The sequence below is a fragment of the Streptomyces sp. NPDC017056 genome, assembly GCF_044332485.1.
Taxonomy (GTDB): Bacteria; Actinomycetota; Actinomycetes; order Streptomycetales; family Streptomycetaceae; genus Streptomyces.
Map to the genome: position 1 here is coordinate 1 of NZ_JBIRPD010000031.1, position 94,944 is coordinate 94,944.

The window sequence follows — 94,944 nt, forward strand, 5'->3', positions numbered from 1 at the left end:
TCGCCGGTGCGTTTCGGCCTTTCGGCTTCTTCGCGGTTCCAACCTTACCAGATCCGTTCGGCGTTTCCGCTTTCCGTTTCCGGCCCCTGTTGGAGCGGGTTTATTCGTGCCTTCCGGCGTGATCACTACTTTAGCGGTTTCGCCCGGTGACTCATAATCGAGTCGGTGGTTCGAATTCCGGCATGCCGAAATTGGTCCCGTTCGGGAGTCGTGACAGTAGTGGTTATGCCGCCGGTGCGGCGCGAGGGGCCGCCGCAGAACCGTTACGGCTCCGTGGCAACCCGGAGAACACTACACGAAGGGCCGGGGCCGGGGCGACCGCTCCCCCGCCTGGCGTCGGCGTGTCCGTATGTGACAGGCGAACGTCATTGCCGCCGGGGGTGGCAGCGGTGAGGATCGGTCCATGCCCACTACCCGCCGTGTCGTCATCGCCGTCTTCCCCGATGTCGACCTCCTCGATGTCACCGGCCCGGCCGAGGTCTTCGCGCTGGCCAACCGGGAGACCTCGGGCCGCGCCGGCTACCGGGTCCGCCTTGCCGGACCGGTTGCCGGGGAGGTTCGTACGTCGGCGGGTGTGCGTCTGGTCGCCGACGTGGCCTTCGACGACGTCGGCGATCGGGTGGACACCCTGGTGGTGCCGGGCGCGGTCGACATGACCGACGCGGGGCCCCTCGCCCGTATCGACCCCGATGTCGTGGCGTGGGTGAAGGAGACGGCCTCGCACGCGCGGCGGGTGGCGTCGGTGTGTGTGGGCGCGCACCTGCTGGCCGCGGCCGGGCTGCTGGACGGGGAGACGGCGACCACGCACTGGTCGACCGCCGCCCAGCTCGCCGCCGATCACCCGGGCGTCACCGTCGACCCGGATCCGATCTTCGTCCGTTCCGGCTGCGGCCGGCTGTGGACCGGGGCCGGGATCAGTGCCTGTCTGGATCTGTCGCTGGCCCTGGTGGCGGAGGACCTGGGCGAGGAGGTCGCCTTGGCGGTGGCGCGGCAGCTGGTGATGTATCTGAAGCGGCAGGGCGGTCAGAGTCAGTTCTCGGTACCGCTCAGCCGTCCGGCCGCCGAGCGCCGGGACATCGACGAGCTGCGGCTGTGGATCGCCGATCACCTTGCCGAGGATCTGTCTGCGCCCGTACTGGCGGCCCGGATGTGTCTCAGCGAGCGGCATTTCGCCCGCGTCTTCAAACAGGAGACGGGCAGCAGTCCCGCCGCCTACGTCGAAGCGGCTCGCGTCGAGGTGGCCCGGCGCCTGCTGGAGACCACGGACTGTCCGCTCGAACAGGTCTCGGCCGCGGCCGGGCTCGGTTCGGCGGAGACGTTGCACCGGGCGTTCAGACGGCAGCTCGCCACTACTCCGGGGGCCTACCGCCGCCGCTTCCGTACCCGGGTCGCCTGACCCGACGTAATCCGCTCACATCCCGCATCCCGCATCCGGCCTCCGGCGAGGCGTTGCGCTTCGCCGTGCCTCGAACGATGCGTTATGCCCTAAATGAAAGGTTTTCCGATGCGTACCACTACTCCCTCCACCACCCCGTCCACCACCACCCCGTCCACGACTCTGCGCGACGTGGTGGGACTGGACAGCCGGCCGCCGCGGCTGAGCGAGTCCGTCCTGCTCATGATCGACTTCCAGAACACCTACAGCTCCGGTGTCATGGCCCTGGACGGCGCCGAGCAGGCCCTGGCAGCCGCGGCCCGCCTCCTGGCGCGTGCCCGCGCCGCGGGCACTCCGGTCGTCCACATCGTCAACGACGGTGGCGAGGGCAGCCCCTACGACATCCGCACCCACATCGGCTCCATCAGCGACCAGGTCGCCCCGGTCGGCGGGGAGCCGGTCGTGGTCAAGCAGTTCCCCAACGCCTTCCACGCCACGGAGCTGGAGAAGGTCCTGTCCGACCTCGGCGCCGGGCCCGGCAGCGGCAGCGACCTCGTACTGGCCGGTTTCATGACGCACATGTGCGTCGCCTTCACCGCACAGGGCGCCTTCAACCTCGGCTACCGGCCCACCGTCGTCGCCGAAGCCGCTGCCACCCGCGCCTTGACCGCCCCGGACGGCACCGTTCTTCCCGCCACCGCTCTGCACACCGCCGCCCTGACCACCGTCACCGATCTGTTCGGCCTCGTCGTCCCCACTGCCGACAGCCTGCGCACATGATCGTTGGACGGAGGCCGCGCTGTCAGCGGCGCAGGGCTTCGGCCGGTGGGATGCGGGCGGCGCGCCAGGCCGGGTAGAGACCGGCGAGCAAACCGGTGGCCAGGCCCAGGACAGGCGCGGTGGCGACCGCCAGCGGATCGATGACCGGTGTCCACTGCCGTACGGCGGACACCAGGACCACCGTGAGAGTCCCGGCCGAGGTGCCGATCAGGCCGCCGAAGAGCCCGAGGGCGGCCGATTCGGCGAGGAACTGGGTGGTGATGTGGACGCCGCGGGCGCCCAGGGCGCGGCGCAGGCCGATCTCCCCGGTGCGTTCCATGACCGCGACCAGGGTGGTGTTGGCGATGCCGACGCTGCCGATCACCAGGCACACTCCGGCCAGCAGGAGGAAGAGCTGCCCGAGGTCGTCGCCGACGGCCGAGCGCAGGGCTTTGGGATCGGGGGGCGCGGCGGCCTTGAAGTAGTCGGGGTGTTCGGGGCGCAGCGCGGTGGGTGCCTCGTCGGCGATCTGCCGGGCCGCGCCGAGTTCCGTGGCGACGAGCATGTTCGCCCGCTCGTCGCCGGGCGGGCCCCAGAGGTGTTCGGCGGTGGTGCGGGGCACCAGGACGGACATGAGGAGTTCCGGTTTGCGTTCGAGGTCGTCCACGATGCCGATGACCGTGAAGGCGGTGTCGCCGATGAAGACGGCGGGCCGGGTCTCCACGGTGGTGATGCCCAGGCGGGCGGCGGTCGCGGCACCCAGTACGGCGACGTGTTCGCGGTGGCTGTCGTGGTACGTGTCGAAGGTCCGGCCCTGGGCCAGGGTGGGGCCCGCCGCTTCCAGCATGCCCGGGGAGGCGGCGATCAGCTGGGTCTGGGCGGTGGTTCCGGTGTCACGGGCCGGGGTGGAGCGTACGGTCTGGCCGGCGACGAGGCGGACCTTCCAGTAGACGCCTGCCGCTGTGACGCCGTTGAGCCGGTTCACGCGGGTGTCGGCGTCGGCGGGGAAGGCCAGGGGGACGTGTCCGCTGTCGGTTCCGCCGGTGTCCTGGACGGTGACTTCCGTGGCGGTGAGTTCGCTGAACCGGCCGTCGATCTGGGAGGCGGCGGTGCCCGTCAGGCCGAGCACGGCGATGAAGGAGCCCACGCCCAGGACGGTGCCCAGCGCCGTCAGGGCGGAGCGGGCCGGCCGTTGCAGTACTCCGGCCAGCGCCTCGGAGACCAGGTCGCGCGGGGAGAGCGCCGAGCGGCGGGTGCGGCGCGGTGCAGGGGCCGGGGCGGGGTCGGGTTCCGTCGTGGTCATGAGGCGGTTCCGGTGTGGCGGGCGTCGGCGAGGAGGCCGTCGCGGATGGTGATGGTGCGCTGTCCGCGGGCGGCGACCTGCGCGTCGTGGGTGATCACCACGATGGTCATGCCGTCCCTGTGCAAGGCGTCCAGGAGGTCGAGGATGGCGGCCGCCGTCGCGGAGTCGAGGTTGCCGGTGGGTTCGTCGCACAGGAGGAGGGACGGTCTGGACGCCAATGCCCTTGCGATGGCGACGCGTTGTCGCTCGCCGCCGGAGAGCCGGGTGGGCAGCGCCTCCGTACGGTGTGCCAGTCCCACCCGTTCCAGGGCCTGCGTGGCGCGCTCACGGCGCTCGCGGCGCGGGGTGCGCCGGTAGAGCATGGCCAGTTCCACGTTCTCCCGGGCGCTGCGGTGCGGCAGGAGGTGGAACGCCTGGAAGACGAAGCCGATGCGCGTTCCGCGCAGGCCGGTGCGTTCGGCGTCCTTGACCGCGCCGGCGTCGATGCCGTCGAGCAGGTAGCGTCCCGTGGTCGGCAGGTCCAGCAGGCCCACGATGTTCAAGAAGGTGGACTTGCCCGAGCCGGAAGGGCCGACGACGGTCACGTACTCGCCCCGGCCGATCTCCAGGTCGCACGCGCGGAGCGCCTCCACCGGGGGCGGCCCGGGGTAGGTGAGGCCCACGCCGCGGAATTCCACCACGGGCCGCGTGCCTGGGCGGCCGGTCATCGCCGGGCCTCCTCGGCGCCGCGCCGGGCGCCCACGCCCACCACGACCTGCTCTCCCTCCGCCAGCCTGGCCCCGCCGGCCGGCGCGACCTCGACGACCCCGTCGCCGGACATGCCCACCCGGACCTCCACGCGGCGGTCGCTGCCGTCGGCCTCCCGTACCGTCACGGTGGTGCGCCCGTCGGCGCCGGCGGAGACCGCCGAGGAGGGTACGGACAGGACCTTGCCGTCGGAGGTCGCGGCCGCGATCGTCAGCCGTACGTCCTGGTGCGCCAGGTCCGCGGGAAGGGGCCGGTCCGGCTTGATCTCCACGGTGTAACTGCCGCCGCCCTGCTGCTCCTCGTCCCCGCTCCCGGGCCCGCCCTTGCGGACCGTCGGCGTGCCGGCCACGGAGACGACCTTCCCGACGGCCTGTTGCCCGGTGCTCTCCGCCAGGATGCGGACCTGCCGGCCCGGCTTGACGAGTTCCCGCTCGTGCGGGGCCACCTCGCCGGTGACCAGCAGCGCGCCGGCGGAGAGGGTCATGAGCTTGTCGCCCGCGTCGGCGCCGACCTTGGCCGTGACCGCGTCCACCCTGGCCGGCTGCCCGTTGAGGTACACCACCTCCGACATCGGCACGAGGGCGCCGGCGGCCGGCTCGTAGCCCGCTGCCGCGTACAGCGCCGTCACCGCGCGCCGGGTGCCCGCGCCGAAGCTCCCGGCTTCGTCGGCTCCCGTGGAATGGCCGACCGCGGTCAGCGCGCGTTGCAGCTGCGCCACGTCCTTGCCCCTGGCCCCGGCTTTCAGGTCCCGGTACGCGGGCAACGCCCCCGGCAACGCGAAGACCGGGCGGCCCGAGACCTCCAGCAGGACCCGGCCGGCGGTCACACGGTCACCGGTCTTCGCGTTCACCTTGGTGACCACCGCGCGGCCGGCGTCCTCGCCTGCCGGGTCGCCTGCGGCGACGTCGACGGTCTGCGCTGCGACGACGCTGCCGCGGGTCACGAAGGTGCGGGACAGGGTCTGGCGTTCGACCGGTGCGGTGAGCGTGTCCCGGGGCGGTGGCGCGGTGTCGGCCGCCACTTGGGCGGGGGACTTGACGACCGCGGCGGCTCCCAGCCCCAGTGCGCCGAGCGCGAGGGAACCGGTGACCACGATGACCAGTGCCCGCCGGCGGCCGGCCAGTCCCGTACGGCGCGACCCGGCGCGCTCCCCGGCGGCGGGCCGGGTGGTGTCCTTCGTCATCAGCCGCGTTCCCTATGCCTTTCCGGCGAGGACGGCCAAGACCTTCTTGACCATGGCGTCGCGATTCTTCTTGATCCGGTCCAAATTCTCGGCGTTCTTCTCGATGGCCTGCTGCTGGAGTGCGCTCTCGGCCTCGAACCAGATCCTGGCCACATCGTGCCGCTTACGGCATTCGAGGTCGGCCAGCGCGGTGGATATCTCCAGCTTGCTGACGTCGGGCGAGGAAAAGCGCGGGTCGTCGCTGGCGTCCAGGGGCTCCTTGTAGGAATACCCCTGGTCCTTCATGCACGAAGACCACTTACGGAACACCGCGACGACCTCCGGGGCCTGCTTCGACCGTACGAAGGCGTCGTTGCCGATCCGCTGGGCGGCTTCGGCGAATTCGGTCCCGTCACTGCCGATTTCGTCGCCGGCCTTTCCCGCGCAACCGCCCTTCGGTACGGCCTTGCCGTTGATCTCGGAAGTGCTCCCGCGCAGCGCAGCCCCGGTCGCGCCGTCGCCTTCGGCGCCTTCGTCGAGGGCGCCCGCTTGCATGGCCCTGTCGTAGGCCGCCTGTTCCGCGGCGTCGGGCTTGTATCCGCGCTTCTTCGACAGCGTCACGTCGTGAATTCCGTAACGCCAGTCGGTCAGTGTCTTGGGCCCCACGACCGGGAGGTCCGGCGCCGGGCGCCAGTCGAGGCCCAGATTTTTCATGCAGTCGGCGATCAGCAGGTCCTTTGCCTTCGACGCCTGCTCGTCCTGCCCGTCGGAGGGGATGTACGCCTCGATGGGCAGCGTCCACGTCGCGGGGTCGGCCGCGTCGAAGCTCCTCGCCGACGACGGCTGCGATGCGCCGTCTTCGTGTCCGACCGATGAGCAGCCCGTCGCCGCACCCAGTACCAACGCAGCGGCAAGCGCTGCCCTACCTCTCGACCGCACTCGCAGTGCCTGTCGCACGCCACACTCCATCCGTGCCTGTTTCGCCGCCTCGGGGCACCGCCGCCCCCGCCCCGCGCCGCACAGGGCGGGGGCCGGGGCGGCCGGTGGTCACCGGTCGTTCAGCTCTTCCACTGGAACGACGCGTTGTTGTTGAACGTCTTCTTCAGCCGCATGGACGAGAGCGTGGGCACCTTGTCGACCGCGCCCTTGTAACCACTGTTGTAGTAGACCCAACCGCGGTACTTGGAATGGCTGTTCTCGGCCGCCGTGGAATTGTTCATGATGCTCTGACCGGAGCCGCGTCCCTCGCGGGGGCAGAACGTCAGCGGCCCGGAGGCATTGATCGTCCCGCCCTGCGGTACCGACCCGAGGTTGTACTCCGAATATCCCAGGTTCCGCCATGAACCGTTGAGGCTGGAGCTCCAGTGGAACCTGAACTTGTATTTCGAACCACCGCACGCCAACTCGACGTTGTCCCGGTTCGGGGCCGCCGTGGCCGCGGCACTGAAAGACGTCCACGCAAGCATCGTCGCCGCGCCGAGAGCACACCAGCGGGCACGCTTGCGCGTCCTCGGGCTACCGAGGTTCTTCATATTTGGGGTTCCCCTGCTCATACATCTGCCGAGCTGCGTCGGATAAGGGGCTCGCGTATGACGCACTGGCTCGGTTCGAAAAATGCGAAGCCCGCCCGTCGACCGTAGGCGAATGCACTTTCGCGCTCCACCCAGCAAGAAGGCGTTACACGAACAAAAGGGACATTCAACCGGCCTTTATGGGTGAGCCTCGCCACGGTTGTACGGGAATCAGGATCGATTAAATAAACATCCGGTTGACGGTCGGCGAAGGGTCAGCACAGGGCCTGCCGCCGTCCGCCGGAGCGGGAACCGGACGACCGGCCGCGGATCCATTGGCCGGCCGAGCTGGCTCACGGGCTGCTGAACGATTTGCAGTGCGCCCTGCCCTGAAAGTCGTCCGGCCCTGAAAGTCGCCCGGTCCTGGGAGCGTTCTGCCCTAGGAGCGTTCTGCCCTGAGTGGGCCTACCAAGCGACGGGGAGTGATTCGACGCCGTACTGGGGCGCTAGTTGCCGGAAGCGCAGTTCGTGTGGTGCGGCTGCCAGCCGTAGGTCTGGGAAGCGGTCCAGCAAGCGTGCGAAGGCGGTTCGCAGTGCCATTCGTGCCAGGGAGGCTCCGACGCAGTGGTGGATGCCGTGCCCGAAGGCCAGGTGGGTGGTGTTTTCGCGGGTGATGTCGAGGGTGTCCCGTGGGGCGCCGGGGGCCTCGGCGCGGTTGGCCGCCAGCAGGGAGCACGTCACGACTTGGCCGGCCTTGACCACCCGGCCCGCGAGCGGGACGTCCACGAGGGCGGTGCGGGGCGAGGCCAGCGAGACGACCGCGACGTAGCGCAGCAGTTCCTCCACCGCCCGGTCCATCAGTTCCGGTCGTTCGCGGAGCAGCGTGAGCTGGTCGGGGTGGAGCAGGAGTGCCAGGGTGCCCAGTCCCAGCATCTGGGCGGATCCCTCCAGTGCGGCGGCGATGAAGGACGAGCAGATTCCTGCCAGTTCCTGGTCGGTGACGTCCGTACCGTGTTCGCGGACGAGCATGCTGAGGAGGTCGTCGCCTGGATCGGCGCGTTTCCGTGCCACGATCTTGACCAGGTAGGTGTCGACCGTCTTCGCGGCCACGTCCCTCTTTTTCGTACGGCTGGTGGCGCGGATATCCAGGACGCGCGCCAGGTCGGCCAAGTCGTCGCGTGGCACGCCGAGCAGTCCGCAGATGACCAGGCCCGGTACGGGCCAGGCGAAGTGGCGCATGAGGTCGGCCGGCGGCCCGGCGCTTTCCAGGTCGTCCAGCTGGTCGGCGACGGCCTCCTCGATGACGGGCTCCATCCTGCGCATCCGCCGTACCGTGAACTCCGGCGTGAGCATTTTGCGGAGCCTGGCGTGTTCGGGCAGGTCGTACTGGAGCAGGTTGCCGGGCTGGACCAGCCGCCGGGACTCCTCCGCGCTCGCCGCCGGCGGTCCCGTACTGAACCGGTCCGCGTCGCCGAGGACCGCGCGCACCGCCTCACGGCCGGTGGCGATCCAGTCGTGTCCGCCGGTCCCCTGGGCCTCGACGAGCGGAGTCCGTGCGCTCATCAGGCTCAGTTCGGGGAGGGGGTCGAGTACGTCGCGGCGCTGGTACGCGGGAACTTCTGCCGGTTTTGGACCGTTGCGGCGCCGCCGCGGGGAGGAGTGGTCCGGGTTCGTCATGAGCAGTCACCTACGATGCGTCCGATGTGCGACAGGTGCGCGGTCTGGAGCATGTCGGCGTGGGCGGCGGGGACTTCGTGCGCCGTGATCCGCCCTCCGGTGTAGGGCCGCCAGCTCGCTTCCGCTTCCGGCACGTTCCGGTTCACCGGCCGGTCGCCGGTCGCGACGAAGAGCGTGAGGTCGCCCCGGAAGAAGCGCGGTGTGTGGCGCGCCGCCAAGCGGTGCGCGTTCCGCTGGATCTCCCGCATGTTCGTCACCAGCGGGCCGCTCACACCCTCCGGGTCGCCGTGCCCGCCGTCCGCGTCCCGCTCGCCGTCGAAGAAGGTGCTGCCCGGGGAGTGGGGGTAGCCGTCGAGCACCGCGAGGAGCGCCACCGTCTCGCCCAGTTCTTCCAGCCGGGTGGCGAGTGCCTGGGCGAACAGCCCGCCGACGGACCATCCGAGGAGGTGGTACGGGCCGGAGGGCCGGACGGACCGGATGCGGTCGGCGTAGTCGGCCGCCATGTCCTCGACGCTCCGCGGCAGGGGCTCGGGGCCGGCGAGGCCGCGCGCCTGTATCCCGTAGACCGGCCGGTCCTGCGGGAGATGCTGGAGGATGGCCGCGTAGCCCCAGGCCAGTCCGTTGCCGTGGTGCACGCAGAACAGCGGCGGGCGGCTGCCCTCCGGCCGCAGCGGCAGCAGCACGTCCAGGTCGTCGCGGTTCCGGACGACGCGCAAGGCTGTTGCGGGCCGGTTGTCGTCCCGGTTCCCGCCCGACACGGTGAGCAGCCCGGTTCCGGTCCACTTCGCCTGCTCGCCCGTACGGAGCATCCGCTCGCCGCCGGAGCCGAACGGACAGGCCACGAAGCGCGTGCCGGTCGGTCCGGGTTTCTCCGCGTAGCCGCGTGCCAGCAGGGGCCCCGCGACGTAGAGGTCGCCTGCTACGCCCGCCGGGACCGGGCGCAGCAGGTCGTCCAGCACGAATGCGCGGGTGTGGCGCACTGGCCGCCCGGTGGGTGCTTCGGACGGGAGCAGTTCACCGGGCCCGTTGCGGTGGCTGAGCCACGCGCCGGCCGTCTCCGTCGCGCCATGACTGCTCACCACCGCGACGCCGGGGTGGCGGTTCCGCCATTCGGCCATGTCGTCGACGGTGATCTGGCCGCCGTCCACCACGACGACTTCCGTGAACGGCGGTTGTCCGGGTGCGGGGTCCGCGAGGGCCGCCAGGTGATCGCGGGTGGTGACCAGCCGCCGTACGCCGCCGGGCCCGGCGGGTGGCGGGTCGTCCTGGCCGGGAATGCCCAGTCGGACGCCGCCTCCGGCGCAGAGGGCCTCCAGCAGCGGCGTGACCAGCGCGGTGGCGGGAGCGCGTATGTCCAGCATCGTGCCGTGCTCCGTCGGGGAGGTGTCAGCCCGGTGTGCCGCGTGGCCGGCCAGGGCACGGTGTTCGACGACCGTCCGGTGTTCGACGACCGCTCCGGCCGGTTCCCCTGCGTCGAGCACGAGCGCCGCGTGGCCGGGCGACGGCGCGCGACCGGTCACGGCCGTACGCGGCGCACCGTCCGCCCCGTCCGCCCCGGCCGGCGCGCCGTCGAGCCGCACGACCGGGACCGCGGTGCCGGAGGGCAGCAGACCGGCCTCGGCCGTGGTGCAGACCAGCGCGGCGGGCCGGGTCCTGCGCGGGCCGGAGACCGCTCCGTTCAAGGGCCTGGCCGGGTCGGCGAAGTGGCAGGCGGCGCCGGCCTTGAGCACGCCGAGCAGCGCCACTGCCCACCTGGCACCGGGCGGCAGCATCACGACGACGACGTCCTCCGGCCCGACCCCGTGCCCGGCCAGCCGGTGGGCGAGCAGGCCGGCCGCGGCGTCCAGCGCGCGGTACGTGAGCGCACCGTCCCGGTCTTCGACGGCGACGGCCTCGGGTGTACGGGCGGTCCGTCCGGCCAGCAGGTCGAGCACGGTACCGGCCGGTGCCGGTGCCGCCGTCTCGTTGCCGGCCGTCACGAGCCTGCGGTGCTCGGCCGGGCCGAGCAGGATGTCCACCTCGCTCAGCCGCAGCCCGGGCTCGGCTGCCACCTGCTCCAGGACGCGGATGAGCCGGTTCGCGAGTGCGGTGGCGGTGGACCGGTCGAAGAGTTCCGTGGCGTAGCGCAGGAAGCCGTCGATTCCGGCCGGGCTGCCGTCACCCTCCTGCCGCTCGGTGAGGCTGAACGACAGGTCCGTCCCGGACGTTGCGGTGTCGAGTGGGAGGCGGGTGGTGCGCAGGCCCGGCAGGCCCGAGGTGTTCCACGCCTCGGCTACATCGTCCCGTACGTGGAGCAGGACTTGGAACAGGGGGTGCGCTGCCGACGGGGGCGCCGGCAACGCCGCCACGACCCGTTCGAACGGCACATCCTGGTGTGCGTAAGCGGACTGGGCGGTCTCCCGCACCCGGACGAGCAGATCGGCGAACGTGGGGTCGCCGGAGGTGTCCGTACGCAGCGCCAGCCGGTCGGTGAAGGGGCCCACCATGCCGTTCAGGTCCGCTTCCTCGTCCTGCGGTGACACCAGCGTACCGAGCGTGATGTCCGTCCCCGCGCCCAGCCGGGTGAGCAGCAGCGCGAGGGCGGCGTGCACCGCCATGGAGGCCGTGGCGCCGTGCTCCTCGGCGGTCTCCAGCAGCTGGTCGTGCGCCTCTGCGCCGAGTTCCAGCGGCACCGGGTCCGTACGGTGGGACGGCCGCTCCGGACGCCTGCGGTCGGCGGGCAGGGTGGTGATCGCCGCGTCGGCCAGGGTGTTCTTCCAGTAGGCCAGCTGCTCGCCGACCAGGCTGTCCGCCTCCTGCTCGCCCCGGAGCAGCTCCCTCTCCCACAGCGCGTAATCGGCGAACTGCAAGGGCAGGGGCGCCCGTTCCGACACCCGGCCCTTGCGCCGGGCGCCGTACGCCACGGCCAAGTCGCGTACGAGGACGTCCATCGACGCGTCGTCGGCGGCGATGCGGTGCACGACGAGTAGCAGGACGTGTTCGGTGTCCGAGAGGGCGAACAGGTACGGCGCCCAGGGCGGCTGCCGCGTGAGGTCGAACGGGTGCCGGGCGGCGGTGGCCAGCAGGTCCGGCAGCTCCGCCTCGGCCGCCGGTGTCACGGTGAGCACGGGACGGCCGGCGTCGGCGTCCAGGACGTGTTGGCGTACGTCGTCGCCGCTGGTGCCGGGGAAGACCGTCCGCAGGAGGTCGTGGCGGGCGGCGAGGTCTGCGAGCGCGGCCTCCAGCACGGCCGGGTCCAGTTCACCGGCCAGGCGGAGCGCGAGCGTGATCCGCTGGTCGGCCGCCTCGTCCCCGTGCTCGCGCCGGGCCCGCTGCCAGGTACGCAGCTGGTTGGCCGAGAGGGGGACGGCGTCCGGGTGCTCGACCGGACGCAGTTCCGGGCGCGCCTTCGACTCCATGAGCCGGGCCACGCCGACGGGTGTGGGCGCGCCGAAGAACTGACGCATGTTCAGTTCGGCGCCCAGCTCGGTCCTGATCCGGGCGGCCAGGCGCATCGCCAGGGTCGAGTTGCCGCCCAGGTCGAAGAAGTTGTCGTCCGCGCCCACGTTCCCGATGTCGAGGGCCTCGGCGAACAGGGCGCAGAGGAGCTTCTCCGTCCCGGTCTCCGGAGCGCGCCCGGAGGCCCGCCCGGCGAAGTCGGGCGCCGGCAGCGCGGCCCGGTCCAGCTTGCCGTTGGCGGTGAGCGGCAGCGCCTCCAGCAGCATGACCGCGGCCGGGATCAGGTAGTCCGGCAGTGTCCCGGCCAGGTGCTCGTGCAGGCGGCGTTGGTCGAGCTCCGGTACGCCGGGGACGACGTATCCCACCAGGTGGGTGTCGCCCGGCCGGTCCGTGCGCGCCACGACTGCGGCCTGGGCCACGTCCGGGTGCGCGGCGAGGACGGATGCGACCTCGCCCGGCTCGACGCGGAACCCGCGGATCTTGACCTGCTCGTCCGCCCGCCCGGCGAACCGCAGCTGCCCCTCGGCCGTCCACTGCGCCAGGTCGCCCGAACGGTACATGCGCGCGCCCGGTACGAAGGGGCAGGCCACGAACCGCTCGGCGGTCAGTCCCTGGCGGCCCGTGTAGCCGCGGGCCAGGCCGGGGCCGGCGATGTAGAGTTCGCCGACCGTGCCGACGGGAGCCGGCTTGAGGAAGTCGTCCAGGACGAAGACGCGTACGTTGCCGATCGGGCGGCCGATGGCGGGCGGGGCGTCCTGCGCGGTGATGTCCGCGTCGAGGAGGGTGGCCGTGGTGATCACGGTGGCCTCGGTCGGTCCGTAGGTGTTCCACACCCGGGCCCTGGCCCGCCACCGGGCCGCCAGGTCCGCGGTCAGCCGCTCCGCGCCCAGCACCCAGTTCCGCACGCCGGGAACGGCGGCGGGGTCCAGCACGCCGAGGAGTGCGGGAACCACGCTGGCCACCCGCACACCGGCCGTACGGATCAGCTCGGCCAGCGCATCGGGCTCCGTACGCTCCGCGCCGGAGGCGATCGCGAGGGTGCCGCCCGCGCCCAGGGTGACCGCCACGTCCAGGACCGCGGCGTCGAAACTGAACGAGGCGAACTGCAACGCCGTCACGCCGGCGGCCACGCCCAGCACCGGCCGCATCGTTTCTGCCAGGTTGGCCACACCGCCGTGGGACACCGCCACGCCCTTGGGCCGCCCCGTGGAACCCGACGTGTAGATCACATACGCCAACTGCCCTGCCGGCAACGTGTTTTCGAGCGGACCGGCCGACTGGTCACCGATATCCCGCGCCGCCTCGTCCAGCAGCACCACCTCCGCTGCCCCGCCCGCCACCACCGGCGCGGTCCCGGAAGTCGCCAGCACCACCGACGCGCCGCTGTCCCCCACCATGAACGCGAGCCGGTCGACGGGATACCCGGGATCCAGCGGCACGTACGCACCGCCCGCCTTCCACACCGCCAGCAGCGCCACGACCATCTCCACCCCACGCGGCAGACACAGCCCCACCCGCGACTCACGCGCCACACCCAAACCCCTCAGATACCGCGCCAGCCGATTCGCCCGCCCCGCCAACTCCCCGTACGTCACCGCCTCCTTGCCGCACCGCACCGCCACCACTCCAGGCGACCGCTCCGCCTGCTCCTCGAACAGGTCCACCACCGTGTCCCGGGACACCGGCCGCGCGGTGTCGTTCCACTCGCTCACCACGCGGGAGCGTTCGGTCTCGTCCAGTACGTCGATGGCGCCGACCCGGGCCGCCGGATCGGCCACCATCTGCTCCAGTACCCGGACCAGCCGGTCGAGGAGGGACTGAACGGCGGCCCGGTCGAACAGGTCGGGCTGGTAGTCGATCGCGCAGTTCATCCGCTCGCCCGGCGTCAGCAGCAGCGTGAGCGGATAGTGCGCGGTTTCCTGCCCGCCCACCATCCTGATGGCGAAGGAGCCCGGGTCGGGCGCCCCGGCCGGGGGCCGCGGGTAGTTCTCGTACACGACGAGCGTGTCGAAGAGCGCGCCGGGGCCGGCGGCCTTCTGGATCTCCGGCAGCCCGAGGTGCTGGTGCGCCATCAGCGCGGACTGGCGTTCCTGAAGCCCCGCCAGCATGTCCAGCACCGGCCGGCCGCCGTCGAGGCACACCCGTACCGGGATCGTGTTCATGGTGAGGCCGACCATCGACTCGACCGCCGGCAGTTCGGCGGGGCGCCCGGCGGAGGTGGCGCCGAACACCACGTCGCGGCGTCCGGTCAGCCGGGCCAGCACCAGCGCCCACGCGCCCTGCACCACCGTGTTCACCGTCAGCTCCCGGCCACGGGCCAGCCGCTCCAGGGCCCGGGACAGCCCGGCGGGCAGGTCGGTGCCCAGGTTTCCGGAGGCGTCGGTCGTCCTGGCCGGGTCGGCCGGTACGACGAGCGTGGGCTCGTCGACGCCCGCCAGCGCCGCCCGCCAGGCGGCCCGCGCCGCCTCCTTGTCCTGCCGGTTCAGCCACGCCAGGTACTCCCGGTACGACGTCGTCGGCGGCAGTCCTGCGGTGCTGCCGCCCGCCGCGTAGACCGTGCGCATCTCGTTGACCAGTACCGGCAGGGACCAGCCGTCCATCAGGATGTGGTGGTGGGTGAGCACCAGCCGGTGCCGCTCCGTACCGAGCCGGACGAGCAGCAGGCGCAGCAACGGGGGAACCGCCAGGTCGAACCGCTCCGTCCGCTCCCGGTCGGCCAGGCGGCCCAGCTCGGCGAGGGCGTCGGCCTCCGCCCTGCCGGAGAGATCCGCTTCCTGCCACGGCAGGGCGACCTTCCGCACGACGACCTGGAACGGCTCCCCCGACTTCCGCCGCCGGAACCCGGTCCGCAGCGCGGCGTGCCTGGCCAGCAGCGCTTCCCACGACGTGTGCAAACGGTCCGCGTCCAAGGGGCCGACCAGCTCCAGCGTGCGCTGTCCCTGGTAGGTGTCCGGTCCCTCGCCGTCAAAGGTGGAATGGAACAGCATGCCCTCCTGCAACGGCGACAGCGGCCACACGTCTTCCACGCGGGACTGGGTCATCGGCTCTTTCTCCTTACAACGGATCGTCCGGAAGGGCCGCTCAGAGCCGTAGGAAAGGCGGCGGGCGGCGTGCGCGTCAGGCCGCCCGGCGCCGCCGGGCGGACCACCGGGCCCGCCAGTCCCGGTCATGCCCCATGGAAACCCAAGCCACCGCGATCACCAAAGCTGTCCAACCTCACCGGGTACGGAAACCGGACCGTCCAACCGGCTCACTTTTCGCCTTGGACACCCGAAGGCACACCCGGCCCCGACGGCCGCACCGCCCCTGTCAACTGCCCTTGAGCAGCCGGTACCAGGCGGCGATGGAGCGCTTGTAGCCGTCGGGCATGGTCAGATCCGGGACCTCGGCGGCGGTGAACAGGCCGATCTGCCGGTGTTCGTGGCTCAGTACGGGTGTCCGGTCGGGTGTGCGGACCGTGCAGCCGTAGGTGACGATCAGAACCCGGCGTCCGGGAACCGGTTCGTAGATCCACACTCCGCCGTCGACGAGCGGCCCGGCGGTGATCCTCCACCCGGTCTCTTCCAGCACTTCCCGTTCGACGGCTTCTTCGGGGGTGCGGTCGCCGGGCGCGCCACCGGTGGAGCCGCGCTCCAGCCGCCCTCCTGGCAATTCCCATTCCCCGCGCTCGTTCTTCAGCAGCAGGACCCGGCGCCGGGCGTCGAGGGCGACGGCCTTGACGGAGACGGGCCAAGCGGGAGATGTGTACGCCATCGCGGCCCTCGTCGGGCGAGAAAGGGCAAGAGGGAAAGCCCACCTCTTGCCACTCTTAACTTATAGCGCACCGGGGGGCTTGCGGCAAGGCCCCGGTCGTACCGCAGAATCACCTGGCCAAAGCCACAACCCGCGGAAACGGGAGATTTACGAAGTGCGTGCCATAAACCCCACGACCACCAGTGCGTTTGCCCTCCCCGACCGCCTCTCCCCCAAGGCCGACCCCGCGCTGATCGCCGAGGACGAGAAGCATTTCGCCGCCATCGCGGAGAGCCTTGAGCAGTCGATCGCCGAGCTGTCCGGCCGGCTCGATGCCGAGTTGAAGGCGCCCGGCGGCATAGGCCGGCAGGCGATGGACCGGGACACGGAGGTCCACCGGCTGACCGCCCGCCTGCGTGCCCTGCGCCGCTTCGGCCTGGACCTGTGCCTGGGACGTGTCGTCGGCGCCGACCACACCGAGCCCATGTACATCGGACGGCTCGGCCTCACCGACAGCGCGGGGCGCCGGCTGCTGACCGACTGGCGCTCACCCGCGGCCGAACCGTTCTTCGCGGCGACCCACGCCGACCCGATGGGGCTGGCCAGCCGCCGCAGGTACCGCTGGACCGGCGGCCGGATCAGCGACTACTGGGACGAGGTGTTCACCGCCGACGGCCTCGAAGGGCACGCCGCGCTCGACGACCAGTCCGCCTTCATCGCCAGCCTGGGCAGCAGCCGGTCGCCCCGGATGCGGGACGTGCTCGCCACCATCCAGTCCGACCAGGACGCGATCATCCGGGCGGGTTCCGCCGGCGCTCTCGTCGTCGACGGGGGCCCGGGTACGGGGAAGACCGTCGTCGCCCTGCACCGCTCCGCCTACCTCCTCTACGCCGACCCGCGCCTCGGTCACCGCCGGGGCGGCGTGCTGTTCGTCGGCCCGCACCAGCCGTACCTGGCCTACGTCTCCGACGTACTCCCCAGCCTCGGCGAGGAAGGCGTGCAGACCTGCACCCTGCGGGACCTCGTCGCCGAGGGGGCCGGGGCGGTGGCCGAGGCCGACCCGGCCGTGGCGCGCCTGAAGTCGTCCGCCGACATGGTGAAGGCGATCGAGAAGGCCGTCAGGTTCTACGAGGAGCCGCCGGCCGAGGGGATGACCGTCACGACTTCCTGGGGCGACGTCCGGCTGACTCCCGACGACTGGGCCGAGGCGTTCGAGGCGCCGGAGCCGGGCACGCCGCACAACGAGGCGCGCGAACAGGTCTGGGAGGAGCTGCTCAGGATCCTGGTGGACAAGCACGACGGCACAGACGTCTCACCCGACCTGCTGCGCACGTCCCTGCAGAACGACAGGGAGCTGCTCAGGGCCCTCTACCGCGCGTGGCCGCTGCTCGAAGCGGCCGACCTCGTCGGCGACCTGTGGTCGGTGCCCGCCTACCTGCGGATGTGCGCTCCCTGGCTGAGCCGCGACGACGTCCACAAGCTGCGGCGCGCGGACGCCCAGGCCTGGACGCTCTCCGACCTGCCGCTCCTGGACGCGGCGCGGCAGCGGCTCGGCGACCCGGAGGTCTCGCTGCGCAAGCGCCGGCACGACGCCCTGGTCGCCGCCGAACGCGAGCGCATGGCGGACGTCATCGACAACGTGCTCGCGGCCGACGACGACGGCGAGGCCGCGGTGACGATGCTGCGCGGGCAGGACCTGCGCGACAGCCTGGTCGACGAGTCGGCGTTGCCCGGTGCCGAACCGGACCTGCTCGCGGGCCCGTTCGCGCACATCGTCGTGGACGAGGCCCAGGAGCTGACCGACGCGGAGTGGCAGATGCTGTTGCTGCGCTGCCCGTCCCGGAGTTTCACCATCGTCGGCGACCGCGCCCAGGCCAGGCACGGGTTCACGGAGTCGTGGCGGGAGCGGCTCGAACGGGTCGGGCTGGACCGGATCGACGTGGCCTCCCTGGGCATCAACTACCGGACCCCGGCAGAGGTCATGGCGGAAGCCGAGCCCGCGATCCGGGCCGCGCTCCCGGACGCCAACGTGCCCACCTCCATCCGCAGCGGCGGCGTCCCCGTCGTCCACGGTCGTGTCGCCGACCTGGACTCGATCCTCGAAACCTGGCTCGCCGCGCATGCCGACGGGACGGCCTGCGTCATCGGCGATCCCGCGTTCCCTGCGACGTCCCGCGTCCGGTCGCTGACCCCCGAGCTGGCCAAGGGCCTCGAATTCGACCTGGTCGTCCTCATCGACCCGGAGGCTTTCGGCACGGGCGTCGAAGGGGCGGTGGACCGCTATGTCGCGATGACCCGGGCGACCCGGCAGCTCGTCATTCTCACGCGTACCGCCGGACAGCAGGAAACCCTCCGCACTCACACCGAAGACCCTTCGACGGCGTGATAACACTGCCCCCGCGCGTTCTTCCGGCCGCTCCGCCACTGGCCGAATTCCGTGATTGACGAGGGCATTTGCGGTGCCTAGGTTCGCTGTCGCGACGGGGGGAGGCGTGCCCGAGATCCGGAAGTGAGAAACGAGGGGTGGACATGGCAAAGCAATACATCACGCCAGAATGGGAATCCCCTGGCGAGTGGTACGGAACCATGAAGGCCACGGTCTGGAATTTCGAGAACGAACCACTCGTCGACCCGGAGATTTCCTTCCGCGTGCAGTCGGACCAGAACGTCACCGACGTCTACGGGCTCACCTGGACCCGGTCGGGCAACGTCATCACCGGGCGCCTGGTGCCCGAGCGAAAGACCGTTCCGCCCCACCGCGGCACCCAGGAGTTCCGGCTCGGCTTCTCCCGTTCCATGCCGGGCCCCGGACCGCTGCCGACCGAGTTCAAGATCAACGGCCAGTCCGCCGACGTGCCCGACGACACGACGCCGCCGAGCGTGCCGGCGAACATCCAGGTGGACACTCTCGGCCCGACCCAGGCCACGCTGTCCTGGGCCCCCTCCACCGACAACGTCGGCGTGATGGGCTACGAGGTGGTCTACGGCGGCCCCCAGCCACTACGGGTCAAGGACGAGACGGCGGTGCTGTCCGGGCTCACCCCGACGACCGCGTACACGGTGCGGGTCACGGCTGTGGACCTCGCGGGGAACCGCTCCGACCAGTCCCAGCCGCTGGAGTTCACCACGACCGACAAGCTCCCGGACGGCGGCCCCTGGGACATGCCGCGCGCGCCGTACGTGGACTACATGGCCTGGCCGAACCCCAGCCTCCCCCAGTACGCCCAGGAGTCCGGCGTCGACGGCTTCATGTTGGGCTTCATCGTCGCCAACAACAACAAGAAGCTGGCGTGGGCCGGCCAGGACGGCCCTGACTGGGAAGTCGACCAGAGTTCGTACGGGAAGAAGGACATCCAGCAGTTGGCCGCCACCGGTGGCAAGGTCGCCTTCTCCTGTGGCGGGGCCTCCGGCAGGCCCCTCGAAGCCGTCGAGACGAGCGTCCCGAAGATCGTCGAGCAGTACGAGGCGTTCCTGCGCAACTACGCCGTCGCGCGCATCGACTTCGACTTCGAGGGCGACTTCCTGGCCGACGAGGCCGCGCACCTGCGGCACACGGCGGCGATCTCCCAGGTCCTCGTCAAGCACCCCGGCCTCAAGGTCTCCTACACCCTGCCCGCCGACGCGCAGCCCGGCGAGGGGTCGGCGGGCTTCAGCCCGGTCGGCGTCAGGTTCCTGGCCAAGGTCGCCGCTGCCGGCATCGAACCCGGCCTGGTCAACGGCATGCTCATGGAGTTCGGCCAGAGCGCGCCGCCCGACATGTACGAGTGCTGCGTCATCGGCCTCAAGGCCATGCACGGCCAGATCGCTTCGCTGTGGCCCGCCTGGGACGCCGGGAAGGTCTGGAACCGCACGGGCGCCACCCCGATGTTCGGCTGCAACATCAACAAGCGGGTCTTCACCCTCGACAACCAGCGCAGCCTGGTCGAGTTCGCGCACGAGAACCAGCTCGGCGCCCTCTCCGGCTGGGACGCCACCCGCGACCACAACCAAGGCAACCCCGACGTCCAGCCGCCGTGCGCCGTCGGCTGCGAGCAGTGCGACACCTACCGGTGTACGTGCGTGGACCAGCGGCCGTTCGACTTCAGCAAGCTCATCGCCCTCTACAAGAACGGCGCCGCCCCGACCACCGGCCACCAGACCCGGACCTGAGGGCCCCGACCCCGCACCCGGCGAACGGCCGTGCCGCGCACGGCCGTTCGTCCGCACGGGGCGACGTGGTCACGCGCCGGACCCGGCGGCACGTACGTCGACCGCGTACACGCGCCCGTTGTCGCTGCCGAAATGGACCAGGCCGTTGGCCACCGCGGGCGAGGAGCGGATGGCCGCCCCGATGGTGACACGGCCCCGGCGGCGCCCATTGTCGGCGTCGAAGAGGTAGAGGTTGCCGTCATTGCTGCCGACGCACACTGTCCCGTCGTCCGTCACCACCGGCGAGGTCCCGATCGCGCCGCCGGTGCCGTTTTCCCAGCGCTTGACGCCCTCGGCAGCGTCAAGCGCGTACATACCGCCGTTGCTGCTGCCGATGTACACCAGCCCGCGCGCCACCGCCGACAAGGATTTGACCGCGTTGCCCACGAAGAAGTCCCACTGCCGCTTCCCGGTTTCGGCGTCGAGCGCGTACAGGTGGCCGTCCCCACTTGCGGCATAAATACGGCTGCCGGCCACAACCGGTGTCGCCTCCACATCACCGCCGGTGGGGAACGTCCACATCTTCTGTCCGCCGGCGGCGTCGATCGCATAAAGCTCATTGTCGTCGCAGCCGATGTACACGAGTCCGCGCGCCACCGCCGGCGAGGAGATCACCGGAAGGCTCAAGGGAGTGTCGTACTGCCAGCGTTTCGTCCCGGTGGCTTCCGCGAACGCGTACAGCTTGCCGTCGTAGCTGCCGGAATACACCAGCCCGTCAGCCACCGCGGGCGACGACGGGACGGATCCGGTGGTGTACTGCCAGTGCTTCTTTCCGGCGGCCGCGTCGAAGGCGTACAGCTTGCCGTCGTAACTGCCGACGTACACCGACCCGTTGGCAACTGCGGGTGAGCCGTGCACCGCACTGCCGGTCGTATATTTCCAGCGCTTTCTTCCGGTGGCCGCGTCGAGCGCATAGAGGCAGTAGTCGCCGCTGCCGACATACAGGAGCCCTCGGGACACCGCCGGGGACGATTCCACGGCACCACCGGTCGCGTACTGCCACCGGATCGCCCCCGGAAGCGGGCGGTGGTGGTCCGCCTTCAGCAGGAAGAGACCGGCGCCTGCCGCACCATAGCGCAGCACATCGCGCCGGCCCAGGAGGGCGGCCGCGCGGGCCGGTCTCCAACGGCGCACGAACTCGCCGAATCCGGCGGCCGCCGGGGCGGCCGGTGCCGCAGGTGCGTCGCCGCGACGCAGCTGCCGCATCTCCGCTTCGATGCGCCGGCGCACGAACACGTTGCCCGTCCGGTACCGGAAAGCCAGGTCGTCCCTGGCCCGAAGCCGTTCGGAGAGGCTGGGGCTGCGGAGGGACTGGCGCAGGTACGGTGGCACCTGCCAGTGGACGTTGCGGGCGATGACGATGCGGCCTTCGACATTGTCCATGCGCTTGGGCCGTTGCTGCGGCATCTCGGCGACGACCTTGTCGTAGACGTAGCTGTACAGCTCGTCCAGGGTGATGTTCCCGTCGCCGTCGAGATCGGCGCTGCCGTCCTCCAGCCCCTGCACGAGATGGCGGGTGAACACCGACTGCGGCGCACGGCGGCCGCGTACCCGGTCCCCCTCGAATGCGTACCGCGTCGCGTCCGATGCCGTCAGCACGGTCCTGCCACGGCCCTGGAACCGGTCCAGCGAGTGCACCTCGCTGCCGGCCTTGACCAGGCGTCCGGCGGGGAAGGCACCGCTGTAGCAGCAGTCGAGGATGAGGACCTTCTGCCGTGACCAGCAACTGCTCATGGACTGGTCGATCAGTTCGGCCGGCACCGAGGAGAACGCCAGGTTGTCGCGTTTGGTATCGGTCATCGCCAGGTAGAGCCGGCCTTCGTCGTCCTTGAGGCCGTGGCCGGTGAAGTACAGCAGGGTCAGGTCGCCGCGCTCCCGGCCTCGGTAGAGCTCGCCGATGGCTTCACCGACCCGGTCGTGCTTCTTGTTGACCAGGGTCGTGACGTCGAATCCGGCGATGTCGGGATCGCGCAGCACGCGTGCCAGGGCCTCCGCGTCGTGCGCGGGCGCGGTCAGCCGGTCCAGCCCTTCGTCCTGGTGCTCGTAGGTGGCGACCAGCAGGGCAAGGCGTCGCCCCATGGCTACCTGTCCGGCCCGTGGCGCCGGATGAACGCGTCGATCACGTCCCTGCGCTCGTCCGCGGAGGCCCGTTCCAGTTCGAGCGTGTCCCCGTCGACCGTCACCGAGACGCGGTGCCGGGCGTGCTGCCGGCCGAGTACGTCGCGCACCAGCTCGACGAGCTGGGTGAGCACGCCGCCGGACGCGCTCAGCGCCACGACGATCGCCCCGAGCGCCACGGCGTCGGCGCCCTTCGCCCCGGCGGGTACTGCCGCACCGGGCAGGAGCCGCAGGGAATCGACGTCCAACTCGGTGATCTGCGCCCGCAGCCGGCGCAGGAGCTGTTCGCGCTCCTCCGGTTCCTCGTCACCGTCGCCCCCGACGGCCAGCGTCACATCCATGACTCCCCCATTCCGGCAAGACGGCCGCCCGGGCCGCGGTCACCGAAGACTTCCGCCGTGACGTCGCTGTCCAGGATCGGCCGTCGGGCGTGCCGCTGCAACGTCTTGCACCGACCCGACCGGGACGGCCTTCTGTGTCGCCGGCTTCCTGTTCGCCGCGCTGACCGTGCAGACCACCTTGCGGAAACCGTCGTTCCACTGGTCACTGCTCAGGACCCACCCCCAGATCTTCATGTCCCCGCCAGAGCTCCAGTTCGCGGCGAACCGGTCATCGCACATATCGCCGACCTTGTCGTTCACCGTGGCCAGGTCCATGCCTTGAGGGGCTTCGACGAAGCCGATGACCTGGTCGGTGTGGGAACGCGCGCACGAGTCCACCAGCCGGGCCTCGTTCGCGTCCTTCTTCCTCTTGTAGACGAAGCAGTCCCCGATGGACATCTGCTCAAGGTAGAGATCGATGCCGCTGTCGCGGAAGCGGCCGATCTCGCCGTAGAAAGCCGAGTGCGTGGCGGCCACCAGGCACGCCACGGTGCCTTTCGCAGCGGCGAAGCCTCCCTCGGTCGGCACCACGGCGAAGGTGCCGGCGTAGGCCAGGCTCTTCGCCAGGCCGCCCGCCCGCTTGGCACACTCGCCGTCGGCCTTGGCCCGGGCGGTCGCGGCGTCCGGGAAGCTCGCCGTGGCGACGACCTGCGCGGTGACGGCGTCTTTCGCGCAGTCGACGACCTTGAGGTACGGCTCGTCCAGCAGGGGTTTGCCGGACCAGGCCGCGTCGAGGCAGGTGCCCAGAGCCAGGGGACGGGTCAGACCGATCTTCGGCCCGTACGGGTAGTGGGCGCCGCCGGTCGGGGTCGGGGCCGGGCTCGAAGCCGCCGTGGGGGCCGGCTTCGGTGTCGGCGACGCGGTCGGGGTGCCGGGCGCGGGCTTGGCCTCGTCGGCCGTCCGGCTCCCGCCGGGGATGAGCCAGGCGACCAGTCCGATCACGCATACGACGGCGACCACGACGAGGACTGCCGTGACCGGCCGGCGCCGCCTGGTCCACGCCCGCAACCGGTCTGGCCGCCACGCGGGCCGCGGCCGATCCGGTGCGAAGTCGCCGCCGCCCTCGAACGGGTTGTGTGCGAACGAGGGGACAGGGTCGTCGCTCGCGCCGGGAACATGCGGTTGCTCCCACTCGGCGCCCGAAGCGTGGTCCTCAGCGTCGATGCCGCGCCCCGTCCCGGGGGCCCATACCTCGTACAGGCCCCGGCGCACAGCGTCGGGCCTGGTGCGCCGGGCCGGTTCCTTGGCCAGCATGCCCAGCAGCAGCGGGGCCAGCGTCTCCGCGCGGCGCGGTGTGGCGGGCTCGGTGTGCAGCAGCGCGACCCGCGTCGCCGCGGCGTCCCGCATGTCCCTTCGATGGCCTCGGCCGCCGGTTTCGTCCGGGCCGGCGAGGCGTTCAGAAACGTCCGGCTTCGGCTAGGCTAGAAGCGGAACGATGTTCCGGTTACGATACGGAGCGGTGTTCCGCTTTGTCAACGGCCTTCGAAGGAGAGCCCGATGCCCACCCCAAGCCACCCCGGGGAAGTGCCGGCCCGGAGCAAGCGGGCCGACGCGCAGCGCAACCAGCAGACGCTGCTCACCGCCGCCGCCGCGGTGTTCGTCACCTGCGGCGTCGACGCGCCGATCCGCCGGATCGCGGCCGAGGCCGGTGTCGGTATGGGCACGATCTACCGCCACTTCCCCACCCGGGCGGACCTCGTCGTCGCGGTCTACCGCCACCAGGTCGAGGCGTGCGCCGAGGCCGGCCCGAGACTGCTGGCCGACGCCGATTCGCCGTTCACGGCGCTCCGCCGGTGGGTCGACCTCTTCGTCGATTTCCTGGTCACGAAGCACGGCCTCGCCAATGCCCTGCAATCGGACAGCAACGGCTTCGACGCGCTGCACGCCTACTTCCTCGACCGCCTGGTGCCCATCTGCGGGCAGTTGCTCGACGCCGCGGTCGAGGCCGGCGACATCAGGCCCGGTACACAGCCCTACGAGCTGATGCGCGGCATCGGCAACCTCTGCGTCGGGCACGACAGCGACTCCCGCTACGACCCTCGCCGCCTGGTCGAACTGCTCCTCCAAGGACTGCGGGAGCCGCGGCCGTCCTGACGGCGTTCGCGCGGCCGGCGACACAAGAAACGAACGAGGGAACGGCCCCTGGACGGGACCGTTCCCCTGGGTTTTGCCGTGCCGGTCAGGTGCCTGCGCCGCTCAGCCGTCCGCGCCGGTCACACGCCCGACCCGGCCGGCGGGTCGATGACCTTCCAGGTCTGCGAGAGGGAGGGCGGCGCGTCGTACATACGGGTCGGCACGACGTACACGTTGTTCAGAGCGCCGTGCCCCAGCAGCCCCAGCGCATAGTCCTCGTACGCCTTCGAGACGATCGCGTAGCTGTCCTCGTGGCCGGGGAAGTCGAGCACCTTGCGGAACTCCCACTTCTGCCGGATGCCCTTGTCGGGCGTCTCCAGGACCGGCAGCGCCCCGGCCTTGGCGGCCGACGCCGCCAGGCAGTGGCCGTTCTCGAAGCTCTTGATCAGGTGGGTGCCGTCGCCCACGGGCTCGATGTACCAAAGGTGCCCGAGCTGGCCCTTGTTGGTCAGCAGCGGGTCGAGGTTCCAGGTCTGGATGCCCTGGCCGACGGCGTCGTGGTAGTTGTCCGTCTCCAGGTACGTGCCGGTGACTTCGTGGATCAGCATGAACGGACCGTTGGTCCCCTGCGCGGAGATGTCGGGCATGTGCTCTCGCCTTCTTCGCTCGTACGGATCGACGGTTTTCGAAGGGTGAGACCTTGCGCGAGCGGTCGGACGCCCCGGGACCGGCGTGATCCGCCGGACTCCCGCGATCCGGACCCTAGTGGCGCCGGACGACGGGACTGAGTCACGTTCGCGCCAATTCGCCGCCCTTGCCCCGCCGGGCCCGGACTGTGGCGCGGGTCACGCTCGGAGGCCGTCACAGTCCGCCGCTGCGCGGAGTCTCGATTGGCGTCCGAGAAACCGCGCCGGAGGAGGACCCAGCCATGGAAACCGTCACGGTCGAACGCGTCATCGACGCCCCCATCGACGAGGTGTTCGCCTGGCTCACCACGACCACCAACTACACCCGCTCGCCCCTGGCGCTGCGCTGCCGCCTGACCCGGCGCGGCGAGACCGCGCCCTACGGCGCCGGCGCGGTGCGCAGTCACCTCTGGCTGATCGGCTGGTTCCGGGAGCGCATCACCCGGTACGAACCGCCGCACGCCACCGAGTACGCCGTCGAGCGCAGTTGGCCGCCGTCCCGGCACGAGTTCGGCCGCATGACGTTCACCGAGACCGGCGGCGGCACGCGCGTCCGCTGGACCACCCGCGCGGAGGTCCGCGTCCCGCTGCTCGGCGCCGCCCTGACCCGGGTCGCCATGCGGCCCGTGCTCAACCGCGCCTTCGGCAGCATCCTCGACGCCGCGGCCACCGCTCTCGAACGTACGTGAGACGGGACCGGTCAGGAATGGAGAAGCGCAGGCCCGTGGGCCGCTCGTAACGTGATGGCCATGTGTCGCTTCGGCAACCCGCAGCAAGCTGGTTGGATCGGGCCAGGCGACACCGACGGAGACCGCGGCAGCGGCTCCGCCCGACAGATGGAGACACGATGAGCATGGCCAGACAGACGGACACGCAGTCGCCTGCGCCGCACGTCGCCGACGTCCACGATGTGATCCGCGTGCACGGCGCGCGCGAGAACAACCTCAAGGACATCAGCGTCGAGATCCCCAAGCGCCGGCTGACCGTGTTCACCGGCGTCTCCGGTTCGGGCAAGAGCTCGCTGGTCTTCAACACGATCGCCGCGGAGTCGCAGCGGCTGATCAACGAGACCTACAGCGCCTTCGTGCAGGGCTTCATGCCGACGCTGGGGCGGCCCGAGGTCGACGTCCTCGAAGGGCTGACGACCGCGATCACCGTCGACCAGCAGCGGCTGGGTGCCGACCCCCGGTCCACGGTGGGCACCGCCACCGACGCCAACGCGATGCTGCGCATCCTCTTCAGCCGGCTCGCGCGGCCGCACATCGGCCCGCCGAGCGCGTACTCGTTCAACACCGCCTCGGTACGGGCGAGCGGCGCGATCACCGTCGAGCGCGGCAACAAGACCAAGGCGCAGAAGGCGACCTTCTCCCGTACCGGCGGCATGTGTCCGCGCTGCGAGGGCCGGGGCACGGTCTCCGACATCGACCTCACCCAGCTCTACGACGACTCCAAGTCGCTCTCCGAGGGCGCGTTCACCATCCCCGGCTGGAAGTCGGACAGCCAGTGGACCGTGCAGGTCTACGCCCAGTCCGGCTTCGTCGACCCGGACAAGCCGATCCGCAGGTACACCAAGAAGGAACTGCGGGACTTCCTCTACGGGGAGCCGGTCAAGGTCAAGGTCAACGGCGTGAACCTCACCTACGAAGGGCTGATCCCCAAGATCCAGAAGTCGTTCCTGGCCAAGGACAAGGAGGCGATGCAGCCGCACATCCGCGCGTTCGTGGAGCGGGCGGTCACCTTCACCACCTGCCCCGAGTGCGACGGGACCCGGCTCAGCGAGGCGGCCAGGTCGTCGCTGATCGACGGGGTCGGTATCGCCGACGCGTGCGCGATGCAGATCAGCGACCTGGCCGCCTGGGTGGGCGGCCTCGGCGAGCCCTCGGTGGCGCCGCTGCTCACCTCGCTGCGGCACACCCTCGACTCGTTCGTGGAGATCGGCCTCGGCTACCTGTCGCTCGACCGGCCCTCGGGCACGCTGTCGGGCGGCGAGGCGCAGCGCGTCAAGATGATCCGCCACCTCGGTTCCTCACTGACCGACACCACCTACGTCTTCGACGAGCCGACCGTCGGCCTGCACCCCCACGACATCCAGCGGATGAACAACCTGCTGCTCCAGCTGCGGAACAAGGGCAACACGGTGCTCGTGGTGGAGCACAAGCCGGAGACCATCGCGATCGCCGACCACGTCGTCGACCTGGGTCCGGGCGCCGGTACGGAGGGCGGCACCGTCTGTTTCGAAGGCACCGTCGAGGGGCTGCGGGCCGGCGGCACCCTGACCGGGCGGCACCTCGACGACCGGGCCGCTCTCAAGGAGACGGTGCGCAAGCCCACCGGGGCGCTGGAGATCCGCGGCGCGACGGCGCACAACCTGCGGGACGTCGACGTCGACATTCCGCTCGGTGTGCTCTGCGTGGTCACCGGCGTGGCGGGCTCCGGCAAGAGTTCGCTGGTGCACGGGTCGATCCCCGCGGGCGCTGACGTGGTCTCGGTCGACCAGGGGGCGATCAAGGGTTCACGGCGGAGCAACCCGGCGACGTACACCGGGCTGCTGGACCCGGTCCGCAAGGCGTTCGCCAAGGAGAACGGTGTGAAGCCGGCGCTGTTCAGCGCCAACTCCGAGGGCGCCTGCCCCGAATGCAACGGCGCCGGCGTCATCTACACGGACCTGGCGATGATGGCCGGTGTCGCCACCACGTGTGAGGAGTGCGAGGGGAAGCGGTTCGACGCCTCGGTGCTGGAGTACACCCTCGGGGGGCGTGACATCAGCGAGGTGCTCGCGATGTCGGTGGCCGAGGCCGAGGAGTTCTTCGGCGCCGGCGCGGCCCGTACCCCGGCCGCACACAAGATCCTCCAGCGGCTCGACGCCGTCGGCCTCGGCTACCTCAAGCTGGGGCAGCCGCTGACCACCCTGTCGGGGGGCGAGCGGCAGCGGCTCAAGCTGGCGACGCACATGGCCGAGAAGGGCGGCGTGTACGTCCTGGACGAGCCGACCTCCGGTCTCCACCTCGCCGACGTCGAGCAGCTGCTCGGGCTGCTCGACCGGCTCGTCGACTCCGGCAAGTCGGTCATCGTCGTCGAGCACCACCAGGCGGTCATGGCGCACGCCGACTGGATCATCGACCTCGGTCCGGGCGCGGGCCACGACGGCGGCCGGGTGGTGTTCGAGGGCACGCCCGCCGACCTGGTCGCCGCCCGTTCCACTCTCACCGGCGAGCACCTCGCGGCCTACGTCGGCGCCTGACCGGGCCTTCGCGGACGGAGAGCGTGTGCCCGGCTCGCGGCGCCACCGCGAGCCGGGCGCGCGGCCCTTGGAGCCGTACGACGATAAGGTAAGCCTTGCCTTGCCTGGCGTTGTCGTGCGGACGCACCCGCCGGGCACCGCCCACCGCCCCCTCCCGCCCGCACGGACACGGAGACCGCCTCGATGACCGTCACCACCCCGCCCGCCGACACCCCCCGTCACCCGCCGCGGGTGCCGCGGCCCTCCCCGGTGCCGCGCGTCACCGACGAGCGCGTCGTCCGCCGGGCGGCCGAGTTGTCCGGGGCGGAGTTCTGGCAGGCGGTCGGGCGGGAGGGGACGCCGCTGACCGGCCCGGACCCGCACGGCACGGCGGACCACGCCCTCGTCACGTTCCTGTGGCGCGGCTCCCCCGCCACCCGCGCGGTCCTGGTGTCGCCCAACAAGCTCGCGGACCCGCGCGACCCCGCCGGCAACCTCATGGACCGCGTGCCCGGCACGGACGTATGGCATTGGTCGGTACGGATGCGCCGGGACTGGCACGCCACGTACACGCTGTGTGTGGACGAGGGCGACGGTCCCGCTGCCGACGACGCCGGATACTGGCCGTGGCTGCGCAAGCAGCAGCGCACCGACCCGCTCAACCCGCACACTCTCGCCAGTCGTTGGGGCGGCGCGCCGGTCTCCTGCGTCGCGCTGCCCGGCGCACCGCGCGGCGGGGAATGGCGGGAGCGGCCCGGCGTGCCCCGCGGCACGGTCTCGGTTCACACCGTCCGCAGCACCCTGCTCGGCAACGCGCGCCGCGTGTGGCGGTACGTGCCCCCGCGCGGTACGGAAGCGGGCGCTAAGCTGCCCGTTCTCGTTCTCCTGGACGGGGAGATGTGGCAGCCGGGGCTCGGCGTGGCCACCCTGCTGGACAACCTCATCGCGGACGGCCGGATTCCGCCGCTGGTCGCGCTGCTTCCGGAGTCCCTGGGCGCGGACACCCGCTGGACCGAGATGACCTGCGACCCGCGGTTCGCCGGTTTCCTGGCGGACGAGCTGCTGCCGTGGGCGGCGACGGACCTGCCGCTGACCGCTGACCCGGCCCGCACGATCGTGGCGGGCCAGAGCCTGGGCGGCCTGAGCGCCGCGTACGCCGCGGTGACCGCGCCCGGCCGGTTCGGCTGCGTCCTGGCGCAGTCCGGCTCCTTCTGGTGGCCGAACGGCCCGGGCGCGCAATGGCTGACCGAACGGATCGCGGAGTCCCCGCGGCTGCCGGTGCGGTTCCGGCTGTCGGCGGGCGAGCAGGAATGGGTGGCGCTGCCCGCGAACCGCCGGCTGCGCGACACCCTGGCGGCCAAGGGGTACGAGGACGCGGCCTACCGCGAGTACAACGGCGGCCACGACTACCTGTGCTGGCGTACGGAGCTGGCCGACGGACTGTGCGGCCTGCTCGGCCCGGGGGCGGCCGGCTGACGCGCCGTGGGGCCCGGCCGCTGGAGCGAGCGGCCGGGCCCCACGGTGCTTCCCGCGGACCTCAGTGGGAGCGCGTGAGGCTGATGCGGTGCACCGAGTCGATCCGGTCGGCGCCGGCCGCGGACTTGTCCACGACGTAGGCCGTGCCGCCGCGGACGGTGACGTGGTTCGGGTTGGGGCCGGTGGCCAGGTCGGCCAGTACGGTGCCCTTCTTCGGGTCCACGACGGTCGTGGTGCCGCTGCCCCGGTTGGCGACGAAGACCCGGCCGGTGCGGTGGTCGGCGGCGACGGAGATCGCGCCGGCACCGGTGGCGACGGTCCGGGTGACGGTGCCCTTGCGCAGGTCGACGACCGAGAGGGTGCCCGCGGCCTGGTTGGCCGTGTAGGCGGTGCGGCCGTCGGCGGACAGCTCGATGCCGATGGGGGCGTCGCCGGTGGGGATGAAGCGCGGCTCGGCCCTGTACGGGCTGACCGCGATGATCCGGTCGTTGGTCAGGTCGGTGGCGTAGGCGGTGCCGGTGTGCGTGTCCACGGCGAGCCCCGCGGTGCCCGCGCCCTCCACCTTGACCCGCTTCTTCTCCTTGAAGGTACGGGTGTCGAACGCGACGACGGAGCCGTCGCCGAAGCCGCTGGCCCAGGCGAGGTCGTGGCGCTTGTCGACGACGATCTCGCGGGCGTGGGCGACGCCGGGCAGGGTGGCGAGGTGCTTGCCGGTGCGCTGGTTGTAGACGGCCACCGAGTTGTTGCGGGTGTTGGTGGTCCACACGGTGTCGTGCTCGTCGTCCACGGCCACGCCGTAGACCGCCTCGACCGCGCCGGTCGCCTGGTCGGTGACGGGCGGGGTGTAGGCGGCCTTGGTCTTGAGCGTCTTCGGGTCGACCTTCAGCAGTCTGGACTGGGTGACCGGCGGCCGGCCGACGGCCGTCGTCGCCCACAGGACGTGGTGGCGCTCGGAGTAGGCCGACTGGTAGAGCCCGGTGGCCAGTTGAGCGGTGTCCACGCGGTACGACGCCTGGGGCGCGGGCCGGTCGTGCGCGACGGCGGTGCCGCTCACCGCCAGGACGCTGCCCGCGGCGACGGCGAGGGCCGTGGTGTGGCGGACGAGACGGCGGGTGGTGGCGCGGGACTTGGGCGTGCTGGGGGCGCTCATGGTCTGGACTCCTCCTGAAGAGGCAGGCGAGAGAGGGAAGTCGGAGGGGAACCCGCCGACGCGATCAAAGGTTAGCTTAGCCTTACCTAAGTTGCACTTCCTTCAGGCGTCCAGCTCGGCCAGCCGCGCCGCCACCACCGCCGCGATCCCGTCCATCCAGCGCGGCTGCGTCAGCTGCGGATGCAGGCAGTCCACGTCGTGGTTGACCAGTTCGCCCTGCACGTACGGCGTCCACGCGTCCCGGGTCAGCCAGTCCTCGGCGCGCGGCGCCGCGGCGGTGAAGAACAGCACGTCCCCGGTGAACACCCGGTGCCGGTGTTCCCGCATGAGCCGGGCGTTGTTGACGACGATGTCGACGACGGCGGACAGCGCCCGGTCGGACAGCCCGGCCAGCGCGCTCCCCTCGCGGCGCAGCGTCTCCAGGACGTCTTCACGCGTCAGCTCGTCGGTCCGCTCGAACCCCGCCATCCGCAACAGCGCGGTCAGCGCGTCGGTTTCCTTGGGGACGGCCTGGTCGCGCCACTGGTCGGAGGGGTAGGCGTCCAGCAGGGCGAGCAATTCGACCTCCTCGCCGGCCTCTTGGAGGCGCACCGCCACGGTGTGGGCGAGGACGCCACCCACGGACCAGCCGAGCAGCCGGTAAGGGCCGTGCGGCCGCACGGTGCGCAACTGCCGTACGTAGTCGGCGGCCATCTCCTCCATCGTCGCCGGGAGTGGTTCGTCGCGGGCCAGGCCGCGCGCCTGGAGGCCGTACACCGGTTGCGCGGGGTCGAGCCGGGCGAGCAGGCCCGAGTAGCACCAGCTGATGCCGCCCGCCGGGTGCAGGACGAACAGCGGTACGCGGTCGCCGGCCGGGCGCAGCGGCAGCAGGACGTCCAGCGCGTCGCCGCCGGTACCGGCACCGTCCAGGCGGGCGGCGAGCGCGGCCGGGGTGCGGTCCTGGAAGAGCGCGCCGATGGCCAGGTCGGCGCCGAGCGTGTCGCGGACCCGCGCCATCAGGCGGGCCGCCAGCAGTGAGGTGCCGCCCAGGTCGAAGAACGCGTCGTCCACACCGACCCGGGGCAGGCCCAGCACCTCGGCGAACAGCCGGGTCAGCGTCTCCTCCCGGTGGGTGCGCGGCGCGCGCCCGTGCCCCGCCTCGAAGGAGGGCGCCGGGAGCTGTTTGCGGTCCAGCTTGCCGTTGGGGCTGAGCGGGAACTCCGCCAGCGCGACCACGCTGTTGGGCACCATGTGCTCCGGGAGCGTGCGGGCGAGCGCTTCGCGCAGTTCCTCCGGGTCGGGCCCGGTGGCGCCTTCGTGGTTCTCGTACGTGACATAGCCGATCAGGCGCTGGTCGCCGGGCCGGTCCTCGCGTACCACCGCGCAGGCGGCGGCGACGGCGGGCAGCGCGGCCAGGGCCTCCTCGATCTCGCCGAGTTCGACGCGCTGGCCGCGCAGTTTGACCTGGTGGTCGGTGCGGCCGAGGTAGAGCAGTTCGCCGCGGTCGGTCCAGCGGGCCAGGTCGCCGGTGCGGTACATGCGGCTGCCGGCGGGTCCGTAGGGGTCGGCCACGAAGCGGGTCGCCGTCAGTCCGGGCCGCCCCAGGTAGCCGTCGGCGAGCTGGGTTCCGGCGAGGTACAACTCGCCGGGGACACCGGGCGGGCACGGGCGCAGGGCCGCGTCCAGGACGTACAGGCGGGTGTTCCAGACGGGCGCTCCGATGGGCACCGGCCCCTCGCCGTCGGGCGCGCAGGCGTGGTACGTCACGTCGACGGCCGCCTCGGTGGGGCCGTACAGGTTGTGCAGTTCCACTCCGGGCAGCGCACGCGCGAAGTCCCGGGCCGTCTCGCGCGGCAGCGCTTCGCCGCTACAGAACACCCGGCGCAGTCCCGTGCAGGTCACCGCGTCCGGCTCGGCAAGGAACACCTGGAGCATGGACGGCACGAAGTGGCAAGTGGTGACGGCCCGTTCGCGGATGACGCGGGCCAGGTACGCGGGGTCCCGGTGGCCGCCCGCCTGGGCCACCACCAGCGTGGCGCCCTGGCGCAGCGGCCAGAAGAACTCCCACACGGACACGTCGAAGCCGGAGGGCGTCTTCTGGAGCACCCGGTCCCCCGGTTCCAGACCGTACTGCCCCTGCATCCAGCGCAGCCGGTTGTCGATGGCCCGGTGGCTGACCACGACGCCCTTGGGGCGGCCGGTGGAGCCGGAGGTGTAGATGACGTACGCGGGATGGTCCGGGGTGAGCGGGCGGGGCGGGACGGTGCCGGGGTAGGCGTCCAGGGCGAGGCCGTCCAGGACGACCACCGGCACCTGCCCGTCGCCGGGCACGCGGTCGTCCCGGTCGGTGACCACACACACGGGCCGGGCGTCGTCGAGCATGTACGCGAGCCGGTCGGCGGGGTAGTCGGGGTCCAGCGGCAGGTAGGCGCCGCCCGCCTTGAGGACGGCCAGCAGCGTGAGGACCAGGTCGGCCGAGCGCGGTACGGCGACGGCGGCCAGCGTGCCGGGCCGCACGCCCAGGGTCGCCAGGTGGCGGGCCAACCGGTTGGCGCGGGCGTCGAGTTCGGCGTACGTCCACGTGGTGTCGCCGGAGACCAGTGCGGTGGCGCCGGGGGTGCGGACGGCCTGGGCCTCGATGGGGCCGATGAGGGTGGTGGGCGGCAGGGAGCGGGCCGTGGCGTTGAACGTCTCCAGGACCAGGGCCCGTTCGACCGCCGTGGCGATGCCGTGTGCGCCCAGCGGGCCGTGCGGGTCGGCGTGCGCCAGCCGGGAGAGCAGGTCGAGGAACCGCTCCTGGTGGCGGCCGAGGTCCGCCTCCTCGTACAGCGCGGGGTTGGCGTCGTAGTCGACGCGCAGGCCGCGGCCGTCGGCGCGGTCGTAGACGTTGACGGTCAGTTCGTCGACCGGGCCGGTGGAGAGGTTGTGCGCGGTGGCCCGGGCGCCCGCGAAGTCCAGGCCGTAGTCGAAGGGCATGACGTTGACCAGCGCGCCGACCAGGGCCCGGTCGGCGCCGAGCAGTCCCAGGTCGCGGCGGATGTCCTCGTACCGGTAGCGCTGGTGACGGCGGGCCGACCGGATGCCGAGGACGACCTGTCGGACCAGTTCGGCGAAGGTGGCGTGCGCGCCGGTGGTCAGCCGCAGCGGCAGGACGTTCATCACCATGCCGGGGACGCGCAGCGCCACCGAGCCCAAGCGGCCCATCATCGGCACCCCGAGGACGACCTCCTTGGCGCCGGTGGCCCGGGACAGGTACAGCGCCTGGGCGGCGAGCAGCACGTCGGGCCAGGTGGCGCGGACCGAGGAGGCCAGTTCCTTGAGCCGTTCGGTGGCCTGGGGCCCCAGGTGCGCGGTGCGGCGCAGGTGGGTGCGGGAGGGCAGGGCGGTGCGCCCGGCCAGGTTGACGGCCTCGGGCCGGTCCGCGAACGCCTCGTTCCAGTGCCGCCGGTCGTCCTCGTACGCGTCCGAGGCGCGGTACACGGCGTCGTCGGCGACCAGGTCGGTCAGCCGCCCGAAGGAGGCGGGGCCGACGGGCTCGCCGGCCGCGAGCGCCGAGTAGACCTCGGCGGTGCGGCGGGCCAGCAGCGAGAAGCCGAAGCCGTCCATGACGACGTGGTGGACACGCTGGTACCACAGCCAGCGGGTATCGCCGACCCGGAACAGCGCGTGGGCGAACAGCGGTCCGGCGGCCAGGTCGAACGGCTCGGCCAGATCGGCGCGCATCCAGGCGCGCGCCGCGCCGTCGGGGTCGCCCTCCGCGCGCAGGTCCGCCAGATGAAGCGGCAGCGGCGCAGGGCACGTGCTCAGCGGAAGCTGGCGCGGCCCGCCGTCGGTCTCGACGACGCGGACCCGCAACGCGTCGGCCTCGGCGACCACTTGGTGCAGCGCGTCGGAGAACAGCGCCGGGTCCACCGGCCCGTGGATCTCCAGGTACTCAGCGGTGTTCTGCGCGGGGCTCGCCGGGTCCAGGGCCTGCGCGTACCACAGGCCGCTCTGCGCGGCGGTCAGCGGCAGCCCCTCGGCGGTGCGGCGGCCGTCCGTACCGGTGTCGAGGAGCGCCGTCACGCGGCCACGCCCAGGATGCGGGCCCATGCCTCGATGGCGGGCTGCTCGGCGAGGTCCACGAAGCCGGCCCGGGTGCCGTGGTCGCGCCGCCAGCGTTCCAGGAGCGCCATGATGCGGACCGAGTCCATGCCGTAGTCGATGAGGTTCTCGTCCACGGGGACGTCGGCCGGGTCTTCGCCCAGTACGTCGGCGACGTCCGCGCGCAGGTCGTCGATGGTCAGTGCCATGGCAGGTCGTTCTCCTTGAGCGGGTGGCCGGCGGGGCCGGCCGGGAAGGCGCCGTACGTCGGCGGACGGCGGGTGGCGGCGCCGGCTACTTGGCGGCCATGGCCTTCTGGATGTCCTCCAGGACGGACACGGCGGCCAGACCGCCGCCGAGGCTGGTCCACTTGGAACCGTCGACCTCGGTGGCGTGGCCGCTGCCGACGGCGCCGAGATCGCGGTAGGCGGGCTTGGTCTTCAGCTCGGCGAACAGGTCGGCGTCCTTGCCCTTGGCGGCGAGGGTGCCGATGAACAGCCAGTCGCCGTCGATCTGCTTGATGTCCTCGTCGCTGATGGGGGTGGAGTGCCCCTGGCCGCGGTCGTTCTGGACGCCGGGCCGCTTGAAGCCGATGTCCTTGAGGACGTCGCTGATGAACACGCCCTGCTGCATCACGGCGGTGCCCTTGGCGGAGTAGCGGGCGACGGAGACGGTGGCGCCGGCCCGGGTGCCCAGCTTCTTCTTCAGGTCGGCGACCTTGGCGTCGTAGCCGGCGAGGAAGCTCTTGGCCTCGTTCTGCTTGCCGAGGGCCCGCCCGGTGAGGTCGAGCGCCTTCTTCCAGTCCTTGTCCTTGCCGATGGTGACGACGGTCGGCGCGATGGCCTTGAGCTGCTGGAGGACCTTCTGGTCGGCGAGTTGCCCGGCGAGGATGACGTCCGGCTTGGCGCGCAGCACCTTCTCGATGTCGGGGCCGGTGACGGCACCGACGACCGGTATGTCCCCGGCGCGGCCGGCGAGGTACTCGGGAGCGCCCTTCTGTCCGCGGCCCGCGGTCAGCCCGATCGGCTTGACGCCGAGGGCCAGCGCGGAGTCGAGGTCCAGCTCGCTGAGCGCGACCACCTTGGCGGGCTTGGCGGGGACGTCGACCTTGGCGCCGGTGGCGTCGGTGACGGCGACCTTGCCGTCGCCGGCGCTCTTCGCCTTACCCGAGCCGGACCCGTCTTCGGACCCGTCCCCTCCGCAGGCGGTGAGGGCCAGCGCCAGGGCGGTGGTGACGGCGGCCGCCGCGGTCAGGCGGACGCGCGGCAGGGGGTACGTGGACATGTCTGTGGTCTCCGAGTGGTGAAGTCCGGCGCCGGGGCGGCGTTTGACGGAACGGGTGTTTCGGGGCATGCCGGGAAGCCCGGGTCTCCGGGCCCGTCGGGCGACGAAAGCCCCGGTCAGCCCTTAGGTTAGGCTAACCTTATGTTGGTTGCGCAAGAGGCCGGAGCCCCCACGGGCGACACCCAGCCCCCTCCGTCACGGACGCCCGGCCACCGCCGGCGCATCCTGGCAGCCGCGGTCGCCCTGACCGCCCTCCTGGCCGTCCTGGTGCTGCTGTCCCTGCTCATCGGCACCGGCTCCAGCCCCGTCGCGCGCGCCTGGGACTTCCTCACGGGCGAACCGACCGCCCGCGCCGACGCCCAACTGCGGCTCGCCGTCCTGGACGTACGGCTGCCGCGTACCCTCGCCGCCGTCCTCGTCGGCGTCTCCCTCGGCGCCGCCGGCTGCCTCCTCCAGGCCGTCACCCGCAATCCTTTGGCCGAAACCGGACTGCTCGGCGTGAACTCCGGCGCCGCGCTCGGCGTCGTCATCGGCCTCACCTACTTCGGGGCCGAGTCCTCCTACACCGTGCTGGGCTGGGCGCTCGCCGGAGGCATGACCGCCAGCGCGGTGGTCCTGCTCCTGGCCGCCTCGGGCCAGGCCGCGGCGTCACCACTGCGGCTGGTCCTCGCCGGCTCCGCGCTCGGCGCCACCTTCCACGGCATGACCTCCTACGTCCTGCTCAGCACCCAGTCCACCTTCGACACCTTCCGCTACTGGACCATCGGTTCCCTCGCGGGCGTCAAGACCTCGGACACCTACCCGCTGCTCCCGCTCATCGCGGCCGGCCTGCTGGTCGCCTTCGGCGCGGCCCGCCCGCTGGCCGCCCTCGCCCTCGGGGACGACAGCGCGCGGTCGTTGGGACACCGCCCCGGCCGGGTACGCGTCGTCGTCGCCGGGGCGGTGACACTGCTGGCCGGCTCCGCCGTGGCGATCGCCGGCCCCATCGCCTTCCTCGGCCTGCTGGCCCCGCACGCCGCCCGCGCCGTCACCGGACCGCGCATCGCCGCGCAGCTCGCCCTCTCCGCACTGATCGCCGCCGACGTCATGATCGCGGCCGACATCTTCGCCCGCGTCGCCATCCGCCCCTGGGAGACCCCCGTGAGCGTGCTCCTCGCCTTCGTCGGCGGGCCGTTGCTGATCTGGATCGCCCGCTCCCGGCGGATGTCCACGGCGGGAGGCGCGGCATGACGGGCCCGATCGCGGACGGCGGGACGGCCCCCCGTACCGCCTCCCCCACACCGTCCGCGTCCCCTGACATCACCCCGCCCGACAGTCTCGTCCTGCGGACCGGCGCCTTCTCCTGGCTCTTCCCCCGCCGGGGCTCGCTGGTCGCCGTGGCGCTCGGGGCGCTGATCCTGTTCCTGGTGGCACTCGGCACGTTCGCCAGCTCCACCGGCATGAGCTTCACCGAGACGCTGTCGGGCCTGTTCGGCACGGGCGACCCGGCCACCGTGATGCTGGTCCAGGACTTCCGGCTGCCGCGGATCGCCGTCGGCGTCATGGTCGGCGCCGCGCTGGGCATCGCCGGCTGCCTCACCCAGACACTCGCCGGCAACCGGCTCGCCACCCCCGACGTCATCGGCGTCAACGAGGGCGCCACGGCGGCCGTCGTCGCCTCCGTCGTCGGCTCGTCCACCGGCATGATCGGCGCATGGTGGCTGGGCCCGGCCGGCGCGGTGCTGGCCGCCGCGCTCGTCGTCCTGTGCGCGGGCGGCGCCGGCCACCGGGGCCACCGCGTCCTCGTCGTCGGCATCGGCGTCTCCACCGTCGTCGGGGCCGTCACCGACCTCGTGATGTCCCGCCAGAACGACAACACCGCCGGCGGCGTCTTCCTCTGGACGGTCGGCAGCCTCAGCGGGCGCGACTGGTCGGTGGGCACGCCGCTGCTGGTCGTCCTGCTCGTCCTGCTCCCGTTCGCCCTCGCCGCCGGGAACCGGCTGCAACTGCTGCGTTTCGACGACGACACCGCCGCCGGGCTCGGCGTTCCCGTCCGCCGGGTCCGCGCCCTCGCCCTGGCGCTCGCCGTGGTGCTCTCCGGCGCGGCCGCGGGCATCGGCGGCCCCATCGCCTTCGTCGCGCTGGCCGCGCCCGTACTCGCCGACCGGCTCGGCGGCCGCTCGCGCGTACCGGTACTGGCCTCCGGCCTGGTGGGCGGCGCCCTGATCGCCGGTGCCGACGCGCTGGGCCGGGTGATCGCCCCCGTCGAGATCCCCGTCGGCGTGGTCACCAGCGTGCTCGGCGGCCCCTTCCTCCTGTGGGTCCTCTTCCGCCCCGACCGGGGCCAGGGGCGGCCCTGAGGAGCCGGGCGGGCATCGGCGCGGCAGCCGGCGGCTCCCCCGCGCCGACGTCGCCCGCCTGGTCCGCTACGGCGTCTGACGCCACCCGGCCGGACCGACGGCAGACGCGCTGCGTCTCCCGTGCTCGTGCTCCGTATCCTTCGGGCATGAAAAAGCACAGGAGTGCCGGTGTGCGTGTCGACGCGATGCTTGAGGACCTGCGGACGCTTGTCGAGGTCGAGTCCCCGTCGCGTGACCTCAAGGCCCTGGACGCTTCGGCCAGGGCTGTGGCGGCGATCGTCGAGAGCCGGTTGGGCGGGCAGGCCACCCTGGTGGAGAGCCCGGCCGGGCCCCACGTGCACTGGTCGGGCGGCGGTGAGCCCCGGGTGCTGGTCCTCGGCCACCACGACACGGTGTTCCCGCTGGGCACGTTGGAGCGGCGTCCGTTCCGGGTGGCGGACGGGCAGGCGACAGGACCCGGGGTCTTCGACATGCTCGGCGGCCTGGTGCAGGCCGTGCACGGCCTGGCGGCGTTGGACGACCTGTCGGGCGTGGAGATCCTGGTGACCGCCGACGAGGAGGTCGGTTCGGCTTCCTCGCGGGCTCTGATCGAGGAGCGGGCCCGGGCCTGCGGCGCCGTGCTGGTCTTCGAAGGCGCCGCCGACGGCGGGGGCTTGAAGACGGGGCGCAAGGGGTGCGGCACCTTCCAGGTGCTCGTCAAGGGCCGGGCCTCGCACGCGGGACTGGAACCGGCGGCCGGGGTGAACGCGTTGGTCGAGGCCGCGCACCAGGTACTGGTCGTCGCGGCACTGAGCCGCCCGGAGGCCGGGACGACGGTGACGCCCACGGTGGCGTCGGCGGGGACCTCGGACAACGTGGTCCCCGCGGAGGCGACGGTGTACGTGGACGTCCGCGTCGAGTCGGCCGGGGAGCAGGAGCGGGTCGAGGCGGGGTTCGCGGCGCTGGTCCCGCACTTGGCGGAGGCGGAGATCGAGGTCCGCGGGTCCGTGGGCCGGCCGCCGATGCCGGATTCGGCGTCGGCGGAGTTGTTCGCGATGGCACGGCGGCTGCTGCCGGGAATCGAGGGCAAGGCGGTCGGCGGCGGCAGCGACGGCAATTTCACCGCGGCGTTGGGGGTACCGACACTCGACGGCCTGGGGGCGGTCGGCGGCGGCGCACACGCCGACCACGAGTACATCGTGGTCGGCGCCATGGCGGAACGGGCGCACCTGGTCACCGGACTGGTAAACACAATCCGCGCCACCCGGGCCACGTGAGGCGACGGCGAGCGCCTGCACACCCGCCTCGGTAGGCTCAGGCGGTGATCAGTCGCATAGGTGCCGGCGCCGGAACGACCGACGTGCGCAAGGGCGCGCGGGCCGCTGTCGCGTCTCCGAGACTGCTGGTGACGGATGTGCTCCTGTGGGCGATGCTGACGGGGGCCGGAGTTCTGTGGTGGTCGGAGCGTACGCAGGCGTCGCTGCCGGTCGATCTGTTGCTGCCGGCCCTGGTGCTGGCGATTGCCGTGCCGGGCAGCCGGAGGTGGCCCGGTGCGGCCGTACTCCTGGCCAACGGACTGTGTGCTCTCGGGCTGGCCTCGCCCGGCTCCCCCGCCAACCCGTACCTGCTGGCCTTGGCCGTCCTGTCCGGTCTGCTCGGTCACCGGTCTGCCGGTGTTGCCGTGCTGGGCGTATTCGGTGCCTGCCTGGCCGCCGACCTCGTGTTGTGCGCCTTGCTCCAGTACGGCGTCGTGCACTGGTTCTACACCGTGACGTTGCTTCCTCTGGCCATGGTGCTGCCCTGGCTGACCGGCCGGTACTGGCGGGCGCGACAGGACGTGGTCCACGGCGGCTGGCACCGTGCGTACAGCCTGGAGAAGGAACAGGAGTACGTGGCGGAACGGGCCCGGCTGCGGGAACGGACCCGGATCGCGTCCGACATGCACGACTCCCTCGGGCACGAACTCAGCCTGATCGCCCTGCGGGCCGGGGCTCTGGAGCTCTCGCCCACCCTGGCCGGCCAGGACCGCAGCGACCTCGCCGAGCTGCGCAGTATGGTCGCGGACGCGGTGGACCACCTCCGGGACACCGTCGGGGTTCTCCGGGAGGACGCCGAGGCGGAGCCCGCTGCCGAAGCGGCGGGCGCCTGGGCGCCGGCGGCGTCCGGCGGCGCGTCCGTCGAGTCCGTGGAGCAACTCGTCCGCCGCGCGCGGGAGTCCGGGGTCACGGTCGAGCTGTGCCGTGAGGGCGAGGGACCCGCCCTCACGCCGCTCGTCGACCGGGCGGTGTACCGGGTGGTCCAGGAGTCGCTGACCAACGCCGTCAAGCACGCCCCCGGCAGCGCCGTACGCGTACGGATCGCCCGCGGCCGCGGCCGCACCGAGGTACGGGTGTCCAACTCGGCTCCTCCGGCAGGTGCGGCGGCGCAGGCGAGGACGGGGGGTCACGGGCTGGCCGGCTTGCGGGAGCGCGTCCTGATGCTCGGCGGGACGCTGCGGGCGGCGCCGTCGGCGGACGGCTTCGACGTGGTCGCCTCCCTGCCGGACCGGGTGCGCTCCCACCAGCCGGGCGATGCCGGACCACGCGCACGGGCGGCGGAACCCGTATCGGTACGCCGGCTGGCTTCGGCCGCCCGGCGCCGCGCACGGCTGCGCTTCGCCCTCGCCTCGGCGGTCCCGGCCGGGGTCGGGCTGGTCACGCTCGTCTCCGCAGGACTGCTGGGGTACCAGCTGTCCGCATGCGTGCTCCAGCCTGCGGACTACGCGGTGCTTCGCGTCGGTGCCGTACGCCAGAACTACGAGGGGGTGCTGCCGAGGCAGCCGTTCCGCTATCCGTCCGACCACATGAAGGCGCAGCCCGCGCCCGCGGGGGCCGCGTGCGAGTACTACCGGTCGAACATCAACTTGCTGGAGCAGGTTGATGTGTACCGGCTCTGCTGGTCCGGCTCCCGTCTGGTCGCCAAGGACGTGCTGTCCGCCCGGCCGGGCGTCACGCGTCGCGGCGCTGGAGCATGAGCAGCCCTGCCACCTGCGCGGCGGCCGTCCATGCCACCACGATCAGCGCCGCCACGACCGCCGGGTACGGCGCGTCGGCACCCCCGTGCATCATGTGCATGCCTGCGGTCTGCGGCAGGTAGTCGTTGAGCGTCAGCAGCACGTCACCGCCCAGCCCCGTCAGCGCGCTCGGCGCAGCGGAGACGAGGACGAAGAGTGCGGTCAGCGCTCCGGCCGACGCGCGCAACGCGAACGACACGCCCACCGCGAGCACCGCGACCAGTGCGCAGTACAGCCCCATCGCGCACAGTTGGACGGCCGCCTCGGACACCGCGAAGGTGGCGTGGCCCTGGAAAGGCGCCCAGGCCACCGCCATGCCCAGCACACCGAACAGCACACCGCCGGCGAACGCCACCACCGCGTTCACCACGGCCTTGGCGAGCAGCACCCGGTGTCTGACCGGGACACCCAGCAGCGACGTGCGGACGCTGCTCGTGGCGTACTCGCTCGTCACCGTGATCATCGCCAGTACGACGAAGACGAACTGCCCCACGAGGAGGGAGGTCACCGGCGCATTGCCGACCGGCTGCCGCGGGGCGTCGTTGATGCGGGCGATGGAGCCGTAATAGAAGGCGAAGACCGCTGTCACCACCACGCCCGCCACGAGGCAGATGTAGGGAGAGCGGACGGACCGCAGTTTTACCCACTCGGCGACGATCGCTCCGGCCAACCCGCCGCCCGCGTACGGGCGCCGTGCCACCGGCGTGTCCACAGTTGCCGACATGCCGCTCACGCCCCCGCCTTCTCGCCCTGCGCGGCCTCGGACGCGCCGTACTCCACGCTTTCGGCCGTCAGCTCCATGTACGCCTGCTCCAACGTGGCCGGTACGTCCGTCAGTTCGTGCAGCCGTACGCCGAGCCGGTGGGCGAGGTCGCCGATCTCGCCGATGCCGGCGCCTTTGACGAGGACGACACCGTCGCCGACCGGGTCGACGTGCACGCCGGCCCGCGCGGCGAGGTGACCGGTCAGCAGGCGCAGGTCGTCCGGCGCGGGGGCGTGCACCCGTACCGAAGCCTGCGAACCGGCCGCCAGGAATTCCGCCATGGACCGGTCCGCGAGCAGCCTGCCCTTGCCGATGACGACGAGCCGGTCGGCGGTCTGCTGCATCTCGCTCATGAGGTGGCTGGAGAGGAAGACCGTACGGCCTTCGGCGGCCTGGGCACGGACGAGTTCCCGCACCCACCGCACCCCGTCGGGGTCGAGCCCGTTGACGGGCTCGTCGAAGAGGAGCACCCGCGGATCGCCGAGCAGGGCCCCGGCCACGCCGAGCCGCTGGTACATCCCCAGGGAGAAGGTCCCGGTACGCCGCCGCGCCACCTTCGCCAGCCCCACCGCTTCCAGCACCTCGTCCACCCGCTTCGCGGGAATCCCGTTGGTGCCGGCCTGCGCCAGGAGATGGCTGCGTGCCGAGCGGGCCGGGTGCAGCGCCTTCGCGTCGAGGAGGGCACCGACCTCGCGCAGCGGATGCCGGATCGCGGAGTACGGCCTGCCGTCGATGAGCGCCTCTCCTCCGGAGGGGTGGTCAAGGCCGACGATCATGCGCATGGTGGTCGACTTGCCGGCTCCGTTGGGGCCCAGGAAGCCGGTCACCTGCCCCGCTGTGATGTCGAGTGTCAGGCCGTCGACGGCGGTGGTCGTGCCGTACCGCTTCGTCAGGCCGCTGAGTGTGATCACGCTTTCCTCCGGTCCACCTGTGTTCGGACGGGCACGACCGTAGGTACCAGCGGGTACCGCGCACATCGCTCCAGAGGTGGTGATCACACCGTTACTTTCGTCGGGGGTACCGTGCCGGACGCCCGATTCAGCCCGTGGGAGCGGTCGTTAAGCTGTGCCGGTGGTACGAGTGCTGGTGGCAGACGACGAGGCGATGGTCCGCGCCGGCGTGCGTGCGGTCCTGGCGCGGGACCCCGGGATCGAGGTCGTCGCCGAGGCCGCCGACGGGCACGAGGCCGTCGGTGCCGCGCGGGAACACCGGCCGGCCGTGGCGCTGGTGGACATCCAGATGCCGCGGCTGGACGGGATCGCCGCGGCCGCCCGGATCTACCGGGACCTGCCGGACACCGCGGTGATCATGCTGACCACGTTCGGCGAGGACCGGTTCATCGCGCAGGCGCTGAAGGCGGGCGCCAGCGGCTTCCTGCTCAAGGCGGACGATCCGCGCGAACTCCTGTCCGGGGTGCACGCGGTGGCCGCCGGGGGCGCCTACCTTTCGCCCAGGGTCGCCGCACGGGTGATCAGCGGACTGCGCGCGGGGCGGTTGCCGGACGGCGTGCCGTCCCGCCACCCGATGGACCGGCTGACCGGGCGGGAGCGCGCGGTCCTCGCGCTCCTGGGCGCGGGATGGTCCAACGCGGAGATCGCCGCCCGCTTGAACCTGGTCGAGGGCACGGTGAAGGCCCACGTGAGCGCGATCCTGGGCAAGCTCGGCATGCGCAACCGTGTGGAGGCGGCGATCGCGGCCTGGGAGGCAGGCATCGTCGGCCGCGACCGTTGAGCGGCGGTGTCCGGGCCCCGGCCGGGCGCCCGCCGCCGACCGGGTGGCCGGCACGTGCCGGCCACCCGTTGTCCCGGGCCGTGGAACGGACCGTTGTCGGATGTCAGTCGCAGCGTCCCGCCGGTCGTGTCCGGGTGACCAGGTCCGTGTAGCCGGTCGTGCCGTCGAGCCATACCACCTGGCGGCCGCCCGGGGCGGCGGCCCATGTCTGTTCACCGCGGTTGCAGGACACCCGGTCCCGCTGCTTGCCGTCGGCCGGGAACTGCCAGAGCTTGGACAGCGTCTCGTTGCGGAAGTCGGTGGCGGGCGTCCAGGCGGTGACGGTCGCCGCCTCGTCGGTGGCGACGAGGTCGGAACCCCTGAGTGCCTCCGGGCCCTCGCCCGGGCTGAGGTCCGTCACCCGCGTACCGTCCAGGTCGGCGCGGCGCAGCGCCGTGAAGCCGCTCTCCGCGTCGGTGGGGGCCAGCCAGTAGACGTGCGTGCCGTTGATCGCGGTCTGCCCGATGCCGGCGGGGGTTCCGAGCTGCCCCATCTCCGTCCGCTTGCCCGTCTGCACGTCGTACACCTCGACCCCGTAGGTACGGGCCGAGCCGGTGCCGCGGATCGTGCCGTATGCGATTCTGCCGTGGCTGATGGACGGGTATCCGGTGCGCAGGCCGTGCTCGTCGTGCACGTCCACCACGGTCGGGTCGCTGAGCCTGAGATACCGTACGAGCTGCCGGCCCGGCCGGGGATGTGATTCGAAGACCACCACGTCGCCCTCGACCCGCAGGTCCACGGCGCCCCGCCGGCCCGACCACAGCTTCTTGACCGGCCCGCCCGCGATCGGCCGCGCGAGGATGTCGACGGACCTGCGGTTGTACGACAGCCACACCACGGTCTTGCCGTCGGTGGCCGGGTGCACGTGGAAGCGGCCGTCGTTGGGGCTCATCAGCTTCTGCGCGCCGGTGCCGTCCGCGCGTCCGGCCCACACCGAGTACGGCTCGGTGCCGTCGTCGTTGGACTTGGACGCGGCCCACCAGCCGCCGCCCGCGCCGGTCTTGACGCCGTCCGTGTTGAGCCGGCCCAGGAGCTGGTCGGAGTCGACGCCCGTGGCCAGCTCCCAGCCGGGCACGATGCCGTGGGCGCTGAACGCCCGTTCGGCGGCCCTGAGCTGGGGGCCGGTCGCGTTCAGGGCGCGGGCGGCGGCGAGGACGGCGGCCCGGCCCTCGGTGAAGCCGTCCAGCGGGGTCAGGTACTCGGTCAGTGCCTTGTAGACGATCCTGTCGGCGAGCGTGTTGCCGAGGTCTTCGCGCAGGTCCCACAGGGCGCCCGAGAAGATCGTGGAGTTGAGGTGGACGCCGCCGTTGTCGGTGGCGAAGGACACCCCGAGAAAGGACTTCGAGGTGGTACGGCCGTCGTTGAGGTCACGGGTCGCGCAGGCGCGCGGTGGCTTGTTCCGGCACAGCGACTCCCCCAGCAGCCCGGAGTCGGGGCTGTCCGTGGGGATGCCGTACGTGTCCGTCTCGACGGCGTTGCCGAAGTAGTCGGCTATCGCCTCGTTCAGGGCGCCGGACTGGCCCGCGTAGACGAGGTTGGCCGAGTGCTCCACGACGCCGTGGGTCATCTCGTGGCCGACGACGTCCAGGCCGGCGGAGAGCGTACGGTACTCGGCGTCGCCGGCCCCGTAGACCATCTTGGTGCCGTCCCAGAAGGCGTTGATGTACGGCTGCCCGAACTGGGTCACGCCCACCAGCGAGTTGACGGCCATGCCCCGGCCGTCCAGGCTGTCGCGGCCGTGCCGCTGCCGGTAGTAGTCGTATACCTGTCCCGCGGCCCAGTGCGCGTCGACGGCACCCGCCTCGGTGGCCTCCGGCCCGAAGGCCGGGGTCGGCGAACCGAACTCCTGGATGTCGTACGGCCAGGTTCCGGAGACGTCGCTGACGTCCTTGCCGCGCGCGTCCCACGTGGACAGCGTGTTCTTGCTGCTGCCTGCCATGCGGGTGTGGTCGCGCAGCACGTATGCCGTGCGCGACTCCTCGTACGCCACGGGGAGTTCGACGGTCTTCCCGTCGTACTTGACGCCGGAGCCCTTGACGCCGGATTCCTTGGCGCCGGAGCCCTTGACGCCGGAGCCCTTGACGCCCGGCTGCTCGGCCGCGCGGCGGGCAGCGCCGGCGGCGGCGGTGCGGAACGTCTTGATCCCGCTGTACTGGAGGACCGGGTAACCCGCCTGCGCGTCGACGTACACCTCGTGGAGCACCGGCTCGCCGGTGACCGGGTGGGTGCCCCGGACGGTCACGTGCCGGGTGAGCACGCCCGCGCCGCGCGGGATGACGACCAGCCCCCGGTCCTTGCCGGTCAGCGGCTGCGCGTCCGCGCGGGGCAGGCGCTTGCCGAGGAGCCGGTCCGTGGTCGCGTCGACCGCCCGCTCGACGGCCAACGCCTCGTCCACCCCGGGCTCCACGCCGGCCGTCAGGCCGGTGAAGTACTTGCCCGACGCCCCGGTGACGACGCGGTCGCCGCCCTTGCGTTCCATCCGCACCACGTACTGCCCGCCCAGGACGTCCACGCCCCGGTGCTTCTGCTGGAGCCGTACGATCTCGCGGCCGCCCGTGCCGGTCGTCCCCACGGGCCGCAGGTCACGCTGCGGATCGCCGATGTGGTAGCGCCCCTCCCCTGCCGCGAGGTGCCCGCGCGCCGCGTCCGCCGCGCTGCCCGTGCCGTCGGCCTTCTCGCGGATGCCTTCCACCAGCGCGGGGGTTGCGGTGCGCTCCCCCGGCACCACCTCGCCGGGGCCGACCGGCGGCCCCGCGGGCACCGCGCCGGCCGGAACCGCCGCCACCACGAGTGCGGCGACGCCGGTCAGTGCCACCGCACCGGCCATCGCCCGCCATGTGCCGGCCGCTTCCCGCGGCCCGCGTAACCGGCTCGGACCGTCCGGTCCGCGTCTCTTCGCTCTCCCGTCACGTTCTCTGCGCTCACGCAAGGTGACCCCTTTCGCCTGCTGCCCTGTACCTGACAGCCGTCACTCGTAAGGACAGGGACATGCAAGCGGCGTCCCGGGCCCCGCACCATGGTGAAACCGGCGCGTTGGAGGACGATTTCCGGCCGCGGGTGCCGGGGGCGCGCCTCGCGCGGGACGCGTCACGCAATCAGTCAGAGTCAGGCATCAAGAACGCGTTAAGACTGCCGGGTTCTGGCAATGTCGCGTCTCGGGCACGCATGTCACCATCCACCTGATCACAGATTTCGACGTGTCAGGGAGGTGGTCGAGGGTGCCGTACTTTCTCGGTCTCGGCATTGCGGGTGTCGTACTCCTGGCGCTTTCGCTGATCTTCGACGGTCTGCTCGAAGGACTGCTCGGCGGCGTACTGGACGGCCCGCTCGACGGATTGCTGTCGCTCCCGGTCATCGCGGGGTTCGTCTCGATGCTCGGCTTCACCGGTGCCATCGTGCTCGGCACCACCGGGGCCGGAGCCGGCGTGGCCACGGCCGCCGGGGTCCTCGCCGGGCTCGTGGCCGGCCGGCTGACGTGGCAGGGCAGCCGCGCGCTGATGCGCCATCAGACCGCCGACACGCCGCGCAACGCCGACCTGGTCGGCAGTACGGGGTCGGTGATCACCGCCATTCCGGCCGACGGGTACGGCGAGGTGCTGCTGCGCTGGTCCGGCCAGCCCGTGAAGCTGGCCGCCAAGTGCGCGGCACCGGTCGAGCGCGGCGCCGAGGTCTGGGTGGAGACGACGCTGTCGAGCACGTCGGTCGCCGTCCGCCGCGTCGAGCGCTGACCCGCCGGCCAACGGAACAACCCGTTCAACCCAATCGATCTGCCGTCCCCCGGGTGGCAGGGGGGATACCTCATGAGTCCAGTCGTCATCGCCGTGGTGGGAGTCGTCGTACTCCTCGTCCTGCTGGCCCTCGTCGTGATCACGCGGTACAAGGTCGCGGGTCCCAGCGAGGCCTTCATCATCACCGGCCGGCGCGGAAGGAAGTCCACCGACCCGGAGACCGGCCGCGTCTCCATCGACAACAGCGGCCAGAAGGTCGTGGTCGGCGGCGGCGTCTTCGTCGTGCCCTTCGTCCAGCAGCGGTTCACCCTCGACCTGTCCAGCCGGCACATCCCCATCGCCGTGCGCGGCGCCGTCACCCTGCGCGGCGTCAAGGCCAACCTCGAAGGCGTCGCGATCGTCAAGGTCGGCGGCAACGAGGACGCCATCCGGGCCGCCGCCCAGCGCTTCCTGCAACAGCAGGACGGCATCGTCGGCTTCACCCAGGAAGTGCTCTCCGGCGCGCTGCGCGCCATCGTCGGCCGGATGGCCGTTGAAGACATCATCCGCGACCGTGCCGCCTTCGCCGGGCAGGTCGCCGAGGAGGCCGAGACGAGCCTGTCGGGCCAGGGCCTGATCCTCGACGCCTTCCAGATCCAGGACATCACCACCGAGGGCTCCTACCTGGAGGACCTGGGACGGCCCGAGGCCGCCCGCGCCCGCCAGGAGGCCGACATCGCCGAGGCCATCGCCAAGCGCGCCTCCGAGCAGGCCCGCCTCAAGGCGGCCGAGGAGATCGCGATCGCCGAGCGGACCTTCTACCTCAAGCAGGCCGAGATCCGCGTCGAGACCGAGGCCGCTGCCGCCAAGGCCGACGCGGCAGGACCGCTGGCCGAGGCCGCACGCCGCCAGGAAGTCCTCGGCGAGCAGGAGAAGGTCGCCCAGCGCCAGGCCGCGCTGACCGACCGCGAACTCGACACCCAGGTGCGCAAGCCCGCCGACGCCGCCCGCTACCAGGCCGAGCAGGAGGCCGAGGCCCGCCGGGTCGCGCTGGTCAAGCAGGCCGAAGCGGACGCCGAACGCGCCCGCCTGACCGGCGAGGGCGAGAAGGCGCACCGGGCCGCGCTCGCCGACGCCGTACGCATCGAGGGCGAGGCCGAAGCCACCGCCATCGCCGCGAAGGGCGCGGCGGAGGCCGAGGCGATGCGCAAGAAGGCCGACGCGTTCGACCGGTACGGCGACGCGGCCGTCATCCAGATGCTGGCCGAGGTCCTCCCGCAGGTCGTCGCCAAGGCGTCCGAACCGCTGAGCGCCGTCGACAAGATGACCGTCATCTCCACCGACGGCGCGAGCCGGCTCTCCCGTACGGTCACCGACAACGTGGCGCAGGGCATGGAACTCCTCAGCTCCACCACCGGAGTCGACCTCGCCGAACTCCTCAAGGACTTCACCCGGCGCGGCACGGCCCGCCCCGCCGACGCACCGTCAGCGGAGCCGGCGGCCGCCAACGGAAAGATAGAGATCACCGACTGAACGCGCCGCCCTCATGGGAGGGCGCGACCGGAGCCCGGCGGGAATTCCCGCCGGGCTCCGCCTACAGTGACCCGATGGACAGCCACCCGGACCAGAGCGTGCCATCAGGCCGGGTGTCGGTCCGCCTCACCCCCGTGGAAGCGAACCTGCCGCGTCACTCGTCAACCTGGTCTGCGCGGAAGCGCAGCGGAGAGCGCCAGGGTCCGTTACGAGCCACGCCAGTTGGACGCTCTGCCCTCCCTGCCCACCGAGTTCCGCGTCCGCTGGGACTGAGCCATGCGCCGGCCTCAGCGTGCGGCGTGGAAGCGGAACCTGCCCTTGGCGAGGGCGACGTCGGCCGGGCCGAACCCGGCGGCGCGCAGTCGCCGCGGCAGGGTCTCCGGCGGCACGGGCACGTAAGTGTCCCCGAGGTGCAGCAGGCGGAACATCGCGCTCGCGCGCCCGTCGCAGCCCGCGAAGACGCCGCCGGGGCGCAGCACGCGACGGGCCTCGGCGAAGAGGCGGTCCTGCTGCCCGGGGGACGGGACGTGGTGCAGCATCGTGAAGCAGACGACGGCGTCGAACGCGCCGTCGGGAAACGGCATCGACGTCCCGTCGCCGTGCACGACTTCGACCCGGTCCCCATACGTTTTCTGGAGGTTCTTGGCGAACTCGGCGTCGACTTCCAGGACACTGAGACGACCCGGCACACGGCGTTCGAGCACGCGCGTGGTGGCGCCGTAGCCGGGGCCGATCTCCAAGGTCTCGGTGCCGAGTTCCACTCCGTCGAGGGCCCACGGGAGCAGGTTCTGCTCGACTCCCCGTGCCCACTTGCCGGAACTGCAGATCCATTGGTGTACGCGGTTCATGGAGGCCATGCTGCGATGCTAGGAAGCGCCGACGACGTCCACCACGAGGTAGGGCGACAGGTCCTGTCGCGATACGGACAGCTGGCACCTCACGGCGGGTTTCCGCAGGCCGCGGTCATCGTCGGCAGCTTCGCGGTCGACGACGGCCAGTGGTACGGGCGGCACTGGCACACGACGCACCAACTGGCCTGGGCGGAGCGGGGCGTCATCGCCGTACGCGCCCAGGGGAACACCTGGGTCCTGCCGCCGACCATGGCGCTTTGGATACCGGCCGGCGTCGAGCATGCGACGGGGGCGGCCGGCGCGGTCGTGGGCCGGAGCCTGTACTGCGCGCCGGACCGCTGCCCGGTGGACTGGTCGGCGCCCACCGTCGTGGGCGTCTCGCCGCTGCTGCGCGAGCTGATCGCGTACCTGGCGGACGACGGCCTGCCGGCGGAGGCCAGGGAGCGGGCGGAAGCGGTGTTGATCGACCAGTTGCGTCCGGTGTCGGTGACGACCGTACTGGCGCCGCTGCCCAGCGACGACAGGGCGCGCCGCGTCGCACGTGCCCTGCGTACCCGGCCGTCGGACAGCCGGACGCTGGCGGAGTGGGGCGCGGAAGTGGGGGCGAGCGCGCGGACCTTGGCCCGCGCGTTCACCGCGGAGACCGGCATGCCGTTCGGGCAGTGGCGCACCCGGGTGCGCCTCCAGGCCGCGATGCCGCTGCTGGCGGGCGGCGCGACGGTGGCTGCGGTGGCCCCACGGGTCGGCTACGCGTCACCGAGCGCCTTCGTGGCGGCATTCAGGCGCGTGGTCGGGGTGCCGCCGGGGGTCTACTTCTCGCCGTGAGGGGGACGGCAGCCGCCTTCCCGGTCACGCCGGGTGGGAACGACCGCGCGCTCCCGGCGCAAGGCCGTCGACGCCGGAGACAACCGTGGATATCGTCGTGCTCTGGTGATCACAGAGGCCGTTAGGAGGCGTGACCATGCGTATTCCGGGTCCCGAACCCCGGGCGGACGGTGGGGTGGGCGCTGTTGCGGCGGCGGGCGGGCTGCACAACTACCAGTTGCTGCTGCATGCCGAGTACGGGCCCGTCGTACGGTTCCAGCTTCCCGGCGCCGAGACGGCCGTGTCCGTCGCCGACCCCGTGCTGCTGGAGGCTACGGCTCACCTCGACAAGCGGCCTGAGCGGCTGTTCGAGTTCCTGGCCCCGCTGTGCGAGGCGGGCAACCTCCAGGTGCTGCCGGCCGACGAGCACGCCCCGTGGCGGCGCCTGCTGCTGTCGGTGCTGGCCGGACGCCCCTCCCACGAGCGGCACTTCGAGCGGTTCACCGCCCTGGCGACGGCACTGGCGGACCGTTGGGCCGGGCAGGCCGACCGCGGGCCGGTCGCGTTGCAGAAGGATTTGACCGCGCTGTCGCTGCGGATGATCTGCGAGTACGCGCTGGGCGGCGACGCCGCTGACCCGGACGGCGTCGTGACCGCCTTCGAGGAGGTGCTCACCGAATATCTGGGGCGGCTCTACCAGGTGCCGGTGCCGGGGACGCGGGAGGAGCGGGAGCGGCGGACGGAGCGGGCCCTCGCCTACCTCCGCGCGACGGTCGACCGGGTGGTCGCGGCGCACCGCTCCGGCGGCCCCGCCGACCGGAGCGATCTGGTCGGTGCGCTCGTCGCGGCCGGTGAGCGGCCCGCGCGGATCCGCGACACCGTCATGGTGACGCTGCTGGCCGCCCATCACACCACCGGAGTGGCGGTCTCGTGGACCCTGCATCTGCTGGGGCGCCACCCCGAGGTGGGCGAACGGGTCGCCGAGGAGCTGGACCGGGTGCTCGGTGACCGCGCGGTGCCCGGGTACGCCGACCTGCGGCGGCTCACGTATCTGGACATGGTCCTCAAGGAGTCGATGCGGCTGTTCCCGCCCGGTCCTTACGGTGCGCGGGAGACGACCGAGGACCTCGCCCTGGGCGATTACGAGATTCCGGCCGGGACGACGGTCTTCTACCCGTTCTGGGCCGTCCACATGAACCCCCGCTACTGGCCCGAACCCGAGAGGTTCGTGCCCGAGCGTTTCCTCGCGCGGGAGGTGGCCGGGCGGCCGAGGCTGGCCTACGTCCCGTTCGGCATCGGGCCGCGAAGCTGCGAGGGCGCCGCTCTCGCGACGGTCGAGGCCCAACTGGTCCTGGCCGTACTGCTCAAGCGGTTCCGGTTCCGGCCCGCGCCGGGGCACGAGGTGACGCCGGTCGAACGGTTCGTGCTGTGGGCGGCCGACGACATCCGCATGAACGTGAGCCCGCGGCCGTCCGCGTAGGCCGGTCGCGGCCCTCGTGTCCCATCTCACGTACCGCCATGTGAACAGGGGTGTCCGTGCGAGCCGCGCTCGATCTACTGTGTCCGTGCAGCTGGTTCGCCCTGCCCGCCAGGCAGGCGCGTCGTAAGAGGGAACCCGGTGGGAATCCGGGACTGCCCCGCAGCGGTGAGCGGGAACGACCGCCGTCATACGCACTGGATCCGGGCCGCGGATCCGGGAAGCGACGGCCAGTAGGTGTCCGCCGGACGACGATCCGGCAGGCGTGCCCGCGAGTCCGAAGACCTGCCCGTTGCCCGCGCGCGTCCATGCGTGCGCGGACATCCCGGTGACCCCGAGGGAGGGTCGGCGACCACAGCTGGCGGGCACGGGCGTCATCGGACGCCCCATGGTCCGTCCGGTCCGTCATTCCTTCGCGTTCTCGTCCCGTCGCCGGGGTTCGGAGAAGATCACGCTCGCGAAGGAGAGTTCCGTGACAGCGAAGCCCGCAGCCGCGGCAGCACGGGCCACCGTGTACGGCTACCCCCGCCAGGGACAGCACCGGGAACTGAAGAAGGCCGTCGAGGGGTACTGGAAGGGCCGCGTCACCGCGGACGCCCTGCTGGAGACCGCGAAGGACCTGCGCCGTTCGAACTGGCGGCAGCTGGCCGACGCCGGCATCCACGAGGTACCGACCGGCGACTTCTCGTACTACGACCACGTCCTGGACACCAGCGTCATGGTCGGAGCCGTCCCGGACCGGCACCGCGCCGCCGTCGCGGCCGGCGCACTGGACGGCTACTTCGCGATGGCGCGCGGCACTCAGGACGTGGCGCCGCTGGAGATGACGAAGTGGTTCGACACCAACTACCACTACCTGGTGCCCGAGTTGGGGCCCGACACGGTTTTCGCCGCGGACTCCGGCAAGCAGGTGGGAGAACTGGCGGAGGCACTCGCCCTCGGGCACACGCCACGCCCGGTGCTCGTCGGCCCGGTCACCTACCTCCTCCTGGCCAAGCCCGCCCCCGGGGTCGCCGCCGACTTCGAACCGCTGACCCTGCTCGACCGGCTGCTGCCGGTGTACGCCGAGGTCCTGGGCGATCTGCGCGCGGCCGGGGCCGAGTGGGTGCAGCTGGACGAGCCCGCCCTCGTACAGGACCGCACCCCCGCCGAACTCAACGCCGCCGAGCGCGCCTATCGCGTGCTGGGCGCCCTCGCCGACCGCCCGAAGCTGCTGGTCGCCTCGTACTTCGACCAGCTCGGTGAGGCGCTGCCCGTCCTCGCCAAGGCCCCCGTCGACGGTCTGGCGCTGGACTTCACCGAGGCGGCCGCCGGAAACCTGGACGCGCTCGCGGCCGTCGGCGGCCTGCCCGGCAAGCGCCTGGTCGCCGGTGTCGTCAACGGCCGCAACGTCTGGATCAACGACTACGAGAAGTCGCTGGCCACGCTCGGGACCCTGCTGGGCCTGGCCGGCCGGGTCGACGTGGCCGCGTCCTGCTCCCTGCTGCACGTGCCGCTCGACGCCGCCGCCGAGCGCGACATCGACCCGCAGGTCCTGCGCTGGCTGGCGTTCGCCAAGCAGAAGACCGCCGAGATCGCCACGCTCGCCCGCGGACTCGCACAGGGCACGCACACCATCGCCGCCGACCTGGCCGCCAACCGCGCGGACCTGGCCTCCCGCGCCGGTTCCGCGATCACCCACGACCCCGCGGTACGCGACCGGGCCGCCGCCGTCACCGACGCCGCCGGGCGCCGTGCGGCGCCGTACGCCGAGCGGGCCGCCGCCCAGCGCGCCCACCTGGGCCTGCCCCTGCTGCCGACCACCACCATCGGCTCCTTCCCCCAGACCGCCGAGCTGCGGGCCGCCCGCGCCGAGCTGCGTGCGGGGCGCATCGACACGGCCGGGTACGAGGAGCGCATCAGGAACGAGATCCGCGACGTACTCGCCTTCCAGGAGAAGGCGGGCATCGACGTCCTCGTCCACGGCGAGCCCGAGCGCAACGACATGGTGCAGTACTTCGCCGAGCAGCTCGTCGGCTACCTCGCCACACAGCACGGCTGGGTCCAGTCGTACGGCACGCGCTATGTCCGTCCGCCGGTGCTCGCCGGGGACATCTCGCGGCCCGAGCCGATGACGGTGCGCTGGACCCGGTACGCGCAGTCGCTCACCGACCGCCCGGTCAAGGGCATGCTGACCGGCCCGGTCACCATGCTCGCCTGGTCCTTCGTCCGCGACGACCAGCCGCTCGGCGACACCGCCCGCCAAGTGGCCCTGGCCCTGCGCGACGAGGTCGGCGACCTGGAGGCGGCCGGCGCCTCGGTCATCCAGGTGGACGAGCCGGCGCTGCGCGAGACGCTGCCGCTGCGCGCCGCCGGCCGCGCCGCGTACCTGGCCTGGGCCACCGAGGCGTTCCGCCTCACCACCGGCGGGGTGCGCGACCGCACCCAGATCCACACGCACATGTGCTACGCCGAGTTCGGCGACATCGTCCAGGCCATCGACGATCTCGACGCCGACGTCATCAGCCTGGAGGCCGCCCGCTCCCACATGCAGGTGGCCCGCGAGCTGGCCGCACACGGCTACCCCCGTGAGGCCGGCCCCGGCGTGTACGACATCCACTCCCCCCGCGTGCCGAGCGCCGAAGAGGCGGCGAGCCTGCTGCGCAAGGGCCTCGACGCCATCCCGGCCGAGCGCCTGTGGGTCAACCCGGACTGCGGTCTGAAGACCCGGGGCTGGCCGGAGACCCGCGCTTCGCTGGAAAACCTCGTCGCCGCCGCGCGGACCGTCCGGGCGGAGCTTCTCTCCTCCTGAACCTGGACGGGAGACGGCCGGGAGGGCGTGCTCAGGCGCCCTCCCGGCCGGCGCGGCGCACTCAGCGCACGGTGATGACCAGCTTGCCCGTGGTGCGGCCCGTCTCCCCCTGGGCGTGGGCCCGGGCGCCTTCGGCGAGGGGGAAGGTGCCGGAGACGTGGGCGCGGAGCCTGCCTTTTTCGGCGAGACCGGCGATGGCCTGCATCCCGGCCCGGTCGTGTTCGACGAGCAGGGTGACGGCGCGGACCTGTGCCTTCTCCGCCTCGGCCCGGGTGTCCTCGGCGCCCGGCAGCAGGGAGACGAGGATGCCGCCGGGGCGGAGTACGCCCACGGATCGGGTGGCGGTCTCCCCGCCGAGGGCGTCGAGGACGACGTCGTAGCGCTCGTCCGTGTCGGTGAAGTCCTCGGAGCGGTGGTCGATGCAGGCGTCCGCGCCGAGCCCGCGCAGGAAGTCGTGCTTGGGGGCGCTCGCCGTCCCGGTGACGTGCGCGCCGCGCTCCTTGGCGATCTGTACGGCGAGATGGCCGACACCGCCGGCCGCGGCGTGGATCAGCACCCGCTGCCCGGCCCGGAGGTCCGCGGTCTCGACGAGGGCCTGCCAGGCGGTGAGCGCGGCCAGCGGCAGCGCGGCCGCCTGGACGTGGTCGATCCCGGCGGGCTTCGCGGCGAAGGCCCGGGCGGGGCCGGTCACGTACTCGGCGTGGGAGCCGGCCCCGTACGGGTAGGGCAGCATGCCGAACACCTCGTCACCGGGCCGGAAGAGGGTGACGCCCATGCCGGTCTCCACCACGGTGCCGGAGACGTCCCAGCCGAGGGTCAGCGGCGGGGGCGGCAGGAAGATGCTCAGGGCGCGGTGCTTGAAGTCCGTGGGGTTGAGTCCGGCCGCGTGCACGGCGACGAGGATCTCCCCGGGGCCGGGTACGGGCCGGGGAAGCTCGGTCAGGCGCAGCACCTCGGGGCCGCCGAGGGCCGTCTGGTGCAGGGCGAGCATCGTGGGGGCGCCGTCCGGGGTGTTGCGGTTTTCGGGGGCGTTGCGGTTTCCGGCAGTGTTGCGGTTTTCCGGGGTGTTCGTCGAAGTCATGCCTTGATCCTGGCCGTGCGGACCGGCCCCTGGCGATGGCAAGAACGTCAGCTTCCGATACATTCCTGCCATGCTCCTCGACCCTGCCGCCCGCCCCGCGTCCGCCACGCCCTCCCGGACCCGTGACCTCGCCGACCGCGTCGCCGAACTGGACGGCCTCATGCGCCCTGACCCGCGGCCCGGCGCCCACAAGGTCGTCGTCCTCGCCCTCGACGGCGTCTACCCCTTCGAACTCGGCATCCCGCACCGGGTCCTGGGGTCCGCCGACGGCCGTTACGAGGTGCTGTCCGCGAGCGTGGACGGGCGGCCCGTGCGTACCGACTCGGACCTGACCGTCACCCCCGGGCACGGTCCCGAGGTGCTGGCAGCGGCGGACACCGTGGTCATTCCCCCGTACGCGGTCTCCCGGGCCGCGGCGGCCGCACCGGACCCGCAGGCCCTCGCCGCCCTGTCCCGCGTCCGCCCCGGCACCCGCCTGGTGTCCATCTGCACCGGTGCCTTCCTGCTGGCCGCCGCCGGCCTCCTGGACGGGCGCCGGGCCACCACCCACTGGGCGCTCGCCGGCGCCTTCCAGGAGCTGTTCCCCCGGGTCGAGCTCGACGCCGGCGTGCTCTTCGTCGACCACGGCGACGTGCTGACCTCCGCCGGGGCGGCGAGCGGCGTCGACGTCTGCCTGCACCTGGTGCGCCAGGACCACGGCAGCGAAGTGGCCAACCAGGTCGCCCGTTGCTGCGTCGTGCCGCCGTACCGGGACGGCGGGCAGGCGCAGTACATCGAGCGGCCGCTGCCGCCGGCGAGCGCCACCGGCACCGGGCCGACCCGCGACTGGGCGCTGGGCCGACTGGAACTGCCGCTGACGCTGGACGAGTTGGCCGCGCACGCGGCGATGAGCACCCGTACCTTCGCCCGGCGCTTCCGGGAGGAGACCGGCATGAGTCCCGGCCGCTGGCTGACCCAGCAGCGGCTGCGGCGGGCGCGGCACCTGCTGGAGTCCAGCGACCTGCCGGTGGACCGGATCGCCCACGAGGTCGGCTTCGCCACCGCCACCTCGCTGCGGCGGCACCTGGCGGCGGAGGCGGGGGTCGCCCCGTCGGCATACCGGCGCACTTTCCGCGCCGGTACGCCGACGGGGCGACCCCAAGAGCCGGCCTAGGGCCTCACGTCGGCGTCACCGCGTGTCCCGGCCCTCGTCGCCGGTCACGGGATACGGCACGAAGGTGCTGCTGTTCTCGTCGATGGCCAGCGGCCGGCCCAGCGGGGGTACGGCGCGCTGGGGGCAGTCGAGACGTTCGCAGACGCGGCAGCCCATGCCGATGGGCGTGGCGGCGGAGGCGTTGTCGAGGTCGAGGCCGTCGGAGTAGACCAGCCGGGAGGCGTGGCGGATCTCGCAGCCGAGGCCGATGGCGAAGGTCTTGCCGGGCTCGCCCCAGCCGCCGCGGTGGTGGGTGACGGCACGGGCGGTCCACAGGTAGCGCTGCCCGTCCGGCATGGCCGCGACCTGGACGTGGATGCGGCCGGGGGTGGCGAACGCCTCGTACACGTTCCAGAGGGGGCAGGTGCCGCCGGCGCGGGAGAAGTGGAAGCCGGTGGCGGACTGGCGCTTGGACATGTTGCCGGCGCGGTCGACGCGTACGAAGGAGAACGGGACGCCGCGCAGCCGCGGGCGCTGGAGGGTGCTCAGGCGGTGGCAGACGGTTTCGTAGCCGAGCCCGAACCGGTCGGTGAGCCGCTCGATGTCGTAGCGGGCCTCCTCGGCGGCCGTGTGGAAGGCGCGGTAGGGAAGGACCAGTGCGGCGGCGAAGTAGTTCGCCACGCCGATCCGGGCCAGCGACCAGGTGTCGGAGCCCTCCGGGAAGTCCTCGGCGGCCAGCGTGGACAGCTCGTCGCCGTATTCGAGCAGGGCGAGCTGGGTGGCCATGCGGAACGCCTGCTGGCCCGGGCGCAGTCGGCCGGACAGGTGCAGTACGCGGGCGGCGGGGTCGTAGTGGTGCGGCTGCGCCGAGTCCGGGGCGATGCGTATCCCGTGGTGTCCGGTGAGCCGCGCTGACAGGGCCTGGAGCACCTCGCCCGGGCGGATGCCGATGGCGTGGGCGAGGTCCTCCGCCGCCAGGTCGGCGTCGTGGAGGTAGTTCTGCCGCCGGTAGAAGAAGTCCCGGATCTCTTCGTGCGGCGAGCGCGGCGAGCACGACCCGGCGCCGTCCCGGCCCTCCGTCGCCACGGCCAGTTGCTCGGTGAGGGCGTGGTTGCGCCGGCCCAGTTCCAGCAGGACCGCGGCCACGGCCGGCATCCGGTGTGCCAGCTGTGCCAGGTCGGACGGTGCGACCTGGGCCGCGGCGACCTCGTTGGCGAGGGTTTCCCTGAGGTCGGCGACGAGCCGGCTGGTGTCCCGCTCCGAGAAGAAGGCCGCGTCGACGCCGAACGTCTCGGTCAGGCGCAGCAGTACCGGGACGGTGAGGGGCCGGGAGTCGTGCTCCATCTGGTTGAGGTAGCTGGGCGATAGCTCCAGTCTCCGCGCCAGCTCCGCCTGGCTGAGTCCGCGCTCCTCGCGCAGCCGCCTCAGCCGCGCACCCGCATAGGTCTTGCTCACCGGGACTCCTTCACGACGAAGCCCAAGACTAGGCCGTGCCGGCCGATCCGGGAAGGTTGGCAGACTTGGCAATCACCGCGGGGAAGATGCGCAGCAGTTGGCAGCGGGCCACGCTTGATGGCACTCAGTGCCACTGCCAGAGTCTTCCTACGGCCAGCGGACTTCGCGCCGTCACGCGGGGCCGTGCCGCAGAAGATCCGGCACTACGTGCCAGCCGTTCGCACCCTTCACACCCATGAACCCGCCCAGCGCCGGGCGCCCGCCCCTCGGCCCGCGAAGGAGACGCGCGTGTCCACCACCGAACCGACCGGCCACGTCCAGGTGCTCGGCATGCCGGGCGACCGTTTCGACGAGATCCTGACGCCCGCCGCGCTCGGCTTCGTCGGGCACCTCGCCACCGCCTTCGCCGACCGCCACCGCCAGGTGCTCACCGAGCGGCGCCGCCGCGCCCTGCGCCTCTCGTCGGGTTGCCCCCTCGACTTCTCGCGGGCGACCGCCGCCGTCCGCGCCGACCCGCACTGGCGGGTCGCACCGCCGGCGCCGGGGCTCACCGGCCCGCCGGACCGGCGCACCACGGTCGCCGCGCTCACCTCCGGCGCCCAGGTGTGGCTGGCCGACTTCGCGGACGCCACCTCCCCCACCTGGGAGAACGCCATCGGCGGGCAGCTGAGTCCTCGTGCCCTTCTGCCGCGACGTCTTCGACGGCGTGCTGGGCGGGCGGCCGCACCAGATCGACCGCGGCCGGGGTGACGTCGACGTCACGGCCGGCCGGCTCCTGGCCGTCCGCCGCACCGCGGGACCGCCCACCGAGGAGGGCGTGCGCGCCAACGTGGCCGTCGCGCTGCGCTACTTCGGCGCCTGGCTGGGCGGCACCGGTGCCGTGGTTCTCGACGGGCTGATGGAGGACGCGGCAGCCTCGAACGGACGGCGCTCGCCCGCGAACTGCCGGCGTTCTTCACCGCGGACGCCTACGCCCGGTACCTGGTCCGCCGAGCGGTGGCCCCGTACGACCGGGGCTGAGGGGCCCCGGTATGCCGCCGGGGTGAGGGTCCCGGCTGCCGACGGACGGCGCGGAGCGGAACTGAGGCCGCTCCGCGCCCTCCCGGCGTTCGGCCGTCACCGTCCAGTGCGGTGCTTATGCCTGGCTCTTCTCGCGGTGGAGGACGCAGTCGCCGCACAACCCGCCCCCTGGGACGCGGTAGTAGAGGCAGCAGCTGTGGCGGCGGTAGGCGAGGGGTCGGGTGGTGAGCACGCCCGCGTCTTTGAGGGGCCCGCGTCCCAGGAGCGCCGTCGCGAGCGCGAGCGGCGGGTGCGGCAGGTCGGGGGCGCAGGACCGGAGCACTCGTACGGTGCCGACCAGCGCCGAGGCGATGTTGCCCCGCATGACGAGCGGGGAGAGGCCGAAGTGCCGCTCCAGAGCGGCGCCCAAGGGCATGAGGTTCCGTACGACGACGGCCGTGTGCAGCGCAGCGGCCGTGTCGCCGCCGAGGTCAGCGGCCGCCTCGGGCATCCAGAGGTCGATCGGGCCGGACTCGGCCGCCCGCCACCAGAGCCCTTCCGGAGCGAGGTCGGGCACCTGCCCGGTCAGCGCCGCACCGGCCAGGGCGACCGACCACAGGCGGGCGGCCGTACCGAGGTGGAAGGTGGAGGCGGCCACGCGCCGCTGACCGGTGCCGAGCCGCCGCCCCACCTCGGTGACGCGGTCCGCCAGCGGCGCCCGCTCCTGGTAGAGGCCGGCGAGCGGCCGGAACCGCGTGGCGTCCGGCCGGGGCCCGCAGGAGACCGCGAAGTAGGGGCCGATGGCGGAGATCCGCGCGAGTGTCTCGGTGGTCGCCATGTGCCTGCCGTCCGCCTGTACGAGTCCGTGAACGCGAGGGAGCGTACAACGCGCCGCGTCACGACGCGGACTTGAGTACCTCCTCCTGCGCGCGTTGTAGGTCGTGCGAGGGGTCGAGGCCGAGTTCGTCCCGCAGGAGGCGGCGCACCTTGTGGTAGACGTGCAGCGCCTCGCCCCGCCGGCCCGCCTTGCCCAGGGCCAGCATGAGCTGTGCGTGGAACCACTCGTCGTACGGGTACTCCACGACCAGGGACCGCAGGTCGGTGATCAGCTCGCCGTACCTGCCGAGGTCCATGGCGGCCTGGATGCGGAGTTTGCGTACGGAGACGCGCCGCTCGTCGAGGTTGCTCACGTAGTCCCGCAGCGCCCTTCCGCAGGGTACGTCGGCGAGGGGCGTGCCGCGCCACAGCCGCAGTGCCGCCTCGGCCCACCGGACCGCGCCTTCGGCGTCGCGCTCGGCGTAGCCGGCCTGGGCCCGGTCGGCGAGCCGCGCGAAGTGGTGGGTGTCGAGCGACTCCTCGGGTGCGTGGAGCAGGTAGCCGGGGGGCGCGGTGACGATGGAGCGCTCCTGCGGGTCCGCTCCCAGCTCTTCGATGAAGTCCTTGCGCAGTTGGTAGATGTAGGTCTGGGCGGTGGTGACGGCGGTGCGCGGAAGGGCGTCGCCCCACAGTTCGTCGAGGATGGCTTCCAGGCTGACGATCTGGTTCGCCCGCATCACCAGCAGGGCGAGCACCTGTTTCACCTTCGGAGCGGTCGGGGTGTACGCAAGTTGGTCGTTGACGACGCGTATGGGGCCGAGTGCCTTGAAGTCCATGGTTTCCCGCCTCCGCTGAATGTCGTGGTCACACCGTCGGCCGAACGGGACCAGACGCTAACGGCGGTGGGACGGCGGCCCAAGCGAAGGCAACGGAAGTGAAGCCCGGCAGCGGAAACCGGAAGGAGAAACTGCAACCTTGGTGGCAGAGCGCACCGTCGAGGAGCCCGGGGAAGGGGGGAACCGGCCGGTCCGGTGCCGGGAATCGGCCGTTCCGCGCCCCGGCCGGGGCCGCGGGCGCGGAGGGCCGCCGGTTCCCGTGCGGTCAGGCGTCCGGCGCGGGCCGCCGTCCGCCGCCCGCACCGGCGCCGCTTTCGGCCTGCCGCTCCTGCTCCGGCGCCGCCTCCTCCTGGAGTTCGCGCAGGAACCAGGTCAGGACGAAGCCGACCAGCAGCACCGCGCCGCCGGCGAGGAACATGACGTGGAAGCCGTGGGCGAAGGACTCCGTCACCGGCTGGAGCAGCCGGGCGTCGATGCCGTTCAGCAAGGACGTGTCGTCGAGGTTGATCCCCGCGCCCTGTCCGGACCCGGCCATGTCCAGGAAGCGGTGGTTGGCGGGGTCGCCGGTGACCGCCGGGTCCGTCAGGAGGCGCTCGTAGCGCGGGGTGTGCAGCAGGTCGGCGAGGCGCCCGAGCGCCACCGCGAACATGACGGAGAACAGGACCGCGATGCCGGTGGAGCCGCCGATCTGCCGGCACAGCCCGGACGCGCCGTTCGCCACCCCGAGCTGGCTCTTGGGGGCCGAAGCCTGCATGGCGAGGGTGATGACGGTCTGGGACAGGCCGATGCCGACGCCGAGCCACAGGACGATCAGGACGATGACCCACATCGGGGTCGCCGCGTCGGCGGTGGCCATGGTCAGCAGCGCGCCGGCCATCGAGCCCAGGCCCACGATCGCCAGTTTCTTGAACCGGCCCGAGGCCGCGATGAGCTTGCCGGAGACCACCTGGGAGGCGATGGTGCCCAGCATGAACGGGATGACCACCAGACCGGCCTGGGTCGGTGTCCGCCCCTGCACCATCTGGAGGAACAGCGGCAGGGTGGTCACCGTGCCGAAGATGCCGACGCCGATCGTGAAGTTGACGGCCGAGCACAGGGCGATGCCGCCCCGCCGGAAGAGCCCCAGGGGCAGTACGGCCTCCTCGCCCCGCCGCAGCTCGACGGGGATGAACAGCGCCAGCCCGGCCGCGCCCAGCGCGAAGCAGGCGAGGGAGGCCGTCGAGCCCCAGCCCCAGGAGCGGCCCTGTTCGGCCACGATCAGCAGGGGCACCAGGAACAGCGCCAGCGCCGCCGCCCCCAGTACGTCGATCCGGTGCTCCCGCCTCTCGTGCGGCAGGTCGAGCGCCTTGCGTACGGTGACCAGGGCCAGCAGGCCCAGCGGCACGTTGAGCAGGAACACCCAGCGCCAGCCGTCGACGCCGAACACCTGGCCGGCCTCCGCGAAGAAGCCGCCCGCCAGGGGGCCGACGACGCTGGCCACGACCCACGCCATCTGGAGGAAGGCGAAGTAGCGCCCGCGCTCGCGCACCGGGGCCAGGTCGGCGACCACGGCGGTGGGCAGGGACATCAGCCCGCCGCCGCCCAGGCCCTGAACGGCCCGGAAGAGGGCCAGTTCCGCCATCGAGCCGGCCGTGCCGCAGAGCACCGAGCCCACCACGAACACGGCGATGGAGATCAGGTACATGGGCTTGCGCCCGTAGATGTCGGAGAGCTTGCCGTAGAACGGCATCGCCAGCACGGAGGCGATGAGGTAGGCCGTCGTCGCCCAGGCTTGCTCGGTCTGGCCGTGGAGGTCGTCCGCGATGGTGCGCATCGCGGTGGCGATGACCGTCTGGTCCAGCGCCGCGAGGAACACGGCCAGCAGCAGTCCCGACATGGCCGTCAGGATCTGCCGGTGCGTGAACGCCCCGGCTGCCTGGTCCGCCGCGCCCGCCGGGCCCGGATTTGCGGATGACACGGTTCCTCACTCTCCAGGCCGGCGGTTCCGGCCCCGTACCCACACGTTGTCCAGCGTCGGCACCAAGGCCGGGTGCCGAGCGTAATCACCGGCGGGCGGTTTTGACAAGGTCTTGTCGTTCTCGGGTAAGGACATACCCTGTGCCCATGGATTCCTCAGCCCCTGACGTGGACGCCCTGATCGAGGTGACCGCCGAGGTCTTCGCGGTCAACGGCCGCCTGCTCCGCGAAGGCGACAGCCTCACCGCCCACGCGGGGCTCACCTCGGCGCGCTGGCAGGTCGCCGGACTGCTGCTGAACGGCCCCTCGACGGTCGCCCGCCTGGCCCGCGAACGGGGACTGCGGCGGCAGGCGGTCCAGCAGACCGTCGAGCGGCTGCGGGCCGAGGGCGTCGTGACGACCCGGCCCAACCCGCAGGACCAGCGCAGCCCGCTGGTCGAACTCACCCCCAGCGGACGGCAGGCGCTGGACGATCTGCGCCCGCTGGAACGGCGGTGGCTGGAGTACCTGGCCGAGGACGTGCCGGCCGAGGACATGCGCGTCACGATCGCGGTGCTGCGCCGGCTGCGGGAGAAGCTGGACGCCCGGCCCGCGACGGAGTTCGGGACCGGGCGGCAGTCCGCCTGAGGGACGCGCGGTGCGGCGGTACGCCGCCGCCCGGCGCGCGCCGGACCGCCCGCCGCAGTGGCTCAGGCGTCGAATCCGCCTCCAAACCGCCTTGAACTCCGAAGGTCACTCTGTGCCTCGACGCGCTCGCGCCGCCCCCGGTGGCGCGACGACGGCAGAGGAGACTCAGTGTCCAAGATCCAAGACGCTCGACGCGTCGTAATCACAGGGATCGGCGTGGTGGCTCCGGGAGACGTGGGCACCAAGCCGTTCTGGGAGATGCTCACGGCGGGACGTACCGCCACCGGCCCGATCACGTCCTTCGACGCCTCGTCCTTCCGCTCCCAGGTGGCGGCCGAATGCCGCTTCGACCCGGCGGCGGAGGGGCTCAGCCAGCGGCAGGTCCGCGCCTGGGACCGCACCACGCAGTTCGCCTACGTGGCCGCGCGGGAGGCGCTGGCGGACAGCGGCGTGACGGGCGAGGCGGACCCGCTGCGCACCGGCGTGATGGCGGGCACCGCCTGCGGCATGACGATGAGCCTGGACCGCGAGTACGCGGTGGTCAGCGACGAGGGCCGGCTGTGGCAGGTCGACGACGCGCACGGCACGCCCTACCTCTACGACTACTTCGTGCCCTCGTCGATGGCCGCCGAGATCGCCTGGCTGGCCGAGGCGGAGGGCCCGGCCGGGGTGGTCTCGGCCGGGTGCACCTCGGGCATCGACGTGCTCACCCACGCGGCGGACCTGGTACGCGACGGCGCGGCCGATGTGATGGTGGCCGGGGCGTCCGACGCCGCCATCTCCCCCATCACCGTGGCGTGCTTCGACGCGATCAAGGCCACCACGCCGCGCAACGACGAGCCGGAGACCGCGTCCCGGCCCTTCGACCGCACCCGCAACGGCTTCGTGCTCGGTGAGGGGGCGGCCTTCTTCGTCCTGGAGGAGTACGCACACGCCAAGCGGCGGGGGGCCCGCGCGTACGCGGAGATCGCCGGCTACGCCGCGCGGTGCAACGCCTACAGCATGACCGGACTCCGCTCGGACGGGCGGGAGCTGGCCGAGGCTGTGAGCGGCGCGCTCGACGCCGCGCGCGTGGACGCGACGGAGGTGGACTACGTCAACGCCCACGGCTCGGCGACCAAGCAGAACGACCTCCACGAGACGGCGGCGTTCAAGCGCAGCCTGGGGTCGCACGCGTACGCCGTCCCCATCAGCTCCATCAAGTCGATGATCGGCCACTCGCTGGGCGCCATCTGCGCGCTGGAGGTGGCGGCCAGCGCCCTGACCATCGAGCACGGGGTGATCCCGCCCACCGCCAACCTGCGCGAGCCGGACCCCGACTGCGACCTGGACTACGTGCCGCTGGTCGCCAGGGAGGCGCCGGTGTCCACGGTGGTCTCCGTGGCCAGCGGTTTCGGCGGCTTCCAGAGCGCGATCGTGCTCACCGACCCGGGGAGGAAGCGGTGACCGGACAGCTCGCCCCCGCCACCGCCGCCGGCGCTCCGGCCGGCGGCACCGCCCGGCCGGTGGTCACCGGCATCGGCGTGGTCGCGCCCAACGGGCTGGGCACCGAACGGTACTGGGCCGCGACGCTGCGCGGCGACAGCGGGATCGGCCGGATCACCCGGTTCGACCCGTCCGGCTACGCCTCCTCGCTGGCCGGTGAGATCAAGGACTTCGACCCGGCGCGGGAGCTGCCGAGCCGGCTGCTGCCGCAGACCGACCACATGACCAGGCTCGCGCTGGTCGCGGCCGAGGAGGCGCTGGCCGACGCGGGCGCCGACCCGCGCACGATGCCCGACTTCGCCGCCGGGGTGGTCACCGCCGCGTCGGCGGGCGGGTTCGACTTCGGCCAGCGGGAGTTGGCGGCCCTGTGGAGCAAGGGCGGCGCCCACGTCAGCGCGTACCAGTCCTTCGCCTGGTTCTACCCGGTCAACTCCGGCCAGATCTCCATCCGGCACGGCATGCGGGGCCCCGGCGGCGCGCTGGTGGCCGAGCAGGCGGGCGGACTGGACGCGGTGGCCAAGGCGCGCCGCCACGTGCGGGGCGGGACGCCGCTGATGCTCACCGGCGGTGTGGACGGTTCGCTGTGCCCGTGGGGCTGGCTGTGCATGACCCGTTCCGGCGGGCTGACCACCCGGACCGATCCGCGCCGCGCGTACCTGCCCTTCTCCCCCGGCGCCTCGGGGTACGTGCCGGGCGAGGGCGGGGCGCTGCTGGTCCTGGAGGACCCCGAGGCCGCGGCGGAGCGGGGCGCCCCGCACGTCTACGGGCGGATCGCGGGGTACGCGGCCACCTTCGACCCCCGTCCCGGCTCGGGCCGGGAGCCGGGGCTGCGCAGAGCGCTCCGGCTGGCGCTGGACGACGCCGGGATCGGACCGGCGGACGTGGACGTGGTCTTCGCCGACGCGATGGGCCTCCCGGCGCTCGACGCGGTGGAAACACAGGTGCTGGCCGCCGAGTTCGGCCCGCGCGGGGTGCCGGTGACGGCGCCCAAGACGATGACGGGGCGGCTGCTGGCCGGCGGCGCCTCCCTGGACCTGGCGGCGGCGCTGCTGGCGCTGCGCGACCAGGTCGTCCCGCCGACGGTGCACGTGGACGGCGGGGCCGTCCCGGACACGCTGGACCTGGTCGTCGGCGCTCCCCGCCCGGCGTCCCTGCGGCACGCCCTGGTCCTCGCCCGCGGTCACGGCGGGTTCAACTCCGCGATGGTGGTCAGCGGCCGGGACTGAGCCGCCGCCCCCCTTGGACCGATTCCGTGCAACGGCGCCCTCGCGCGCCCCTCTTCGCGAGTTCTCTGCACCCCCGAAAGGTAGGACTGTCATGACCCTGCTCACCGTTTCCGACCTGTTCACCCTCCTCCGCGAGTGCGCGGGCGAGGAGGAGTCGGTCGACCTGGGAGGGGACGTCGAGGACGTCGCCTTCGACAACCTCGGCTACGACTCGCTCGCACTGCTGAACACCCTGGGACGCATCGAGCGCGACTACGGCGTACGGCTCGGTGACGACGCGGTGGAGAAGGCCACCACGCCGCGCGCCCTGATCGAGATGACCAACGCGGCGCTCGCCGGCGCTTCCCCGTCGGCGGACGCCGCCGCGCGGGACAAGTGAGGGCCGGCCGATGTGCGGAATCGCCGGCTGGATCGATTTCGAACGCCAGCTGTCGCAGGAGCGGGCCACGGCCTGGGCCATGACGGACACCATGGCCTGCCGAGGGCCGGACGACGCGGGCCTGTGGACCGGCGGCCACGCGGCGCTCGGCCACCGCAGGCTGGCGGTCATCGACCCGGCGCACGGGCGGCAGCCGATGCACAGCACGCTGCCGGACGGCACGAGCCACGTCATCACGTTCAGCGGGGAGATCTACAACTTCCGTGAACTGCGCGCCGAGTTGGAGTCCCACGGGCACCGCTTCCGTACCGACTGCGACACGGAGGTGGTGCTGCACGGCTACACCCGGTGGGGCCGGGGCCTGGTGGACCGGCTCAACGGCATGTACGCCTTCGCCGTGTGGGACGAGGCGCGCCAGGAACTGCTGCTGGTCCGCGACCGGATGGGGGTCAAACCGCTCTATTACCACCCCACCCCCACCGGAGTGCTGTTCGGCTCCGAGCCCAAGGCCGTGCTCGCGCACCCGTCGCTGCGGCGCCGGGTGACGGCCGAGGGCCTGTGCGAGGTGCTGGACATGGTCAAGACCCCCGGCCGGACCGTCTTCTCGGGGATGCACGAGGTGCTGCCGGGGGAGGTCGTCACCGTCGGGCGCACCGGCGTCACCCGCCGCCGGTACTGGACGCTCCAGGCGCGGGAGCACACCGACGGCCTGGAGACCACCATCGCCAGGGTGCGCGAGCTGCTGGCCGACACGGTGACCCGGCAGCTGGTCTCCGACGTGCCGCTGTGCACGCTGCTCTCCGGCGGGCTGGACTCCTCGGCGGTGACGGCGCTGGCGGCGCGCGCGGGCGAAGGCCCGGTCCGTACGTTCTCGGTGGACTTCTCCGGCGCCGGCACCCGGTTCCAGCCGGATGCCGTACGGGGCGGCACGGACGCCCCGTACGTAAGGGAGATGGTCCGGCACGTGGCGGCCGACCACACGGAAGTCGTGCTCGACAGTGCGGACCTCGCGGCGCCCGCGGTGCGCGCCGCCGTGCTGGGGGCCACCGACCTGCCCCCGGCCTTCTGGGGCGACATGTGGCCGTCGCTGTACCTGTTCTTCCAGCAGGTACGGCGGCACTGCACGGTGGCGCTGTCGGGCGAGGCGGCGGACGAACTCTTCGGCGGCTACCGGTGGTTCCACCGGTCGGCCGCCGTCGACGCCGGTACGTTCCCCTGGCTGACCGCCGGCTCGGCCCGGTACTTCGGCGGCCGCGGCCTGTTCGACCGCAAGCTGCTGGACAAGCTCGACCTGCCGGGCTACCAGCGGGACCGGTACGAGGAGGCCCGCAAGGAAGTGCCCGTACTGCCCGGCGAGGACGCGCGGGAGGCGGAGCTGCGCAGGGTGACCTACCTCAACCTCACCCGCTTCGTGCAGACCCTGCTGGACCGCAAGGACCGGATGAGCATGGCCACCGGCCTGGAAGTGCGGGTGCCGTTCTGCGACCACCGGCTGGTCGACTACGTCTTCAACGTGCCGTGGGCCATGAAGTCCTTCGACGGCCGGGAGAAGAGCCTGCTGCGGGCGGCGGTACGCGACCTGCTGCCGGAATCGGTGCTCACCCGGGTCAAGACGCCCTACCCCGCCACGCAGGACCCCGCCTACGAGCGGTTGCTGCGCGGCGAACTGGCCGCGCTGCTCGCCGACAACGGTGCGCCGGTCCGTGAACTGCTGGATCTCGGGCGGGCGCGCGACCTGCTGCGGCGGCCGCTCGGCGCCGTCAGCCAACCCTACGACCGGGGCAGTCTGGAGCTGGTGCTGTGGATGAACACCTGGCTGGCCGAGTACGGCGTCAGCCTGGAGCTGTGAACGGTCCCGACGGGCCGCCGCCCGGCGACGCACACGCCGATGTGTGCGTCGTCGGTGGCGGCCCGGCCGGGCTGACCCTGGCGCTGCTGATGCTGCGCTCGGGGGCACGGGTGACGCTGGTCGAGCGCAGCCGCTCGCTGGAGCGCGCCTACCGGGGCGAGATCCTGCAACCTGGAGGGCAGTCCCTGCTGGACGCGCTCGGCGTCCTGGAGGGCGCCCGGCGGCGCGGCTGCCACGAGCACGACGGTTTCCGTCTGGAGGAGCACGGCAGGACCCTGATCAACGGGGACTACCGGCGGCTGCCCGGCCCGTACAACTGCCTGCTCAGCCTGCCGCAGCAGCATCTGCTGGCCGACCTGCTGGAGCGCTGCCGTTCCCACCCGCGGTTCACCTGCCTGACCGGCACCAAGGTCAACGGGCTGGTGGAGGAGGGCGGCGTGGTCCGCGGGGTGGTGTGCGGCGGCGGCCGGGAGGGGGTCGTGGTCCGCGCCGACTGTGTCGTCGGTGCGGACGGGCGGTACTCCACGGTCCGCAGGCTGGCGGGCATCCCGTACGACCGCATCGAGCTGTTCGACCAGGACGTGCTGTGGTGCAAGCTCACCGCGCCCGCCACGCGCGCGGTGCGCATCTTCCGGGCCGGCGGCAACCCGGTGCTGGCCTACACGTCCTTCCCCGACTGCGTACAGCTCGGTTGGACGCTGCCGCACAAGGGCTACCAAGCGCTGGCCGAGCGGGGGTTCGCGTACGTCAAGGAGCGCATCCGGGCGGCCGTGCCCGAGTACGCGGACGAGGTGGACCAGCAGGTGAACAGCTTCAAGGACGTGTCCCTGCTGGACGTGTTCGCCGGCTCCGCCCGGACGTGGGCGCGCGACGGGCTGCTGCTGATCGGGGACAGTGCGCACACCCACAGCCCGATCGGGGCCCAGGGCATCAACCTCGCCATCCAGGACGCGGTCGCCGCGCACCCGGTCCTGTGCGAGGGCCTGCGGCGACGCGACCTGAGCGAGCGCTTCCTGAGCGCGTTCGCCACGCGGCGCCGCCCGGACACCGAGCGGGCGACCCGCGTCCAGGTGATGCAGAGCCGGATGATGCTCTCGACCGGACGCGTCTCCGGGGTCGTCCGCCCGAAGGCGGCGATGCTGGTCTCGCGCACCCCCGCCTACCGCTCCGTACTGCGGCGCATCGCCTACGGTGACCGGGCGCTGCGGGTCCGCTCCGACCTGTTCCAGGAAGGCGAGCCCGCCACCGCCTGATCCTCGTACGACGGGACCCCCGGCCGAGCGTTCCGGCCGGGGGTCCCGTCGTACGTGTGGCGCTTACGCGGGAACCCTGCTCACGAACATGTGCAGGTAGGAGTTGACCGCGCGTACCTCCTCCAGCCGGAGCCCCGCCTGCTCGACCAGCGCGCTGAGCCCCGCCTTGGTGTGCTTCTTGCCGCCCACGTTGAGCAGCAGCATCAGGTCCATGGCGGTAGTGAACCGGGTCTCGGGGCTGCCGTCGACCAGGTTTTCCACCACGACCACGCGCGCTCCGGCGGGGGCGGCTTTGGCGACGTTGCGCAGGGTCCGCACCGTGCTCTCGTCGTCCCATTCCAGGATGTTCTTCAACAGGTACAGGTCGGCGCCCTCCGGCACCGACTGCCGGCAGTCGCCGGCCACCAGCTGCGCGCGCCCGGCGAGCGCGCCGCCCTCGCGCAGCCGCTGGTCGGCCTCGGCGACGACCTTCGGCAGGTCGAAGAGGGTGCCGCGGAGCTTCGGGTGCTTCTCCAGCAGGGTGGCGAGGACCATGCCCTGGCCCCCGGCGATGTCCACCATGGCGCCGACACCGTCCAGGTCGAGGACCTCGGCGATGGCCTTCGCCGACAGCACGCTGGACTGGGTCATGGCCTTGTCGAACACCTGGGCCGACTCGCGGGCCTCGGCGGTGTGCAGCCAGTCGAAGAACTCGGTGCCGTACAGCCCGGTGAACTCCTCCTTACCGGTGCGGACCGCGTCCGCCAGGTGCGGCCACAGGGCCCAGGTCCAGGGCTCGGTCGCCCACAGCGCGGAGTAGCGCAGGCCGCGCGGGGCGTCCTCGCGCAGCAGCCGGGAGGCATCGGTGTGCTCGAAGCGGCCGTCGGGGAGTTCGCTGAAGACGCCGTACGCGGCGAGGGCGCGCAGCAGGCGCTCCAGCGCGTCCGCGTCGGCCCGCACCGCCTTCGCGAGGGTGCCGGCGTCCGCGGGTTCGTCCCCGAGGGCGTCCGCGACGCCCAGGCTCGCCGCGGCGCGTACCGCGGCGGCGCAGGCGGCGCTCAGGGCGAGTTCGCGCAGCCGCATGACGGCGGGGGGAAGCGCCGTGGGAGAGGTGCTGGTCACGGTGGACTGCCTTTCTGTGTCTGCCTGTTGGTGGAATCGGCTCGGCGGCTTGCGTCAGCCGGTCGTGGTGACCGGGACGAAGGGGGCCGGATCGGCGCTCGCGAGCTTCTGGACCTCGCGCACGGCCCGCTGGAACGTTTCGGTGCGCACCGCGCGGCCGTGCGACTCGGCGTCGTCCCATTCGGCGATCTCGACGTAGACCTCCGGGTCCTTCGCGGAGCGCAGCAGGCGGTGCGAGTGGAAGCCGGGCTGCCGCGTCATGTGGGCGGTGATCTCCCCGACCCGCTTCTCGAACTCGGCGGTGTCGCCCTGGACCGTGAACCGGTTGACGAACGTGAACATGGTGGAGGTGCCCTTCGTGTGGTGGGTGGCGCTCGGTGCGTGCCGGCGGGGGCCGCCCAGGGTCAGGTCCCGCAGTTCGCGGCGCTGGATCTTCCCGGTGGGCGAGCGGGGGATGTCCCGTACGACGTCGAGGTACTTGATGTGCTGGTAGTAGGGCAGCCGGTCGTTGACGTAGCGGGTGACGGCCGTACGGTCGGTGTCCTCGTCCGCGAGGACCACCAGCGCGTGCGCGACGGCGCCGCTGAACTCGTCCGGGTGGTCGAAGACCGCGCAGTCCGCCACCCCCGGGCAGCGGGCCAGCACGTTCTCGATCTCCAGGGGCGAGACCAGCCAGTTGTCGCACTTGAAGACGTCCTTGACCCGGTCGACGACGAACAGCCGCCCCTCCGCGTCGGTCTCGCCGATGTCGCCGGTGGCGAACCAGCCGTCCGGGTCCACGGACTCCTCCCGCGGCCTGCCGAGGTACCCCTTCATCAACTGGGGCCCCTTGACCTGGATCTCGCCGCGGCCGCCCACCGGGAGGACGGCCCGGGTCCGCAGGTCCACGATGCGGCAGGCGGTGCCCGGTACGGGCCGGCCCGACGAGCCGGCCACCGGATGGTCCAGGTCGTCGAAGTGCGTGGACGGCGCGGTCTCGGCCAGTCCGTACCCCTGGACGACCGGGACGCCGAAGTGCTCGCCCAGGACGTCGGCGGTCCGCGCGGGCAGGGCCGATCCGCCGGAGAGCACGGCCCGCAGCGTGGGCACGGACAGTTCCGGCAGCCGCTCGTCCGCCGCCAGCCGGGCCAGTCGTACCGGCAGGCTGTAGAGGTGTGTCGCGCCGTGGCGGGCGCCCTCGCGCAGCGCCGCCACGGTGTCGTCCCCGGGCCGCAGAAGGTGGGTGGCGCCGACGGTCACCGCGATGTTCAGGTGCATCAGGTGGAACGACGGCAGGGTGTTGAGCAGCACCGACTCGGGGGTGAGCCGGTGGGCGAACGCGGTCTGGGCCGCGTTCACCGTCAGGTTGCGGTGGGTGAGCACGACGGTCTTCGGCGCCCCGGTGGTGCCGCTGGTGAACTGGAGGTTCGCCACGGCCTCGGGATCGCGGCCGGCGAACGGCGCCGTGGCGGGGGCCGCGTCGATCAGTTCGTCCAGCGCGGGCACGTCCGCCGTGGCCTCCTGGAAGCCGGGCTCGCGGTGGGTGAGCACCACGGTCCGCAGCGCCGGCAGGTCCCCGCGTACAGCCTGGATGCGCGCGTACATCTGCGGCGGGACGACGACCGTCCGCGCGCCCGCCGAGCGCAGCACGTGGGTCAGGCGCTCCTCGCGCAGCAGCGGGTTGAACATCGCGCTGACGTGCTGGGCCCTGGAGGCACCGAAGTACGCCACCGCGAACGACGTGTCCAGTACGGCGGCGATGCCCACCACCGCGCCGGGCTCACCGTCCAGCTCGTGCAGCGCGGCGGCGCACCGTGTGGCCCGCTCCTCCAGGGCCGCGTAGGTCAGATCCCCTGAGGGGCCGCTCAGCGCGAGCCGTCCGGGGGCGCGGCGGGCCGCCCGCGACAGCACGTCGTCGATGCGCGGGCCGCCCGTCAACTGCGCCAGCACGTCGAGCGGCGGCCCCTCGGCGGTGCTGTCCTGCGGGCCGTCGGGGTGGCGCTCGGCCATGGGCAGGGCTCCTCTCTCGCTCGCGGGTCGGGGCTGCACTACTCGGGCCGCAGGTCGTCCCGGCGCACCTCGCGGTACCGTACGCGCAGTTGGCCGTCCTCCCGCACGAGCACGTCGTCGCAGCTCGTGCTCAGGTGAACCGCTGCCTGGCCGCCGCGCGGCGTGCTGATGATCAGGGCGTAGGTGCGGGCGCGTACGGTGCCGTCGTCACAGGCGTCGGCCTCCAGCATGCCGAGCCAGTGGCGGCGCTGGACGCCCTGTTCGGCCAGCAGGGCGGCGGCCTTCCTGGCACCGGCCGCGATGGCGGCCCGCCCGACGGACGGCTCGGGGTGGGCGTTGGCGACGAAGACACCGTCCTCGGTGAACGTGCCGGCCCACTCCTCCACCCGCGCCTCGTCCAGGTACCGCATCTGGCGTCCGTAGAAGTGCTGGATCTCCTGGTAGAGCGCGGTGTCCACGGGGACGCCCGACGGCTGTTCCGGGGCGGTCATACGACTCTCCTCTCCGGCGGCCGGGCTGGGGGCGGCCGCTCGGCGTGAGCGTGGCAGCCGGTCTTCGACCGTTCTTCGAGCCGTGGTCGGTCCGTGATCGCCCTGCCGCACCGCACGGAGACGGCCCCAACCGCGGTCGGTCCAGCCTCTAACGGCCGCTTGCACGCTGGTACGCACGGGGCGGGCGGTGCCCTGCGGGAGCGCCCGCCGCCACACCACGACACCGGAGGACAACGCCATGACTACCAGTGCCACGCCCAGGACCGCCCTGGTGACGGGCGGCACCAGCGGCATCGGGCTCGCCGTGGTGCACACGCTCGCCGCCCGCGGGCTGCGGGTGTTCCTGTGCGCCCGCAGCCGTGAGAACGTCGACGCCGTCGTCAAGGACCTGCGGGGCCAGGGCCTTGAGGTCGCCGGGTGCGAGGGGGACGTGCGGTCCCGGGAGTCGGTGGAGCGCGTCGTGCGCGGTGCGGTCGACCGGTTCGGGCCGCTGAGCGTCCTGGTGAACAACGCGGGCCGCAGCGGCGGCGGGGTGACGGCCCACATCCCCGACGACCTCTGGTACGACGTGATCGACACCAACCTCAACAGCGCCTTCCTCGTCACCCGCGAGGCCCTGACCACGGGTGGGCTGGAGCGCGCCGGCGCCTCGGGCCGGATCGTCAGCATCGCCTCCACCGGCGGCAAGCAGGGCGTTCCGCTGGGCGCCCCGTATTCGGCCTCGAAGGCGGGCCTGATCGGTTTCACCAAGGCGTTGGCCAAGGAGCTGGCCCCCACGGGTGTCACCGTCAACGCCGTGTGCCCCGGCTACGTGGAGACGCCGATGGCCGTCCGCGTGCGGCAGGCGTACGCGACCACCTGGGACACCACCGAGGAGGAGGTGCTGTCCCGCTTCAACGACAAGATCCCGTTGGGGCGTTACTCCACGCCCGAGGAAGTGGCCGCCCTGGTGGGCCACTTGGTGGGCCAGGACGCGGGCTCCATCACCGCGCAGGCCCTCAACGTCTGCGGCGGCCTGGGCATCTACTGAGCCGCCCCGCCCCACCCTGTTCGCAGCCCAGCCCCCGTTGCCCCGCAGACCCGAGAGGAACCGACGACGCATGCCCGCACCCACATCCCACAGCGCCGTGCACCACACGGAGATCGACGCCCCCGCCGGCCGGGTGTACGCCCTCATCCGTGACGCCGCCGACTGGCCCCGGCGCTTCGCGCCGACCGTCCACGTCGAGCGCGCGGAACTCGACGCCCGCAGCGAACGGCTGCGCATCTGGGCCACCGCCAACGGGGAGGTCAAGCACTGGACGTCGCACCGGACGCTGGACCCCGACGGGCTCCGCGTCCGGTTCCGGCAGGAGGTGTGCTCCCCTCCGGTGGCCGCGATGAGCGGCGAATGGGTCCTCCGGGAGCGGCCGGGCGGGCGCTGCGAGCTGACGCTGCACCACACGTTCGCCGCGGTGGACGACCGCCCGGAGGACGTGGAGTGGATCACCACCGCGACCGACCGCAACAGCCGTACCGAGCTGGCGAACATCAAGGCGCTGGCCGAGCGCCCGGACACCGACGCCGAGCTGCTGTTCTCGTTCGAGGACTGCGAGACGGTGCACGCTCCCGCCGAGGCGGTGTACGCGTTCCTCGCGGAGGCCGCGAAGTGGCCCGGCCGGCTGCCGCACGTCTCCCGGCTCGACCTCACCGAACCCACGCCTGACGTGCAGGTGATGACCATGGTCACCCGGGCCGACGACGGCTCGGAGCACAGCACGGAGTCGGTGCGGGTCTGCTTCCCCGGCGAACTGCGGATCGTCTACAAGCAGATCGGCACTCCCCCGCTGATGACCCTGCACACCGGCGAGTGGTCGATACGGGACACCGGGGACGGGCTGCTCGTCACCTCCCAGCACACCATCCGGATCAACGAGGACGCCATCCCGGAAATCCTCGGCGCGGATGCCACGGCGGCCGACGCGCGGACCCGGGTGCGCGCGGCGGTCGGCGGCAACAGCGCGGCCACCCTGGCGCTCGCCAAGCGCTTCGCGGAGGCTCCGCATGCCGCCTGAGGCGGACGGCCCTGAGGTGCTGATCGCCGGCGCCGGGCCCGTCGGCCTGACCCTGGCGCACGAGCTGGCCCGCCGGCGCGTACGCGTCCGGGTGATCGACCGGGCCGACGGCCCGGCGACGACCAGCCGGGCGCTGGCCGTGCATCCGCGCACCCTGGAGGCGTGCCACCAGATGGGCCTGGCGGACGCCCTGGTGGCGCGGGGGCGGCCGGTCACCCACTTCACCGTGCACCTGCGGGGCCGGCAGCTGATCCGCTTCGACACCAACTACGGCAAGCTGCCCACGGCCTACCCGTTCAGCCTGATGCTGGACCAGGTCCGTACGGAGGAGATCCTGCGCGAGCGCCTGGCCGGGCTGGGCGTCGGTATCGAGTGGGGCGTGGAGCTGGCGGACTGCACGACGTCCGGAGCGCGGGTCACCGCCGAGTTGCGCGGTGACGGCCGTACCGAACTGGTCACCGTACCCTGGCTGGTGGGCGCGGACGGCTCCCGCAGCACCGTGCGCGAGCGGCTGGGGCTGCGGCTGGTCGGCGACGCGACGCAGACCTGGCTCAACGCGGACGTCGTGCTGGACGCCGACCTGCCCCGCGACAGCAACCACCTGGTGCACACCGGTTCAGGGACCGTGCTGCTGGTGCCGTTCCCCGACCCCGGCAAGTGGCGCGCGGTGGACACCGAGTACGCCGGCCAGGGAGCCGACCCGGAGACGGTACGGCGCAGGCTCGCCGGGTCCCTGGCGCGCGGTCTCGGGCGTCCGGTGGCGGTCTCGGAGCCCACCTGGGTCTCCGTCTTCCGCGTACAGCAGCGCATGATCACCGCCATGCGCTCCGGGCGCTGCTTCGTGGCCGGCGACGCCGCGCACGTCCACAGCCCGGCCTCCGGCCAGGGCATGAACACCGGCATGCAGGACGCCTACAACCTGGCGTGGAAGCTGGCGGACGTGGTGCGCGGACACGCGCGCGAAGAGCTGCTGGACACCTACGCCGCCGAACGCGTCCCGGTGGGCGGCAGATTGCTGTCCTCGACGCGCACGGCCACGGCCCTGGTGGCATTGCGCAACGCCGTGGCGCCGGTGGCCATGCCCGTGGGCCTGTCCTTCCTCAAGGCGGTGCGCCCGCTCAAACGGCGCGTCGAGCACCGGATCATGGCGGGGATGTCCGGCCTCGCCCTGCACTACGCGGACAGCCCGCTGACGTACGGCACGGCCGGCGAGGCGGCAGGGATACGTCCCGGGCACCTGGTCGCGTGCGCGGAACAGGACGTGGCGCGCCACTCCGGCCACCGGGCGCTGCGGCAGGCGCTCACCGATCCCCGGTGGCTGCTTCTGCTGTTTGCCGCCGGAGGAGGCACGGAGCTGGCACTGCGGTACGGCCGGGCCGTACAGGTACGCACCGTCGTCCCCCACGAGAACGAAGATGGCCCCGCCCTCGCCGACCCCGACGACACGCTGCGGCAGACCTTCGGTGTCCCTCCCGGCGGCTGGGCGCTGATCAGGCCGGACGGCTATCTGGCCGCGAAGGGGCAGCGGACCGACACCGCCGCACTGGCCGCCCGGCTCCAGGCACTGCACCTGCTCCCGGAGGACACCGCGCCCGCACCGGACGGCACACGCCGGGGCGTGACGGCCGAATGACCAAGGAGGACACGCGAATGACAACGATCAACGGCGCACCCGCGGCGAACGGCTCGGTGGCACTGGTCGTCAGGGGTACCCGCGGCATCGGCCTGGCCGTCGCCCGGAAGCTGGGCACCGCGGGCTGCGAGGTGCTGCTCAACTACGCGCACGACGAGGACGGCGCGCTGGCGGCCGAACGGCAGCTGTCCGAGGAGGGCGGCAAGGTACGGCTGATGCGTGCGGACATCGGCCGCCCCGCCGGCGTGGTGCGGCTGCTGGACGACATCCGGCGCACCCACGGCCGGCTGGACGTCCTGGTGCACGCCGCCGGTTCCTTCCACCCGGCACCGACCGCGTCCCCGCACATCGGCAAGTACCTGGGCGACGGCGCCGTGGCGGTGGGGCCGCTGCTGTACGGGGCGGCGCGGCTGCACAGCCTGATGACTCCGGGCACCGGCCGCATCGTCGCCGTCTCCAGCATCGGCGCCCGGACGGTCGTGCCCGGTTACGCGGGCCTGGGCATGGCCAAGGCCGCCCTGGAGACGCTGGTGCGGTACCTGGCGGTGGAGCTCGCGGGCAAGGGCGTCGCGGTCAACGCGGTGGCCGCCGGCAAGGTCGCCGGCTCCGGCCCCGTACCGGCCCAGGCGTTGGAGGGCCTGCTGCGGCGTACGCCGACGGGCCGGCTGGCCACCGCCGAGGAAGTGGCCGACGTGGTCGCGCTGCTGTGCCGCCCCGAGGCCGGGGGCCTGCACGGGCAGGTGCTCACCGTGGACGGCGGGGCCTGCCTGCGGTAGGCGTGGACCGGAAGGGACCGACATGCGCATCATCGATCTGTCGACAACCGTGGACGCCGCCCGGTGGGAGGTCGACCCGGTAGAACACGAGATCCTGACCCCGGCCGAGGGCGGCCGGCACATGGCCGAGGGGATGCGGCGCCACCACGGCATCGACTTCGACCCGGCCGACCTCCCGGACGGCGAACTGCTGTCCCTCGACACCCTGCGGCTGACCACCCACACCGGCACCCACGTCGACGCCCCGTCGCATTACGGTTCCCGCGCGCGCTACGGCACACCGCGGCACATCGACCAGATGCCTCTGGACTGGTTTCTGCGGCCGGGCCTCAAACTCGACCTCACCGGCGAGCCGGTGGGCGCCATCGGGGCCGACCGGATACGGCGGGCCCTCGACGAGGCGGGCCGCGACCCGCGTCCGTACGACATCGTCCTGCTGCACACCGGCGCGGACCAGCGGGCCGGAAAGCCGGAGTACTTCACGGAGTTCGCCGGCCTGGACGCCGCGGCGACGCATCTGCTGCTCGACTTCGGCGTACGGGTCATCGGGACCGACGCGTTCAGCCTCGACGCCCCGTTCGGGCACATGATCAAGGAGTATCAGCGCACCGGCGACCGCGGTGTACTGTGGCCCGCCCACTTCGTGGGACGGGAGCGCGAGTACTGCCAGATCGAGCGGCTGGACAACCTCGGCGCGCTGCCCGGTCCCGACGGGTTCCTGGTGTCCTGTTTCCCGTTCAAGATCGCGGGAGCGGGCGCCGGGTGGACGCGGGCGGTGGCAGTCGTGGAGGAGTAGGTACGGACGTGTGAGCGGGCGCCCCGATACCGGCCGGGGCGCCCGTCCGCACGGCTTCCGCGGAACGCGCCACGGCCCCCCTGCGGTGGCGGTCGAATGGCGGCATGCGAAACCGGCGGAGTCAGCAGTTGCACCGCGTGGTCCGGCGCGCCTCCCGGACCGGGAACGGCCCGCCACCGGCCGGTGGCGGTCCTCGGCGTCCGGGGCTGGACCTGCCCCGCCTGGTCGAGCTCACTTCGGTCCTGCTCGCCTCCGTCGTCGCCGTGCTGAGCCTCTGGTTCTCCAACCGCCAGGTGAGCAACCAGTTGCGGATCGCCCGGGACGAGCTGAGCACCACGAAGGAAGGGCAGATCACCGAGCGGTACACCGCGGCCGTTGGACAGCTGGGCGAGGACTCGGTGGACGTGCGCCTGGGCGGCATCTACGCCCTCCAGCGCAATATGCAGAACCGCCCCCGCGATCACCCCACCATCGCCAACGTCCTGGCCGCCTACATCCGCACGCATGCCGGCACCCCGCCGAAAGGCGGCAACCAGGCGCCACCCGATGTGCTGGCCGCGCTCGACGTGATCAGCGGCCGGAACTCCGCCCATGACGGCTCCTTCGTTCCCGACCTCCGTTCCACCCACCTGCCCGGCGTCGAACTGGGGTGGGACCCCTCGTCTCCCGTCGCCGCCGACCACCAGCGGGCCCAGCTGCGCAGAGCGGTCCTCCGAGACTGCGACCTCAGGGACGCGCATCTGAGCGGCGCGGACCTGCGAGGTGCGCGACTCGCACGCGCCGATCTGGCCAACGCGGATCTGCGCGGGGCGGACCTCCGGGACGCCACTCCGGCCCGGGCGAACCTGCGCGACGCGGACCTGTCCGACGCCACCCTGCGCACAGCGGACCTGAGAGGCGCGGACCTTCGCGGCGCGGACCTGTGGGGCACCGACCTGCGCGGCGCGGTCCTGTACCGGGCGAACCTGGCCGGCCTGACCTTCGGTGAGACGCGCCTGGACGGAGCCGATCTGCGCGGTGCCGACCTCACGGACGCGGGCATCTCGCGCGACCACATCCTCTCGGTCCGCATCGACTCGGAGACGAAACTTCCCCCGCGTCTCGCCCGCGATCCGGACGTGCGGGCCCGGATCGCTCAAGCCGAGGCGGAGGACGACGGTTTCTGAGCGCGGCTCGACCCTCCTCAGGGAATGCGATACCCCTCACCCCGCAAGGCGTCCACCGCCTCCGCCAACGCCCCCCGGTCGTCCTCCGGCCCGCCCGCCCGTTTCGGCGACAGCGGTACGACCTTGCAGTCCCCACGGCGTACGGAGGGGTGGCGCAGGGCCAGGCTCGACAGCGTACGGCCGGGCCCCGCCTCGACCACCACGAGCCCGCCGGGAGACAGCAGCCCGTCCAGGGCAGGCCAGAACCGCACCTGGTCCACCGGGTGCGCGGCCCAGTACGCGGGGTCCGCGACCTGCCGCGCCGTCAGCGGTGCCGCCGTATAGCAGGAGTGGACCACGATGTGGGGCGGCCGACGCTCCACCGCCGCGAGCACCGCCTCGGCGCCCCTCGCGTGCGGGGCCATCGCCGGACTGTGGAACGGGCTGAGCGCCGGCACCCGCTGGGCGGTGATTCCGCGGGCCCGCAGGGTCTCCCCCACGGCGCGCAGCGCGTCCTCGGGTCCCCCGAGGACGGTCTGCCGCGGCGCGTTGACGGCGCCGACCACCACGCCACCGCCCAGGAAGGGTTCCAGTGCCGCGGCGGACTCCGCCACCGCCAGCATGCCGCCCGGGGGCGCCGCCGTAAGCCGCGTCACCCGGTCCAGCACCACCCGCGCGGCGTCGCGCACCGAGAACACCCCGGCGAGGGTGGCGGCCGCCATCTCGCCGATGCTGTGGCCCAGCAGCGCCACCGGGCGGATGCCCCAGCTCGTCACCAGCCGGCCCAGCGCGTAGTCGACGGCGAACAGCAGCGGCTGGGCCCGCAGTACGTGGTCCACCGGCAGGCCGGGGCGCTCGGCCAGCCAGTCGGCGTGCATGCGGGCGCCCTCGGCCCCCATCGCGCCCAGTACCTCGTCGACCGCCTCGGCGAAGACCGGGACCGAGGCGTACAGTCCCGCCGCCATCCGCCGGTACTGGGCCCCCTGGCCGGGTAGCAGCAACGCCACCGGCCGGGGCTCCCGCGCGGCGGTCTCCGTGTCCGCCGTCATGTCAGACGGGCCGCGGCCGCGGCGATCCGCTCGTCGGTCGCCGTGAACGCGATGCGTACGTGCTGCTCACCGGCCTCGCCATAGAAGGCACCGGGCGCGACGAGGATGCCGAGGTCGGCCAGCTTCTGCACGGTGGGCCAGCACGGCTCGCCCTGGGTCACCCACAGGAACAGCCCGCCCTCGGAGTGTTCGACGCGGAACCCGGCTCCTTCCAGGGCGTCGCGCAGGACGCGCCGCCGGGACGTGTACCGGTCCCGCTGCCGCTCCACGTGGGCATCGTCGTCCAGGGCGGCCGCCATGGCTGCCTGCACGGGCGCCGGTACGGCGTGTCCGGCGTGTTTGCGTACCTGGAGGAGGCGTTGGACCAGGGCCGGGTCGCCGGAGCAGATGCCCGCGCGGTAGCCCGCGAGGTTGGAGCGCTTGGACAGCGAGTGCACCGCGAGCAGCCCCTCGTGGGTGCCGCCGCACACGGCCGGGTCGAGCAGCGACACCGGCCGCCGGTCCCACCCGTACTCGATGTAGCACTCGTCGTTGACGAGTACGGCGCCCCGGTCCCGCGCCCAGGCCACGATCTCGCGCAGCTCCGGTACGGACAGCACCCTGCCCTCCGGGTTGGACGGCGAGTTGAGCCAGACCACCTTCACCGGTTCCCGCCCGAGTTCCACCGGCGAGTCCACCGGCCGGCCCGCCGCGCCGGCCAGCCGCGCGCTGACGTCGAAGGTGGGGAACGCCAGCCGCGGAAAGGCCACCGTGTCGCCCGGCCCGGTGCCCAGCATCGCGGGGAGCCAGGCGATCAGTTCCTTGGTGCCGACCGCCGGCAGCACCGCCGAGGGATCCACCGTCACCCCCAGGCGGCGGCGCAGCCAGGCGGCGGCCGCTTCGCGCAGCGCGGGCGTGCCCTCCGTGGGCGGGTAGCCCGGCGCGTCCGCCGCTGCCGCGAGCGCCGACCGCACCACCTCGGGTGTGGCGTCGACCGGTTCGCCCAGGGCCAGGTTGACCAGCCCGCCGGGGTGGGCGGCGGCACGCCGCTTGTACGGCAGGATCACGTCCCACGGGAAGTCGGGCAGCTCCCTCATCGCCGTCCTCCGTCCTCGGCCGCGACGGTCCGTTTGTGGACCCCGGTCGACAGGTCCCCTTCGATGCCCCAGGTGACGATCCGCCGGGGGTGGATGCGGATCATCTCGTCGGCGCAGTGCGGCCTGCGGGCCTTCCCGCCGGCCGGCAGGGCCTGGGCGGTGCCGTGGATGACGACGGCACGGACCACTTCGGGGTCGCGGCACGGGATGTCGTCGACGACGAAGGCGACCCGGTCGTTCTTCGCCACGTTGTGGTACTTGCGGCTGCGGCCCATGTCCCGGCCGGTGATCTCGATGGTGCCGCGCTCCTCGTCGATCTCGAAGGAGACGGGCACGTTGTGGGGTTCTCCGTGGGCGCCGACCGTCGCCAGACGGCCGTAGCCCTGCGCGCGCAGGTAGGTGATTTCCTTCTGGGTGAACGGCATGAGGCGTCCTCGGTGTCCGTAGGGTCGCCGCCACGCTACGAAGCCCGCTTCGAGCCCAATTCGAGCCGTCCGCCCCGGATTCCGGCTGGACGGCGCCTTGAAGCCGCGCGGTCAGCATGCCTGGCGAAACCACCGATTCGAGGAGCGTGTATGCGGTACGACGTGGTGGTCGCCGGCGCCGGGCCGACCGGCCTGATGCTCGCCTGCGAACTGCGCCTGGCCGGTGCCAGGACCCTGGTGCTGGAACGCCTGGACCAGCCGGTCGACTTCTCCAAGGCGCTCGGTGTGCACGCGCGCACCGTCGAACTGCTGGACATGCGCGGGCTGGGCGGGGAATTCCAGGCCGGCGCGATGAAGCTGCGCGGCGGGAACTTCGCCAGCCTCGGAGTGCCCCTGGAATTCTCGTCGTTCGACACCCGGCACCCCTACGCCCTGTTCGTCCCCCAGGTGCGTACCGAGGAGCTGCTGACCGGGCGGGCCCTGGAGCTGGGCGCCGAGCTGCGGCGCGGGCACGCGCTGACGGCCCTGGAGCAGGACGCCGACGGCGTGACCGTCTCCGTCACCGGGCCCGAGGGGCCGTACGAGGTCGAGTGCGCGTACCTGGTCGGGTGTGACGGCGGCGGCAGCACCGTGCGCAAGCTGCTCGGCATCGACTTCCCCGGGCAGGAGCCGCACATGTTCGCGGTGATCGCGGACGCGCGGTTCAGCGAGGAGCTGCCGCACGGGGAAGGCATGGGCCCGATGCGGCCCTACGGCGTCATGCGGCACGACCTGCGTGCCTGGTTCGCCGCCTTCCCGCTGGAGCCGGGCATCTTCCGGGCCACGGTCGCCTTCTTCGACCGGCCCTACGCCGACCGCAGGGCGCCGGTCACCGAGGAGGACGTGCGGGCCGCGCTCACCGAGGTGGCCGGCAGCGACTTCGGGATGCACGACGTGCGCTGGCTCTCCCGGCTCACCGACACCTCGCGCCAGGCCGAACGGTACCGCGACGGCCGCGTACTGCTGGCGGGGGACGCCTGCCACATCCACCTGCCCGCGGGCGGCCAGGGCCTCAACCTGGGCTTCCAGGACGCGGTGAACCTGGGCTGGAAGCTGGGCGCGACCATCGCGGGCACGGCGCCGCCGGAGCTGCTGGACACCTACGAGGCCGAGCGCCGCCCGATCGCCGCCGGCGTGCTGCGCAACACCCGCGCGCAGGCGGTGCTGATCGACCCGGACCCGCGGTTCGAGGGGCTGCGGGAGCTGATGATCGAGCTGCTGCACGTCCCGGAGACCAACCGCTACCTGGCGGGCCTCATCTCGGCGCTGGACGTGCGGTACCCCATGGCGGGCGAGCACCCGCTGCTGGGGCGCCGCGTCCCTGACCTGCTGCTCGTCACCGAGGACGGCACGCGACAGCTGAGCACGTACTTCCACGCGGCGCGCGGCGTCCTGCTGACGCTCGGCTCCGACCAGCCGCTCGCCGACGAGGCCGCGGCGTGGAAGGACCGGGTGGACCTGGTCGCGGCCGAGGGCGTCGCGCAGCCGGGCACCGCGGTCGACGGGCTGGCCGCGCTGCTGGTCCGGCCCGACGGCTACATCTGCTGGACCGCGGCCCCGGATACGGGTACGGACGGGCTCACCGAGGCCCTGCGCGCCTGGTTCGGGCCGCCCGCCATGTGAGGCGCCCGGCCCGCGGTTCCCTGCCCCGCACCCCTCTCAGCCCAAGGAGTCCCATGACCACCGCACCGCTCGCCCCCGTGGCCCAGGCCCGCTCGCTGCTGCGCCTGACCACCGCGTACCACCAGGCGAAGGCCCTGCACAGCGCTGTTGAGCTGGGCCTGTTCGACCTGCTCGCCGAAGGCCCCGCGACCGTCGAGGAGGTGAAGGACAAGCTACGGATCGTCCATCCGCTGGCCAAGGAGTTCCTCGAAGCGCTCGTCGCGCTGGAGTTGCTGGAGGCGGACGGCGACCGCTACCGCAACTCCCCCGCGGCGCGGGCGTTCCTGGTGTCCGGCTCCCCCGAATACCTCGGCGGCACCGTCCTCCAGCACGCGCGCAAGCACTACCACGTATGGGCCGGGCTGACGACCGCGCTCCAGGAGGGCGAGGCGGGCTCCGGCTCCGAGGCGCACGGGCCCGAGGCGTACCCCAAGCACTACGAGGACCCGGAGCGCGCCCGCCAGGTCATGGCGCACTTCGACACATTCAGCTCCTTCACCGCCGAGGAGCTGGCGCGCCGCGTCGACTGGGGCGGGTACGAGTCGTTCGTCGACATTGGCGGCGCCCGGGGCAACCTGGCCACGCGGCTGGCCCTGGCCCACCCGCACCTGCGGGGCGTCGTGTTCGACCTCCCGGCGCTGGCGCCGCTGGGCGAGGAGCTGATCCGCGACCGCGGTCTGGAAGGCCGGGTCCGCTTCCACGGCGGCGACTTCCTGGCCGACCCGCTGCCGTCGGCGGACGTGGTGGTCACCGGCCACGTACTGCCCGACTGGCCCGCACCGCAGCGCCGCAAGCTGCTCGCGCGCATCCACGAGGCGCTGCCTTCCGGCGGCGCGCTGGTGGTCTACGACCTGATGACCGACCCGGCCACCACGACGGCGCAGGACGTGCTGCAACGGCTCAACCACGGCCTGATACGCGGCGACAGCTCCTCCAGCAGCGTCGCGGAGTACCGCGCGGAGGTGGAGGAGGCCGGCTTCCTGGTCCGGCAGGCGGAGCGGATCGACAACCTCCTCGGCGACTGGCTGATTGTCGCCGTCAAGCCCTGACCCGGCGCGGCGGCGCTTGCTACGGTGATCATGCCCGCGGGGACGTCCCCGCCGGGTGCGGGAAAGCAACGTCAGAGAGGGCGGAACGATGCGGCAGGCGACCACGAATCCGGCAGGAAAGGTCCGCATCACGACGCAGAGGAATCCGAACCCCCTCCATGAAGAAGCTGAATCTGGGCATTCTGGCCCACGTTGACGCCGGCAAGACCAGTCTCACCGAGCGCCTGCTGCACCGCGCCGGGGTGATCGACGAGATCGGCAGCGTGGACGCCGGCACCACGCAGACCGACTCGATGGAGCTGGAGCGGCGGCGGGGCATCACCATCCGGTCCGCCGTGGCCACCTTCGTCCTGGACGACCTCAAGGTCAACCTCATCGACACTCCGGGGCACTCCGACTTCATCTCCGAGGTCGAGCGGGCGCTCGGGGTGCTCGACGGCGCGATCCTGGTGGTCTCGGCCGTCGAGGGCGTCCAGCCGCAGACCCGCATCCTGATGCGGACCCTGCGGCGGCTGGACATCCCCACGCTGGTCTTCGTCAACAAGATCGACCGGGGTGGCGCGCGCCCCGACGGTGTGCTGCGGGAGATCCGCGACCGGCTCACCCCCGCCGCGGTGGAACTCTCCGCCGTGGCGGACGCCGGCACGCCGCGGGCCCGCGCGACCCCCCTCGGCCCGGACACCGACCCGGAGTTCGCCGTCCGGCTCGGCGAGCTGCTCGCCGACCACGACGACGCCTTCCTGGCCGCCTACCTGGACGAGGAACGCGTACTGTCCGAGAAGGAGTACGCCGAGGAGCTGGCCGCGCAGACCGGGCGCGGCCTGGTCCACCCGGTGTTCTTCGGGTCGGCGCTGACCGGCGAGGGCCTGGACCACCTGATGCGCGGCGTCCGCGAGTTGCTGCCCGCGGTCCACGACCCGGGGGACGCGCCGCTGCGTGCCACGGTGTTCAAGGTCGACCGCGGTACGCGCGGGGAGGCGGTCGCGTACCTGCGGCTGCGCTCCGGCACGCTGGGCACCCGCGACTCCGTGACGCTGCACCGCGTCGACCACACGGGCCGGGTCACCGAGCACGCCGGGCGGATCACCGCGCTGCGGGTCTTCGAGCACGGGTCGGCCACCAGCGACATCCGGGCGACCGCCGGGGACATCGCGCAGGCGTGGGGCCTGAAGGACGTACGGGTCGGCGACCGCGCCGGGCACCTCGACGGCCCCCCGCCGCGGAACTTCTTCGCCCCGCCCAGCCTGGAGACCGTCGTCAGGCCGGAGCGTCCGGCGGACGCCGGGCGGCTGCACGCGGCGCTGCGCATGCTCGACGAGCAGGACCCGTCGATCGACCTGCGGCAGGACGAGGAGAACGCGGACGGCGCGGTGGTCCGCCTCTACGGGGAGGTGCAGAAGGAAATCCTCGGCAGCACGCTCGCGGAGTCCTTCGGCGTGCGGGCCCGCTTCGACCCGACCCGTACGGTCTGCATCGAGAAGCCCGTCGGCACGGGCGAGGCGCTGGAAGAGCTGGACACGCGGACGCACAACTACTTCTGGGCGACCGTGGGGCTGCACGTCGGCCCCGCCGAGCCGGGCGCCGGCATCACCTTCCGCCTCGCGGTGGAACTGGGCTCACTCCCCCTGGCCTTCCACAAGGCCATCGAGGAGACGGTGCACGCCACCCTGCGGCACGGCCTGTACGGCTGGCAGGTCACCGACTGCGCCGTCACGCTGACCCGCACCGGGTTCGCCAGCCCGGTCAGCGCGGCCGACGACTTCCGCAAGGCCACGCCGCTGGTCCTGATGGACGCGCTCCGGCAGGCCGGCACCCGGGTGTACGAACCGGTCAGCTCCTTCGAGCTGGAGGTGCCCGCCACGCGGCTCAGCCCGGTGCTGGCGAAACTCGCCGAGCTGGGCGCCAACCCCGGCGTACCCACGGCCGAGGGCGACGCCTTCCGCCTGGAGGGCACGATGCCGACCAGCCTCGTGCACGACTTCAACCAGCGGGTTCCCGGGCTGACCCAGGGAGAGGGCGTGTTCCTGGCCGAGCACCGGGGCTACCGGCCCGCCGCCGGCCACCCGCCCGTGCGGCCCAGGCCCGAGGGCGCCAACCCGCTCAACCGGGACGAGTACCTCCTGCACGTGCTCAAGCGCGTCTGAACCGGACCGGACCGCGCCTCGGGCGGGGACCCGAGGCGCGGTCCGGTCCTGGGTTTCACGTACCGGCCTGTACCTGGAGGCGGGCCTCCGGCCGGGGGTACGGGCCGGTGTTGCTCCGGGAAATCCCCAGGATCAGCATGGATTTCGCCTTGTTCACGGCGTCGATCCGGGAAACCGCGCCCAGTTTTTCGAAAACATTGCTCAGATGGCGCTTGACCGTTGCCTCGGTGATGGTGAGACGAGCGGCGATCTGGCTGTTGCTCAGCCCCCGCGCCACATTCTCCATAATCTGCAGTTCGCGGGCGGAGAGCCGCGCCGTGGACGAATACGGGAGAGCCGCCATACTCTCCTTCGGCACGGACATGAATATCTGCCCAGGATGGCTCGTCACGCTACGAATCGCGGCCAGCACCTCGGCCCGCCGCAAATTCTTGGTCAGGAACCCGCTCACCCGCAGCTGGAGCGCCTGCTGAACGAGCGCGGGATGATGGAAAGAGGTCAGGACGATGCACTGCGACCGCGGCGACACCCGGTGCATGGCCTCGACCCCCGAGACCACTCCGTACGGCTCGGCCCCGTCCAGCAGGATCACGTCGGGGCGCAGCTCGGCGGCCATGCGCACCGCGGCCTCCCCGTTGGTTAAGCCGCCGACCACCTTGATGTCGGGCTGAGCGGCGAGCACGTCGCACAGCGTTTCCCTGAGCAGGGTCTGGTCGTCGACGACGAGGACGGTGATGACTTTGTTATCCATTCGCCCCTCCAGCACACAGAAACATGTCTGCATTTTTTGGTCGGACCCACCGGGAAGGTACGGCTAAAGCCGTCCCGACAGGACAAGCGGAGAGGGAACGATCGAGGAGATGGCGAGTCGCACGGTCAATGCGAGCAACGGCACCGAAAGGGCGGAGCCCAAGAGCTTCCCCCGTGTCACCAAAAACACCCCCACGCACCCTTTGGCGAGCAAAAGATTTTGCATACGCCATTTGCAACAGTACATGCCTAAGTGCGCACAGGGGCAAGGATACGAAGGTAAAAAGATCTTCTCTACAGGCCAAAGTGATGGCAAATCCCGCAAATTACCTATAGACGCGAGGCAGCTCGTGGTATAAGTCGCTCGCCTTTCCGGGCCACCTGATGCACGAGGGCCCGCGCCCCGGGCGAGGGTGGCGGGCCGACGCGGGCGCCACCGTTACGCCGGGTGCAGGAAGTCCTCAAGGAGACCGCACAACCGCGACGGCGCGTCCTCCTGGACCAAGTGGCCGGCGCCTTCGAGCACGTGCATCCGGGCGTGCGGCATGCAGGCTTTCAGCCGTTCGGCGTGGTCGATCGGCAGCCACGCGTCTTCCCGGCCCCAAGCGATCAGAGTCGGCAAGCGGAGGTCGCCGAGCCGGTCTTCGAGTTCACGGGTGAACCGCTCGTCGTTCAGAGCGGCCTGACGGTAGAACGCCCGCTGCCCGGCCTCCCCCAGCCAGGGAAGCACGAGAGCGTCGGCGGCCTCCTTGCCCAGACCCTTATGGCTCGCCGTGGCGATGTGAGCGCGCACCAGCGCTTCGTGCAGATGCCCCGGAAGCGACGCGAAGGCTTCGGGGTGTTCACGCGCCAGCCGGAAGAATCCGGTGCCCCAAGGACGCAGGGCGACGGTGTCCAGCAGCGCCAGGCGGCCGTACCGCATGCCGTCGAACACCGCCGACCGCAGCGCCACAGCGCCACCGAAGTCGTGGGCGACCACCGCGGGTTCGTGCAGCCCCCACTTGCGCATCAGCCCGGTGAACACCTCCTGCTGAGCCGCCAGGGAGACGTCCTGCCCTTCGGACTTCTGCGATGCGCCGTAGCCCGCCATGTCCCAGACGTAGCAGCAGTACCGGTCGGACAGCGCCGCCGTGACATGGCGCCAGATGTACGAGGAGAAAGGCGTACCGTGCAGGAACACGACCGGCGGCCCCTGCCCCACACACGCCCAGCGGACGACTCCCGACGGGCTCGCATACTCCTCGTCCAGTAGCCAGTCCGCCATGACACCTCCAGGCCGCTCCGCCGATTTCATGTATGAGTAGCCGTCACCGAGACGGCTAAACACCGTATGCCTCGTGTGAAGCATTGCCGAGTACCGTGCTGGGAAAAACTTAAACACCACAGCGCGTCAGGAATTCTTGCGGCACGCACGGCAGGCACCGCTAATCGGCCATCGTGATCGGCCGGACCGGGTCGGACCGGCACCTCGTCCGGAATGCGGACCGGTGAGGTGATCATCTCTCACCCGAAAGCGTGGCATGCAAAATCGACGCTGGTCACCCGGTGTGCCATTTCTGCAACCATCTTGGGACAATGCGGCCGGCCAGCGCGGGCCGCAACGCGCGTAAACCGGCCGTAAGCACCCATAGGCGATTCACCAGCAGAATGCACCCAAGGCAGTAGGTTCTCCCTGCATCTAGTTGGATGTCGGATGTGCTTCCGGTGGCTCAAAGCCGGGAACGCCCGGGATGAAAACACTTGACCGAGCGAAGAGCGGGAAGCATATGCTTCGCGATCTCTCGGTCGGCGCACCCTCCCCCTCCCCGCTCCCGAGATCCGTGTGCGCCACCGGATTCAGGACACTCCGGCGGTCTCTGGCAACCATCCAACGGAGGAAACATGCGGTTCGGTGTATTAGGCCCGCTCATACTGGAGGACGGTCAGGAATACCCCCTGCCGTCCGCCCCCAAAACCCGGCAGCTGCTGGCCCTGCTGCTCCTGCACAGGAACACGACGGTGCCCTTGGAGCAGTGTCTGGAGGAGATCTGGGGCCCGGACAGCCCGCGGAGCGCCGTGCAGAGCCTGCACACACGCGTGCTCCACATCAGGCAGGCGTTCGCCTGCGTCCCGCCCGTAGGGTCCCGGCGACGGGCGAAGGAACTGTTGGCCACCCAGCACCGCGGCTACCGTCTGAACGTCGGCCCCGAGAGTCTGGACCTGCACGCTTGTGACGCCTACGTCTCCCGGGCGCAGAAGGCGCAGGCCGCACGGGACGACCGGCAGATCCGCTCTTCGCTGAGATCCGCGCTCGCCCTGTGGCGCGGGCCGGTGCTCTCGGACGTATCGACCGGCACCTACTTGCAGTCGCACATCGTGGGATTGGAGGAATACCGGCTGAACCTCCTGGAACGGTGTCTGGAGGCCGAGTTACGCCTCGGCCTGCACCACGAACTCCTCCCGCAGCTCGGGCAATTGGTGGCGGAGCACCCGACCAACGAGAACTTCCACGCGCAGTACATGATCGCACTGCACCGTTCGGGGCGGTCGGCGCAGGCGCTGGACATCCACCGTTCCCTGCACGACAGCCTGAGCCGCGAACTCGGTATCGCGCCGTCTCCGAAGCTCGGCGAACTCCAGACGGCCATCCTCAATTCCGATCACATTCTCGACGCCCCGCCCGCGGACCGGCACGGCCTCTCACTGGACCTGTGCGCCGCGGACACCGGAAAAGGAGACGAGTTTTCGTGAAGCGGTCCATCGGGTGGGATAACGGGGCGGTGGTCGCGGTCGACCAGCGAGCCTTGCCCGACCAGTTGAAAGTGTTGCGGCTCACGGACACCGGACAAGTCGTCGCCGCCATAAAGTCACTGGCGATTCGGGGCGCGCCGGCAGTGGGTGTGGCAGGAGCACTCGGCGTGGCCCTGGCCGCTCATCTCGCGGACGCGGACGGTGAGGTCGGGGAGGCGACCGTGCGTGCGCAGGCCCGGCTCATCGCCGAAGCACGGCCTACCGCGGTGAATTTGGAGCGGGGCGTGCAGCGTGCGCTGAACCGGTTGCACGACGGCAAGGAGGCGGTGCTCGCCGAAGCCCTTTCGATGCTGGCCGAAGACGAGCAGGTGAACCGCGCCGCCTCTCGCCGGGCCGCGGAATTCCTGCGGGATTGCCTGCCGGCCAAACAATTGCGGGTGCTGACGCACTGCAATACCGGTCGTCTGGCGACGGCAGCCTGGGGTACGGCGCTCGGCGCCATAAAAGAACTCGCCTCCGCCGGGCTGGTGGCCGAGGTTCTGGCGGGCGAAACGCGTCCGCTGCTGCAAGGCGCCCGTCTGACGGTGTGGGAACTGGCGGAGGCCGGTATCCCTCATCGCCTCTGCGTCGACGCCGCCGGTCCTGCCGCGCTCGCCGCCGGGATGGTGGACTGCGTCGTCGTCGGCGCGGACCGGGTCGCCGCGAACGGGGACGTCGCGAACAAGATCGGGACCTACGCCCTGGCCGTGGCCGCGCAGCGGGCCGGCGTTCCCTTCGTGGTCGTCGCACCCGAATCCACCCTCGACCCGCGCACCCGGAGCGGTGCGGACATCCGGATCGAGGAGCGGCACGCCGATGAGGTCACCCACCATGCGGGCACGCGCGTCGCCGCGCGGAATACGAAGGTGTTCAATCCCGCGTTCGATGTGACGCCGTTCGAGTTGGTCACCGCTGTCATCACGGAAACCCGCACGATGCGTTGACACCGCTCAGATGCGTTCGCGCGTTTCGGAGTCCCGGAGCGGCGAAGCCGTCGCAGAGCTCGCGGCCCTCCGGCCTCGTTGCGGTGCCGGCCGGGCCAACGGGGTGAGAAGGGTGATCGCCGCGGTGAGCAGAAACGCGGCGTCGAGGCCGTTCCGGTCGGCGAAGGCCCCCAACGCGGCCGGTCCGGTGACGGTACCGAGCCCGAGGAAGAAGACCGTGGCGCTGAACCCCGTGGCGGGGTGTTCGGGAAAGACCTGGTAACTCCACACCGCGAGCAGGCCGGAGGTCGCCATGAAAGCCGGTCCGTAGAACACGGCGGACAGCGCTACCGCGGGCAGCGAGTCCGGGGCGGCGCCGAGGAGGGCGATGGCCAGTGCCAAGGCGAGGAACAGGCATAGCTGTGCGCGGCGCAGGCCCAGCCTGTCGATGAAGGCTCCGGCCGCCACTCCCGCGGTTCCGGCCAGTCCCATCAAGGTCCAGAACAGGGGGACGGCCAACTGGTCGGCGGAGAGGTTCCGTGCCACGGTATCCGCCGCGAAAGTCCAGTAGACGGCGCCGATCAGTCCGTAGGAACCCGCGGTCACATAGAGCGGCACGGTCGCGGTACGGGCGAACCAGCGCCAGCCGGGCCCCTTCTCCGGGTGGCGGGTGCGCGGGGAGGCCGGGCCGCCGGGCAGGACCCAGGCGTTGAGCAGGGTCACGGCGAGGGCCGCGACGGCGAACGCGCTCCACGCGTACTGCCAGGCCGGCCCGGTCGCGAAGATGGCCAGCGGCCCGGCCACGACCACGGCGAAAGCCGTGCCGCTGGGAATCAGCGCCATCAGCCGCTCGCGGCGGTCGGCCGGCACCATCCGGGCCACCGCGTCGGAATACGGTGCCCATACGAAGCCCGGGCTCAGCCCGGCGAGGATCAGGCCGGCGGCCAGTGCGCCGGTGTTCCCGGCGAACGCCACGAGGAACATGCCGGCCGCGGCGGACACACCGCCCGCGATGACCAGTGGCCGTGGTCCGCAACGCCGGGAGAGCACACCGACGAGCAGGAGCGACACCATGTAGCTGATGTAGGTGGCGCTGCCGATCAAGCCGATGAGGGAGACCGACAGCGAGAAGTCCCGGCGCATCTCGGGCAGGAACAGCCCGTATCCGTAGCGCGCGAAGCCGAAGGTCACCCCCTGCGCCGTGACTCCCGCCAACCCGACCTTCCAGGTCAACGGCAGCCTCGGTGTGCTCCGGCGCGTCGTTGTGTCCCTCACCGTGCCTCCTCTTCGGTCCGCCGCGGCCAGGTGTCGAGCAAGCGGGCGACGGTCCGCTGTGCCTTGGTCACGGCATCCGTGACGGTGCCCAGCGCCTCGGTGGTGGTCGCGCCCTCGTACAGCATGAGCAGGAGGTCGACGAGTTCCCCGGCATCCGCATAGCGCGCCTCGTCGACCCACTCCGCGAGGCGTGCGCGGTGGGCGGCCTTGTGCGCGGCCACAACGGCCCGCGCGGGGTGGTCCCGGCCCCCCAGCTGGGCGGCGGCATTGGCGAAGGCGCACCCCCGGTGGCCGGGCCGGCGGTGGTAGACCGCCAGCGCGTCGAACACCGCCTTGATGCGCGCCACGGGGTCGGGGCCGGCCGCCTGGCACATGTCGTCCAGGAGGCCGCGCCAGCGCGCGTCGCGCTCCTCCAGATAAGCGACGACCAACGCGTCCTTGCCGCCGAAGTGCTTGTAGAAGGTCATACGGGCCACGTTCGCGGCCTCGATCACGGCGTCGACCCCGGTGGCGTCGACGCCCTGGCGATAGAACAGCTCGTCCGCCGCTTCCAACAGCCTGCTACGAGCGGACGGACGCGGCGCGGTGTCTGCTGTGAGCGGACTCATGGCAGCAAGTATACGGAACGTTCTATCTACTCGCAGGGCGACGCGCGGCACGGCTCCTCACCTCACCGGAACTGTTGCTCTTCGGTGGAGCCGCGCAGCGCGGTGGTTTCGGAGGCGGGGTTGATGGCGGCGGCGATCTGGTCGAAGTAGCCGGTGCCGACCTCGCGTTGGTGTCTGACGGCGGTGAAACCGTGGCGCTGGGCGGCGAACTCGCGTTCCTGGAGGTCGACGTAGGCGCTCATGCCGTGGTCGGCGTAGCCGCGGGCGAGGTCGAACATGGCGTGGTTGAGGGAGTGGAAGCCGGCCAGGGTGATGAACTGGAAGCGGTAGCCCATCGCGCCCAGCTCGCGCTGGAACTTGGCGATCTGGTCGTCGTCCAGGGCCGCGCGCCAGTTGAAGGACGGCGAGCAGTTGTAGGCCAGCAGCTGGTCGGGGTACTGGGCGTGGACGGCCTCGGCGAACTCGCGGGCCTGGGCCAGGTCGGGGGTGGCGGTCTCCATCCACAGCAGGTCGGCGTAGGGGGCGTAGGCCAGGGCGCGGGCGATGGCCGGGGCCATGCCGTTCTCGATGCGGTAGAAGCCCTCGGCGGTGCGTTCGCCGGTGCAAAAGCGGGCGTCGTTCTCGTCGATGTCGCTGGTGAGCAAGGTGGCGGCGAGGGCGTCGGTGCGGGCGACGATGACGGTGGGCAC

72 protein-coding genes, 1 pseudogene and 1 riboswitch are annotated in these 94,944 nt (G+C 72.2%); of the genes and pseudogenes, 37 read left to right on the top strand and 36 right to left on the bottom strand.

Annotated features, from left to right (window positions below; translation table 11 throughout):
• The first annotated feature begins 403 nt into the window (after positions 1 to 403).
• Entirely contained in the window at positions 404 to 1,396 is a 993-nt protein-coding gene (locus tag ACH4OW_RS36730) for a DJ-1/PfpI family protein (RefSeq protein WP_360138634.1), read from the top strand.
• Between the two features lie 108 nt (positions 1,397 to 1,504).
• Complete coding sequence (locus ACH4OW_RS36735; RefSeq protein WP_398032793.1) at positions 1,505 to 2,155, top strand: isochorismatase family protein; 651 nt, start codon at positions 1,505 to 1,507, stop codon at positions 2,153 to 2,155.
• A gap of 22 nt (positions 2,156 to 2,177) precedes the next feature.
• Here ACH4OW_RS36735 and ACH4OW_RS36740 read toward each other — a convergent pair whose 3' ends face one another.
• From ACH4OW_RS36740 to ACH4OW_RS36775, 8 genes are all read right to left on the bottom strand, one after another.
• Positions 2,178 to 3,437, bottom strand: a complete 1,260-nt coding sequence (locus ACH4OW_RS36740; protein WP_398032795.1) for an ABC transporter permease — start codon at positions 3,435 to 3,437, stop codon at positions 2,178 to 2,180.
• Positions 3,434 to 4,144, bottom strand: a complete 711-nt coding sequence (locus ACH4OW_RS36745; protein WP_398032798.1) for an ABC transporter ATP-binding protein — start codon at positions 4,142 to 4,144, stop codon at positions 3,434 to 3,436. The genes ACH4OW_RS36740 and ACH4OW_RS36745 overlap by 4 nt, the downstream gene beginning before the upstream one ends.
• The gene (locus ACH4OW_RS36750) at positions 4,141 to 5,367 is read right to left on the bottom strand and encodes an HlyD family efflux transporter periplasmic adaptor subunit (RefSeq protein ID WP_398032800.1); all 1,227 of its coding nucleotides are present in this window, start codon (positions 5,365 to 5,367) and stop codon (positions 4,141 to 4,143) included. The genes ACH4OW_RS36745 and ACH4OW_RS36750 overlap by 4 nt, the downstream gene beginning before the upstream one ends.
• A 12-nt stretch (positions 5,368 to 5,379) precedes the next feature.
• Positions 5,380 to 6,303 carry a hypothetical protein gene (locus ACH4OW_RS36755; RefSeq protein ID WP_398032803.1) on the bottom strand — a complete coding sequence of 308 codons (924 nt, stop codon included), beginning with the start codon at positions 6,301 to 6,303 and terminating at the stop codon, positions 5,380 to 5,382.
• Between the two features lie 101 nt (positions 6,304 to 6,404).
• Positions 6,405 to 6,878: a hypothetical protein gene (locus ACH4OW_RS36760; RefSeq protein WP_360138653.1), complete on the bottom strand. Its 474-nt coding sequence runs from the start codon at positions 6,876 to 6,878 to the stop codon at positions 6,405 to 6,407.
• A 444-nt stretch (positions 6,879 to 7,322) separates the two neighbouring features.
• Positions 7,323 to 8,534 (bottom strand): cytochrome P450, encoded by a 1,212-nt coding sequence (locus ACH4OW_RS36765; protein WP_398032805.1) that lies wholly within the window; start codon positions 8,532 to 8,534, stop codon positions 7,323 to 7,325.
• Positions 8,531 to 15,013 (bottom strand): amino acid adenylation domain-containing protein, encoded by a 6,483-nt coding sequence (locus ACH4OW_RS36770; RefSeq protein ID WP_398032807.1) that lies wholly within the window; start codon positions 15,011 to 15,013, stop codon positions 8,531 to 8,533. Before ACH4OW_RS36770 ends, ACH4OW_RS36765 begins: the two co-directional genes overlap by 4 nt.
• A 268-nt stretch (positions 15,014 to 15,281) precedes the next feature.
• Positions 15,282 to 15,725, bottom strand: a complete 444-nt coding sequence (locus tag ACH4OW_RS36775) for an NUDIX domain-containing protein (protein ID WP_398032810.1) — start codon at positions 15,723 to 15,725, stop codon at positions 15,282 to 15,284.
• Positions 15,726 to 15,888: 163 nt separating this feature from the next.
• On the opposite strand from ACH4OW_RS36775, the gene helR reads away from it, so the two are divergent.
• Positions 15,889 to 18,090, top strand: coding sequence for an RNA polymerase recycling motor ATPase HelR (gene helR / locus ACH4OW_RS36780; protein ID WP_398032949.1), 2,202 nt, complete (start codon positions 15,889 to 15,891; stop codon positions 18,088 to 18,090).
• A 143-nt stretch (positions 18,091 to 18,233) separates the two neighbouring features.
• Positions 18,234 to 19,853 (top strand): fibronectin type III domain-containing protein, encoded by a 1,620-nt coding sequence (locus ACH4OW_RS36785; protein ID WP_398032812.1) that lies wholly within the window; start codon positions 18,234 to 18,236, stop codon positions 19,851 to 19,853.
• Positions 19,854 to 19,922: 69 nt separating this feature from the next.
• Here the strand turns inward: ACH4OW_RS36785 and ACH4OW_RS36790 are convergent, their stop codons facing one another.
• The 3 genes from ACH4OW_RS36790 to ACH4OW_RS36800 are packed head-to-tail and all read right to left on the bottom strand — an operon-like array spanning position 19,923 to position 23,737.
• Positions 19,923 to 21,971, bottom strand: coding sequence for a PQQ-binding-like beta-propeller repeat protein (locus ACH4OW_RS36790; RefSeq protein WP_398032813.1), 2,049 nt, complete (start codon positions 21,969 to 21,971; stop codon positions 19,923 to 19,925).
• A gap of 2 nt (positions 21,972 to 21,973) precedes the next feature.
• Positions 21,974 to 22,351, bottom strand: a complete 378-nt coding sequence (locus tag ACH4OW_RS36795) for a hypothetical protein (protein ID WP_398032815.1) — start codon at positions 22,349 to 22,351, stop codon at positions 21,974 to 21,976.
• Positions 22,352 to 22,390: 39 nt separating this feature from the next.
• On the bottom strand, positions 22,391 to 23,737 hold the full coding sequence (locus ACH4OW_RS36800; RefSeq protein ID WP_398032817.1) for a septum formation family protein: 1,347 nt from the start codon (positions 23,735 to 23,737) through the stop codon (positions 22,391 to 22,393).
• A gap of 150 nt (positions 23,738 to 23,887) precedes the next feature.
• On the opposite strand from ACH4OW_RS36800, the gene ACH4OW_RS36805 reads away from it, so the two are divergent.
• Positions 23,888 to 24,484 carry a TetR/AcrR family transcriptional regulator gene (locus tag ACH4OW_RS36805; RefSeq protein ID WP_398032820.1) on the top strand — a complete coding sequence of 199 codons (597 nt, stop codon included), beginning with the start codon at positions 23,888 to 23,890 and terminating at the stop codon, positions 24,482 to 24,484.
• Positions 24,485 to 24,603: 119 nt separating this feature from the next.
• On the opposite strand, the gene ACH4OW_RS36810 is transcribed toward ACH4OW_RS36805, so the two are convergent.
• Positions 24,604 to 25,110 carry an RICIN domain-containing protein gene (locus tag ACH4OW_RS36810; RefSeq protein ID WP_398032822.1) on the bottom strand — a complete coding sequence of 169 codons (507 nt, stop codon included), beginning with the start codon at positions 25,108 to 25,110 and terminating at the stop codon, positions 24,604 to 24,606.
• A gap of 281 nt (positions 25,111 to 25,391) precedes the next feature.
• On the opposite strand from ACH4OW_RS36810, the gene ACH4OW_RS36815 reads away from it, so the two are divergent.
• The 3 genes from ACH4OW_RS36815 to fes all read left to right on the top strand — a co-directional run bounded on the left by ACH4OW_RS36815 (position 25,392) and on the right by fes (position 29,845).
• Complete coding sequence (locus tag ACH4OW_RS36815) at positions 25,392 to 25,838, top strand: SRPBCC family protein (RefSeq protein WP_398032825.1); 447 nt, start codon at positions 25,392 to 25,394, stop codon at positions 25,836 to 25,838.
• A 158-nt stretch (positions 25,839 to 25,996) separates the two neighbouring features.
• Entirely contained in the window at positions 25,997 to 28,390 is a 2,394-nt protein-coding gene (locus ACH4OW_RS36820) for an ATP-binding cassette domain-containing protein (RefSeq protein ID WP_398032827.1), read from the top strand.
• Positions 28,391 to 28,573: 183 nt separating this feature from the next.
• Positions 28,574 to 29,845 (top strand): enterochelin esterase, encoded by a 1,272-nt coding sequence (gene fes / locus ACH4OW_RS36825; RefSeq protein WP_398032830.1) that lies wholly within the window; start codon positions 28,574 to 28,576, stop codon positions 29,843 to 29,845.
• A 61-nt stretch (positions 29,846 to 29,906) separates the two neighbouring features.
• Here fes and ACH4OW_RS36830 read toward each other — a convergent pair whose 3' ends face one another.
• From ACH4OW_RS36830 to ACH4OW_RS36845, 4 genes are all read right to left on the bottom strand, one after another.
• Positions 29,907 to 30,995: a YncE family protein gene (locus tag ACH4OW_RS36830; protein ID WP_398032832.1), complete on the bottom strand. Its 1,089-nt coding sequence runs from the start codon at positions 30,993 to 30,995 to the stop codon at positions 29,907 to 29,909.
• Positions 30,996 to 31,097: 102 nt separating this feature from the next.
• Positions 31,098 to 35,039: an amino acid adenylation domain-containing protein gene (locus tag ACH4OW_RS36835; RefSeq protein WP_398032835.1), complete on the bottom strand. Its 3,942-nt coding sequence runs from the start codon at positions 35,037 to 35,039 to the stop codon at positions 31,098 to 31,100.
• The gene (locus tag ACH4OW_RS36840; RefSeq protein ID WP_398032837.1) at positions 35,036 to 35,266 is read right to left on the bottom strand and encodes a phosphopantetheine-binding protein; all 231 of its coding nucleotides are present in this window, start codon (positions 35,264 to 35,266) and stop codon (positions 35,036 to 35,038) included. The genes ACH4OW_RS36835 and ACH4OW_RS36840 overlap by 4 nt, the downstream gene beginning before the upstream one ends.
• Before the next feature lie 85 nt (positions 35,267 to 35,351).
• Entirely contained in the window at positions 35,352 to 36,341 is a 990-nt protein-coding gene (locus ACH4OW_RS36845) for an ABC transporter substrate-binding protein (RefSeq protein ID WP_398032840.1), read from the bottom strand.
• 141 nt (positions 36,342 to 36,482) lie between these two features.
• Here ACH4OW_RS36845 and ACH4OW_RS36850 point away from each other — a divergent pair, with 141 nt between their 5' ends.
• The 4 genes from ACH4OW_RS36850 (at position 36,483) to ACH4OW_RS36865 (ending at position 41,672) form a co-directional block, all read left to right on the top strand.
• Positions 36,483 to 37,571, top strand: coding sequence for a FecCD family ABC transporter permease (locus tag ACH4OW_RS36850; RefSeq protein WP_398032843.1), 1,089 nt, complete (start codon positions 36,483 to 36,485; stop codon positions 37,569 to 37,571).
• Complete coding sequence (locus ACH4OW_RS36855) at positions 37,568 to 38,680, top strand: FecCD family ABC transporter permease (protein ID WP_398032846.1); 1,113 nt, start codon at positions 37,568 to 37,570, stop codon at positions 38,678 to 38,680. Before ACH4OW_RS36850 ends, ACH4OW_RS36855 begins: the two co-directional genes overlap by 4 nt.
• 146 nt (positions 38,681 to 38,826) lie before the next feature.
• On the top strand, positions 38,827 to 39,936 hold the full coding sequence (locus tag ACH4OW_RS36860; RefSeq protein ID WP_398032849.1) for a M20 family metallopeptidase: 1,110 nt from the start codon (positions 38,827 to 38,829) through the stop codon (positions 39,934 to 39,936).
• A 44-nt stretch (positions 39,937 to 39,980) separates the two neighbouring features.
• Positions 39,981 to 41,672 (top strand): sensor histidine kinase, encoded by a 1,692-nt coding sequence (locus ACH4OW_RS36865; protein ID WP_398032852.1) that lies wholly within the window; start codon positions 39,981 to 39,983, stop codon positions 41,670 to 41,672.
• On the opposite strand, the gene ACH4OW_RS36870 is transcribed toward ACH4OW_RS36865, so the two are convergent.
• Positions 41,647 to 42,435, bottom strand: coding sequence for an ABC transporter permease (locus ACH4OW_RS36870; protein ID WP_398032952.1), 789 nt, complete (start codon positions 42,433 to 42,435; stop codon positions 41,647 to 41,649). The genes ACH4OW_RS36865 and ACH4OW_RS36870 overlap by 26 nt on opposite strands.
• 5 nt (positions 42,436 to 42,440) lie before the next feature.
• Positions 42,441 to 43,385: an ATP-binding cassette domain-containing protein gene (locus tag ACH4OW_RS36875; protein ID WP_398032854.1), complete on the bottom strand. Its 945-nt coding sequence runs from the start codon at positions 43,383 to 43,385 to the stop codon at positions 42,441 to 42,443.
• Positions 43,386 to 43,554: 169 nt separating this feature from the next.
• On the opposite strand from ACH4OW_RS36875, the gene ACH4OW_RS36880 reads away from it, so the two are divergent.
• Entirely contained in the window at positions 43,555 to 44,205 is a 651-nt protein-coding gene (locus ACH4OW_RS36880) for a response regulator (RefSeq protein WP_398032955.1), read from the top strand.
• Positions 44,206 to 44,308: 103 nt separating this feature from the next.
• Here ACH4OW_RS36880 and ACH4OW_RS36885 read toward each other — a convergent pair whose 3' ends face one another.
• Positions 44,309 to 47,071 carry a M4 family metallopeptidase gene (locus ACH4OW_RS36885; protein ID WP_398032856.1) on the bottom strand — a complete coding sequence of 921 codons (2,763 nt, stop codon included), beginning with the start codon at positions 47,069 to 47,071 and terminating at the stop codon, positions 44,309 to 44,311.
• A 391-nt stretch (positions 47,072 to 47,462) separates the two neighbouring features.
• Between ACH4OW_RS36885 and ACH4OW_RS36890 the strand changes: the two genes are divergently transcribed.
• Positions 47,463 to 47,972 (top strand): hypothetical protein, encoded by a 510-nt coding sequence (locus ACH4OW_RS36890; protein ID WP_360138724.1) that lies wholly within the window; start codon positions 47,463 to 47,465, stop codon positions 47,970 to 47,972.
• Between the two features lie 72 nt (positions 47,973 to 48,044).
• The gene (locus tag ACH4OW_RS36895; RefSeq protein WP_398032859.1) at positions 48,045 to 49,484 is read left to right on the top strand and encodes a flotillin family protein; all 1,440 of its coding nucleotides are present in this window, start codon (positions 48,045 to 48,047) and stop codon (positions 49,482 to 49,484) included.
• Between the two features lie 287 nt (positions 49,485 to 49,771).
• Here the strand turns inward: ACH4OW_RS36895 and ACH4OW_RS36900 are convergent, their stop codons facing one another.
• A complete protein-coding gene (locus ACH4OW_RS36900; protein WP_398032861.1) occupies positions 49,772 to 50,341 on the bottom strand; it encodes a class I SAM-dependent methyltransferase in 570 nt (189 codons plus the stop codon).
• Between the two features lie 6 nt (positions 50,342 to 50,347).
• Here ACH4OW_RS36900 and ACH4OW_RS36905 point away from each other — a divergent pair, with 6 nt between their 5' ends.
• From ACH4OW_RS36905 to metE, 3 genes are all read left to right on the top strand, one after another.
• The gene (locus ACH4OW_RS36905; RefSeq protein WP_398032862.1) at positions 50,348 to 51,160 is read left to right on the top strand and encodes an AraC family transcriptional regulator; all 813 of its coding nucleotides are present in this window, start codon (positions 50,348 to 50,350) and stop codon (positions 51,158 to 51,160) included.
• A 136-nt stretch (positions 51,161 to 51,296) separates the two neighbouring features.
• On the top strand, positions 51,297 to 52,619 hold the full coding sequence (locus tag ACH4OW_RS36910) for a cytochrome P450 (RefSeq protein ID WP_398032864.1): 1,323 nt from the start codon (positions 51,297 to 51,299) through the stop codon (positions 52,617 to 52,619).
• Between the two features lie 75 nt (positions 52,620 to 52,694).
• A riboswitch (cobalamin riboswitch) is annotated at positions 52,695 to 52,924 on the top strand.
• Between the two features lie 164 nt (positions 52,925 to 53,088).
• Positions 53,089 to 55,407: a 5-methyltetrahydropteroyltriglutamate--homocysteine S-methyltransferase gene (metE, locus tag ACH4OW_RS36915; RefSeq protein ID WP_398032867.1), complete on the top strand. Its 2,319-nt coding sequence runs from the start codon at positions 53,089 to 53,091 to the stop codon at positions 55,405 to 55,407.
• 61 nt (positions 55,408 to 55,468) lie between these two features.
• Here metE and ACH4OW_RS36920 read toward each other — a convergent pair whose 3' ends face one another.
• The gene (locus ACH4OW_RS36920; protein ID WP_398032870.1) at positions 55,469 to 56,488 is read right to left on the bottom strand and encodes an NADP-dependent oxidoreductase; all 1,020 of its coding nucleotides are present in this window, start codon (positions 56,486 to 56,488) and stop codon (positions 55,469 to 55,471) included.
• Between the two features lie 70 nt (positions 56,489 to 56,558).
• Here ACH4OW_RS36920 and ACH4OW_RS36925 point away from each other — a divergent pair, with 70 nt between their 5' ends.
• Positions 56,559 to 57,641 (top strand): GlxA family transcriptional regulator, encoded by a 1,083-nt coding sequence (locus tag ACH4OW_RS36925; protein ID WP_398032872.1) that lies wholly within the window; start codon positions 56,559 to 56,561, stop codon positions 57,639 to 57,641.
• A gap of 15 nt (positions 57,642 to 57,656) precedes the next feature.
• On the opposite strand, the gene ACH4OW_RS36930 is transcribed toward ACH4OW_RS36925, so the two are convergent.
• Positions 57,657 to 59,075, bottom strand: a complete 1,419-nt coding sequence (locus tag ACH4OW_RS36930; protein ID WP_398032874.1) for a short-chain fatty acyl-CoA regulator family protein — start codon at positions 59,073 to 59,075, stop codon at positions 57,657 to 57,659.
• Between the two features lie 288 nt (positions 59,076 to 59,363).
• Here ACH4OW_RS36930 and ACH4OW_RS36935 point away from each other — a divergent pair.
• Positions 59,364 to 60,095: pseudogene (locus tag ACH4OW_RS36935) on the top strand (hypothetical protein).
• Between the two features lie 115 nt (positions 60,096 to 60,210).
• Here ACH4OW_RS36935 and ACH4OW_RS36940 read toward each other — a convergent pair.
• The 3 genes from ACH4OW_RS36940 to otr(B) all read right to left on the bottom strand — a co-directional run bounded on the left by ACH4OW_RS36940 (position 60,211) and on the right by otr(B) (position 63,683).
• Positions 60,211 to 60,912, bottom strand: coding sequence for a (2Fe-2S)-binding protein (locus ACH4OW_RS36940; RefSeq protein WP_398032877.1), 702 nt, complete (start codon positions 60,910 to 60,912; stop codon positions 60,211 to 60,213).
• A 58-nt stretch (positions 60,913 to 60,970) separates the two neighbouring features.
• Positions 60,971 to 61,726, bottom strand: a complete 756-nt coding sequence (locus ACH4OW_RS36945; protein ID WP_360132649.1) for an AfsR/SARP family transcriptional regulator — start codon at positions 61,724 to 61,726, stop codon at positions 60,971 to 60,973.
• Between the two features lie 265 nt (positions 61,727 to 61,991).
• Positions 61,992 to 63,683: an oxytetracycline resistance efflux MFS transporter OtrB gene (gene otr(B), locus ACH4OW_RS36950; RefSeq protein ID WP_360132646.1), complete on the bottom strand. Its 1,692-nt coding sequence runs from the start codon at positions 63,681 to 63,683 to the stop codon at positions 61,992 to 61,994.
• A 146-nt stretch (positions 63,684 to 63,829) separates the two neighbouring features.
• Here otr(B) and ACH4OW_RS36955 point away from each other — a divergent pair, with 146 nt between their 5' ends.
• The 6 genes from ACH4OW_RS36955 to ACH4OW_RS36980 all read left to right on the top strand — a co-directional run bounded on the left by ACH4OW_RS36955 (position 63,830) and on the right by ACH4OW_RS36980 (position 70,501).
• Positions 63,830 to 64,309, top strand: coding sequence for a MarR family winged helix-turn-helix transcriptional regulator (locus ACH4OW_RS36955; protein ID WP_398032881.1), 480 nt, complete (start codon positions 63,830 to 63,832; stop codon positions 64,307 to 64,309).
• A gap of 177 nt (positions 64,310 to 64,486) precedes the next feature.
• Entirely contained in the window at positions 64,487 to 65,755 is a 1,269-nt protein-coding gene (gene oxyA / locus ACH4OW_RS36960; RefSeq protein ID WP_398032957.1) for a tetracycline polyketide synthase beta-ketoacyl synthase subunit OxyA, read from the top strand.
• Entirely contained in the window at positions 65,752 to 67,020 is a 1,269-nt protein-coding gene (locus tag ACH4OW_RS36965; protein WP_398032882.1) for a ketosynthase chain-length factor, read from the top strand. The genes oxyA and ACH4OW_RS36965 overlap by 4 nt, the downstream gene beginning before the upstream one ends.
• 91 nt (positions 67,021 to 67,111) lie before the next feature.
• Complete coding sequence (locus tag ACH4OW_RS36970) at positions 67,112 to 67,399, top strand: acyl carrier protein (RefSeq protein WP_398032883.1); 288 nt, start codon at positions 67,112 to 67,114, stop codon at positions 67,397 to 67,399.
• Positions 67,400 to 67,409: 10 nt separating this feature from the next.
• Positions 67,410 to 69,248 (top strand): asparagine synthase (glutamine-hydrolyzing), encoded by a 1,839-nt coding sequence (gene asnB / locus ACH4OW_RS36975; protein ID WP_398032885.1) that lies wholly within the window; start codon positions 67,410 to 67,412, stop codon positions 69,246 to 69,248.
• Entirely contained in the window at positions 69,245 to 70,501 is a 1,257-nt protein-coding gene (locus tag ACH4OW_RS36980; RefSeq protein ID WP_398032887.1) for an FAD-dependent monooxygenase, read from the top strand. The genes asnB and ACH4OW_RS36980 overlap by 4 nt, the downstream gene beginning before the upstream one ends.
• 63 nt (positions 70,502 to 70,564) lie before the next feature.
• On the opposite strand, the gene ACH4OW_RS36985 is transcribed toward ACH4OW_RS36980, so the two are convergent.
• The 3 genes from ACH4OW_RS36985 to ACH4OW_RS36995 all read right to left on the bottom strand — a co-directional run bounded on the left by ACH4OW_RS36985 (position 70,565) and on the right by ACH4OW_RS36995 (position 74,082).
• The gene (locus ACH4OW_RS36985; protein WP_398032960.1) at positions 70,565 to 71,563 is read right to left on the bottom strand and encodes a methyltransferase; all 999 of its coding nucleotides are present in this window, start codon (positions 71,561 to 71,563) and stop codon (positions 70,565 to 70,567) included.
• Positions 71,564 to 71,656: 93 nt separating this feature from the next.
• On the bottom strand, positions 71,657 to 73,591 hold the full coding sequence (locus ACH4OW_RS36990) for an AMP-binding protein (RefSeq protein WP_398032890.1): 1,935 nt from the start codon (positions 73,589 to 73,591) through the stop codon (positions 71,657 to 71,659).
• 38 nt (positions 73,592 to 73,629) lie between these two features.
• A complete protein-coding gene (locus ACH4OW_RS36995; RefSeq protein WP_398032892.1) occupies positions 73,630 to 74,082 on the bottom strand; it encodes a nuclear transport factor 2 family protein in 453 nt (150 codons plus the stop codon).
• A gap of 238 nt (positions 74,083 to 74,320) precedes the next feature.
• On the opposite strand from ACH4OW_RS36995, the gene ACH4OW_RS37000 reads away from it, so the two are divergent.
• From ACH4OW_RS37000 to ACH4OW_RS37025, 6 genes are all read left to right on the top strand, one after another.
• On the top strand, positions 74,321 to 75,112 hold the full coding sequence (locus tag ACH4OW_RS37000) for an SDR family NAD(P)-dependent oxidoreductase (RefSeq protein WP_398032895.1): 792 nt from the start codon (positions 74,321 to 74,323) through the stop codon (positions 75,110 to 75,112).
• 70 nt (positions 75,113 to 75,182) lie between these two features.
• Positions 75,183 to 76,136 carry an aromatase/cyclase gene (locus ACH4OW_RS37005; protein ID WP_398032898.1) on the top strand — a complete coding sequence of 318 codons (954 nt, stop codon included), beginning with the start codon at positions 75,183 to 75,185 and terminating at the stop codon, positions 76,134 to 76,136.
• Entirely contained in the window at positions 76,126 to 77,769 is a 1,644-nt protein-coding gene (locus ACH4OW_RS37010; protein ID WP_398032901.1) for an FAD-dependent monooxygenase, read from the top strand. Before ACH4OW_RS37005 ends, ACH4OW_RS37010 begins: the two co-directional genes overlap by 11 nt.
• Before the next feature lie 17 nt (positions 77,770 to 77,786).
• Positions 77,787 to 78,545, top strand: coding sequence for an SDR family oxidoreductase (locus ACH4OW_RS37015; protein WP_398032904.1), 759 nt, complete (start codon positions 77,787 to 77,789; stop codon positions 78,543 to 78,545).
• Between the two features lie 22 nt (positions 78,546 to 78,567).
• The gene (locus ACH4OW_RS37020) at positions 78,568 to 79,341 is read left to right on the top strand and encodes a cyclase family protein (protein WP_398032907.1); all 774 of its coding nucleotides are present in this window, start codon (positions 78,568 to 78,570) and stop codon (positions 79,339 to 79,341) included.
• A 104-nt stretch (positions 79,342 to 79,445) separates the two neighbouring features.
• Complete coding sequence (locus ACH4OW_RS37025; protein WP_398032910.1) at positions 79,446 to 80,507, top strand: pentapeptide repeat-containing protein; 1,062 nt, start codon at positions 79,446 to 79,448, stop codon at positions 80,505 to 80,507.
• 17 nt (positions 80,508 to 80,524) lie between these two features.
• Here the strand turns inward: ACH4OW_RS37025 and ACH4OW_RS37030 are convergent, their stop codons facing one another.
• Genes ACH4OW_RS37030 through ACH4OW_RS37040 form a run of 3 tightly spaced genes read right to left on the bottom strand, consistent with a single transcriptional unit; the run spans position 80,525 to position 83,036 of the window.
• The gene (locus ACH4OW_RS37030) at positions 80,525 to 81,535 is read right to left on the bottom strand and encodes an acyltransferase domain-containing protein (protein WP_398032912.1); all 1,011 of its coding nucleotides are present in this window, start codon (positions 81,533 to 81,535) and stop codon (positions 80,525 to 80,527) included.
• Positions 81,532 to 82,611, bottom strand: a complete 1,080-nt coding sequence (gene dapC / locus ACH4OW_RS37035; protein WP_398032915.1) for a succinyldiaminopimelate transaminase — start codon at positions 82,609 to 82,611, stop codon at positions 81,532 to 81,534. Before dapC ends, ACH4OW_RS37030 begins: the two co-directional genes overlap by 4 nt.
• Positions 82,608 to 83,036, bottom strand: a complete 429-nt coding sequence (locus tag ACH4OW_RS37040) for a PPOX class F420-dependent oxidoreductase (RefSeq protein ID WP_398032918.1) — start codon at positions 83,034 to 83,036, stop codon at positions 82,608 to 82,610. The genes dapC and ACH4OW_RS37040 overlap by 4 nt, the downstream gene beginning before the upstream one ends.
• A 150-nt stretch (positions 83,037 to 83,186) precedes the next feature.
• Between ACH4OW_RS37040 and ACH4OW_RS37045 the strand changes: the two genes are divergently transcribed.
• From ACH4OW_RS37045 to otr(A), 3 genes are all read left to right on the top strand, one after another.
• Positions 83,187 to 84,698: an FAD-dependent monooxygenase gene (locus tag ACH4OW_RS37045; RefSeq protein ID WP_398032921.1), complete on the top strand. Its 1,512-nt coding sequence runs from the start codon at positions 83,187 to 83,189 to the stop codon at positions 84,696 to 84,698.
• Between the two features lie 53 nt (positions 84,699 to 84,751).
• Positions 84,752 to 85,786, top strand: a complete 1,035-nt coding sequence (locus ACH4OW_RS37050) for a methyltransferase (protein WP_398032924.1) — start codon at positions 84,752 to 84,754, stop codon at positions 85,784 to 85,786.
• A 158-nt stretch (positions 85,787 to 85,944) separates the two neighbouring features.
• On the top strand, positions 85,945 to 87,930 hold the full coding sequence (gene otr(A) / locus ACH4OW_RS37055; RefSeq protein WP_360132589.1) for a tetracycline resistance ribosomal protection protein Otr(A): 1,986 nt from the start codon (positions 85,945 to 85,947) through the stop codon (positions 87,928 to 87,930).
• 55 nt (positions 87,931 to 87,985) lie between these two features.
• Here otr(A) and ACH4OW_RS37060 read toward each other — a convergent pair whose 3' ends face one another.
• Both ACH4OW_RS37060 and ACH4OW_RS37065 read right to left on the bottom strand, forming a co-directional pair.
• A complete protein-coding gene (locus tag ACH4OW_RS37060) occupies positions 87,986 to 88,681 on the bottom strand; it encodes a LuxR C-terminal-related transcriptional regulator (RefSeq protein WP_398032928.1) in 696 nt (231 codons plus the stop codon).
• A gap of 438 nt (positions 88,682 to 89,119) precedes the next feature.
• Complete coding sequence (locus tag ACH4OW_RS37065) at positions 89,120 to 89,944, bottom strand: alpha/beta fold hydrolase (protein ID WP_398032931.1); 825 nt, start codon at positions 89,942 to 89,944, stop codon at positions 89,120 to 89,122.
• 617 nt (positions 89,945 to 90,561) lie between these two features.
• On the opposite strand from ACH4OW_RS37065, the gene ACH4OW_RS37070 reads away from it, so the two are divergent.
• Both ACH4OW_RS37070 and mtnA read left to right on the top strand, forming a co-directional pair.
• Positions 90,562 to 91,410, top strand: a complete 849-nt coding sequence (locus ACH4OW_RS37070) for a BTAD domain-containing putative transcriptional regulator (protein ID WP_398032934.1) — start codon at positions 90,562 to 90,564, stop codon at positions 91,408 to 91,410.
• Positions 91,407 to 92,393 carry an S-methyl-5-thioribose-1-phosphate isomerase gene (mtnA, locus tag ACH4OW_RS37075; RefSeq protein WP_398032937.1) on the top strand — a complete coding sequence of 329 codons (987 nt, stop codon included), beginning with the start codon at positions 91,407 to 91,409 and terminating at the stop codon, positions 92,391 to 92,393. The genes ACH4OW_RS37070 and mtnA overlap by 4 nt, the downstream gene beginning before the upstream one ends.
• A 6-nt stretch (positions 92,394 to 92,399) precedes the next feature.
• Here mtnA and ACH4OW_RS37080 read toward each other — a convergent pair whose 3' ends face one another.
• The 3 genes from ACH4OW_RS37080 to aceA form a co-directional block, all read right to left on the bottom strand.
• Complete coding sequence (locus ACH4OW_RS37080; protein ID WP_398032940.1) at positions 92,400 to 93,647, bottom strand: MFS transporter; 1,248 nt, start codon at positions 93,645 to 93,647, stop codon at positions 92,400 to 92,402.
• Positions 93,644 to 94,255 carry a TetR/AcrR family transcriptional regulator gene (locus tag ACH4OW_RS37085; RefSeq protein ID WP_398032943.1) on the bottom strand — a complete coding sequence of 204 codons (612 nt, stop codon included), beginning with the start codon at positions 94,253 to 94,255 and terminating at the stop codon, positions 93,644 to 93,646. Before ACH4OW_RS37085 ends, ACH4OW_RS37080 begins: the two co-directional genes overlap by 4 nt.
• A 62-nt stretch (positions 94,256 to 94,317) precedes the next feature.
• Positions 94,318 to 94,944 (bottom strand): isocitrate lyase (aceA, locus tag ACH4OW_RS37090; RefSeq protein WP_398032946.1); only part of this gene is annotated, 627 nt, incomplete at its 5' end.

Coding starts and splice junctions, on each gene's coding strand:
- ACH4OW_RS36775 (WP_398032810.1), bottom strand. CDS start 15,725: ATGGCGTACACATCTCCCGCTTGGCCCGTCTCCGTCAAGGCCGTCGCC.
- ACH4OW_RS37040 (WP_398032918.1), bottom strand. CDS start 83,036: ATGCCGTTCACCCAGAAGGAAATCACCTACCTGCGCGCGCAGGGCTAC.
- ACH4OW_RS36995 (WP_398032892.1), bottom strand. CDS start 74,082: ATGACCGCCCCGGAACAGCCGTCGGGCGTCCCCGTGGACACCGCGCTC.
- ACH4OW_RS37030 (WP_398032912.1), bottom strand. CDS start 81,535: ATGACGGCGGACACGGAGACCGCCGCGCGGGAGCCCCGGCCGGTGGCG.
- ACH4OW_RS36840 (WP_398032837.1), bottom strand. CDS start 35,266: ATGGCACTGACCATCGACGACCTGCGCGCGGACGTCGCCGACGTACTG.
- ACH4OW_RS36990 (WP_398032890.1), bottom strand. CDS start 73,591: ATGGCCGAGCGCCACCCCGACGGCCCGCAGGACAGCACCGCCGAGGGG.
- ACH4OW_RS36750 (WP_398032800.1), bottom strand. CDS start 5,367: ATGACGAAGGACACCACCCGGCCCGCCGCCGGGGAGCGCGCCGGGTCG.
- ACH4OW_RS37070 (WP_398032934.1), top strand. CDS start 90,562: ATGCGGTTCGGTGTATTAGGCCCGCTCATACTGGAGGACGGTCAGGAA.
- ACH4OW_RS36970 (WP_398032883.1), top strand. CDS start 67,112: ATGACCCTGCTCACCGTTTCCGACCTGTTCACCCTCCTCCGCGAGTGC.
- ACH4OW_RS36925 (WP_398032872.1), top strand. CDS start 56,559: ATGCTCCTCGACCCTGCCGCCCGCCCCGCGTCCGCCACGCCCTCCCGG.
- ACH4OW_RS36805 (WP_398032820.1), top strand. CDS start 23,888: ATGCCCACCCCAAGCCACCCCGGGGAAGTGCCGGCCCGGAGCAAGCGG.
- ACH4OW_RS36830 (WP_398032832.1), bottom strand. CDS start 30,995: ATGAGCGCCCCCAGCACGCCCAAGTCCCGCGCCACCACCCGCCGTCTC.
- ACH4OW_RS37065 (WP_398032931.1), bottom strand. CDS start 89,944: ATGGCGGACTGGCTACTGGACGAGGAGTATGCGAGCCCGTCGGGAGTC.
- ACH4OW_RS37045 (WP_398032921.1), top strand. CDS start 83,187: ATGCGGTACGACGTGGTGGTCGCCGGCGCCGGGCCGACCGGCCTGATG.
- ACH4OW_RS36800 (WP_398032817.1), bottom strand. CDS start 23,737: ATGCGGGACGCCGCGGCGACGCGGGTCGCGCTGCTGCACACCGAGCCC.
- ACH4OW_RS37050 (WP_398032924.1), top strand. CDS start 84,752: ATGACCACCGCACCGCTCGCCCCCGTGGCCCAGGCCCGCTCGCTGCTG.
- ACH4OW_RS36855 (WP_398032846.1), top strand. CDS start 37,568: ATGACGGGCCCGATCGCGGACGGCGGGACGGCCCCCCGTACCGCCTCC.
- ACH4OW_RS37015 (WP_398032904.1), top strand. CDS start 77,787: ATGACAACGATCAACGGCGCACCCGCGGCGAACGGCTCGGTGGCACTG.
- ACH4OW_RS36820 (WP_398032827.1), top strand. CDS start 25,997: ATGAGCATGGCCAGACAGACGGACACGCAGTCGCCTGCGCCGCACGTC.
- ACH4OW_RS36795 (WP_398032815.1), bottom strand. CDS start 22,351: ATGGATGTGACGCTGGCCGTCGGGGGCGACGGTGACGAGGAACCGGAG.
- ACH4OW_RS36850 (WP_398032843.1), top strand. CDS start 36,483: ATGTTGGTTGCGCAAGAGGCCGGAGCCCCCACGGGCGACACCCAGCCC.
- ACH4OW_RS36860 (WP_398032849.1), top strand. CDS start 38,827: ATGAAAAAGCACAGGAGTGCCGGTGTGCGTGTCGACGCGATGCTTGAG.
- ACH4OW_RS36740 (WP_398032795.1), bottom strand. CDS start 3,437: ATGACCACGACGGAACCCGACCCCGCCCCGGCCCCTGCACCGCGCCGC.
- ACH4OW_RS36730 (WP_360138634.1), top strand. CDS start 404: ATGCCCACTACCCGCCGTGTCGTCATCGCCGTCTTCCCCGATGTCGAC.
- ACH4OW_RS36765 (WP_398032805.1), bottom strand. CDS start 8,534: ATGACGAACCCGGACCACTCCTCCCCGCGGCGGCGCCGCAACGGTCCA.
- ACH4OW_RS36785 (WP_398032812.1), top strand. CDS start 18,234: ATGGCAAAGCAATACATCACGCCAGAATGGGAATCCCCTGGCGAGTGG.
- ACH4OW_RS37005 (WP_398032898.1), top strand. CDS start 75,183: ATGCCCGCACCCACATCCCACAGCGCCGTGCACCACACGGAGATCGAC.
- ACH4OW_RS36745 (WP_398032798.1), bottom strand. CDS start 4,144: ATGACCGGCCGCCCAGGCACGCGGCCCGTGGTGGAATTCCGCGGCGTG.
- ACH4OW_RS36940 (WP_398032877.1), bottom strand. CDS start 60,912: ATGGCGACCACCGAGACACTCGCGCGGATCTCCGCCATCGGCCCCTAC.
- ACH4OW_RS37000 (WP_398032895.1), top strand. CDS start 74,321: ATGACTACCAGTGCCACGCCCAGGACCGCCCTGGTGACGGGCGGCACC.
- ACH4OW_RS36735 (WP_398032793.1), top strand. CDS start 1,505: ATGCGTACCACTACTCCCTCCACCACCCCGTCCACCACCACCCCGTCC.
- ACH4OW_RS36790 (WP_398032813.1), bottom strand. CDS start 21,971: ATGGGGCGACGCCTTGCCCTGCTGGTCGCCACCTACGAGCACCAGGAC.
- asnB (WP_398032885.1), top strand. CDS start 67,410: ATGTGCGGAATCGCCGGCTGGATCGATTTCGAACGCCAGCTGTCGCAG.
- dapC (WP_398032915.1), bottom strand. CDS start 82,611: ATGAGGGAGCTGCCCGACTTCCCGTGGGACGTGATCCTGCCGTACAAG.
- ACH4OW_RS36770 (WP_398032807.1), bottom strand. CDS start 15,013: ATGACCCAGTCCCGCGTGGAAGACGTGTGGCCGCTGTCGCCGTTGCAG.
- ACH4OW_RS37025 (WP_398032910.1), top strand. CDS start 79,446: ATGCGAAACCGGCGGAGTCAGCAGTTGCACCGCGTGGTCCGGCGCGCC.
- ACH4OW_RS36815 (WP_398032825.1), top strand. CDS start 25,392: ATGGAAACCGTCACGGTCGAACGCGTCATCGACGCCCCCATCGACGAG.
- ACH4OW_RS36905 (WP_398032862.1), top strand. CDS start 50,348: ATGCTAGGAAGCGCCGACGACGTCCACCACGAGGTAGGGCGACAGGTC.
- ACH4OW_RS36945 (WP_360132649.1), bottom strand. CDS start 61,726: ATGGACTTCAAGGCACTCGGCCCCATACGCGTCGTCAACGACCAACTT.
- ACH4OW_RS36900 (WP_398032861.1), bottom strand. CDS start 50,341: ATGGCCTCCATGAACCGCGTACACCAATGGATCTGCAGTTCCGGCAAG.
- ACH4OW_RS36985 (WP_398032960.1), bottom strand. CDS start 71,563: ATGCGGCTGCGCGAACTCGCCCTGAGCGCCGCCTGCGCCGCCGCGGTA.
- ACH4OW_RS36910 (WP_398032864.1), top strand. CDS start 51,297: ATGCGTATTCCGGGTCCCGAACCCCGGGCGGACGGTGGGGTGGGCGCT.
- ACH4OW_RS36955 (WP_398032881.1), top strand. CDS start 63,830: ATGGATTCCTCAGCCCCTGACGTGGACGCCCTGATCGAGGTGACCGCC.
- fes (WP_398032830.1), top strand. CDS start 28,574: ATGACCGTCACCACCCCGCCCGCCGACACCCCCCGTCACCCGCCGCGG.
- ACH4OW_RS37060 (WP_398032928.1), bottom strand. CDS start 88,681: ATGGATAACAAAGTCATCACCGTCCTCGTCGTCGACGACCAGACCCTG.
- ACH4OW_RS37010 (WP_398032901.1), top strand. CDS start 76,126: ATGCCGCCTGAGGCGGACGGCCCTGAGGTGCTGATCGCCGGCGCCGGG.
- ACH4OW_RS36885 (WP_398032856.1), bottom strand. CDS start 47,071: ATGGCCGGTGCGGTGGCACTGACCGGCGTCGCCGCACTCGTGGTGGCG.
- ACH4OW_RS36845 (WP_398032840.1), bottom strand. CDS start 36,341: ATGTCCACGTACCCCCTGCCGCGCGTCCGCCTGACCGCGGCGGCCGCC.
- ACH4OW_RS37020 (WP_398032907.1), top strand. CDS start 78,568: ATGCGCATCATCGATCTGTCGACAACCGTGGACGCCGCCCGGTGGGAG.
- ACH4OW_RS36895 (WP_398032859.1), top strand. CDS start 48,045: ATGAGTCCAGTCGTCATCGCCGTGGTGGGAGTCGTCGTACTCCTCGTC.
- ACH4OW_RS36920 (WP_398032870.1), bottom strand. CDS start 56,488: ATGACTTCGACGAACACCCCGGAAAACCGCAACACTGCCGGAAACCGC.
- ACH4OW_RS37085 (WP_398032943.1), bottom strand. CDS start 94,255: ATGAGTCCGCTCACAGCAGACACCGCGCCGCGTCCGTCCGCTCGTAGC.
- ACH4OW_RS36810 (WP_398032822.1), bottom strand. CDS start 25,110: ATGCCCGACATCTCCGCGCAGGGGACCAACGGTCCGTTCATGCTGATC.
- ACH4OW_RS36870 (WP_398032952.1), bottom strand. CDS start 42,435: ATGTCGGCAACTGTGGACACGCCGGTGGCACGGCGCCCGTACGCGGGC.
- ACH4OW_RS36760 (WP_360138653.1), bottom strand. CDS start 6,878: ATGAAGAACCTCGGTAGCCCGAGGACGCGCAAGCGTGCCCGCTGGTGT.